A 112,800-nucleotide genomic window follows, 5' to 3' on the forward strand; every position below is an offset into this window, starting at 1 on the left:
CCCTGGGCGGCGGCGCCCCCGTCGTCATGGTGCACGTGAATGCGACCGACCTCCTCGACTCCACCGGCGTCGGCTGGGTCGACGGCGTCGACGCCCCCGTCTCGATCAGCACAGTGAAGCATCTCGTCTGTGCGGGCGGGATGCAACGGATCGTCTTCGCCGAAAACGGCGAGATCCTCCACTCCGATCTGAAGCAGCGGTTCTTCACCCGGGCGCAACGCCGGGCGATTATCGCCCGCGACGGCGGTTGCGTCGTCTTCGGCTGCACGTCACCGCCGGGCTGGGCCGAGATGCACCACGTGGTGCCCTGGTATCGCGGCGGTAAAACCACCATCAACAACGGCGTCGCCCTGTGTTGGTATCACCACTCCACCATCGACACCTCCGGTTGGCTGATCCGCATCCTCGACGGCGCCGTGCAAGTCAAAGCGCCACCCTGGATGGCACCCAGCGGCGACTGGATACCCGCCCGCAAGCACCGCGCCCACACCACACTCAGCCGCTGAGCAATCTCGTTGGTCGAGGAGCGCGCGAGCTTGCGAGCACACGTCTCGAGACCTCGCGAGCCGAACCTCGAACGCAACCGGCGATCCCGAGATCGACTCGCCGGGTCTCGAGACGCGGCCGACTCCGTCGGGCGCTCCTCGACCAACGGTGGGTGCGATCCCGAGATCGGCTCGCCGGGTCTCGAGCTTCCGGGCCGCTACGCGGCATAGTGGTGAACGAATCTGACCATTTCGGTGGTCGAGGAGCGAGCGCCAGCGAGTGTCTCGAGACCTCGCGAGCCGACGTTCGAACTCAACCCGAGTTCAAGGATTGGCTCGCGGGATCTCGAGACGCGTGCTCGCAAGCTCGCGCGCTCCTCGATCAACGAAACGGTCATATACCTCATAGACGCAAAGTCGGCAGGATCGGCAAGATCAGCAGGGCCTGCACGAGCGCAAGGCTCAGCACTCGAACCTCTCCGGCGTCGCCCACACCGACCGCATCGGCTACCTCCCTCAACGGTTGGACAGCCTCGACGACCAAGCCACCGTGCTTGAGAGCGCGCGCGCTGCTGCCCCGCACACCCCGCCTGGTGAGGTGCGCGCGAGTTTGGCTCGATTCCTGTTTCGCGGCGACGCGGTCGACCGCCCCGTCAGCCAACTGTCGGGAGGGGAACGGTTTCGCGTCGCGCTGGCCCGCCTGCTCCTGGCCGACCCGCCAAGTCAGCTGCTCATTCTCGATGAGCCGACCAACAGCCTCGATCTGAACAGCATCAGCGAACTGGTGGATGCCCTCGCCGGCTATCGAGGCGGGCTCCTCATCGTGAGTCACGACGATGCCTTTCTGGCACGGCTCGGAATCACGCGGTGGATTGCCCTCGATACCGACGGACGATTCGCGCTCGGTGGGTGATACGCATGCTCCGACCGTCGAGACGAATCAGGCCTGCCAGCCGCCCCGATGCACAACCTCGTCGAGGTGCTTGCGGGCGCGCCGGGTGGGCGAACCCGTCGTCACACCGGGAGTCTCGGGATGCCCGATAGTGATCGCCCCGACGGGGGAGTACTCCTCCGGCACACCGAACTCGGCCCGAAACGCGTCGACACGGGCCGGCGGCAGCCCGAAAAAGCATCCGCCCAGTCCCTCATCAACCGCGGTCTGCAACACGAGCAGTGCGGCCATCCCCGCATCGACGTGCCAGTACGGAACGGCCCACCGCGGTTCCTCGTTCTCCGACCAGCCCTTGTCATCCTGCGCGTAACGGCGCACGTATTGCGCCTTCGATGACAGCGGCACAATGACGACCGGCGCGGTTTGCATGCCGTCGAGCCAGCGGCTCGTGGTTGCGGCGCTGTCGGTGGGCGTCGTCGAACTCCAAAAGCGCGCGACATCCTCTGGCCTGTCGAGAACGAGAAACGCCCACCCCTGCGTGAAGCCCGCGTTCGGTGCGCGCACCGCATTCCGCAGCATCCGGTCGACGGCCACCGCGTCCACCGGCTGAGCGGAGTAGCGGCGCACCATTCGACGGTTGCGCACCACGTCTTGAAAATCCATGGCTCAATAGTCGTGCCTCGACGGATGCCGCGTCGAATCGACTGCTCCAGACGGCTCGCCGCCAATACCTGTCTCACGCACGCGGCAAGCTACGGTTAATGAGGTCGAAAGAGGTGCATGAAGAGTGAGTGAAATTGCGGGCGAATTGGCGCGCGTGCGTGAGGCATTCGACAAACCCACCCTGCGCCTCTTGGATCGCAAGTGGGCGCCGTTCGTGCTCGCCGTCTTCAAGTCGTCGTTCAGTCGTGACCGGCGCAGCATTCCTGCCGACCTGCTGCACACCCAGGTCGACGCCTACCTGGCCGACCTGCGCACAGTTGGCACCGAGGTGCCCCCCGGCAAGAACGGGCGGGCGCTCTGCGTGCAGTGGATGAACGACCGGTGGCTCTACCGCGAAACCGGTGAGAGTGACGAGGAGCAGTACTCCCTCACCTCGCACGCGCTTGAGGCGATGCTGCTCGTCGACGGGATGTCGCGCGATCGCGCCTTGATCAGCGAATCCCGGTTGACCACGATCGTGGATGCCGTGCGCCACCGCGCAACGCAGGCCAGCCCCGATCGCGAGGAGCGCATCCGTCGCCTCGACCAAGACATTGCCGAGAGGACAAGCGAGCGGGATCGGCTTGCTGCCGGCGGTGAGATCGAGGCCGCATCAGACGAGCAGATGCACGAGGGCTACGTCGACCTGGTCGACCTCATCTCACAGCTGCCCAGCGACTTCAAGCGGGTCGAAGAGTCGGTCGCCGGCATGCACCGGCAGATCGTCAACGACTTCCGCAGCGAGGAACGCCCGATCAGCGAGGTCCTCGACGAGTACCTCTCGAAGACGGATGCGCTGATGTCGTCGACCGCGGAAGGGCGCGCCTTCGAGGGAGCGTTCGCACTGCTGCGCAACGACGCGTTGCTGCTCGACCTCAAGAGCGATCTCGAGACGATCATCCTGCATCCGTTCGCCCTCGAACTGAGCGCAACGGAGCGACGCAGTTTCATGGCGACGGTGAGCCTGATTCGCACCGGGATCGACAACGTGCTGACCCAGCGCAACGGCCTGACGACGACCCTGCGTGAGCACATCGTCAACCATGATGTCGTGAAGGACCGCGAACTCGAGCGGCTGCTGCGCGACATCAATAAAGAACTGTTCGACTTCATGAAAACGGCGGGCCCCCGCACCGTCGTCACCGCCGAGCTCATGCCCGGTGCTCTTGACGTCGAACACCTCCGCGAAAAGTTCTACGACCCCGAAACCCACCTGCCACCGCCCCCGCTCGATGATGTGTCTGACGATGCTCCCGAGCCGCTGAGTCTCGATGCAATGCGCCAGCAGGGTGGGCCGCAGCTGGAGGAGCTCCGCGATGCTCTCGTGAGCGCGTTCGGTGCGGGGGACGCGGCATCCCTCGGCGACGCCTTCAACGATCTCGACGAGGGGCTCCGCCGCCCGGTTGAGATTCTGGGGCTGCTGCAGATGGCCACTCAGCTCGGTGCGGGCCAGCTTGTAGTGAGCGGGCGTGCGGATGCCGTCGAACGGTTTGACACCGTCAGGCCCGACGGTACGAGCCGCAGCTTCGCGGTTCCGCGCATCACCTTGAACACCGACGACACCGCGGCGCTGACCGCCCTGAACTATGGATCTGATCATGACTGATGAGCTGACCGACGATCGTTTCACCGGAGACGACGAACCGGCCGAGATGCAGGCTGACGCGTCGGCTGACGACTCTGCCCGCGCCGAGTCGGAGAGCTTCTCGCTGTTCGAGGGCGACGAGGGTGGTCTGACCCCGGCCCAACGTCGCACTCTCGTGCTGTTGCTGAAGCACCGCTACCTGTCTGCAGCCCTCTACCCGTCAGAGTGGCGCACCCTTCTCGCCTCCGAACGGCTGCTCAAGGGGCGCCTCAACGATCTCTTTCTCGACCTGCACGTCGATCGTCACTACGAGGTGGCATTCAAACGCCAGGCCGTCGCCGAGGGCGGCGAACGATTCCCGACGCTGCTTCACGACGTCTCGTACACCCGCGAAGAAACAATCCTGCTGGTGTTGTTGCGTCAGCGGTTCCGCAGTGAGCGCGCGAACGGACACGACATCGTGATCGTCGACCGCGATAACCTGCTCGACAATGTGGCTCACTTTCGCCCTGAGTACGCAACAGACCGCTCCGGTGACGCCCGCCGGGCCTCGGCGGCGGTCGACAGCCTGGTCAAGTCACGAGTGCTCGCGAAGACCAGCGATCCAGACCGGTTCCGCATCTCGCCGGTGATCGAGGTACTGCTTCCCGTCGAACGGCTGCGTGAACTGTTGGACTGGCTGGTCGAACAGAACGGCGCTGACAGCGACGGCCTGACCGACGTCGATGACCTGACCGCTCCGGTGGAGCCCGAACTGGAGCCGATCTCATGACCGATTCCCCTCTCTTCCACATGGACGGCGCGACAGAAGGCACCACCCAGTGGCGTGCCGAGTCGTTCCAGATGGTCAACTGGGGTGGCTTCCACGGCCACCACAAGGTTGCCATCGCCCCGACCGCCACGCTGATCTCCGGCGCATCCGGAACCGGCAAGAGCAGCCTGATGGATGCCTACCTCGCGCTTCTGATGCCGTCAGACACCCCGTTCAACGGTGCATCCAACGACGCCGGTTCCGGGCGTGCGCGCAGCAGCGACCAGCGCAACCTGATGACCTATCTCAAGGGCAAGACCGACTCCACTCGTGAGGCGCAGACCGGCGAGATGCACGACCAGGTGCTGCGCGGTGCTGACTCCGCCACCTGGGGCGGCGTCGCAATGACATTCATCGACGACAACCAGCGCCGGTTCACCGTGCTGCGCACCTATTTCTTGCCCCGCGGGGGCAACAAGTTCGGCGACATCAGCATGAAGATGGCGACCCGCGACGGCGCATTCGACCTGCGTGAGCTGGCCGACGTCGTCGAGTCTCGCTTCGAGAAGCGTGCACTCAAGAACCGGTTCACCGAGCTCGAGGTGTTCGACACCTACGCCGCCTTCGCACAGACTCTCTACACCCGCCTCGGAATCGGCGCCAACGGCGAAGGCGGCAAGGCGTTGCGCCTGCTCGCCCGCATCCAGGCCGGTCAGCAGGTCAAGACCGTCGACGGTCTCTACAAGTCGATGGTGCTCGAAGAACCAACCACCTTCGCCGCAGCCGACAAGGCCGTCGCCCACTTCGAAGATCTTGAGCGCTCCTACGGAGCCATGCTCACCGAAGCGCAGAAGGCTGCCGTGCTCGAGCGCCTACCCGAGCTGTACTCCACCTGGGAGACCTCGAGCGCACAGGCGGCGATGATCGACACCTTCGGCGTGAGTCGCAGCGGCGATACCCCATTCGTGCTCTGGAGTCTCGCAACCGAGCAGAGACTGCTCGAACAGGCCGAAGACTCCAATCGGGTCGGGCGTCGCACGAACCAGGCCGCGCTCAGCGCCGCCCGCGACATCGAAAGCGACCTCAAGTCGCGGGTCACCGGCGTGCAACGCCAGCAGAGGGAGAACGGCGGCGACGTGCTCGCCGGGCTGCAGAACGACGTCGACATGCTCGCCACCCAGCGCGACGGTGTGCAGGATGAGCGCAGCAGGTTCGCCGAACGCATCGCCGTGCTCGACGCGGTGGTGGACTCGGCCGACGGGTTCGCTGCCGCGCGTGCCGATGCCGACGACTTCCTTGCCGGCTTCGCTGACGCCGACGCCGACCTGGAGGCGCGTCGCACCGTACTGCACAAGGAGTCGTACCCCCTCGAAGAGCAGATTCGCGCCCTCAAGCAGGAAAAGACATTCCTCACCGGGCGCGAGAGCCTGGTCCCGCAGCACCTGCACGCGGCCCGCGTTCTCATCGCCGAGGCCGCCGGTCTACCGATCGAAGAGCTGCCCTTTGTAGCCGAGCTGATCGACCTGGCGCCGGGGGAGGATGCCTGGAGGCGCGCGGCCGAGGTGACGCTCGCATCCGTCGCCCGTGTGATGCTCGTCGATGAAAAGCGCCTGCGCGCCCTCAGCGAAGCGATCGAACCGCTGCGCATCCCCGTGCGCATTCAGTTTGAAGGGGTGGCGCTGGCGCCGCACCAGGAGGTTGTCGGCGACCCGCGTTACGTCTCGGGCAAGCTCGTCTTCAAACCATCAGAGTTCAGCAGCTGGGTTCAGGATCGTGTGACGGCGTCGCACCTTGACGCGCTCTGCGTAGACGGCCCGTCCGAGCTGGCCGGCGACGGCCCGCGCGTCACGCAGAGCGGGCAGACCCGCAACGGCAAGCGCGGCGCCCACGGATTCAACGCCGACCAGAAACCCATCATCGGGTTCTCCAGCGTCGCGCGGCTCGAGGAACTCTCGGCGGAGCTGCACGCGCTGGCCGAGAAGGCAACCGCCATCGCCGGACGCGCAGCCGACGTCGGCGCACGCATCACAGATCTCCGTCAGCAAAAAGAAGCTCACCAGTTCCTGCTCGACACGGTCTGGCTCTCCATCGACGTGGATGCCGCCGAGGTACGCGTTGTCGAAAAGAAGGCGGAGCTCGAGCGCGTTCTGGCCAACAGCGACACTCTGCGGGGGCTGAAAGACGAGGAAGAGCGTCTCGCTGCCGAGCTCGAAAATGCGCAGAAGCTCCGACACACGACCGAGCTTGAAGCGGCGACCCTGGCCGCCGCACAGGCATCCATCGTCGACCGCCAAGACGCAGTCAGCGACCTGCTCGACCGCATCGAGCGCGAGCAGGCCGTCACACTGGCCGACGAGCACGCAGAACACCTCGACGCGCAGTTCACCGCGGTGGGCGACACGCACGATCTCGACGGCTTTGTTGCCGGCCTGCGCCGGCTGCGTGAGCGCCTCATCGAGCAGTCGCAGCAGGACCGGCAGAATGCCCAGAGCGCGCACGACACCCTCGTCGGCATCTTCGTGACGTTCCAGAACCGGTGGCCAGATCCCAACGTGGGAGTCTCGATCGAGTCGTACACGAGCTATCTCGACATTCTCGATGCGGTGCACACGCTTGGTCTGCACGAGCGTCGACAGGAGTGGAAGCGCCGCCTGTCAGAGTGGAGCGGGCAAGACCTGGTTCCGCTGACCGTGGCCTTCACCACAGCCATCGAGGAGATCGAGGATCGGCTGCGTCCGATCAACGAGATTCTGACGACGCTGCCGTTCGGGGCGGGCCGTGACCGGTTGAAGATTTCGCTGCGTCGTCTGCACCGGGATGACTCGTCGGCGTTCCGCAAGGAGCTCAAGGCGCTCTCCTCCGGCGCGACCGACGAACTTAACGATGAGGAGATCGAGAGCCGTTTCCAGCGCCTGCAGGCATTCATGGGCCTGATTCGCAAGCCCGACGGCACCGCGAAGGGGGAGTCGCCGCGCGATCTGCTGCTCGATGTGCGCAAGCATGTGGAGATCACTGCGGTGCGCACGACGCCCGACGGCCTCGAGGTGAGTACCTACTCGTCACTCGGCGGCAAGAGCGGTGGCGAATCGCAGGAGCTGGTGGCATTCGTGGTGGGAGCCGCGTTGCGGTTCCAGCTCGGCGACGAGAGCCGCACCCGTCCGCGCTTCGCCCCGGTCTTTCTCGATGAGGGCTTTGTGAAGTCGGACTCGGAGTTCGCCGGTCGCGCCGTCGCCGCCTGGAAGGGGCTGGGTTTCCAGCTCATCATCGGCGCTCCGCTCGACAAGGTCACCGCGCTGGAGCCACACATGGAGCTGGTGCTGTCGATGACGAAGAACAACGCGACGGGCTACTCGTACATCACGCCGCTTTCTTCGCCCGAATCCGTGGAGGCAGTCGCCTAGTCGCGAACTCTTGAAACACTTACCCATATGGGTATATGTTTGCGAGCATGGCACGAGCAGCGACCACGTCGGACGTCTTCAATGCGATCGCCGAGCCCCGGCGTCGGGAGATCCTGGCGCTGCTGCGCACCGGTGAGCGCCCGGTGGCCGAGCTGTCCCAGGAGCTGGGGATGTCCCTGCCAGGGACGTCCAAGCACCTGCGGGTGCTCCGAGAGGTCGGGCTGGTGCGGGACCGCAAGGCAGGCAAGCAACGCCTGTACGGCCTTGACGGCCGTGGGCTGCAAGCGGTTCACGAGTGGACCGGCGGGTTCGAGCAGTTCTGGAACGAGAGCTTCGATCGGCTGGACGCCTACGTGCAAGACCTCAAACAGGAAAGGCAAGAGGAATAGCTGATGAATACGACGAGACGAGAGACGCAGGCGCCGTCCGTGACGACCGACCGCGAGATCGTGATCTCCCGAGTGATCGATGCCCCGCGAGAGCTGGTATTCGAGGCGTTCACCGATGTGCGGCACCTGTCGCAGTGGTGGGGGCCGGAAGGGTTCACCACCACTACGCGGTCCTTCGAGTTCCGCACCGGCAGCGAGTGGGACTTCGTGATGCACGGACCGGACGGCACCGACTACAGCGAGTGGATCACCTGGACTGAGATCGTGCCGCCGGAGCGGATCGCGATGCTCCATGGCGAGTACCGCGGTGACCCGAATGCGTTCGAGTCGGTCCTCACGTTTGAACCCGACGGGGAGGCGACCCGGATCGAGATGCTCACGGTGTTTCCCACTCCAGAACTGCGCGACGAGGCGATCGAGAAGCACGGCGCGATCGAGGGTGGTCAGCAGACCCTGGGCAACCTGGCTGCCTACGTCGCAGAGATCGTTCGGGCAGGGATCGTTCGGAAGGGAGCGGAGGACTGATGGCCGGAAAGGTGTTCTTCAGCGTGTCGATGTCCCTGGACGGGTTCATCGCACCCGAGTCCCCGGAGGATCTGATGGGGCAGCAGTGGATGGAACTGCAGCAGTGGGTCTTCCGACAGCGTTTCTTCCGAGAGAACCTGAAGCTCGGCGAGGGCGGCGAGGAGGGGCGTGACAACGACATCGTGCGGGAGACGTTCGAGCGCACCGGAGCGAGCGTGTTGGGAAAACGCATGTTCGACGCCGGTGAGGGTGCGTGGCCGGAGGATCCACCGTTCCACACGCCGGTGTTCGTCGTGACGCATGAGGAGCGCGACCCGTGGGAGCGGCAGGGTGGGACCACCTTCTACTTCGTGAACGACGGTATCGAGTCCGCTCTCGACCGCGCCCGCGAGGCCGCCGGCGAGCAAGACGTCCGCATCGCGGGCGGCGGAGAGACGATTGTGCAGTATCTCAATGCCGGCTTGATCGACGAGTTTCATGTCGCGCTCTCGCCCGTGCTGTTCGGCTCGGGAATCCGCTTGTTCGAGGGCGTCGAAGCGGGCCGGGTGGCTCTTGACCTGGTGAGTGCAGAGCCTTCGCCGAGCACGACGCATCTCAATTACACCGTGCATCCGCGGTAAGCGCGGAGGTCTCGACAGGCCCGATCAGCGACGCCAGAATAGGCGCATGCCCACCGCCCTGCAGATCGTGCGTTCACTCGTCGCTCCGCTGACGCGCACACGCCTGTTCCGCTGGCTGGGTCCGAGAGTCCTGCCTCCGGTCGAGCGCGTGCTGAAATGGCTGAGCCGTGGCCGCGTGCAACTGAGCGGTCTGCTCGTTCCCTCGCTCGTCTTGCATTCGATCGGCGCAAAATCAGGCATCGAACGCGACACGATACTGATGTACACCGCAGACGGCCACGGCCGGGCGATCGTCGCCGGAACGAGTTTCGCTCGCACGGGTCACCCGGCCTGGACCTACAACCTGATGGCACATCCGGATGCCGCAATCAGCGTGCGCGGCAATCGTATGCAGGTACAGGCGCGGCGTTTGAGCCCGGCTGAATGCGACGCGGCGTGGCACATAATTGAGCGGCAGTGGCCCGGATATCGCAGCTATGAGCGGGATTCAGGGCGCACGGTGCGTCTGTTTCTGCTGCAGCCGGTGCGTCGGCCGGCGAACTCACCGTGACACGCCGCGCAGATAGGCGATGGCCGTGGGGCTGTCGATGACCTCGGCGTACTTCGCCTGCAGATCGTAGAGCGACGCACGGTGCACCGCCTCGTCGCGATCGCCGACCGCATCACTGACGACGAGGGGCACAAAACCATACTGAATGGCGTCCACGGCCGTCGCTCTGACGCATCCGCTCGTGCTCGTTCCGATGATGACGACGGTGTCGACACCCGTTGCTCGAAGCCTGGCCGCCAGGTCGGTGCCGAAGAAGGCGCTGGCGAACTGTTTCACAATGACCGTCTCGTCAGCGGTCGGCGCGACGCTCGGCATGGTCGCCCCGACGGCGGAGTCCCCAATGAGTGCGCGAAGCGCCGGCACTTTGTCAATGAAGATTCCTCCGTCTGCGCTTCCTTCGCGGTAGCGCACGACGGTATGGATGACCGGCACCGACTCGCGGCGCGCGGCCGCGATGACCTCGGCTGCCACGCCGAGAAAGGAATCAGAAGGCAGACAGAGAGGGCTGTCCGGATCAAAATAGGCGCGCATGAGGTCGATCGACAGCAGCACCGGCAGTCTCCCCGGCGAGAGAGTGCCGGCAAACCCGGCGGCAAACCCGCCCTGCACATCGGCCTCTGTCATCTGACCGGCGGCGGGGTGGGGGCTGGAAGACCCGTCTCTTCCAGACTGTTGCGCAGCAAGGTGTCCATGTCGTCACCCCGATTGAACAGCGGCAACGGATACTCGCGGATCGCGCGCAACTGACTCCGGAGCGCGTCAGTCGCATCGACGTCGAGATCGCCGTCTTCGGTGCAGACGACGCCGTACCGACTCGCGCCCTCCTGGCTGACCAAGCCGCGTCGCACCTCCTTGCAGACGAGCTCGGGATCACGCGCCAAAGCATCACCCCAGCCGCCACCGCCCCACGTGACGAAGTGGAGAACATCGTCCTTTTCGACGGCGACATCGTGCACCTTGCTGGGCAACACAACGGTTCTCCCATCTGACGTCTCGATCCACTTGCGCCCGCGAGCACCCGGCTCCCCGCCCTTGACACCCCACGGGTAGGTCAGCCAGCGATCATCGTGGATGGCAATGGTTCCGGACTCCAGAAAGCGGTAAGACACATCGACGCCGTTGCCGCCGCGGTGAAGACCGGCGCCGCCGGTGTCGGCGATAGTCTCCCAGCGATCGACGATCAGCGGGTAGTAGGACTCGAGATACTCGCACGGGATATTGACGAAAGACGGCCAGAGCGAGTGCCCATCTGGGCCATCGCCGACGGGACGCCCAGGAATGCCGCCGAATCCAATCGAGTAGAGCTGGAACCACTCACCTTTGCGGGCTCCCTCGCTGTAGTTGCCCGAGTACATGAAGTGCGGTGACGAAGAGAAGCCTGCGGCGTTCAGCAGGTCGGGATTCGCCTGCCCGAGCAGCCCGCCGAAAAGGTCGAAAAGACGGCCGATTCCGTGGTTTCGCCCGTTCAGGGCGGCCGGATAGTCGGGCTTCCAGAACGAGCTGTCGGGAATTTCAACGTCGACCAACGGATAGAAGCCGTCATTCCACAGAATCTGAGGGTCGGCGACGGTGATCATATAGATCCCGAAAAACATCCGAATGAGGTTCTCGTTGATGAAATAGTTGATCGGCCCGTGCGCTTGTGCGCTGCTGCCGGTGAGGTCGATCAGCACCTTGTCGCCGGTGCGCGTGATCGTCATGGTCAGCTCGTACGGGCCGAATCCGCGCCCATCGTCGTCGATGAAGTCGGTGAACGAGAGCGGCCTTCCTTCTTCGAAAACCAGCGCAAGCAGCGTCTTCATCGCCCGGTAGTTGCGGTCGAGCAGCGCGTTGAGCGCCGAGGTGTAGGTGTCAACTCCGAAACGCGCACACATCTGCTGAACGCGCCGCGATGCGGTGCGGCAGGCGGCGACGATTCCGTTCAGATCGGCACGATTCCAGTCGGGCTTGCGCACCTGGTTCAGGATGATGTCGAGCGCGACATCGTTTCGCTCGCCCTGCCGGTAGAGCTTGAAGGGAGGGATGATGACGCCCTCTTCGAAAATCGTGCGTGCGTCGGTGGGCATCGATGCCGGCGTCTTGCCGCCGACATCCGTCATGTGGCCGAACTGGGAGGCCCAGCCGACCACTCTGCCCTCGAAGAAGATCGGCATGACGACCAGCCAGTCATTCGCATGGCTGATCGCCGCACCGCATGAGTAGGGGTCAGACGTCATCAAAACGTCACCCTCCTCGATTGTCCCGGCGAAGTTCTCGAGAAAGTCAGGGATCGAGAGACCGAACTGGCCCACGATCATTTTTCCTTCGGGGTCTGCGATCAGCGGAAACTCATCGTGCTGTTCGCGGATGCCTGGGCTCAGGGCGGTACGAAACAACGTTTCGTCCATTTCATAGCGCGCGCTCCGCAGTGCATTCTCGATCAGGTCGACGGTGATGACATCCACGTCGACCGCGGTGAGGGGCTGAGTACTGGTTTCTACGATCTGTGCCATGGTTCAGTCCTTTGCTGTCGCGTCGACGGGACGAATGAGGAGGCTTCCGTGACTGTGCACGGTAGCGGAGTGATCAGGGAGCACCAGGGTGGTTGAATCCATTTCGGCGATCACCGCAGGGCCGGCCACGACGTTTCCGGCCTTGAGAAGATGACGGTCGTAAATCGTCGCCTCAACCGGGAATCCCTGAATCCAAATCGTGTGCTTGCTCCGAGCGGCCGGCGTGGGGTCTGGCCCGCCGTCGTCCAAGGAGACTGAGGCGACCTCTGGCCGGGGGCCGCTCACCGTGGCGCGAGCGGTGACAAGTTCTCGCTCGTTGTCGAGGAGGAATGCGAAAAGCCGCTCATGCTCCGTGTCGAAGATGGATTGCAGCAGGCCGAGCCCATTCCGCTCTGCCTCGGTTCTGAACGTGTCGATCTCGATCTCGATCGGAATCTCAAAGCCCTGACCGTGGTAGCGCAGGTCGGCCGAATAGGTGACGGTGAGCTCGTCTACGCTCAGGCCGGTCGCCAGAAGTGACTCAGTGGCGGATTCCGCGAGTTCGTCAAAGATGCCCAAGAGATGGGCGTCCGTGAGCTCGCTGAATCGTCGCACGAGTGTGCGTGCTGATTCATCGCGGAGACTGGTTGTGGCGTCACCGTAGGCGCAGAGCACCCCGGGGGAGGGTGGGATGATGACTGGCCAGGCGCCGGTCAAGATGCCCAGCGCGTTGGCATGCAGCGGGCCCGCTCCGCCGAACGCGACAAGCGCGAAATCTCGGGGGTCGAAGCCTTGTTGGGTGGAGACGAGCTTCAAAGCCCCGTAGATGTTCTCGTTGACGATGTCGATGATTCCGCCGGCCGCGGCTTCAGTGCTCGTCAGGCTGGTGGAATCCGCAATGGTTTGCACTGCTCTGCTTGCGGCCTCGATGTCGAGGGTGATTTCTCCTCCCGCCAGTTGAGAGGGAAGGTATCCGAGCACGACGTTTGCATCGGTGACGGTCGGCGCTGACCCTCCCTTTCCGTAGGAGGCCGGTCCCGGAGCAGCACCGGCGGACTGCGGACCTACCCTGAGCGCCTGCGTTAACGGGGGAACATGGGCGATGGAGCCTCCACCGGCGCCCACAGTGCGAACATCGACAGAGGTCGCCCGCACTGTCAGATCGCCCACCGTGGTTTCTCGCCCGATTCGCGGCGACAGGTCTTGAACGAGTGCCACGTCGGTGGAGGTGCCGCCCATGTCGAAAGTCAGAAGGTTGGCGAATCCCGCCTGTTCGGCTGCCCAGACCGCACCGGTGACTCCGCCGGCCGGGCCGGAGAGAAGCAGTGAAACAGGATTGTCGGCTGCGACCATCCCCGACACCAGCCCGCCGTCGCTGCGAAGGATAGACAGCTGGGCTTCGATTCCCGCGCCACCAAGTTTGCTTTCGAGGTTGCGCACGTACCCGGCAACCTGGCCCTGCACATACGCATTCGCCACCGTCGTGATGGTGCGCTCGTACTCGCGCAGCTCGGGAAGCACGATTGACGAGCGAGAGACGGGCACACCGGGAAGCTCCTCAGCAGCGATCTCCGCAATTCTCCGCTCATGGTCACCGTTGGAATACGCGTTGATCAGGCTGATGCTCAGGGCCTCGATGCCCTTCTTACGCAGCTTCTGCAGCTGGCGACGCACGTCGTCTTCATCAAGTGGTGTGATCACATCGCCGTTGCTCGCGATGCGCTCAATGACCTCGACGGTGTCTTCAAGATCGGCAAGCGGCTCTGGTTTGGGCCAGACGATCCAGCCGGCCAGGCCACCGGGAACAAACGACCTGGCTATCTGCAGGACCTGACGAAAACCGTTGGTCGTCACCAGCCCCACACGAGCGCCCTTCTTTTCAAGGATGGCGTTGGTCGCGATCGTGGTCCCGTGAAGCACCTCTCGCACCTCGGACGGCGAAACGCCAGCGGCCAGACAGACCTGTTCGATCCCATACAGAACACCGATTGACTGATCCTCCGGTGTTGACGAGGTCTTGTATCGGTGTGTGGTGCCGGTTGTTTCGTTGATGAGAAGGATGTCGGTAAACGTTCCTCCGACATCCACTCCAAGCCGAAAAGCCATTGGTTCTCCTCGATGAGATATGACTACTCGATACCGGCATGAGTGCGTAGCTGCTGGGTCGAGCTGAACGGGTAACACGCTTGGCGCCACGATAGAACTCGCGCCCGAGCGCTGTCAAGGAATTGCATACAACTTTCACCCGAGACGTCATTTTTGCTTGACTCTCCGGCATCGGACTGCGAAGTTGTATGCAATGCGACGTTTCTTGGTGTCGTGGTGGGTGAGTGACTAGGAAGGCGTGGTCGTGACTACTAACGCTCCCGCAGAATCAGCGACCGGCCCGTTGGCCGGACTCCGCGTGGTTGAGATGGGCCAGTTGTTGGCCGGCCCGTTCTGCGGACAAATGCTCGGTGATCTCGGCGCGGACGTCGTGAAGATTGAGGATCCGAAACGGGGGGACCCCCTGCGTCAGTGGGGGCGTGATCTTCCGCAAGGACAGTCGCTGTGGTGGTCGATCGTGGGCCGCAACAAACGCTCGGTCACTCTCAACTTGCGTGAGGCCGAGAGTCAAACGATCGCCCGGACCTTGATCGGCACCGCAGATATCGTGATCGAGAACTTTCGTCCCGGCACGCTCGAACGCTGGGGGCTGAGCTACGACACGCTTCAGGCGGACAACCCCGGTCTGATCATGGTGCGCGTCTCCGGGTTTGGACAGGACGGACCATACTCTCAGCGCGCCGGCTATGGTGCTATCGGTGAGGCGATGGGTGGGCTTCGTTATGTGGTCGGTGAACCGACGTCACCGCCCTCCCGTGTCGGCATCTCGATCGGGGACACGCTCGCCGCCCTCTTTGCGACAATCGGTGCGCTGGCTGCTGTGCACGAACGCAGTGTCAGCGGGCGAGGACAGATTGTGGATTCAGCAATTTACGAAGCTGTACTGGGTGTGATGGAGTCTCTCGTGCCGGAATGGCAGATATCGGGCTATCAGCGCGAACGCACCGGCGCGATTCTGCCCAATGTGGCCCCGAGCAATGTCTATCCGACGAAGGACGGCCAGTGGATTCTGATTGCAGGAAACCAAGACACAGTTTTCGGGCGGTTGGCGCAGGCGATCGGCCGGCCGGAGCTTGCGACTGACCCACAGTTCGCAACGCACGGCGCGCGGGGCGCGAATCAGCAGAAGCTTGACGATCTGATTGCCGAGTACACCGCGACTCAGATTGCTGAAGATCTGGAGGTTGCCTTGGAGAAGCATGCCGTGCCGTCGGGAAAGATCTTCCGCCCGGTGGATATGCTGACCGATGCGCATTTTCAAGCGCGTGAATCAATCACCTCGGTTCACCACCCGGTGCTCGGCGACGTGTCGATGCAGAATGTCTTTCCGCGCCTGAGCCGCACGAGCGGGAGCATTCGATGGCCTGGCCCCGAACTGGGGCAACACACCGCCGAGGTGCTCTCGGGAATCGGGATCGGTGAGTCTGAATTGGCAGAATTGCGAGATCGAGGCCTGGCATGAGCATTCCCGGACTGCCCTCCTCAATTCGATTGGTCGAAGTCGGTCTGCGCGATGGCTTGCAGGCCATTCCGGCAATTGTCCCCACCGAGCACAAGGTCGAACTCGTCCGCCTCCTGATCGACGCAGGGGTGCGAGAAATTGAGGCGGTGTCCTTTGCCCACCCGAAGGTGCTGCCTCAGCTTGCCGACGCCGAGGACGTGATGGCGGCAGTTCCTCGTCTTCCCGGCGTCGTCTACCGGGGACTCGCACCCAACCTCCGCGGCGCTGAACGCGCGATTGCGTGCGGAGTCGATGAGATCGTGGTGGTGGTGTCGGCAGATGAGCAGGTCAGCGTGCGCAATCAGCGACTCACTGTTGAGCGGATGCTGGAAGACGTGGCGGTGATCGGCCGGATCGCGAACGCTTCGAGCACCAGGATGATCGTTGCTGTGGCGTGCGCCTTCTTCGCCCCGGCGCGCGGTCCGGTGTCTCGTGCAGAACGCATCCGGGTCGTCGACGCTGCAGCAGACGCGGGTGCAGGAGGTCTCTACCTGGCCGGTACCTCGGGGGAGGAGCATCCGGGGGAATTCTTCGACGGCATCGCCGAGGTGAAAGCGCGTCATCCTCACCTCGACCTGGGCGTGCATCTCCACAATCGCAACGGATTCGCCCCGGCAAACGCGCTCGCCGCGATGCTGGCCGGAGCGACGTGGCTTGAGGGGTCCTGTGCGGGATTGGGCGGTGACCTCTGGTTTCCGGGGGACCCGTCGGTGCTCGGAAATGCGCCGCTTGAGGATCTCGTTCACTTGTGTGACGGCCTTGGAATTCGGACAGGGATCGATCTCGTGAAGTACACACGGGTTGTCGATCGATTCGTGGAGATGACGGGTACGGCGTCGACGTCATTCGTCTCACGCGGTGGGACTCGGAATGACCTGGCCTCTGCCCGGTGGCCGCACTCCGTGTGACCGCTGACGGGATACGGTAATCGACATGGACATCACGCCACATGCGACAGGGGAAGCCCGCGCCGCGGACGAGAGCGCGTACTCGCAGGTGCGATCGATCGTCGTCTCTGGTGCGCTTCCGGCCGGTTCGTGGCTCAGGGAGACGAACTTGGCCGAACAGATCGGTGTCAGCCGCACGCCGATCCGTGAAGCGTTGAAGCGTCTGGCCGCAGAGGGACTGGTTGAGATCAGTCCCAATAAGGGCGCTCAGATTGTCTCATTCACACCTCAAGACGTCGCGGAACTCTACGACGTACGTGCCGGGTTCGAGCCGCATGCCGTCTTGCTCGCAGTTCCGCTGCTTACAGATGACGACATTGTGCGCCTGGCTGAGCTCAACTCTCAGATGGAAGCCTCGGTACGCTTGGGGCAGCTCCACGAGCTCAGCGCGTTGAACGCGGAGTTTCATGGAATTTTTACTGAAAGATGTGGCAACAGGCATTTCGCCATTGCGCTGCAAGCCATCGTCAGGCCGGCTGTGGTCACCCACACATTTCAGAAGTACAGCCCCGCAGCGTTGAATCGGAGCATGCTACACCATGCAGAACTCGTCGCCGCTGCCAAAGCCCGGGATGCCGAGTGGGCTGAAGCGGTCATGCGTGTTCATATTTTGGCGGCTCGAAATGCGGCAGGAACGTCGCCGAGTTCGCTCTGACTGACAGGCCGAGGGCGAATCCAAGCGAGTCGCTGCCGCCTGTTGCTGCTGCAGCCGGTGTGAGTTCGACCTTTCCTCAGCTCTGATGACATTGCCAGCAGATCGGCAGGACTTGTGCAGATGGCCTCTGCATACTTGCAACTTCGCCCGGGCGGACCCCCTCCCGTGGATTGTCGATCAAGAACCGCTTGGACGCCAGCGCCTTCGCGTTTCGCCTTGTGAAAGTCATGCCAAACCCACTTCGTTCCTTGTTTTCCTCGTTCTCCAGTTCCTCAGATCTCGGCCCCGAGTCTGGCAACACCCGCGTTCAGCAGACCCGCCGTCGGCGGGGTCGCAACCGTCAGCGAGTTCTGATGGCCGGAGCGGTCGTCGCCGTCGGAGCCATCGTCGGCACCGGTTTTGTCGTGCAATCAGCGGTCGCCACTCAGAACGATAGTGCTGCGGCAGCCGCAGAGGCCCGTCAGACCGAGGCCGATCTGGCGGATCGTGTTCTGCGCGCCCACGTCACCTGGACCGCGAAGTCCACCGTCACGGATGCCAACAGCGTGATCGCAGCGGCACAGGGCAAGACCGACGCGACGACGTTGACGGCATCCGTCACCACGCTCAATCGCGCGACCCTCATCGCTGCCCCCGAACACATCGCCGAGCTGGCCAGCGTGACAAAGACACAGACCGAGACTGTGCAGGCTGCCGTCGTGGCCGTTGACCGTGCCACTGCCGAGCAGGCGGCCACCGCTGCCGCCGCGGCCCAGGCCGCTGCCGAGGCGCAGGCCGCCGCGGACGCCGCTGCCGCCGCCGAGGCTGCTGCCGCTGCTGAAGCCGCAGCTCAGGCCGCACCCGAGGAGTCCGCCGCGTCGTCCCGGCCCGCAGCCCCGACCGACCCGAGCGGTGCCCAGGCGATCGCCCGCGACCTGATGGCCGCACAGTACGGCTGGGGCGACGACCAGTTCGGCTGCCTCGTCAGCCTGTGGTCGAAAGAGTCGGGCTGGAATGTGAATGCCTACAATGCGTCGAGCGGTGCCACGGGAATCCCGCAGGCGCTGCCCGGCAGCAAGATGGCGTCAGCAGGCGCCGACTGGGCGACCAATCCGGCCACCCAGATCACCTGGGGCCTCGGCTACATCTCAGGGAGCTACGGCACCCCGTGTGGCGCCTGGGACCAGTCGCAGTCATCCGGCTGGTACTAAAGCAAAACTCTTGCCGCTCGCTGCGGCCGGGCATACTCTCTGGTCATGACCTTTGACGGCTGGCCGCGAGCAGCGCTCGACTTCTACCGGGGCCTGGAGGTCGACAATTCCAAGGCCTACTGGCTCGCACATCGGGAGGTGTACGAGCAGAAGGTCCTGCAGCCGATGACCGAGCTCCTCGACGAACTGGCCGAGGAGTTCGGTCAGGGGCGGGTGTTCCGGCCCTACCGCGACGTGCGCTTCAGCGCTGACAAATCCCTCTACAAGACGGCAATCGGCGCGACGCTGTCTGGCGGGGGATACGTGCAACTGTCGGCGCGGGGGCTGGCCGCCGGTGCAGGCTGCCACCGGCTCGCACCCGATCAGCTGGAGCGCTACCGCCGGGCCGTTGACACCGAGCTCAGCGGCGAGGACTTGCGCGCGCGCATCGCGGCGGTCGAGGCGCACGGCATCGAGATCACGGTGCGCGATGCCCTGAAAACAGTGCCGCGCGGCTACCCGAAAGAGCACCCCCGTGCGGATCTGCTCACGCACAAAGACCTGGCCGCGTGGACGGAGTGGGGAACCGAAGCCTGGCTGCAGTCGGCCGAGGCGAAAGAGTACCTCATCGCTTTTCTCCATGATGCGCGACCCCTGACAACGTGGTTGGACGAGCACGTCGGACCAACGACGCTGACGCGCTGACGGGCTGACAGACAGGCGGGGTCACCATGTTCGAACTCACCGAGGAACAGCAGACACTGGTCGAGATGGTGCGCGATTTCGCGACGGAGGCCATCGCCCCGCACGCTCTCGAGTGGGATCAGACCAAGCACTTTCCGATCGATGTGCTTCGTGACGCGGGCGCCCTCGGAATGGGCGGAATCTACGTGCGGGAGCAATTCGGCGGCTCCGCGCTCTCCCGCCTCGACACCGTCTTGATTTTTGAGGAGTTGGCGAAGGCCGACCCCACGATTGCCGCCTACATCTCGATCCACAACATGGTGGTGTGGATGATCGATGAGTTCGGCACCGAGGAGCAGCGTGCCGCCTGGGTTCCTCCCTTGGCCAGCATGCAGGCGTTGGGGAGCTACTGCCTCACCGAGCCAGGGGCGGGATCCGACGCCGGAGCAGTGACCACCAGGGCCGTGCGCGACGGAGACGACTACGTGATCAACGGCGCCAAACAGTTCACGTCAGGCGCCGGTGCCGCCGGCTACTACCTCGTGATGGCCCGCACCGCCGACACCGGCAGCCACGGAATCACCGCCATCGTCGTTCCCGACGGTGTTCCCGGCCTCTCCTTCGGGGCCAACGAGAAGAAGATGGGCTGGAACGCCCAACCGACCCGCTCGGTGATCTTCGACGATGTGCGCGTGCCGCTCTCGAACCGGCTGGGTGAGGAGGGCAGCGGATTCGGGATTGCCATGAAGGGTCTCAACGGCGGACGCATCAACATCGGCGCGTGCTCGATCGGGGGAGGGCAGACCGCCCTCACGCGGTCCATTGCCTACCTCAAGCAACGCACGGCATTCGGCGGGCCGCTGATCGAGCAGCAGACTGTGCTCTTTCAGCTTGCCGATATGGAGATGGAACTGCAGGCGGCGCGCTCCCTGCTCTGGCGGGCAGCAGATGCGCTCGATCGCAACGCGCCCGATGCGGTCAAGCTCTGCGCCATGGCCAAGCGGGTCGCCACGGATGCCGGTTTCACCGTCGCCAACAGCGCCATCCAGCTGCACGGAGGGTACGGATATCTTGCGGAGTACGGCTTGGAGAAGATCATGCGGGACCTCCGGGTTCATCAGATCCTGGAGGGAAGCAACGAGATCATGCGCCTCATCGTCGGTCGGATCGTGGCGGATGAGTAGAACAGCCGAGTAGAGAGCAGCCGAGTAGTGCAACCGAACAGCCAATGGACCGACGACACCAGGAGCGCAGCATGCCGAACACGACCATCGCATTCATCGGACTCGGCCATATGGGCGGTCCGATGGCCGCAAACCTGGTGAGGGCCGGATACTCCCTTCTCGGATTCGACCTGGTTCCGGCCGCCGCCCGACAGGCCGGGGCCAACGGGGTGACGATGGCGGCATCGGCCGCCGAGGCGGCGGCAGCGGCCGACGTCGTGATCACCATGCTGCCGGCCGGAGAACACGTTCTGGCCGCCTACCTCGGCGATGACGGGCTCATCGCAGCAGCGAAGCCGGGCACTCTGTTCATCGAATCGTCGACCATTGCCGTCGACGACGCCCGGGCGGCTCACGAGTTGCTTCGGGCCGCGGGGCACCGCGGTGTCGACGCACCAGTTTCCGGAGGCGTGGTGGGCGCGGAAGCAGGGACCCTGACCATCATGGTCGGAGGGGAGGCCGACGACTTCGTCGCGGCCGAAGCCATCCTGCATGTGGTGGGGACCCGGGTTGTGCACTGTGGCGGGCCAGGTGCGGGGCAAGCGGCCAAGGTGTGCAACAACATGATCCTGGGTGTGTCGATGATCGCTGTGAGCGAGGCTTTTGTGCTGGGTGAAGCGTTGGGACTCACCAATCAGGCGCTCTTCGACGTCGCTGCCCACGCCTCCGGCCAATGCTGGGCGTTGACAACCAACTGCCCGGTACCGGGGCCGGTGCCCGCCAGTCCGGCAAACCGCGCCTACCAGCCCGGTTTCGCCGGAGCGCTGATGGCGAAAGATCTCGGTCTGGCCGCCCGGGCAGTGGAGTCGACCGGGGTCGTCGCCGAACTCGGCAGCCGAGCCGAGGAGATCTATCGTCGGTTCGCCGACGGGCCGGGTGCGGCTCAGGACTTCTCGGCGATCATCGAGGAGATCCGGGCGAGAAGTGCAGTGAACAGCGAATCGAAGGGGCTGGCATGACCGACTACCAGACGATCCTCGTGACCCAGCGGAACCGGGTCGGCCTCATCACCTTGAACCGGCCTGACGCCCTCAATGCGTTGAGCGATGCGCTGAGCCGCGAGGTGCTCGCTGCCGCGCAGGCCTTTGACACGGATCCGGGTATCGGCGCGATTGTCATCACCGGATCCGAGCGTGTCTTCGCTGCCGGAGCGGACATCAAGGAAATGGCTGAGAAGTCGGTGGCCGAGATGTACAAAGCCGAGTGGTTTTCGGCCTGGGACGACCTCGCCAGGGTGCGCACACCCGTGATCGCTGCGGTGGCCGGCTACGCATTCGGCGGAGGGTGCGAGCTTGCCCTGATCTGTGACTTCATCATTGCCGCTGAGAACGCGCAGTTCGGGCAGCCGGAGATCTCAATCGGAGTCATTCCGGGCATGGGCGGCTCGCAACGGTTGACACGGGCGATCGGCAAGGCGAAGGCCATGGAGATGGTGCTGACGGGCCGCACGATGAGCGCCATCGAGGCTGAGCGGGCGGGGCTCGTCGCGCAGGTCGTGCCCACAGCCGACCTTCTCGAGGTCGCGCTCTCCACGGCCGACGTCATCGCACGGATGTCGAAGCCGGTGGCGATGATGGCCAAAGAAGCAATGAACGCGGCTTTCACGATGCCGTTGTCCGCCGGCGTGCACTTCGAGCGTCGACTCTTCTTCTCGTGTTTTGCCACCGAAGACCAGAAGGAAGGAATGCGCGCGTTCACCGAGAAGCGTCAGCCGAATTTCGTGCATCGGTGACCGCAGACGCAAGCGGATGAGACTCAGCCGCGAATAGCCTGACTGAGGTCAGCGACCCGCGTTGAAGAACGCGGCGCCGGCATCCCGAAACGCCCGCGAAGTCGGCGCGTTGAAATGATTGCGACCCGGGATCTCGAAGAATGTGCTGTTCGGCGTCGCCTCGGCGAGCTCACGTGACGCGGCCAAAATCGAGTCTTCGCTGCCGGTGGCAAACAACACGGGTTGCGTCGGCGCGTTGTCCGGCCCCGGCTGGGGGCCATCACGCATGCCTTCGACCAGCGCGACGAGTGCTTCGAGGTCATTGCCCGGCACCGAACTGGCCATCGTGAGATAGGCGCCGGTGAGTCTGTCGGCGACGTCGGCGCCGCTCTCGATGTGCGCCCTGGCATCCTCAACCTGAAAGCGTTTGAGCGGATCGCCGTCGGGAATCCCGCCGAGCATCGCCCGGGTGATGCGATCGGGGTGCTCCCTGGCAGCCTGCCAGCCCACCCGTGCGCCGAGCGAGTAGCCGGCATAGCTGACCTCGTCGAGCAGGTAGGCATCGAGAACCTGCAGCACATCGGCAACGAGCAGCTCCATCGTGTAGGCCGCGGGAGCGTGGGGCTTGTCGCTCGCCCCGTGGCCGCGCTGGTCGATGGCGATCACGTGAAAGCCGGCCCGCACGAGGTCGCGGGTCCACCCGGTGACATGCCAGTTGACCAGAGCGCTCGAAGCGAAGCCGTGAACGGCGACAATGGTCGGGTCGGCTGGGTCGCCGAACTCATAGGTCGCAAGTTTGATGCCATCGGGGGAGTAGACGGCGTGGGGCTGGGGCTCGACGGGAGTGATCATCAGAACCTATTTGACCACGGTCGTGGGCGAGCCGCTCACATTCGGCCGCCTGATTTCGCGGGCTGTGGCAGGATCTCAGAGGGCGCCCGAACTTTCGACTGCGGGTCGGAAGGCGATATCTCTATGCGTACTCGACGTTGGTTGCCCTCTGACCCCGGCGGTATTCTTGTCGGCTTTCTCCTCGCCGCACTGTCGGTGACCCCGTCACTGCTTCCGCGCCCGGCACTGCTTCAGGGAGTGGTTACCGGCCTCAGCTTCGCGATCGGCTACGCGTTCGGCGCTCTGCTCCTCGCGCTCCTCACACGCTACGTCACCTGGCGTCCCTCGGCACGCGCACGTCGCAGTGCACGCTGGGGCTTCGCCGGCGTGATGCTGGCCGCAAGCGTTGTTGTGGCCGTCGCCGCGCTCGGCTGGCAGAACGAGGTGCGCCGGTTCGTCGAGATGCCACCGGCCACCGGCCTCGACCTCACGCTGTTCTTCGTCGGAGCGATCCCCACCGCGGTTCTGTGCATTCTGGTGGGGCGCGGCATGCGCGCCCTCTATCGGATGCTTCGCACCCGCGTCGGTGTTTCGGTCGCGGGGATCAGCACCGCGGTGCTGGTCGGCATCGGCGTTTTTCTGCTCGGCGTCGTCGCCATGAGCGCCATCGACGGCGTATACCAGGCACGCAATGCCGGCCCGGCCGATGAGGTGAGCGAACCGAGCAGCAGCTACCGCTCGGCCGGAGTCGATTCCGCGCTCGACTGGAACGACCTGGGTCGACACGGCTCGGTGTTTATCGGCGGTGGTCCGACGACGGCAGAGATCGAGGCCGCGACGGGCGCCGAGGCGGTCAACCCGATCCGTGTCTACGCCGGTCTCGCGTCGGCCGACACGTCGAAGGAACGCGCGGCCCTCGCGGTGCAGGAACTCGAACGCACCGGCGCCTTCGACCGCTCGGTGTTGGTCGTTGCGACACCCACCGGGTCGGGCTGGCTCGAGGCACAGACCGTTGATTCGCTTGAGTACCTGCACGGCGGCGACACCGCGATCGTTGCGGCCCAGTATGCCTACACGCCGAGCTGGGTCTCGTTCGTGTTCGACCCTGACGCGCCGATCGAATCGGCTCGCACCCTGTTCGACGCGGTGTACGAGCACTGGGCGACACTTCCTTCCACCGATCGCCCCCAACTCGTCGTTTATGGGCTGAGCCTGGGTGCCCACGGCGGCCAGGGAAGTTTTGCCGATCTTGCCGATCTGCAGCAGCGCACCGACGGCGCTCTCTTCGTCGGCAGCCCGAACGGAAGCCCGATGTGGCGAAACCTCACCGCACAGCGAGACGCCGGCAGCCCGATCTGGCGCCCGGTGCTCGACGACGGCTCGGCCGTGCGCTGGATGTCGACTCCCGCCGATTTCGAGGCACTTCCCGGTCAGTGGAACTCGCCACGCGTCGCCTACCTGCAGCATGCGACGGATCCGGTGACCTGGCTCGGCCCCGAACTGATCTGGGCCGAACCCGACTGGCTGAAATCGGGCCAGCGTGCCGCAGACGTCAGCCCGTCAATGCGCTGGATTCCCGTCGTCACCGGCGTGCAGGTCGTCGTTGACATGCTGATGGGGGAGAGCGTTCCGGCCCGCCACGGCCACAACTACGGCGACGTGGTTCTCGACGGCTGGCGTGCGGTGACCGGGGACGGCGGCCTCGATGCTGTGGCGACCGATCGCATCCGTACGATCATCGCCGGCTACGCGGTCAGTGCCAGCAGCACCGACTGACCGGCCTAGCTGAGGTCTCGCATCCGGGCAGCCACCGCCGTGCCGTCTGCCCCCTTGCGCTCAGCGGTGATCGCGATGATGAGCAGCACGGCACCGGCCGTCGCCAGGGTGATCCACCAGAGCAGGGGGTTGATCGTCTGCCCGATATGCACCATGAAAACCACGAGAATCTCGATCGGGAGCACGCCTAAGCCCAGAATGAACGGAGCGGCGAGACGCTTCACCGCACCGATCAGAATCGCAGCCAGAGCCAGACTCATCACCAGAATGGCACGCCAGGTTTGCGGGTCGGTTCCGGTCGCGAGCACCGAAGGCAAGAAGGTCACGATGATGCCGGGCGCGAGCAATCGCCAGGAACCGGCGAACCCGATCGGCCAGGAGGTCACAGTGCCACCCGCCGCCGCCGCGGGAGGCGTGCCAGAGCCTGGCAGCTGTGCCACCGTCGGCAGCCCCCGCAACGCAACGATGCCGGCGCCGAGCAGCGCAAGTCCGAGCGGCAACGAGAACGCCTCCACCCGCAGCTCACGTTGACTCCAGCCGGCCACTGCGGTGCACCAGGCCAGCGCGAAGACGAACCAGACCGGCGGAAGGGACACCGCCCTGCTGCGGGCGCGCGCCGCAATCACGAGCATGAAGCCGAGTAGAGCGAGGGTGAGCAGCATCAGGGTCAGAATCGAGAGCGGGTGAAAACGGATGGCCGTGATCGGACCGAGCACGAGAAAAGCGGATGCCGCGGCGTATGTCCAGCGTGAGGGCACACGTGCCCCGGCCTCCGCTGAGCCACCGCCCAGAACCCAGGCGGCGACAGCGGCAAGAATCGCCGCGACCGCGCTCAGCGCCAGTACCGGAACCATGACCAGAGCATCGTGAGTGAGGGCGAGCTGATCGAGGCCGAGTCCCCAGCGCACCGCTTGCACGGTTCCGGCACCGGCGGCGCAGGTCGCTACGACCAGGGTCGGCGTGCGCAGCACCTCGAACCGCGGGGACAGGACCCCGCGTTTCAGGAGAGCGCCAAGCCCGATCAGGAGGGTTGCCGCAGCCAACAGCGTATACGTGCGCCACGGAAACGTGAGCTCAGAGGAGGCGGGAGCCACGGCCAGAACGACGAGGCTGGGCACCACGGCGACGCCCAGACCGGTGGCGAACAGCGCGAACCCGTCGCGGCCGCGGGCGACGAAAATCGCCCCGACGATCATCGCGGCGAGAGCCGGCGGCAGTAGGTACGGCTCGATGATGCCCACATCCTGCATCGCCCAGACACACCAGAGCGCGCCGGTCCAACTCGCCCCTGCCGCCCACCAGGCGTAGCGCGGGCGGGTGGTGAAGGCGCTGGCCGCTGCCCCCACCCCGAGAATGACCAGCACCAAGAACGTGGTGTTCAAACCGGCCGCCGTGCGCACCAGGGCGAGAAGAACCGTCAAGACGGCGGTGACGAGGGCTGAAATCTCGATCCACCGGCGCGCGGCATCCGCTTCGGCGACCGAGATTCCCCGGCGTCTCAACGCCTCACCGATCAGCGCGGCGGTGGGCAGTGTGCATGCGACGATCGCGGCGACGACGGGAAGCACGATGGGTGAACCGCTCATCGGCAGGAGCTGGGCGCCCAGGCAGACCACCACGACGGCGAGCGACGGAACGAGAAGCGCTGCCGCGGCCGAACGCAGTAGCGGGGTCATGCCGGCGCGACGAGTGGTCATCAGAGTCAGTGCAAGGGCGAACGTCACGCCGGTCGAGAGTGCGGTCCAGCCGCTTCGCACGAGCAAGACCGCGACAATGCCGATCACAAACGGCACGGCGGTCACCAGCAAGGTTGCATACCAGCTGCGGGGCGACAACCACCTCGTGAGCGTTGCGCCGAGCGCGAAGAGCGAGGCCAGTGTCGTGGTCAGACAGAGCACCGCAACGGCTTCCACGTTCGCCAGGGTCAATGCCGTGCCGAAGACGATCAGCGCGTAGGCGTAGCCGATGCCGAAGTAGAGGGCTCTCCATCGCGCCGACGAGGCCTGGGCGATGACGGCGAGCCCGACCACGGCGGCAGCACCGACCCAGACCACCGTCGAATCCTGCAGCCACCCGATCGCCGCACCCAGAACCAGCAGCAGATGGGCGCCGATGAGAAGCGGGCGTCGAATGGCGGGCGTCGCGCGTGCGACGCGGCCCACTCGGGTAAGCGCGAGGGCGAGTGACGCGGCAAGCCCCAAGCCGACGACGGCCTGCACCGGGGTGTCGAAGCCGGGCCAGACGGTGACGGTGAGGGCGGTGAGCACCGCCAGCCCCAGTGCGAGACTGCGAGCGAGGTGCGCAGAGACGACGGTCTCAACGGCGCGGGATGTCCACCACTGGGTTGCGGCGACACCGGCGACGCCGAACACGAGCACGAGAGCACTGGACGGGCTGAACGTGGCAGAGAACACGTCGTAGCGTGAGGGATCGAAATCCAAGGCCCTGGCCAGGAGCGGGCGAATCGTCGACAGCGGTTGGAGCATGGCCAGGATGATCACCGGGAACGCCGCAATCAGAGCGATCGACCAGGCGCCGATCAGAAACGCGGTGCGTCGTGACGGGATCGCGGCACGGAGCGTGGCGGCGGCGACCAGGGCGAGTCCGGCCAGGATCGGCACGAGTGCGGTGTACCACTCTGAGTCGGCGAGGTCGACGCCCAACGGAAGGATGCCGATCGCCGTGACACCGAACGCCCCCGCCGTGACGCTCCACAGACGCGGCAGGCCGTCGCGGCTTCCGAGAGCCGCCACGACGCTGAGGCAGGCCAGGATGCCGGCCGCACCGAAGACGCCGGCGGAGCCGAGCGGCAGACCCAGTGCAATCAATTGAACGAGGGCAATGACGACGGCAGCGATCTGCAGGATCGTCGCCGTGGCGCGCTCGCCCGCGAGAATCCTGCCGAAGCGCGGGGAGAGACGGCGGATGATCACCTGCAGTGCCAGCACTGACGCTGCGACGGCGAGACTCCCGACAAGCGCCGACCAGGTCGTGCCTCCGGCGATGCCCCAGAATCCAGGGGTCAGCGCTGCTCCGACGACCGATACCCAGACCCAACTGCGCACGCGAGCACGAACGCCGAGAAAGAGGAGTATTGCAGAACCCAGCAGGGTGCCGATTCCGGCAAACAAGAACTCGCTCACGCCGAGCGGCGCGGTCTGCGCGAACGCCCAGATGTCGAGTGTCACGAAGACGGCGCCGAGCGCGCCGACTGCCTCGGCGGAGAACTGCAGTCCCTTCGCGGCGAAGAACCACGCACCGCCCAGAAAGAGCACGGACATCAACGAGATGATCGCCGTGCGCATGCCAAAGCTGGTGAGGTCTGGGTTCAGAAAGGTGAAGACGAGAGCGGCGACGGCGAGCAGGCCGGCCCCGGCCACTGCCAGCACCGATTGCACGCTGATCTGCTTGGCTGCGGCCGGAGCATTCGGGGCAGCGGCAATAACTGCAACCGCACCAGCGCCACCAGCGGCACCAGCGGCAGGGGCGACGGGGGTTGCGGTGCGGATGGCGGGGGTGGGGACAGCCGACGAGGCAGCGGGCCAGGCCGTCGGCACGCGGTCGATGATGTTCCCTCTGGTCTGCAGCGCCTCTGCCGCCTGCGTCGATGCTGCAACCAATTCGGCGCCAACCGGCCCGGCGAGGTCGGCGCCGCACGTGGAGCACCACTGGGCGGCATCGAGGTCACCATCGCAGCGCGGGCAGACGAGCCAATCAACCAGATAACGGACAGCGTCGTCGTTCCAGCTTTTCCCCATGGCCGCAGTCTCGGTGCGAGGTCCCGGTTTTTCGGTGACCTGGTGGCGCTCGCCGAGTGGGGAGCAACCGGTAACTCTTGCCTGCGACCTCCGCACGTGGCAGGTTGGGCACCCGTCCACTTTTTCTGGATGGGCCGCCTTCCAGAAAGGAACAAGGCCATGGGGTTCTTTGCGTTTCTGATCCTCGGGTTGATCGCCGGAACAATCGCCAAGTTGATCCTGCCCGGCAAGCAAGGCGGCGGATGGTTTATGACTCTGCTTCTCGGTGTCGTCGGGGCGATGCTCGGTGGCTGGTTGGGCGGAATCCTGTTCGGTGCAAACCTCGACGAGTTCTGGTCGATCCAAGCCTGGCTGCTCGCGATCGGCGGAGCGATTGTCGTTCTCCTGCTCTGGGGTTTGCTCTTCGGTCGAAAGAAGACGGCTTGATCGAGTGTGGCCAGAGCACACGGCCCTGGTCACGCATCCGCAAATTCAGCGTCTGACCCCGGCGTGTGAGGCGCATCAGCACAGCCACATTGATGGTGCTCCACCTCTCGAAGCGCTCCTGGTCGCCTGCCGAGTGTCGGCCGCTGCCCTGACGGTGCCGCCGTGTCGGTGGTGCCCCCTAGCGTTGTAGTGTCTGACAGCGTCCCTTCCGTTTCACCATCCTTCTCCAACCGTGAGGATTCCTTTTGGTTCTCGTTTCACTCGTGCTCCAACACGCCAAACCGTACAAGGCGTGGATCGCAGCAGTCTTCGTGCTGCAACTCATCTCCACCATCGCTGCCCTCTATCTTCCGAGCCTGAACGCTCAGATCATTGACAAGGGCATCTCGATGGGTGATTCCGGCTTCATCTGGTCGACTGGCATGGTCATGCTGGTCGTCTGCCTGGTGCAGGTGGTGACAGCCATCGGCGGCATCTACTTCGGTGCCCGCACCGCGATGGCGATCGGCCGCGACCTGCGCCGTGAGGTCTACCGCAAGGTTGACTCGCTGAGCGCACTCGAGCTCGGTCGTTTCGGCACCGCCACCCTGATCACGCGTGGAACCAACGACGTGCAGCAGGTGCAGATGCTCGTGCTGATGACGCTGAACTTCATGGTCTCCACCCCGATCATGTGCATCGGTGGCATCGTGATGGCGCTGCGCGAAGATGCCGGGTTGTCCTGGCTTGTCTGGGTATCAGTGCCCCTGCTCTTCGTGATCGTCGGCTTCTTGGTTTACCTGCTCATGCCGTTGTTCCGGCTGATGCAAGATCGCATCGACGGCATCAACAGCGTGTTGCGCGAGCAGATCGTCGGCATCCGCGTCGTGCGCGCGTTTGTGCGTGAGCCCTTCGAGTCGGAGCGCTACCGCACCGCCAACGAAAACCTCACCCGCGTCTCTGTACGCGTCGGAAACATCTTCGTTTTGATGTTCCCGGTCATCATGATGGTGTTGCACCTCGCCACAGCCGCCGTGCTCTGGTTCGGCGGTCACCGGGTCGACACTGGTGAGATGCAGATCGGTTCGCTCACCGCGTTCCTGCAGTACCTTTTGCAGATTCTGATGGCCGTGATGATGGGCGTCTTCATGGTGATGATGATCCCGCGCGCTGTGGTCTGTGCCGAACGCATCCAGGACGTGCTCAGCACCGAGTCGAGCCAGCTGATCCCCGATGCATCTGTTGCCACCCCCGCCGTCGGCTTGGTCGAATTCCGCAACGTGACCTTCGGCTACCCGGGCGCTGAGCGTCCGGTGCTCGACAATGTCAGTTTCACCGCGGAGCCCGGAAAGACAACAGCGATCGTCGGGTCGACCGGTGCAGGCAAGACCTCGCTGATCAACCTGATTCCCCGCCTCTATGACCCGCAACAGGGTGAGGTGCTGATCGACGGCGTTCCCGTTTCATCGCTCACCCGCGCTCAGGTGTCGAGCGTCGTCGGCCTCGTGTCACAGAAGCCCTACCTCTTCTCCGGCACCATCGCGTCAAACCTGCGCTTCGGCCGGGCCAGCGCGACAGACGACGACCTCTGGGAGGCGCTGAGAGTCGCTCAGGGCGAAGACTTTGTGCGGAACAAGGCGAAAGGACTCGACGACCCCATCTCCCAGGGCGGCACCAACGTGTCTGGCGGCCAACGTCAGCGTTTGTGCATCGCCCGAGCGCTCGTCGCCAAGCCCCGCGTCTATCTCTTCGACGACTCGTTCTCGGCGCTCGACGTGTCGACCGACGCCCGGCTGCGTGAGGCACTCGGCGAGGTGACGGGCGACGCCACCGTCATCATCGTGGCCCAGCGCGTGTCCTCCATCACCGACGCCGACCAGATTCTGGTCGTCGACGACGGAGTGATCGTGGGCCGCGGAACTCACGAAGAACTTGTCGAGCGCAATGAGACGTATCGCCAGATCGTCGAATCCCAGCTCAGCGTCCAGGAGGTGGCGTAATCATGGCGAAACGCACCAGCAAGAAATCACGCGGGTCGCAAGATGCCGCAGCCCCCGGAGCCGAGATCGACGCGCTCGACATCGATGCAGCCGAGAGCGAATTCGACTACACCCCGAGTGAAGCCGATGGCGACATGTTCGGCGGAGCGCCGGCGAAGAAGGCACAGCACTTCTGGCCGTCGGCCAAGCGTCTGATCGGCCTGCTTCGCCCTGAGCGCGCAAAGATGATCGTCGTTGTCGCCTTGGTGACCGTGTCTGTCGTGCTGACCGTCATCGCGCCGAAGATTCTCGGTGAGGCGATGGACGTCATCTTCAACGGGGTGATCGGTGCACAGCTGAAGCCCGGTACGACGCTGCACGAGGCAATCGCGGGACTCCGCGCAGCCGGCAACGACGAGTTTGCCGACATGCTGAATGGCACCAACGTGGTCCCGGGCCAGGGCATTCAGTTCGATGAACTGGCGCGTCTGATCACGATCGTCCTGGCGCTCTACGTCGTGGCCTCATTTCTGATGTGGGCACAGGGCTACGTTCTCAACGGCCTGGTCATGCGTGTCATCTACCGCCTCCGCCAGAACATCGAAGAGAAGCTCAACCGACTGCCGCTGTCGTATTTCGACACGCGCCAGCGCGGTGACGTCATGTCCCGTGTCACCAACGATGTCGACAACATCCAGCAGGCACTGCAGCAGGCATTCTCTCAGCTGGTGCAGTCGTTGCTGACAGTGCTCGGTATCGGCGTCATGATGTTCATCGTGTCGTGGCAGCTCGCCCTGATCGCTTTGATTGCTTTGCCGCTGTCTGGCATCATCGCCGGCGTGATCGGAGTGCGTTCGCAGAAACTGTTCGCCGCGCAGTGGAAGAACACCGGCTCATTGAACGGGCACATCGAAGAGACCTTCTCCGGCCAGGAGATCGTGCGTGCCTTCGGTCGTGACCGCGAAATGCTGGAGGAATTCGACAAGCGCAACGACAAGCTGTTCGACGCCTCGTTCGGTGCGCAGTTCGTCTCCGGCATGATCATGCCGGCGATGACGTTCGTCTCTTATCTCTCCTATGTGATGATCGCCGTGGCCGGTGGCCTGAAGGTGGCCTCTGGCCAGATGACGCTGGGAGATGCAACAGCATTCATCCAGTACTCGCGTGAGTTCTCGCAGCCGATCGGCCAGATGGCAGGCATGGCGAACATGCTGCAGTCGGGTGTCGCATCGGCCGAGCGCACTTTCGAGCTGCTCGATGCCGACGAGCAGGAGGCCGACCAGGTCACCGCTCACCTGCCAGAGCGCACCGACGGTCACGTGGAGTTCGAGAATGTCTCGTTCAGCTACAGCCCGGAGAAGCCGCTGATCGACAGCCTGTCGTTCTCAGCCGAACCTGGTCACACCGTGGCGATCGTCGGCCCGACGGGTGCGGGCAAGACCACACTGGTCAACCTGGTGATGCGCTTTTACGAGCTGACCGGCGGGCGCATTCTGCTCGACGGTGTCGACGTGACGTCGCTCTCCCGGGCCGAACTGCGTTCGCAGGTCGGCATGGTGCTGCAAGACGCCTGGCTGTTCGAGGGCACCATCCGGGAGAACATCCGCTACGGCCGACTCGATGCGACTGATGAAGAAGTCGTGGCGGCGGCCCAGGCGACCATGGTGGACCGCTTTGTGCGTCAGCTGCCCGATGGCTATGACACGGTGCTCGACGGCGACGGCGGCAGCGTGTCGTCGGGTGAGCGCCAGCTCATCACGATTGCACGGGCGTTCATCGCCAACCCGTCGCTGCTGATTCTCGATGAGGCCACCTCGTCGGTTGACACGCGCACCGAGGTGCTCGTGCAGCAGGCGATGGCGGCCCTCCGCACCGATCGCACCTCCTTCGTGATCGCGCACCGTCTGTCGACGATTCGTGACGCCCACACCATCCTGGTGATGGAAGACGGCCGCATCGCAGAGCAGGGCAACCACGAGGAGCTCTTGAAGAAGCGCGGCGCCTACTACTCGCTGTACATGGCGCAGTTCATGGGCGGCGAGCCGGAGCAGGCGGCATCGACGGATGGCGCCGGCTATGTCGCGGAGACCAGTGGCGAAAGCGTCGTCGAGGGAGATCCTTCCCTCGAGAGCGATACGGTTCCAGCTGGCTAGTTGCGCATTCTGATCCGAGACCCCACCGCCGATTTATTCGGTCGGTGGGGTTTCGTCGTGGGGCCACGCCTTCTTCGTCGAAAGACTGCGAACGCCGTAGGCTGATTTCGCCCGGCGCGGCCGCCGATCGAAGGGGGATCCGATGCTCAACACCAGTGTGAGCTCCATCGCGATTGTTGCTCTTGTCGCGGTACTCGCGCCCGTTGCGGCGTCGCTCATCGGCAGGGTGATCAAGATTCCGCTTGTCGTCTTCGAGATTGTGCTCGGGATGCTGGTTGGCCCGAGCATTCTCGGCTGGGTGCATCCCGACGCCTTTCTGACCGCGCTGTCGAACTTCGGGCTCGTCATGCTGTTCTTCATGGCGGGCAACGAGATCAATTTCTCGCTGTTCAGCACGCGCCTGATCAAGCGGGCGTCGTTTGGCTGGCTTATCTCATTGGTTCTCGGTGTCGTCATCGGAATCGCACTGGCCGGCGGCTCGCTCGACGGGGTGTACATCGGCATCGCCCTGACTTCGACGGCGCTTGGCACGATCATGCCGATCCTTCGCGACAGCGGCAATCTCACCACACCATTCGGCAAGGCCGTCACTGCCGTCGGGGCGGTGGGGGAGTTCGGTCCGCTGCTGGCCATCTCCATTTTTCTGAGCGGGCGACAGCCGGGCGTCGCCGCGCTCATTCTGCTTGCCTTTGTTCTCATCTCCGGCCTGGCGATCTGGTTCGCTCTCCGTCGACCGCATCAGCGATTGAGCGAGCTCGTCAGAGCTTCCCTGCACACGAGCGGGCAGTTCGCTGTGCGCCTCGTGCTGCTGGTGGTGATCGCTCTGGTTGCTCTCAGCATCGCGTTCGGTCTCGACATGTTGCTCGGGGCCTTTGCCGCGGGCATCCTGTCCCGGGCCTTACTGAAGGATGTCGGTGAGGCCGACAAGGTCACCATCGAACGCAAGTTGGAGGCCATCTCGTTCGGGTTTCTGGTGCCGATCTTCTTCATCTCGACGGGGATCACCTTCGACCTCGACTCGCTGATCTCCGACCCGCAGGCCCTGGTGATGCTGCCGATCTTCCTCGTGCTGCTGCTTGTCGTTCGGGGCGTTCCCGGCTCATTCGCCGCGCCGGCCGGAGCACTGTTCGCCGAGCGCCGTTCCCTCGCGCTATTCGCGGCGACAGGCTTACCGATCATCGTCGCGGTGACGAACATCGCCCTCGACCAACACGCGATGCAGCCGGGCACGGCTGCCGCGCTCGTCGGAGCGGGGATGCTCGCCGTGTTGTTGTTCCCACTCCTCGCACTCGTCGGCTCGAGTAAACACGCGCATTTTGCCACTGCGCTCCCCGCCTGAAGGGCGCAGAATAAGGTCATCGTCTGAAGGAGCACATATGACCTCGGCAACAGACATTCTGATCGACGGATTCGGCCGCATCCGTGAGGTAGTGCATCGCGTGGTCGCCACTCACAGTCCCCAGGTGCTCGCCGAACGGGTCGACTCCGATGCCAATTCGATCGCGTGGCTCGTCTGGCATCTCACTCGGGTGCAGGATGACCATGTGTCTGAGGTGGCGGGCACCGAGCAGGTCTGGCTGTCAGAGGGCTGGAACACCCGGTTCGGGCTGCCTTTCCCGCCCGAGGCCACCGGCTACGCGCAGTCGTCAGACGAGGTCGGACTCGTGCAAGGAATCTCGGCCGAATTGCTCAGGGGCTACCATGACGCGGTTCACGCGCAGACGGTCGGGTTCGTCGAGGGCCTCAGCGACGATGACCTCGCTCGGATTGTCGACGAACGGTGGACACCAGCCGTGACCCTCGCGGTGCGGCTGGTCAGCGTGATCTCCGACGATCTGCAGCATGCCGGGCAGGCGGCCTTCATCGCCGGAATGTTGGGGCGCCGCCGACATGGCTGATTCAGCTCGGCCGGTCGGCGAAGCGTCGACTGGGGCATCCGTTGTTCCACGGCGCGCGTGGACCGCCCTGATCGTGCTGATGACCGGCATGTTCATGGCGTTGCTTGACACAACAATCGTGAACGTCGCCCTCCCGACAATTCGCACGAGCCTGGACGCGTCGGAAGCGACGCTGTCCTGGATCATCTCCGGCTATGCCCTCGCCTTCGGCCTCGCGCTGATCCCCGCCGGTCGGATCGGCGACCGGATCGGTCACAAATGGGTGTTCTTCACCGGTCTCGCCCTGTTCACCGTGGCGAGTTTTTTCTGTGGTCTGGCCCAGAACGACCTGCAACTCGTGGTCTCGCGCGTCATCCAAGGTCTCGCCGGCGGAATCTTCGTTCCCGCGGTGACGGCCATGATCCAACTCATGTTTCCGTTCCGGGTGCGAGGCAAGGCATTCGCGATCATGGGCGCGGTGATCGGCGTGTCCACCGCCATCGGCCCCATTCTCGGTGGTCTCATCATCGAGGCGTTCGGCGACGAGAACGGCTGGCGACTCGTGTTCTGGGTCAACCTGCCGATCGGCGTCGTCGCACTCATCGCCGCAGCGATCCTGTTGCCGTCTGGTTCGGAACACCTCGCGAAGACCGGCAACGACTGGTTCGGCTTGATTTTGCTGTCGGCAGGTCTCGTGGCGCTGCTGGTTCCACTGATCGAGGGCCAGGATCTGGGGTGGCCGGCCTGGACCTATGCGACCCTCGTCGCCGGCGCGCTTCTGATCGTGGCTTTTGCGTTCTGGGAGCTGCGGGTGGCGAAAGCCGACGGGGTGCCACTGGTACCCCCACATCTGTTCTCGCATCCGGCGTTCACCGGTGGCGTCGTGCTCGCGTTGGTCTATTTCGCGGCCTTCACCAGCATTTTCTTTACCATTTCGATCCTGTGGCAGGCCGGCCTCGGACATACGGCTCTCGAATCGGGTCTCGTTTCGGTGCCATTCGCCATCGGCAGCATCATCGGTGCGGCATTCAGCGATCGTCTGTCGCGGCTGCTCGGACGCAGAGTCCTCGTGATTGGCACTGGTCTGCTCGCGGTCGGGCTGATCTGGGTGTGGCTCGTGCTGCTGCTCACTCCGCCCAGCGAACTCACCGAGTGGGCGTTGCTCATACCGCTGTTCCTCGGCGGCCTCGGCAACGGATGCTTCATCGCGCCCAATGCCCAGTTCATCGTGGCGACGGTCGATCGATCTGAAGCAGGCGCCGCAAGCGGGGTGATCGGGGTGATGCAGCGAATCGGAAGCGCCATCGGAATCGCCGTCATCGGCAGCGTCCTCTTCGGAACCCTGACCGTCACCGGCCACACGCCTGCGGCCGTGGCCGACGCATTCGCGTCGAGTGCGGCATCGGCGCTGGCCGTCAGCGCTGGGCTGAGCGTTGTGGCGTTCCTGCTCGTCTTCGCCCTCCCCAAGCGGGTCGACCAGAACGATGCCTCGAGAGGAGAGCCAGCGGCTCCCTAAGCGCTCGATCGCCTCATTGACTCGATCGCCTCATTGATGTGCGGCGAGTTCACAGCCTCCATTCGTCGCCCAGGAATATACTGTCGCGACGACACTAATTGAGATGGAGGTGCTGCGATGAGCGATATCGCGGATGTTGACCGGGCGAACGGTGCTGAACTGACGGCCACCGACGGGTTGCACTACCGCTCTCAACCGCTCGCTGCTCTCTTGGATGTCTTCGCGCTCTGGGGGTCGGAGGGATTCATCGGATCCCTGTCGCGACGTGCGGGCGTCGACCTGGACACCACGAGCGTGATCGCAATCACCACCCTTGCCCGCAACGGAGCCATGCGGCCGTCGGTGCTTGCTACACATCTGCGAGTGGGCCCATCGAACGTCAGCAAACTCAGCGCCAACTTGATCGAGCGCGGACTCGTCGAGAAAACGGTGGACACCGCGGATGCGCGTGCGTCACTTTTGCAGCTGAGCGCGCGCGGTCACGGTCTGATCGAGGGCCTCGTCGGCGTCGGCGACCAGATGATGACGGAGATTCTCGCGCGGTGGACGTCACAGGATCAAGCGGAGTTTGCTCGCCTCCTGACGCTCTTCGAAGGCGATGCCCTGCGTTTTGCCGCCACCGTGACCGCGAGCTGATTCAGCCTCTACACCCACCCCATTCACTCGACCCATTCACAACCAGATTCACCACACAGGAGATGAAATGTCACGAACGTACGTAGTCACCGGAGCAGCGTCCGGAATCGGCAAGGCAACGAGCGAGCTGCTGACCAGTCAAGGTCACACCGTGATCGGGGTAGACCTCCGCGGGAGCGATGTCAACGTCGATCTGACCACTGACGCCGGGCGCACGGCCATGGTCGATCAGGTGACCGAGATCTCTGAGGGGCGAATCGACGCGGTAGTAGCCGTCGCCGGATTGGCCGCCCCGATCGTCGCGACTGCGTCGGTGAACTACTTCGGCGCCATTGCCACGCTGGAGGGACTGCGCCCGCTCCTGCTGAAGTCCGATGCACCGCGTGCCGTCACCGTCGCCTCGATGGCGTCGCTGCATCCGCACGACGAGATTCTTCTGCAGGCCTTTCTCGACGGCGATGAGGCGGCCGCGCGTGCTCGGGCCCTGGAGCTCCAGGAGGAGGGTCCTGAGGTCGGCCACAAGATCTACTCCACCAGCAAGCAGGCCTTGGCTCGCTGGGTGCGCACGACCGCACCGACTGCCGACTGGGCCGGAGCCGGGATTCCGCTGAACGCCATCGCGCCCGCCGTGGTGCTCAGCCCGATGACCGCTGATCTGGTCGCTACGGAGGAGGGCCGGAAGGCGCTCACCGCGCAGGTGCCGATGCCTCTGAACGGGCCGATGCAGCCCGTGGTTCCGGCGCGCTTGCTCGCCTGGTTGTCCAGCGAGGAGAACAGCCACCTGTGCGGCCAGGTGATCTTCATTGACGGCGGGTTCGATGCCATCGTTCGTGGCGACAAGACCTGGTAGGACCGTATGAACGCGGCCGCATGAACGCGGCCGCATGAACGCGACTGCGTCAGGTGAGGATCGCTATTCGAGGAACGACGCGATCTTCACCTGACGTGGCCGCACCGCGTCCGGAGTCACATCCTCCATCAGAATCAGGGCCGCCTGGTTGAGACGCTCCAGCTGTCGCAACGCCGCGGCGACCGAGCCGGTGAGCGGCTGCCCGGCGTCGGATTCTTCAGGTGGGTCGATGCTCTCGGCGACATCCCCTGGTAGGTCCCCGTTCAGCACCGCGGCCAACGATGTCAGATTGTCTCTGGTGACACCGTGGATGCGAGCCCACTCGTCCGCGCTGATCCCTGAGGCACCGAGCGGCGTGCGCTCCGTCGCCATCACGAGGTGGCGCGTGTAGTAGACCAACGCCCAGATTGCGGTCAGCTGCCCTTCGATCCCGCCGAGGTCCATCGCACCCGACGCGCGGCGCAGGGGGACTGCTGTGGCGTTGATGAGATCCATCTGCCGGTTGAGCGCGAGCAGCCGATCGATGCGGGACTCGCGACTTTCGACGATTCCCCGGCCCAACTGAGTCAGGCAGGATGCCGTCATCTGGTCGACTATGCGCAGCAGCTCGGTGATCTCTCGGTTCAGTTTCTTGCGCGTGCGGAGCGGAAGAACCAACCGGGCGACAAGGAGGGCTATGGCTGCTCCGATGATCGTTTCGAGAATGCGCAGCTCGACGGTTTCGGTGCTGAGCTTGCCGAGAAACTCGTAGAGCAGGGCGAACAACATCGTTTGCCAGAACGTCGTCACCGGAGATGAGACGGCACGGTAGTACGCCGACGCGAACACGCAGACGGCCAGCAGTGGCAACACCACGGCCGGGTTGGCCTCGGTGGAGATGGCAACGCCGAATCCGATTGCCGCACCGACGATGGTCCCGACGATGCGTTGCGCACCCTTGACGAAGGTCTCGCCGTCGGTCGACCCGACCACCTGGTAGGCCGGCATCGCTGCCCAATATTGGTGGGTTGTCGAGACGAGCGATCCGACGGTGAGGGCGAGTCCGGTTGAGAGCGCAGCTTGAACTGCGCGACGCCCGGTCGGGGTGAATCGATCAGTGCTGGCGCTCGGGATTCCGCCCGATGGGTCGGTCAACGTCAGAACATCGTCGACCGTCGGATCAACCGTTACATCGTCGGTGTTTGTTGCCTCGTCTGCGCTGAGGCTGCGCGTCGGATCGGCGAGGTTGAGATCGACCGCCTGCGCCGAGTGCAGCGCATCGGCCACACGGCGCAACTCCACGATGGCGACGTGCAAACGCCGCGCCGATTCCGGCCAGTCTTCCCGTGAACGGAGATCAACCGAATTGGGGGGGAGCTCTTCAGCGTCGATCGCGCGGGAGGATGGGGCGCCGGTGGCCCAGGCAGGCAGCGCCGGGTAGCCGCGCAGGTGGTCTTGCAGCACCTGCAGTTCGCCGGCCAGCTGAGCGCGCAGGGCGATAGGGATGCCGGCGCCGGTCACCTCCCTGGCGGCAGTGGTCAGATTGATCGCGGCCAACTCGACATCGAAGACCCGCAATCGGAGTGCAGCGGCCTGCATGGCGTTGAGGTCCACGTCGGGATCGGTGCCGGTCAGCTGCCCGGCGAGGAAGGCGGCACTCCGGTGCACCTGCAGCATGTCGACCCTGACGCGTTTGCGCAGATCGGGATCCCATCTGGCCCACGAGACGGTGTCGATGAGTGGGTCGAGAGCGCGAATCAGACGTTGGCGAAAGGCATGCACCCCGCCACCGAGCGTGCGCGATGCCTTGCCCGGAGACACAATGAAGGGAAGTACAAACGACCAGACCACACCAACGATCGCCGCCGCCGCGTAGAGACCCGCTTCCTGTGGACTGAGTCTGAGAAGCAGCGTGAAATAGTAGGAGACGAAGGCAAGCTGCCCGAGCCCCGCCCAGGCCGGTCCGAAGCGACCGATCCCAATTCCGATGAAGGCCACGATGACGAGCGCAATCGTCGTCCAGTACGAGTCGTGGGGGATGGCGGCACTGAGTCCGACCGCCCCGACCACCGGAATGATCGCCAGAAGCCCGGCGAAACGGTGCTTCTGAGTGCGCGTCTTCCCCGTTGCCGAAGCGGTGAACATGGCCATCATTCCGCCGAAGAATGCGGAGGGAAAAGCGTCGGCACCCGCGGCGGTGAAGAGCAAGTACAGAGTCACCGATGCGCCGGCGGCGGCAATCAGAGCGCGTGCGGCAGCGATGAGTCTGGCATAGCCGGGATCGACCAGAATCACCCGGCGCTCCCAAAAACTCCGCAGCTTCGACGAGGATGGCGACGACACTGACCGATCCGATTGTCGTTCTCCGGCATCGACGACGGGAATACCGGTCGTGGCCGAAAAAGTAGGTCCGATCGGCGGTTCTTCTCCGGCGATGATGATGGGTTGGTAGTCGAGATCTCGGCTGACGGCCGTGGTGATCTGCTGAGAGCGGTAGGCGAAGGGAAGCCACTGCACATAGCGGGCGTACGCGTCGTCAAGATCGTGCAACGGTGTGGTGCCGGCGAGGTCTGCCATCTCGCGGTTGAGGGTGCGAAACCGTGCGACCCAGCGGTCAGAGTGCTCTTCGGACGCACTGCCGGCGAGTTGACGAACGAAATCCTCACGGGCGACCGTTTCCGGAACATCGCTACTGCGCCAACGCAGTCTCGGGTGAAGATAGTCGCCGAACCGGTCGAACTGAAAAGTCAGAGGAATCAAGACGGGAATGGCACTGGCTGGATGCCCGGTCGGCAGGCCCCAGCGGAGCGCGCCGATCGTGCCGCCCAGCATCCGCACTGAGTATGGCAGCGAGAAATCGTCGCGTCCGCTCTGAAAGTAGTAGGCGGCATGGTGCAACCGCAGGCCATCGGTGTAGGAGCCGAAACTGTCTGAAATCGCCTGCAGGTGACTATCAATTCCGTTCGGTTCCCCGTTCACAAAGAACGGAGCGAGGCTCTTGACCGGGTCGCCGGCCCCGCGAGAGGCGCTGAAGAATTTGGCGGAGAGCGCACTCAGGTTGCTGATCACGTCGTAAACACCGAGCAGAAAGGTGAGAATCAGTGAGATCAGAGCCACGCCGGTGAGGGTTTCCGTGATCGAAAGGAAGCGCAGAACATCGGTATTCGCGCTCAGCGCAGAGGTGCCGACGGTCGAGAGCTGGGCTGCGCTGAAGAGGAGGGCGCCGAACAGGTTCTGGTGCGCCCCAGAGTATTGAAAACCGTCGCCGGGCATCAAACCGAAATAGATCAGCCCGAAGCCCAGGATGACGCCGCAGAGCCAGGCGACAACGGTCACCATGATCTGAAGTCCGGTGACTTGACGGAGTGCTACCGGCCTCCATCGCCTCGACAAGCGCCGGGTGACCCGCCGGAGGAGTCGCCATTGGGCGGCCGCCAACGGGCCAGCGATGAAGCCGGCCTCGTCGTAATTCAAGGCAGTCAGAAAGACATCGAGGAGCGTCACTCCCAGAATCACAATACCGAGACCCACCCACAAGGCGTCCACGGCCCCAGCATAGGGGGCACCATTCGGCACCGCGAAAGAAAAATGAAGATTCTTCGAATTCTTCGCGAAGAGGGTGACAACCAGGCCGAGTCGTCCTAGGTTCGGGGTTATCGAACACCCGGGCCGGTGACACGGAGCCACCGCGGTGAACCGGGAGAGTTGAGGCAGAAATGAATCTCAGTCCGCGGGAAATTGACAAGCTCATGGTTTATCAGGTCGCTGATCTGGCGCGAAAACGGCGTGGGCGAGGAACGAAACTTAACCTCTCTGAGGCTCAGGCACTCATCACAGAAGCGATCTTGGAGGGCGCCAGGGACGGCAAATCGGTGGCCGAGTGCATGGAGCTCGGCAAGACGGTCGTGACCGAAGACGAGTGCATGGACGGCGTTCGACCGAGGCTCAGCCTGTTGCAGGTCGAGGCCACCTTCGTGGACGGAACGAAGCTCGTCTCCTGCCACGACCCGGTCGGTGCCTGAACATGACGGCGCCCCATTCGGCGCATTCAGGATCGGCCCAGTCACGATCGGCCCAGTCACGACTAGTTCTGGTCGGTGGGCACGAGAGTGACAACGGCGCAGATCTGTCGTTTCTTGGCAGGTGCTTCGACGATGTTCTGATCGCTGCAGCAGGTCGCTCGCTGCACCGAACGGTGAGTCGGCTGCTCGATGCCGATGACCGTGCGGTGTTGGTGCTCCCGATGACATTCGGTCGCAATCCCACGTTTGTCGCCGATGCGGCGAAGACGCTGAAGTGGCTGGCCGTTGGCGAGGCCGAGACACGCATCGCCTTGTGTGACTCGTTCGGAACCCCCGATCACCTGATCGCCTGGTTGCGAACCGCTGCGACGCAGAGTGCTGCGTCAGATCCTGCGGCCGCTGTGGTGATTGCCGCTCGGTCGTCGAATCCGTTCGACGATGCAGAGCTCTTCCGCATCGCTCATTTGGTGCTCACCCATGGCGCGGCCACCGAGGTCGATGTCGCCTGTGTCGATCAGGACGCGGATGTCGCCCGCTCGGTGAATCGGTTGCGCAAGCTCGGTTTCGACGAAACTGTCGTCGTTCCTGCCGGCTTCGCGCGCAGCAGCTCAGCCGAGTTCGGCACTGGTGACCTTGCCGGTTCGCGCTTCTACGGACCGCTGATGAGCGAGCAGGCAATCGTGCGGGTGATCGCCGAGCGTATCAGAGACGCCGAGCACAATCTCGGCCATGGGCGCAACGGAATTTCTGCGGGTCTCGAGGCCGATCATGGGCACGGATACGCGCATTCTCACGCCTTCGAAGAAGGCCAGCACGAACACGAACACGGTCACAGCCACTCGCATAATCATGCAGGCAGCTCGCATACCGCGCTCGCGCACACTCATTGATCATTGGAAGGAACCATCATGCTTGGAAGCCCCAAATACCAGCACGGAACTGATCAACTGGAAATCAACGCCGGACGCCCCAGCGTCACGCTCAAGGTGAGCAACACCGGTGACCGAGCTGTTCAGATCGGTTCGCACTATCACTTCTTCGAGGCGAACAAGGCGCTGCTCTTCGAGCGCGAAAAAGCATACGGCATGCACCTCGATATCCCGGCGGGGACAGGGGTGCGGTTCGAACCGGGCGACACGAAAGAGATAACGCTGACCGCATTCGCCGGCAATCGTCACATCATCGGCTTCAACAATCTGGTGGACGGCGGCCTCGACACGGAGGACACCAAGATCCGGGCACTGGCCAAGATGAGAGAACTCGGTTACAAGGACGGCGTTCCGACGAAAAAGGTCAGCTCCACCGCTCCGAAGGGAAAGAAGTAATGGCTCTCATCTCACGCAAGGAATATGCGGACCTCTTCGGCCCGACTCGCGGCGACAAAGTTCGGCTCGCTGACACCAACCTGATGATTGAGATCGAGAAGGACTTCAGCGAAGGCCACTACGGCGATGAAATTGTTTATGGTGGCGGAAAGACAGCCAGAGACGGAATGGGCGCAGACCCACAGGCGACCGGTGCGAACGGTGCCCTCGACCTCGTGATCACGAATGCGATCATTGTCGACGCCGTTCTCGGCATCGTCAAAGGCGATATCGGAATCAAGGACGGACTGATCGTGGGGATCGGCAAGTCGGGAAATCCGCAGACCCAGAGCGGTGTCGACCCGCGGCTTGTTGTCGGGCCCGGAACCGAGCTTCTGGCCGGTGAGCACCTGATCGCAACGGCCGGGGGCATCGACTCTCACGTGCACTACATCTCCCCGCAGCAGGCACAAGCTGCGTTGTCCAACGGGATCACCACGCTGTTCGGTGGCGGAACCGGACCGACGGACGGCTCCAACGGCGTCACGACGACGCCGGGAGTGTGGAATCTTCACCGGCTGTTCGAGTCGGCCGAGGCGATGCCCGTCAATATGGGGTTTTGCGGCAAGGGAAATGGTTCGAGGCCCGAAGCCCTGATTGAGCAGGTCGAAGCCGGTGCGGCGGGGCTCAAAGTGCATGAGGACTACGGCTCAACTCCCGCGGCCATCCGAACTGCTCTCGATGTCGCAGACCTCTACGACATTCAGATCACGTTGCACTCGGACAGCCTCAACGAGGCCGGATTCGTCGAAAGCACACTGAACGCCATCGATGGGCGCACCATCCACACCTATCACTCTGAGGGTGCAGGTGGCGGGCACGCTCCCGACCTGCTCAAGGTAGTCGGCCACCCCAACGTGTTGCCCTCGTCGACAAACCCGACCCTGCCGTACACGGTCAACTCTGTCGACGAGTTGCTCGACATGGTCATGGTCTGCCACCACCTCTCGCATGACATCCCCGAGGACGTCTCGTTCGCGGACTCCCGGGTGCGTGCCGAGACGATTTCGGCGGAGACGGTGTTGCACGACGTGGGTGCCATCTCCATGATTTCCTCCGATTCACAGGCCATGGGTCGCGTTGGTGAGTCCTTCCTTCGCACGTTCCAGGTTGCTCATCACAACAAGGACAAGCGGGGGAAGTTGGAGGAGGATGCCGAGGGCAACGACAACTTCCGCGTGCTGCGTTACATCGCGAAGATCACCATCAACCCGGCCATCGCGCAGGGAATTTCCGACTATGTCGGATCGCTGGAACCGGGCAAGATCGCCGACATCGTGTTGTGGCCGACCGACTCATTTGCGGTGAAGCCTCGGCTCATTGTCAAAGGCGGTTTGGTGAACTGGGCGTTGATGGGTGATCCCAATGCGTCGTTGCCAACGCCTCAACCGGTGTACTACCGTCCGATGTTCGGCGCCCAGGGCAAGGCTTTGCAGAAAACGCGTGTCACGTTCATGTCGAAAGCCGGCATCGACAATGGCGTTCCGGAAAAACTGGGACTGGAGAGTCAGGTGCTTCCTGTTCGCCGCTGCCGCAACGTCGGCAAGGAGAACATGGTGCGAAACGATGCGTTGCCGCTGATCGAAGTCGACCCGGAAACCTACAAGGTGACCTACGACGGCAACCTCGCCGAGATCGAACCGGCAACGTCATTGCCGCTGACTCAGCTCTTCTTCATCGCCTGAGGTGAGCATGGTTCTTTCACCGGTCCGTCAGCTGCTGGTCAGCCTGCAGCTGGCGGACTCAGCCTTCCCCAGCGGGTTCTACACGATGTCCCACAGTCTCGAAGGTTTCAGCCAGGCAAAACTGGTGAGCCGTCGAGACATCCAGGACGTTCTGTCTGATTTGCTCGTGCATTCGGTCGGCCCGGGTGACGCTACGGCGCTTGCCCTGGCCCACCGGGCGGCAGAGCGCGGCAACTGGGCTCTGGTTCAGGATGTCGACAAGCGTCTCTTCGCGTCGAAGCTCAATGCAGAGATGCGTAAGGCCTCGGTGCGGAGCGGTCATCAGGTCACCCAGATCGCTCTCGAGGCAATCGGCGGCGACCAGCTGGAACGTTACAGCCAGATGATCACCGCACGCACAACTCCAGGCTGCCAGCCGATTGCGAGCGCCGTCGCGAATGCAGCAGCCGGTGTCGCGACAGAACACGCGGTTGCCTCCGACCTGTTCGCGTTCTCGACGAGTTTCGTCGGCGCAGCCCTGCGGCTGCGTCTCACCGATCACCGCCATGCGCAGGTGGTTCTGAACGCGGTGGGGCCGGTCATCGAACGGGCCGCGGCCGACGCAGTCGCGCGCGACATCGATGACCTGGGCGGCTGCGTGCCGCTCTCCGACATCATGTCGGCTCAGCATGAGCGGGCCGAGGCACGTCTGTTTGCCACCTGATTATTTGTATTGCCGACAGTGTTCCAAAAGAAGTGGGGAATCATGAATGAGAACGTATTGAGAATCGGCATCGGCGGTCCCGTCGGTACCGGCAAGACAGCCTTGACTGAGGCATTGGTGCCGATGCTGATCGCTGCGGGACGCACCCCGGGGGTCATCACCAACGACATCTACACCCAGGAAGATGCCCAGCATGTGCGCCGGGAGCTGGCCGGAGTACTCGATCCTGAACGAGTCGTCGGTGTCGAAACCGGCTCCTGCCCGCACACGGCGGTGCGTGACGACCCGACGATGAACCTCGCCGCGGGTGCGGAGATGCTCGAGAAATTTCCCGACATCGACACCCTGATCTATGAATCGGGGGGAGACAACCTCACGCTGACCTTCTCTCCGGCATTGGCGGATGTCTTCGTGTTCGTTCTCGACACCGGCCAAGGTGAGAAGATGCCGCGCAAGCGCGGACCCGGAACCACCGAGTCCGACATTCTCGTCATCAACAAGATCGACATCGCCCAGTACGTGCGCACCGACTTGGAGGTCATGGAGAGCGACGCGCATCGAGTTCGTGACGGAAAGCCGGTTGTCATGACCAATGCGCTGACCGGTGTCGGGCTGCAGGAGCTTCATGATCAGATCATGGCCGTCTGGAGTGAAGCCAGAGCCGAACTCGTCTAATGACGATTGAGACGGCAACGACGCCGATGGACGAAGTGACCGATGCTCCGCGTGAAAGCGGGGCCGGGTCGACTGACGGTCTCCCGACCCCTTACGGGGGATACCGGGTGACGGCCTCGCACTACGAGCCGACGCGAGTTCCACAAGAAGTGTTGAGGTTTGCGGGTGATCCGGAAAGCCTCCGCGTCGGCAGTCCGGGCAAGGTCGGAGTGTTGCAGCTCACTTTTGCCCGGAACAGCAGGGGAACGGAACTGACAAAGCACTATCAGAAGTCTCCATTGCAGATCATGCGTCCCCTCTACTACGACCCGCTTCGCCCGGATATGCCGTCCACGATGCTGATGACCACGGGAGGCGGCATGGTGTCGGGCGATCGCCACCGCACCGACCTCGTCTTTGGGCAGGACACTTCTGCGCACGTGACCACTCAAGCGTTCGCGAAGGTCTACCGGATGGAATTCGGGTACGCCGCCGCGACCACCAACCTCACTCTTGAGGCCGGTGCATTTGTGGAGTTCCTGCCCGACCCGGTCATCCCATTTGCCAATTCGCGGTACTACCAGCGCACAGCCGTCGTGCTCGATTCGACGGCAACGCTGATCGCAAGCGAAACCGTGTATGCCGGACGTCTCGCACGAGACGAGCGGCATCTCTTCGATGTCTATGCGTCAGATTTCGAGGTGCGTCGTCCGGATGGAACCCTTGTCGCTCTCGACCGGGTGCGACTCTGTCCCACAGACTCCGACGTGAACGGTGTGGCCGTATTGGGCGGTTTTGATGTGCTTGCCATGTTGTACGTGCTGACTCCGCTCATCTCCGCCAGTGAACTCGCTGATCAGCTGCATTCGGCGCTCGCGGAAGCCTACGGCGCTGAGCTGCTCTTTGGGGTGAGCGTGCTGCCGGGGGAGAGCGGCGTGTGGTTGCGTTTGCTCAGCAACGACACCGTTCTCGTCGCGCGGGCTAGCGCGCTCGCCGCCGGCTTCGTGCACGAGCTCCTCACCGGAATCCCAGCACCCGCGTCTCGAAAGAGCTGAAACCATGAAAACGCAACGGTCGTATGTCACGCAGCTGAGCCGGGTGTTCATCCCCGTCACTCTGATGCACATCGTCGGGTTCGGTGTGTTCTTCGTGCTGATCGAGCCGCAGCATCTGAAGTTGGGCTCGTCGGTATTTGGGGTTGGAATTGCGATCACGGCGTACATCCTCGGTGTGAAACACGCCTTCGACGCCGATCACATCGCGGCGATCGACAACACGACGCGCAAGCTCGTCGACATCAAGAAGCCGGCGGCCGGCGTCGGGCTGTACTTCTCGCTCGGCCACTCGACCGTTGTGTTTCTGATGGCGGCGTTGTTGGCACTCAGCGTCAGCTGGGCGGTCGACCTTGCTTCTGACGGTAACGGCATCCGGAACATGCTCGGAATCTTCGGCACCATGGTGTCTGGGGTCTTTCTCTTGCTGATCGGCCTGATCAACGCGATCTCATTTGTCGGAATCATGCGGGTGTGGCAGCGTTCGAAAGACGGAGTGCTGAACGAAAAGGAGCTGGAGCGCCAGCTCGACGGGCGTGGATTCGTGAGCAAGCTCATTCGCCCCCTGATCAAATCAGTTGACCGGCCGGGAAAAATGTATCTCGTCGGGTTTCTCTTCGGCCTCGGCTTCGACACGGCCAGCGAGATCGCACTGCTGGTCTTGGCCGGCACCGGCGCAGCAACCGGACTGCCCTGGTACGCGGTGCTCTGTCTGCCGTTGATTTTCGCCGCAGGCATGAGCCTGTTCGACACCCTCGACTCGGCAGTCATGGTGAAGGCCTATTCGTGGGCCACCTTCAACCCGATCCGCAAGGTCTACTACAGCCTCACGGTGACGGGCATTTCAGTGATGGTGGCCGTGCTCATCGGTGGGATTGAGCTCATTGGCCTGCTCAACGAGAAGCTGGGCCTGAGTGACCCGCTCACCGGCTGGATTGCCAGCATTGACCTGGAGAACGTCGGCTACATCATTGTGGGAACGCTGATCTTCGCCTGGGTGGCCTCTACTTTGTATTGGAAGCTGGCCAAAGTTGAAGAACGGTGGGCCGGCCATCCGGCCAGCGCAGATGCGGGCGCAACACGCGACGATCATCAGTGACGAAGGGTCAGAAGACGATGAGCCAGACTTTGAGCGAAACCAAGGGCGTCGCCGCGTGGGGGCTCGCCCTCGGTCATGGCCTCTCGCAGATTTTCTTTCAGGCGAACGTCTGGACCGGGGCATTGATTCTGGCCGCCTTCGTGGTTGCAGACTGGCGGATGGCTGTGCTCGTCGTGCTCGGCAGCCTCGCGTCGTCGGCAACCGGACTGTTGTTCGGCTCAAAGATGCCGGCGGTACGTGACGGCATGCAGGGGTTCTGCGGTGCCCTGGTCGGGGCTGCGACTTTCGCCGCCATCGGTGGGCAAGGCGCCGCCTATCCGATCGCCATCGTCGGCGGCGCGCTCTGTGCCCCCGTCACCTGGCTCGTCGTCTGGATATTCACCCACGAACCGCTGAAACCGTTCAACCTGCCCTCGACGACCGCGCCATTCTGTATTGTCGCGACCGGGGTGCTCCTCGCCACCATCCCGCTCCACACCAGTACTCCAGACACGACGGTGAGCGACTCAGCTGTGACAGCTTTCTTTGTCTCATTGCTGACCAACGTCTCCCAGGTGGTGCTGGTGGACAGCATGTGGGCGGGCGCCCTGATTCTGCTCGGCTTGTTCGTCGCCTCCTGGAAGGTCGGACTCGCAGCGGTTCTCGGCAGCGCCGTCGGAAGCCTGTGCGCCCTGGCGATGAACGAATCCCTGCAGACCACGGCGAACGGACTCGCCGGCTATTCAGGAGTACTGACAGCCATCGCCCTAGCTGCCGTGTTCGTGAAGGGAACCTGGGAGCCGTGGGTCTTGGCGATCATCGGCACCGCCGTCACCGCAGTCGTCACGTTGCTGATGCATCACCTGTCCGGGCCGACCTACACCTGGCCGTACATTCTCACGACCTGGGTCTTTCTGATCATCGTCTACTTCGTTCCGCGTCTGAAGCGGGCGTGACGGCATCAGATCAGCGAGGCCAGCCACAGACCGAGTCCAGCAGCAGCGACCGCCAGCACCAGCATCCCGATTCCGCTGGCCAGTGACCAGCCGTAGCGGCCCTGCTTGATCAGCTGCACCGTCTCGTAGCTAGCGGTACTGAACGTCGTGTAACCGCCCAGAAAACCGGTGCCGATGATGACGTTGAGGTCGGTCGGCAGAAGATGTGTGAGCGTGAGTCCGGTGATGAAGCCGAGCACAAGCGAGCCAGACACATTGATGATCGTGGTGGCCCATGGGTAGGCGGTTCGCAGCTTCGAGCGGAGCAACCCGTCGAAGAGAAAGCGGGTCGCCGCGCCGAGACCACCGGCAACGGCCAGGAGCAGAAAGATCAGGGGGGTCATCGGGTCACCGTGCTCGCTGCGTCGGGGGTGTGTGCCGCTCGGCGGGCGTTGGCCCGGGCGGCGATCACGATGCCGGCCCAGGTGGCGAAGGCGCCGAGAATGACGGTGCCGAGGGCGTAGACGAACGCGAGTGGGAGGTATCCGTTCGAATTCAGTACCGCTGTATCGGTGGCGAGGGAGCTATACGTCGTGAAACCACCGCAGAAGCCGGTTCCGAGCAGCAGCTTGAGGTTCTTCGCCCTGCTGTCGCCTGGGCCGAGTCGCGTCACTGCCTCGTAGAGGTAGCCGAGTAGAAAGGCGCCGACGATGTTGATGAGGGGGATGACGATCGGCATCGGGCCGAGGTTGGGAATCAGCAGCGAGAGACCTTCTCGTGCGGATGCCCCGACGGCGCCGCCGAGCGCGACCAGGCCGATGGGTCCCCACCGCAAATGACTTGGGCGTGCCACGGCGGAGTTCACTGCTTCCACGGCGTCGGTGATTCGAGGCCGGGCGGGCGGGCGGGAATGACGACCACCGGGCGGTGTTGGTGATGCGCCAGTTGCACCGCGATCGAGCGGTTGAAGAATTCCTGGATGCTGCCGCTCACGGAACTCTCGTGGCTGCCGACGACGATCATGGCCGCGTCGATGGTCTGGGCGAGATGGCCGAGGGCGCTGGCGATGTCGCCGGCGAGCAGGAGCATGCGCCATTCGATGCCGCTGTCCACCAGCAGCTCTGCGAGACCGGCGGCCAGCTTCTCGTCGAAGATCTCCTCCCGGAGATCGGCGAAGTCGGGGTCGATCGAGGTGGAGCTGACAGCGCCGTCTGCCGCCTCTGCGGTTGCGTAGCGTCCGGGATTGACGTGCGCGCAGACGAGCGGGGCTCCGAACCGGAGTGCGAATTGGGCGGCGTGCAGAACGACATGGGTTGGTTGGCCGGGGGATACTCCGACGATGACGGGATGAACCGAATGCTCGTTGGCTGGCATGCTCGGAGCCTACCGGCGCTGAACATCCCCTTCAAGCGCGCGCGGCGCGGCGATTCGGGGGGCGCCGGGGTGCCGCTCCCACCTGAACCACAACTCGACGCTCTAGAGTCAGGCACTGTGAAACCTCCGAGATCGCTTGAAAGCACGCCCGTCGCAGATGTCGCGAATCTTCCTCTGCTGTCCGAGATGGCCAAGCTTCGCGAAGAGCTTTCCCGCTTCCTGATGCGGTACAAGTTCGGTATCGACGAGGTGCTGACGAAGATCACGATCCTCCAAGAGGAATTTCTGCACCTGCACGAGCACAACCCGATTGAGCATGTGAATTCCCGCCTCAAATCGCCGGAGAGCATCATCGGTAAAATCGAACGAAAGAGCCTCGACCCCTCGTTCGACTCGATCCGTCGAAGCATCACCGACATTGCCGGAGTGCGAATCACCTGCAGTTTCATCGCCGACGCCTACCGCGTTTTCGATCTGCTGACCCAGCAGAGCGACATCCGGGTGCTGGAGGTCAAGGACTACATCAAGGACCCCAAGCCCAACGGCTACCGCAGTCTGCACGCGATCATCGAGATCCCGGTGTTCATGTCGGACGGTGTCGTGCCGGTGACCGTTGAGCTGCAGATTCGCACGATCGCGATGGATTTTTGGGCGAGTCTCGAGCACAAGATCTATTACAAGTACGACGGCCAGGTTCCATCAGCGCTTCTCGGGAATCTGACTGAGACGGCCGACATCGCCGCGAACCTCGATCTGCGGATGGAGCGGCTGCACCACGAGGTGCTCGCGCTGAACTCGGATCCGTCTGGCCAGGAGACGCGGGACAGACCAGGAGACCCGAAACTGAAAGGAATCGGGTCATCGGTTCCTGGCTGACAGGGCGGTGAGTACCCGGATAGCGTGTGCCGCGTCGTCGGTATCGAGGCCGGATGCGAACTCGGCGAGCACACGATTGCCGGTTTCGACCACAGCGCGGCCACGCGCAGTGACCACGACCGTCTTCTCCCGACGTGACAGCGGTGAGGCGTCGACCGTGGCGTAGCCATCCTTCACCGCCGCGTCGACCTGCCGGCTGACGCTGCTCTTATTGAGCCCGAGCACCGCGGCGATCGCCTGCTGATTGAGTGGGTCGTCGGGGGCCGACAGCGTGCAGAGCAGCGTGTAGGTGGCGAGCGAGGCCCGGCATTCGGTCTGAACGCGCTCGCCGAGAGCGCGTTCCAGATTGGTGACCGCGGTGCGGGCGCTGAGCCACAGCTCGAGAAGTTGAGCGCTGGAGTCGTGTGAAACCGTCATCCGTCAAGTATTGACTATCATGAGTTGCACATGCAACGGTTGCATGTGCAACCAAGGGAATGATTGATGCATGTACTTCTGGTCTTCGACCACCCGTATGGGGCCGAGGCGTTCGACAACGTGCCGAATCGCCGGAGTCTGTCGGCCGCAATGCTGGCCGCGGCGCAGACGGGGCTGGATTCTGCCGGTCACTCCTCCGACACCGTCGATCTTGTGGCGGAGGGCTTCGACCCGGTGCTGTCGGCCGACGATCTGCGCGCCTGGCGAACCGGCACCCCCGGTCGACCTGATGTGCAACGCCTCCAGGACCGGGTGGCCGCAGCCGACCACATCGTCTTCGTGTTCCCGACCTGGTGGATGTCGATGCCTGCTGCCACGAAGGGGTTTCTCGACCGGGTGCTCACGCGTGGGTTTGCCTTCGAGGAGCCGCGGCCTGGTGGAGCTCTGGTGCGCACCCTGCACCGACTGCGCGGTGTCACGGTGCTGACCGCGATGACGACGCCTGGCCCCGTGTACAGAGCCTGGTTCGGGCGGCCGGCCCAACGCATCCTGGCGGACGGCACATTCCGTCTCATCGGGATTCGACGGATTCGATGGATCGCCATCGACCGTTCCACTCAGCGCGGAGCTCTGCGTCGTGAGCGAGCGCTGGCGCGTATCACGCGGCGCTTCGCCGCCCTGCACTGAAACTGGCCCCCGCAGTCGTGGGGGAGGCCAGTTTCAGGTTGCGTCTCGCGTCACCTGCTCAGATTTCAGGCTTTGCGGCCTTCGAAGAGCGGTCGGTAGGCGAGGCCGGCAATCAGGGCACCGATCAGCGGGGCGAGGATGAACACCCACACCTGGCCGAGGTGTTCAGGACCGCCGTAGATGGCCGCGGCAATCGAGCGGACCGGGTTGACCGAGGTGTTGCTGATCGGGATGGAGATCAGGTGGATCAAGGTCAACGACAGCCCGATGGTGAGGCCGGCGAAACCGGCCGGAGCGCGCTTCGAGGTGGCACCGAGGATCACGAAGAGGAAGATCGCGGTGAGCACGATCTCCGCGACGATCACGGAGGCGAGGTTGAAGCCACCCGGCGAAAACTCACCGAAGCCGTTGGATGCGAAACCACCGGCGACGGCGTTGGACGCGAAGCCGTCTGGACCACCGACCGCGATCACATAGACGAGGGAGGACCCGATGATGCCGCCGACGAGCTGGGCGCCCCAGTAGCTGAGCACGTCCTTCCACGGAAGGCGACCGGCGACCGCAGCACCGAGGGTGACAGCCGGGTTGAAGTGACCGCCGGAGATGTGCCCGACGGCGTAAACACCGACAAGAACGGTCAGGCCGAAGGCCAAAGCCACGCCGAGAAATCCGACGCCCAGACTGTTGTTGGCTGAGTCGGGAAAATTGGCGGCGAACACCGCGGTACCCACCCCGCCGAAGACGAGGAGGAACGTGCCGAACACTTCAGCCGCAAGTCTTTGAGCTGTGGTGGGCGCCTGCTGCGGCGCGGGCCCCCCGACCTTCTTCGTTGCCGTCTTTGTCGATGTCATGCGATTGCTCCTTCGCGAAGAGATCGGGGCAGCGGAGCCGCAGACCGACCTGACGCCCCCCTGGCGTCGAACCCAGAGTAGGGGTGCAGCACTCCAGATGCTCGCTGCGGCACGCGCTTTGTGACGGGACATGTCTCCCGTGGGCAGGGAGCCGGTCATGTCGTCACCGTCTCGTGTCGGCCCGATCGCCGTGTATGGTCGTTGCTGTACACGGGAGTCCGGTGAGCCGGGCTGAGAGGAAGCTACCCCAAGCTTCGACCGTTGAACCTGATCTGGATCATGCCAGCGCAGGGAGAACGCACTCGCACCCGTGCCTTGTCTCATCAACAGAAGGCGCGATATGAACACATTCATTGATTCACCCGAGGCTCCGGCCTCCCACACTGCACCGGCGGAATCCGAGCGCATCACCCTCACACCACAGCAATTCGGTGTCGGCGCACGCGTCACCCTCGCCGTGATGAGCGACGACTACGTCAGTCTCATTCTCGGCGCCCTCGGCGAAGCGGATGCGACCGGACTGCAGGTCACCACCGGCGACGTCAGCACCTTCGTCGGTGGGGCCGAGAGCGATATTCTGCGCTATCTCAGTCAACTCATCGGAGCCGTCGGACGAAGCGGTGCGCATCTGAACGCCGTCGTGCACTTCTCGCGCGGCTGTCCGGGGGAAGTGCTCTGCGAACGTCCGGCGACGGCAGGGCCCGTGCCGGGCACGGTCGGGGAGCGAGTGCTGACCGGGGTGCCCGCCGTGGCCGAGTGGGCGCTCTACCCGCTCGAAGACGGTGTACGAGGGGGAGCCGAACCCGATCACATGCGCGACATCGACGCCGCCATCGACTTCTCGAAGAGCAACGGCACCTTTCGCTCCTCAGAGCACTTCGTGACGCGCCTCGAAGGCGACGTCGCAGACGTGCTGCACACCGTCGCACTCGGCTGGATTCTGGTGGGTCGCACCGTTCAACATGTGACCAGCCACGTCACGTTGTCCATTAACAGCCCGTTTCCCAACAGCCCGACGGGCGGGACCCTGTGACGCGCCGCCGATTCACGCTGCGCGACCTGGTGCTCCTGGTCGTGCTCGGCGTCGTCTTCGGGTTTCTCTATTGGGCGCTCGTGCAGGCCTGGACCGGCCTGTCCATTCTGATGGGGCCGGCCGGCGACTTGGCCCAGCACGTGCTGATCGGCGGCTGGCTGCTCGTCGCGCCGATCGCCGTGACGATCGTTCGTCGCCCGTTCTCCGGCGTCATCGCAGAAGTATTGGCGTCGGTCATCGAAGTCGTGTTCCTCGGCTCGGCTGTCGGCCCGATTCTGATGGTGTCGGCCGCCCTGCAGGGCGCTGGCAGCGAGTTGCCGTTCGCGCTGCGTCGCTACCGGTCGTTCGGCTGGGGCAGCTACGCCCTCTCTGGGCTGCTGGGCGCCGGTTTCGTCTTTGCCTTCTCGGCCTTCCGATTCGGCTGGTACGGCCAAGACATCTTTCTGCTGCGTCTGGTCGTGCAGCTCGCCTCCGGCGTGATCATCGGCGGACTCTTCGCCAAGGTCATCGTCGATGCCCTCGCCAGGACCGGAGTCGTTGACAACTTCGCCATCGGCCGGGCGCAGCTGGCGACGGCTCCGCAGCCACAGGCGTAACGGATGCCGGCCTCGCACGGTGAGCCGCCCGCATCCGTCGATCTGGTCGACATCGCCGTGACGTTTCCGCGTCGCGCCGGCGCGGTGCTGTCCGGCGTGACACTGCGCATCGAACGAGGAGAGCAGGTTGTCGTTTTCGGGCCGTCCGGTGCCGGAAAATCGACGCTGCTCAGCGTGATCACCGGAATGATCCCTCACGCGGTGTCTGCGACCCTCGGCGGCACGGCTCGGATCGCCGGCCTCGACACGCGGGCCGTGGAAGTGGCCGAGCTGTCCCGGCACGTGGGTCTGGTCGCGCAAGACCCTGACGCGTCGATCTGTCTGCCGAGCGTCGACCAAGAGCTCGCGCTTCCTCTGGAGAACCGCGGTGTCGAACCGGCACTGATCGCTGCCCGGATCGACGCCGCGTTGCGCGCCGTCGGGGCGCTGGAGCTGCGTGAGCGGGCAAGCGATGAGCTCTCCGGCGGTGAAACCCAGCGGATTGCACTCGCCGCCGCGGTGATCGGCGAGCCCGATGTACTTCTCCTCGACGAGCCGACGTCGATGCTCGATGCGGCGGGGATCCGGTCGGTGCAGCGCGCGATCGGCACGGCCGTCGAACGGTATGGCCCGGCCGTGGTGCTGGTCGAGCATCGCCTCGACGAGTTTTCGGGCGACCGAGGAGTGGCCGGACTGCCCGAACGATCGATCGTCCTGGGCGAGGGCGGCACCATCCTGCACGATGGCCCCACGGCGACCGTGCTCGTCGAGGCGGGGCCCGCCTTGCATGCGGCCGGCTGCTGGCTCCCGCTTGAGGTCGAATTGCAGGCCGTCTTCGGCTCGGCTGGCGGACTGAAGTCGTCCACCGTGCGCGCCGGACTCCGTGAGTGGGCGGCAGAGGACGCCGACCAACCGGAGCAGGAGGGCGGCCCGCACGACCCGCGACCGCTCGTCCTCGCCGCGAACGACCTCGGGATCAGCCGCGACCCCTCCGTTGCCCGCCACCGTTCAGCCCGCTGGACTCGCTTCGCTCGGCGTCGGGTGCCGGCGCCCCCGGCGCTTCTGATCGCTCGGGCGTCGATCCAGCTGCGAGCCGGCGAGATCGTGGCAGTTCTCGGCGCCAACGGCAGCGGCAAGACCAGTCTGCTCCTGACCCTCGCCGGCCTGCTGCCACCGGCTACCGGCGCCATTGTCGGGGACCGACCCGGAATGGTTTTTCAGAATCCCGAGCACCAATTCGTTGCTTCCTCGGTGCGCGGAGAACTCGCTCACAATCTTCAGCGCACTCAGCTGCCGCTCATCGACCGGCTGCTCGCGGCTCATCGCCTCCAGCATGTGGCCGAACAGAACCCGCATCGGCTCTCCGGCGGGGAGAAACGCCGACTGAGCGTGGCGGCGATGCTCGCCCATCGACGAGTGTGTCTGATCGCAGATGAGCCGACGTTCGGCCTCGACCGCACGAATACGATCGCCCTGATCGCGGCATTTCAGACAATCTCAGAGGAGGGACGCGGAATCCTGTTCTCCAGCCACGACCTCCGCACCGCGGCGACTCTCGCCCACCGAGCTATCGTGATCTCTGACGGTTCACTCGTGATGGATGGGCCGATCTTCGATCTGCTCGGGCGCCCGGACCTCGTCGCTGCCGCCGGACTCAGCGTTCCACCGTTGCTCAGCTGGCTGCACGAGAACGTCGACACCGCCGAGCAGATGCGGCAGGTGCTGAGACGACTCGACGCCGCAGTGGCCGGCGCATCCGTGGCGAGTGCGGGCGAACCGGCCACATCCCTCGGAGCCTGGCCATGAACGGCATCTCTGTCGGCGGCTCGGCCATCAGCTCCCCGCTTGCCCGCCGCAACCCCACGGTAAAGCTTGCGTTGCTCTTTCTCGTGTCGTGCGTGTTGCTCGTCGTCTTCGATCCGGTGACGCCGACCGTGCTCTATTTGAGTGGACTGCTGACGGTTCTCGTCTTCGCCGAAATCCCGGCCCGGACGTTGCTGCTGTCACACCTGCCATTTCTCGGCTTTGCGCTCGGACTCCTTATCGTCAACGCGTTGAGCCGGCCGGGGGACGTGCTCGTCGAAGCCGAGGGTGTGCGCGTCACAACTCAGGGTCTCTACCTGGGTGCTGCCCTCGCGATGCGCACCCTCGCGATCGGGATACTGTCGATTGCGTTCGTTGCGACCACCGATGGGGTTGCCCTGATGACAAGCTTGAACCAGCACGCGAGGCTGAGCGCTCCGGTGACCTATGCCGTGCTTGCCGGGTATCGGATGCTGCAGCGGATGCCGCGGGAATGGCAGACCATTCGCCAGGCCCAGGCGGTGCGTGAGCCATTGCGCGCCGACGGAACAGTGCGGTTCGGGGTGCGCAACTACAGCCGAGCGGCGTTCGCACTGCTGGTTGCCTCGATCCGGCGTGGCGAGAGAACTGCACAATCGTTGGAGTCCAGGGGGCTTGGCTTGCACCCGCGGAGCGTCTGGCGGCCGATTGCGCTCGGCCGCGCCGACTGGCTGATGTTCGGCGGCGTCGTCGTGACCGTGCTCGGTGTTGTCGCGGTTCTCGCGGCCTGTGGACTGGTCAGAGGTCCGGCCATGCTCGCATCCTGACGGAGCCGCGGCGGGCAGGCAGTCCGCGCGTGCCATAGGGTTCCAGAGAGCGTGAAAGAGGAAAAGAATGACTGAACTTATCGAGCTGACGGTTCCGCGCAAGCGCAACGTCAAGGACCTCACTGTCACGATCGCTGCACTCGAATCGGGCGATCAGGTCAGTGCGACGTTTTTCACCGAACGATTCGGCGCCTTCAATCTCGACGGTGAAGCACGTCTGTCGCCGGCGATCGGCACATTCACCGTCGCAGGTCGAGCGATCGAACAGAGCCTGAAGCCCGACAAGTCGCTGCAGACCTTGCTGATTGTGAGGCATTCGTCGGTGGGAGACGAGGAACAGAGGGAGGGCGAGGAGTCGCGCGAGGGCGAGAACGAGGACGAACCCGCGCTGCAGATCGGAGATCTCGGCGCCGTTGCAGAGCTCGGCCACGGAGACCTCGTGCGTGCCACGCTCCATGACCCCGCCTATGGAAACTTCACGGTGACCGGGGTTGCCGTGTTCTCTCGAGTGGGAACCATGTACCTCGTCGGGGAGTGGATTCTCGGCATCAACCAGTCGCCGGCGCCGCGTCTGCGTCAGATCGAGATCGTGTCACCGGCGGGAAGCCACCCTCACCCGGTTCCCGCGACCATCACGACGCTGGCCGACGAAGCCGAATAGCGCCAACGACGAGGCTGGCCGGCGTGCCGACCCGTTGTCGAATTGATGGATGCCGATCGGTGGCGACAAGCGTAATGTCGGAAGCGGGAAATTCGCTTCGGAGGTAATCGTCATGACACGCTCTTGGCTGCGTTGGCTGCCGGCACTCGTCGTTCCGGCCGTGATCGGCGCCGGCATCGTGATCGTTCCTCTGATGGCGAATGCAACAGTCTCCCTGCCAGACAAGACCCCGGAGCAGGTGCTTGAGCTGGTCGGCGAGAATTCCGTCACCGCTTTCTCCGGAACGGTGGAACAGAGTTCTCAACTCGGGCTTCCCGAACTGCCGAAAGGCATGGCATCCGAAGCGTCAGAACTCGGCGCGGGCGGTGTCGAGGCGAACGCGGCATCACTGATCGAATTGCTGAGTGGTTCGCACACGGCCCGGGTGTACCTCGACGGCGCGGCGAAAGCGCGAGTTCAGGTGCTTGATCAGCTCGCCGAGCGTGATGCGATCCGCAACGGCAGCGATGTCTGGCTCTACGATTCCGCGCAGCAGACCGCCACGCACCTGACGCTGCCGGCACAGCCGTCGACCGGGGACGCCGAGGGCTCCGTTCCGACACCGGGCGAGGTGCTGACTCCGGCTCAGGTCGCCGAGAGGCTGCTCGCCGCCGTCGATCCGAGCACGACGGTCTCGGTCGGTGCACCGGTCAAGGTGGCCGGCCGCACCGCCTACGACCTGGTCCTCACCCCGAACAGTGCGAACACCCTCGTTGGCTCAGTGTCCGTCGCCGTCGACTCGGTGACGGGAATGCCGCTCAAGGTGGCTGTTCAGGCGCGTGGCCAGCACCAACCGGCATTCGAGATCGCCTTCTCCGAGTTGACGGTACAGGCGCCGGCGGCTGAGCTGTTCAACTTCACTCCTCCGCCGGGTGCGACGGTGAAGAACGTGACGGTACCCGCATTTCAGAAGGGATCGACCTCGGCAGAAGGCATCCCGCAGCACACCGTCACCGGCAGCGGCTGGGAGTCGATCCTCACGGCGACCGTCGGCGTCCTGCCCGCGTCTGTGACGGCCTCACCGCTGTTCAACGCGCTCACCCAGTCGGTGCCCGGCGGACGCGCGATCTCGACCTCACTGGTCACCGCCCTCCTGACCGACGATGGCCGGCTCTTCGTCGGAGCGGTGCCGCTGAGCCAGCTGCAGGCCGCAGCCGCCACGCAGTGAGCCAGCCCCTGTGAACGGGCTCCGGCCGTCAACAGAGCTGGCGATCGAAACTCGTTCCCTCACCAAACGGTTCGGCGTTCACGCCGCCGTCGACCAGATCGATCTCGCCGTCCCCCGTGGGGCGGTGTTCGGTTTTCTCGGGCCCAATGGGTCGGGCAAGACGACAACCATTCGAATGATGCTCGGCTTGGCCGCCGCAACGAGTGGCGAGATCACCGTGCTCGGGCAGTCGATGCCCGAGTCGGTGGCCGCCGTGCTGCCGCGGGTCGGCGCACTGGTTGAGGGCCCGGCTTTCTACCCTTTTCTCTCGGGAACGGCCAACCTGCGCCGTCTCGATTCCGCCGACCGGCATGCTCGCGGAAACAGCAGGATTGCCCGCGTCGAGCACGCTCTCGACCGGGTCGGGCTGACCCACGCCGCCGGCAAGAAGGTGCGTGCCTATTCGCTCGGAATGAAGCAACGCCTCGGCATTGCCAACGCCCTGCTCAGCCCGCGAGACCTGCTGGTGCTCGACGAACCGACGAACGGACTCGACCCGCAAGGAACACGTGAAGTGCGGAGTCTCGTGCGCTCTCTCGCTGCCGACGGAACCACAGTCTTCGTTTCGAGTCATCTTCTGGCCGAGATCGAACAGATCTGCACCCATGCAGCGGTGATGAGCGCCGGACGCCTTGTTGCGCAGGGCACGCTGACTGAGCTACGCCAGGGTGGGCAGACCCGGGTGAGGGTGCACACTCCGGATGTCGCCACCGCGTTGGGCGTGCTGGCCAGCCTCGGTCTGGTGACTGATTCGTTCATCCCTGCACCGAGAGTGGGTGGCGACGGGGGAGTGACCAGTGAGGCGACCGTCAGCGCGACGCTCGGAGAACGCATCCTGCTTCCCGAAGCCATCGTCGCCGCCCTGGTGATCGGCGGGGTGCGGGTGCGCGGTTTCAGCATCGACAGTGCAAGCCTGGAAGACCGGTTCGTCGAGCTCACCGGGGAGGGGTTCGACATTGCCTCGTGATTCGGTGTCTCCTGATTCGACGCTGCCCGGCTCACCCGTCGACCGGGATAGCGATAGACGCACCCGTCCAACGTGGGGAGGCGCGCTTCTCGCGTCTGAGCTGAGCGTTCTGTTTCGTCGTCGGCGCACCTGGGCGATGCTGGCCGCGCTCGCCGCGATCCCCGTGCTCATCGCAATCGCCGTTCGGCTGACCGCCGAGTCCCGCCCGAGCGGCCGCGGTCCGGCCTTTCTCGACCAGATCACCCAGAATGGACTCTTCGTGGGGGTGACGGCACTCATCGTGTCGATTCCGCTCTTTCTGCCGTTGACGATCGGTGTGGTCGCCGGCGACACCATAGCAGGGGAGGCCAGCCTCGGCACGCTGCGTTACCTGCTGATCAGTCCGGCCGGGCGCATCCGTTTGCTCGTGGTGAAGTATGTCGGAGCCGCAGCCTTCTGCCTCGGAGCAGCACTGACCGTGGTCGTGGCCGGCACGATCATCGGTGCCGTGCTGTTTCCGGTCGGGCCGGTGACGCTGCTCTCCGGCACGACCGTCGGGGTGGGGGAGTCGCTGCTGCGACTCGCCCTGATTGCCGGTTTCGTCACGGTGTCTCTGCTCGGGCTCTGTGCCATCGGCCTGTTCATTTCGACACTGACGGATGTCCCTGTCGGCGCGATGGCCGCAACCATCGTTCTCTCGGTCACCTCCCAGGTGCTCGACGCCTTGCCTCAGCTTGACTGGCTGCACCCGTGGCTATTCAGTCACTACTGGCTGGGCTTCGCCGATCTGCTGCGCGACCCGATCGGGTGGGGGTCATTCGGCGACAATGCGCTGCTGCAGGTGGGCTACCTGGCCGTCTTCGGCACGGCGGCCGTCGCGCGTTTCGTGACGAAGGACATCCTGTCGTAGCCCGACACGCCTGTCCTGCCCGACATGCCTGTCATGCCCGGCCAGGCGCGGCTACTCTGGTGTGGACATCCGCCCGACGCGTCGCGCGACGCGACCGTGAACGCGGCGCAGCATGAAGGAGAGCACGATGCAAACGATCAGCCCATTTCTCTGGTTCAACGATCAGGCTGAAGAAGCGGCGAACTTCTACGTGTCGATCTTCAAGAACTCGAAGATCGAGAACGTCTCGCGTTACGGCGAGGGGGCGCCTGCTCCGGCGGGAACCGCGATGGGCGTGAGTTTCGTGCTCGACGGCCTGGAACTTCAGGCGTTCAATGGCGGGCCGATGTTCACCTTCACCGAGGCGATCTCGCTCTATGTGAACGCCGAAACCCAACCGGAGATCGACGAGCTCTGGGAGAAGCTCACCGCCGATGGTGGGGAGCCGAGTCGGTGCGGTTGGCTCAAGGACAAGTACGGCCTGTCGTGGCAGATCGTTCCCCCGGTTCTGACGCAGCTGCTGAGTGATCCAAACCCCGAGGTTGCAGGCCGGGTGATGCAGGCCATGCTCGGGATGGGCAAGCTGGAGATCGCGGGATTACAGGCCGCCGCTGCCGGCTAGAGCGATTCAATCTGCTCGATGGCAGAGTCGAGAATTGCGACAGCCTCGGCGGAGTTGATGCGCGCCAGCAGGAGCGCACTGATCGACAAAGACGTGAGCAGGCGCGCATGCACGGCGACAGCGTGGGGCTCCAGTGCGCCGGCAACGCGCCCGAGCGCGCGGGAGAGTGCTGCGCTCAATTCCAGCCGATAGCGGTCGACAATCTCACGGAGCGCGTCGTCGTGGCCGGCCAGCCCCGCTGCGCTGTTCACGAGCAGACATCCGCGTTGCGCCGTGCCGTCTGAGAAAGCCGCGACCGCAGCGCCGAGGCCCTCGAAGTACGTGATGAGTGCGGCACGACCGTCGGGCTCAGAGTCGAGAACGTGCAGGCGGGGGCGGATGACGGTGTCCAGGTAGTCCTGCACCGCGGCGTCGAAAAGTCCCCGTTTGCTGTCGAATGCGTTGTACATGCTCGACCGGTTGAGTCCGGTGGCGCGTTCGAGATCGCTGAGGGAGACGCCGTCGTAGCCCTTCTCCCAGAACAGGTCACGCGCGGCCTGCACGACGGTCGTTGTGTCGAATGCCTGGCTGCGTCCCATGTTGTTCCCTCGTTTTGTGTACCGATCAATTCACTATTATAGTGGAACGATCAGTTCAAAATGTTCCGCGCACCATCATTCACTGTCGAGTGAGGCGTTCTGCGTGTTATCTCACCCCATTCGAAAGGTTCCCCCGTTATGTCGATTCCCTCTCTCAGCACTCAGATTCAGCTGGTCAACCGTCCGGTCGGCTGGCCGGAACAGACCGACTTTCGCACGGTGAACGTTGAGCTCCCGCCGCTGGCTGACGGCCAGGTTCGGGTTGCCAATGAGTTTCTCTCTGTCGACCCGTACATGCGTGGCCGCATGAATGACGTTAAGTCCTACACTCCGCCCTACGTTCTCGGCGAGACGATGACCGGTGGCGCTGTCGGACGCGTCGTTGCCAGCGCCGCCGACACAATCACGGTCGGTGACGTCGTCGTCCACCAGCACGGATGGCGCGATCTCGTGCAAGAGGATGCCGCCGGCTTCCGCGTCGTGCAGGAGATTCCCGGTGTTCCGCTCTCCGCCTATCTCGGGGTACTCGGCCTGACTGGCTTCACCGCCTACGTCGGCCTGCACGATATTGCTCAGCTGAAGCAGGGCGACACCGTGTTCGTCTCGGGCGCGGCAGGCGCCGTCGGAACGATGGTCGGCCAGATCGCCCGTCTCTCCGGCGCCGCGCGGGTCATCGGATCGGCCGGTTCGGCCGAGAAGGTCGCGCTGCTCACCGAGAAGTACGGCTACGACGCCGCATTCAACTACAACGATGGCCCCGTGCAGGCTCAGCTTGACGCTGCGGCGCCCGAGGGAATCGACGTCTACTTCGACAACGTCGGCGGCGAGCACCTTGAAGCAGCCATCGGGAGCTTCCGCGACGGGGGACGTGGCGCCCTCTGCGGTGCGATCTCCCAGTACAACACCACGGAGCCGGCGGTCGGCCCGCGCAATATGGCGAACATGGTCACCCGCGGACTCACCTTGACCGGCTTCACCGTCGGTAACTATTCCCACCGTTTTCCGGCCTTCGCCGCCGACATGGCCGGCTGGCTGGCGTCCGGTGACATTGTCTTCGACGAAACGGTCGTCGACGGAATCGAGAACTCGGTCGACGCTTTCCTGGCGCTGATGCGTGGAGCGAACACCGGCAAAATGGTGGTCAAGATCGCCCCGCTGAGCTAGCGAAGGCTAGTGCCCGGAAGGAACCATCTCATGCGCCGGGTCGACGACCGGCTTCTTCACGAAGAACGAGGCGGCGACGGCGAAGAGCGAGATGACCGCACCGCACAGGAACGCCGCCTGAATGCCACCGGCCGTCGCGCTTGTCACCGAGAGCCCGTCGCTCTTCAGCGCCAACATTTGGGTGGACATGACCGCCACGAACAGTGCGGTTCCGACGGCGCCGGCGAGCTGCTGCACCGTACCGACGATCGCGCTGCCATGCGAGTACAGGGCCGGGCGCACAGCACCGAGGCCAGCGGTGAACAACGGGGTGAACATCAGGGCGAGACCGATACTCAGGGTGATGTGTGCGATCAGAACGAGAACGAACGGGGTGTGCTCATTCATCAGGGTCATCGACCAAATCACACCGCTGACGATGATCGATCCGGGCACGAGGAGTACCCGAGGGCCAACGCGGTCATACAGGCGTCCAACGATCGGACCCAGCAGACCCATGACCAGGCCGCCCGGCAGCATGAGCAGACCTGTCACAACCGGTTCGAGCCCGAGCACGGTCTGCAAGTAGATCGGCAGCATGATCAGGGTGCCGAACAGAGCCATCATGCTCACGAACATCATCACGATCGACACGGTGAACGTCGTCGACGTGAACGTACGCAGGTCGAGCAGGGCTCGATCGCTCTTGTGCAGAACAAGCTGACGCAGCACGAAGGCGATCAATCCGACGATGCCGACGACGAGGGGAACCCAGCCAGGAAGGCTTCCATCCTCCGCCGGAGCACCCAAGGTGCTCAGCCCGTAGATCAGTCCACCGAAAGCGAACACGGAGAGGAGCACCGAGAGAACGTCGACGGGTGCCTTGCGGGGTGTCGTCACGTTCTCGATGCGGGAAGCTCCGAGAATCAGGGCGCCGATCGCGATCGGAAGCACCAGCCAGAACATCCACCGCCAGTCCAACACACTGAGGATCAGCCCGGAGATGGTCGGGCCGATGGCGGGCGCGACCGACATGACGATTGCGATGTTTCCCATCGTGCGACCGCGCGACGCGACCGGCACCAGCGTCATCACCGTCGTCATCAGCAGCGGCATCATGATCGCCGTTCCGCTGGCCTGCACAACACGACCGACGAGAAGAACTTCGAAGCCGGGGGCCATCGCCGAGATCAGAGTGCCCAGGCTGAACAGCGACATGGCTGCGATGAAAATAGGGCGGGTGTTGAAGCGCTGCAGGAGATAGCCGGTGATCGGAATCACGACGGCCATGGTCAACATGAACGCCGTGGTCAGCCACTGAGCGGCGGTCGCGGGAATCTGCAGGTCGGCCATCAGCTTCGGCAGAGCGACGCCCATGATCGTCTCGTTCAAGATGACGACGAACGCCGAGACGAGGAGCAGCGAAATCACGCGGCTATTGCGGCGAGCCGTCTGCGGGTCTTCAGGAAGATCCGCACTGGTGCGGGGAGGAGCGGGCAGGGTGGCTTCGGTCACGCGAGAGTCCTGTCAAAACGGTCAAACTGAGAAAAACGGTCGCGGTGGCGACATCTGGATCGAACGCACAGCTGATGCCCATTATTCCGGATTGGTCGGATGTCGCCTGCCGCTGATCGCGCGCGTGGCCTGGCACAGGTCTGGCACCGGTCTGGCGACGCCCCGCCCGCTCAGTGCGAGAGCTGCACTCCCCGGGCAACTGCGGCGATCACCGCCTGGGCGTGCTCGTTCCCGAATCCGCGCGTGCACACCGCCAGCACGTAGGAGTCCGGCTCTCCCGGCTCACCGACGAACGCGACGTCGTGGTGGATGCCGTCGACCCAGCCCGACTTGCTGCCCCAGGTCGCACCTGGGGGGAGCGCCGCGCCGATGACCGGGTAGGCCTGGTTCTTGAGCTGTTCGACCATGAAGGCGGTCGACGCGGGGCCGCAGAGCGCCCCCGTCACGATCGAGTTCATGATCGCAGCCAAGTCGTGTGCGGTGGCTGCATGGCTGAAGCCCTCGTCGCGGGCCGCATGATCACTGATCAGGCGTTCGAAGCTCGACGATCCAGCACCCATCAGCGCCAACGATTCGGTCACGGCCGGCATGCCGATGCGCTCAACGACAAGGTTGGTCGCCGCGTTCGACGAGACCCTGATCATCCGTTCGAGACATTCGGCGAGCGAGACGGTTTCACCGTTCGGCGGCAGCCCGAGGTCCGTCTCGTCTGGTTCGAAGCTGAATCGTCCCGCTCCTGCAATCCGGCTCATGAACGTGTCGGTGACCGCGACCGGCTGGTCGAGCGACAGCATCCCGGCGTCGACCTGGCGCATTGCTGCGACGAGAACGGCGAGTTTGATCGTGCTCGCCGCATAGACGGGCTCGTCGGCATTGAGCGAGATGAGCACGTGTCCGTCGGCATTCATGGCCAGAAAGGAGAGAAACGGAACGCCGTCGCTGTAGGCCGAGATCACAGACATTGCAACATGATCCCATAGGCTGCGGCTCGCGGCTCAAGCGGCACGCGATAATGGCCGTTATGCTCTCTCCCGCCCGTCTTGTCGCGCTTCTCGAGGTCTCCCGCACCGGCAGCATTTCCGCTGCCGCCAAGCAGCTTCAGCTGACCCCGTCCGCGGTCTCCAGCCAGATCTCCACCCTGGAGCAGGCCCTCGACACGAAGCTGATCGAACGGGGTGCGCGCGGCGTCTGGCTGACCAGCGCCGGTGCGCGGTTGGCCGAGTACAGCGAGTCGATCGTCGGGCTGATGGAACGGGCAGAACTGGAGACCCGGGAGCTGGGCCGCGGCGACACCGGCCGGCTGAGTTTGGGATTCTTCGCGTCGGCGGGCACCCATCTGGTTCCGATGGCTCTGTCGTCATTCATGGCAATGCGGCCGACCGTGAGTCTCAATCTCTCGCCTGGCCAGCCGAGTGAGCTGCTGCCGCGCCTGCTGAGTACCGAACTCGATGTCGCAGTGGTGTTCGAATACACGACTGGGGTCCAACGTTTGATGGGCGGCGAGGCCGGGTCGAATCTGACGAGTGAGACACTGCTGATCGATCCGTACTTTCTCGCTGTTCCCCCCGGGTACCGCCCGAAGGCACCAGGACCGATTGCGATGTCTGAGCTGAAAGACGCACAGTGGATCGCGACGCAGGGGATGCGAACCGAGCCGGCCTTGGTCGACCGGTTGTCGGCCATCGCCGGGTTCTCGCCTCAGGTGCGTTGTCGCACCGACTACTACGACATTGCCCTCGGCATGGTGACAGCGGGAATCGGCTTTGCACTCGTTCCCGGCCTCAGCCTCGGACCGGGGCGCGATTTGGAGAGCCGCGGCGTGCAATTGCGCAAACTCGATACCGCACTGCCGATCACCCGCATTGTGACGGCGCTCACCCGAACCGACAATCCGAACCCCCTCGTTCCGGCATTCCTCGACCGGCTGAGGGTATCGGCCGCCCGCGTGCGAGAGAGCTTCAGCGGACTCGAGAAACGCTGCCTCTAGGCGAGCGAACGGATGCCGGCCAGTCGGTGGAGTGCAGCGCCGGGCGTCGCACCGGTTGGCCGCTGACGGCGCAGCACCTCCTGGCCGGCGACGAAGACGTGGTGCACACCGAGCGGGTGGAGCATCGGATCCTGAAAAGTCGCCTGGTCGAGCACCGTATCCGGGTCGAAAACTGCGATGTCGGCCACTTTTCCGCTGGCGAGAACACCTCGCCCGGCCAAACCGAATCGGGCGGCCGGCCGCGCCGTCATCCGGTGAACGGCATCTTCAAGTTCGAGCACTCCGAGTTCTCGCACGTATCGGCCGAGCACCCGCGCGAAGGTTCCCGCCCAGCGGGGGTGCGGCTTTCCGCCCTTCGGCACACCGTCGGAGCCGACCATCGTTCCCGGGTGTGCGAGCACCCGGCGCATGTCAGACTCGTCCATCGAGTGCGAGATGATCGTCACCTGCCCTGACTCCGCCTGCAGGAGCTCACAGACGTAGTCGACTGGGTCTCGGCCGGCCCGTGCAGCGAGAAGGGTGATGGAATGCCCCTCTGCGGACGGTCGCGTCGCAGCCGTCGCCACGTCAATGCGATCCCAGCCGCCGTTGCCGACGGTGTTCTCCCAGCCCGCAATTCCGGTGACGATCTCCGTGCGCATCCGTTCACGTGCCGCGGGATCGGCCAGCCGCTGAAACATTGACCGAAAACCGCCTTCGGCGACCCACGGCGGCAGGAGCGCATGCAAGTGGGTGCTGCCCGCGACGTAGGGATAGACGTCGCAGGTGACATCGATTCCGTCGGCGCGCGCCTCGTCCATCATCGCAAGCGTGTGCACGCTCTTGCCGGCGCTGAACCGACCGGCCGTCTTGTGATGAGAGACGTGCAAAGACGTGCCCGATTGCCGGGCGACCTGCAGCGCCTCCTGCAGTGCCGCCTCGACCTGACTCATCTCATCGCGCAGATGCGTCACATAGGGAGCAGCGTGCGCGGCCGAGACCCGACCGAGCGCCACCAGCTCAGCGGTCGTCGCGTAGGTACCGGGCGGGTAGATGAGACCAGACGACCAGCCGACGGCCCCACCGCGGAGCTGGGCATCCAACACGGCACAGAGCTCGTCAGTTTCTGCGCGGGACGCCGCTCGCTGCGCAAAACCCATCACCGCTGCGCGCATGGTCGAGTGGCCGACGAGGCTCGTGATGTTGTTCAGGCGCCTGGATGCGTCGTGGCGGCGGCGAAAATCGGCGATGTCGGCCCCCGGGCGCGCACCGGTGCCGAGCAGCGTCTCTGAAAACTCACGCAGTGACGACTCGAACTCGGGATGATGCGCCGACGGAAAGATCGAGTACCCGCAGTTTCCGGCAATCTCCGTTGTGACGCCTTGCCGGGCTGCGGCAATCACGAGATCGGACGGGGCAGCCGCATCGCCGCTCTGCAAGCCCACAGCGTCGGAGTGCGTGTGCACGTCGATGAAACCGGGGGAGACGACGAGGCCGCCGACATCGATCACGGTGGCCGTTGACCGGTCGATGGATGCCGCGTCAACGATGAGACCGCCGGCCAGCCCGATGTCCGCTCGGCGTGACGGGCGGCCGGTTCCGTCGACGACCGTGCCGCCACGCAGGAGTACGGGAGTGCTCATCGTTCAGTCAACTCTGGCCAGAAAGTCTTTGGTGCGTTGCTGAGTGGTGTGCGTGAGCACCTGCTCTGGCGTTCCCTGCTCCACGATCACGCCGTCGGCCATGAACACGACCCGGTCGGCGACGGTGCGGGCAAACGACATCTCGTGCGTGACGACAACCATGGTCATGCCAGACGATGCGAGGTCTCGCATCACGGTGAGCACCTCGCCGACCAGTTCAGGGTCGAGGGCGGAGGTCGGTTCATCGAAGAGCATCACGTCAGGCTTCATCGCCAGAGCCCGCGCGATGGCGACGCGCTGCTGCTGCCCGCCGGACAGCTGCGACGGGTAATAGTTGACGCGCTCGGCCAGTCCGACCTCAGACAGCAGCTCTGTCGCCGCCTGCAGTGCGCGGGAGCGTTCCTCTTTCTTGATCTTCCACGGCCCCTCAGCGACATTGTCAACGGCGCTGAGATGAGGAAAGAGGTTGAAGTTCTGAAAGACCATCCCGATCTTCTGCCGCTGACGCCTCAAATCGTCGTAGCGCAGTTCGACGAGGGAGCCATCGGTTTTCTCCCGATAGCCCACCAATTCGCTGTTCACCCGGATGCGACCGGAGTCGATCTTCTCCAACTGGTTGATGCACCGGAGCAGTGTCGTCTTTCCCGACCCGGATGGACCGATGATGCAAACGACCTCGCCGGCGTTGACGTCAAGATCGATTCCCTTGAGAATCTCGTTCGCTCCGAAACTCTTGCGCACCGACCGGGCACTGACGACGGGGCCGGTCATGCTGCGTTCTTTCGACGGATCGGCAATGCCAAGTTCCTTACGACTGTGGTGCGGAGCGGGATGCTGCGATCGAACCCGCGGGAATAGCGCTTCTCCAAGAAGTACTGCCCGATCGTGGCGATCGTGGTGAGAAGCAGATACCAGATGGATGCGACGACAAGAAGGGAGATGACCTCAAAGTTGCCGAGGTAGATGCGTTGCGCAACGGTCAGCAGATCCGATCCGGCAATGATCGAGACCAGCGAGGAGGTCTTCAGCATGGAGATGAACTGATTGCCGGTCGGGGGCAGGATCACCCTCATCGCCTGCGGGAGGACAATGCGGGTCATGATGCCCCAGCGGGACATCCCCATCGACTCTGCTGCCTCACGCTGACCCGGGCTGATGGCGAGCACCCCTGCCCGCACAATCTGCGACATGTAAGCACCCTCGTTGATGGCGAGGCCCAGGAGGCCGGCAATGAACGGGGTGATGATCGATGCCTCGACGCCGAACAGCTTCGGTCCACCGAAGGGTATCCCGAACTCGAGGCGCGGAAAGATCACGCCGAGGTTGAACCAGAAGAGCAGCTGAACGAGCAGCGGCGTTCCCCGAAAGAACCACGAGTACGAACCGGCGACGATGCGCATGACCGGGTTGGCCGACAGCTGCATCACCGCGACGACCACGCCGATTGCCAAACCGATGACCATCGAGATGACGCTCAAGCTGATGGTGATCCACAGTCCCTGGAGGATGGGCGCCGAGACGATGTACTTCACGACGACATCCCAGTGGATGGCCGGGGTGACGATCAGCGTGTAGAGAACCCAGCATCCGAAGACGGCCGCTGCGACGGCACCGAGCAGACGGCCCCAGGCCGATGGCTTGCGTGCGTTGAGGGGGAGCAGCGGTGGTTCGACTCGGGAGGCGACGGCCCCCCGTTCGCTAGTTGCCGTCATTGATCTTTGCGTCGGTGACGCCGGCATCCTGAACGTCGTACTTGGTCAGCAGCTTCTCGTACTCACCGTTCTCGATGAGTTCGTTGAGCGCTGCCTGCACGGCCTTGGTCAGTTCCTGGTCGTTCTTGTCGATGGCAATTCCCCAGGGTCCCGCCTCGTACTGCTCGGGGAGCACCTCATACTTGCCGGCGATCGACGCGAGCTTCTTGGCAACGGGAAAGTCGACCATGGTGGCGACGGCACGGCCGGTGTCAAGCTGCAACAGGCCGGTCGGGGCGTCTTCCGATTCGGAGATGATCATGGGGCTTGCGCACTCGTCGGTCGAGTATGACTGCAGGATTGCAAGGTTCGACGAGCCCTTTGCACCGACAATGTTCTTGCCACACAGATCGGCAATCGTCCCGATCGATTCCGGATTGCCGAGCGGAACCATGATGGCGCCGCCGGCGACGAAGTAATCGACGAAGTTGACCGCCTGGCGACGCTCCTCTGTGTCGCTCATCGATGACAGGGCAAGATCCCATTGTTTGGACTGCAAGCCGGGGATCAAACCGGGGAACGAGGCATTGGAAATCTCGAAGGAGAGACCCAGCTGTGTCGCGATGAGCTCGGCCAGCTCGGGGTCGACCCCGATCAGATCGGTGGTTCCCTCCGCGTACATCTCCATCGGCGGGTATCCCTCGGCCGTGGCGACCTTGAGAACGCCCTTCTCTTTGAGCGCGGCGGGCACCAGGCTGGCGGCGTCGGTGCCGGACTCGGAGCCGCTCGTGCTGGAGCTCGTGTCGACAGGCTCGTCGGCGGAGGAGGCCGAGCGTCCGCATCCCGTCATTGTCGCGAGCAGCGCGATCACCCCGAGGCTGACAAGGATGCGGGTTGGTCGGGTCAGGTGCTGAGTCATTGAACATTCTCCTGAGGTTGTGAGGGACGTGCTCGCAGTCCCCAGAGGGGCGCCGTCGGCGTGCTGCCTTGAATCGTGGCAGGAGGGTTCGCCAGGGCACAACAAATTTCACGAAATCCGGCGGAGGCATCGAATTCTTCGATGGCTGGGGAGTGAGGTTGGGATGGGAATTCGCCAGAGAGATGTCAATCCGCTGGACATCCGGATCGACCTGATGTTGCATTGAGAAAACACGCGGTCGGAGCCCGCACCCATGACTCCGCCGGCCGCGTCGTTCAACCTGAACTTGGGGGTGGTCGTCATCGTCGCCAGCCCCTCGCGTGCCCCGGCAGTTACGCCGAGCCGCAGTTTCTTCGGGGTGATCGGTGCGCTGCTCGGTGGGGCCGCGCTCAGCGTGGTCATCGCGCTCCTCGTTGCTGTCGCAGTATCACCGCCGCTTGCATTGACCGGGGTGGCCGCGGCAAACACCATCAACGACTTCGACAACCTTCCCGACTACCTGGCGATCGGTCCGCTGTCGCAGAACAGCAACATCTACGCCACCCGGAGCGACGGCTCTCCGGTTCTGCTCGCCTCGTTCTACGATCAGAATCGGATCGAGGTCGGGTCAGCTCAAATCAGCCAGTACGCGAAGGACGCCGCCGTCGCCGGAGAAGATCCACGATTCTACGAACATGGAGGCATCGACTTGCAAGGCACGCTGCGTGCCATTGCGACGACGGTCAGCGGCGCAGAGACGCAGGGCGGATCATCGATCACTCAGCAGTACGTCAAGAATGTGCTCGTGCAGAAGTGCACGACGCTCTCCACGCAGAAGGAGCGCGACAACTGCTACGACATCGCCACCGAGACGACCGCCGATCGCAAGCTCAAGGAAATGCGCCTGGCGATCGGTGTCGAGAAGCAATACAGCAAAGACCAGATTCTGCAGGGTTACCTGAACATCACTGGTTTTGGCGGAACCGTGTACGGCATCGAGGCTGCCGCCAACTACTACTTCGGCGTGAGCGCCGCGAACCTCACTTTGCCGCAGGCGGCCAGCCTCGTCGCCATTGTGAACAACCCCGTAAAGTTTCAGATTGACCAGCCAGACAGCACCACCAATGGTGCGGCCAACGGTTACGCGACAAACAAAGACCGTCGCGACTACATCCTCGGCGAGATGCTGAAGTACACGAAGATCACGAAGGCCGAGTACGACGCAGCCATCCAGGCCCCGGTCGAACCCGCGATTCACGAGCCGAGCACCGGGTGCCAGACCGCCGGCGACAGCGCATACTTCTGTGACTATGTCACCCACATCCTGCAGAACGATCCGACCTTCGGTGACAATGCCGACGCCCGCATGATGAACTTTCGCCGGGGCGGTTACGACGTCTACACGACGCTCGACCTCGATTTGCAAGCGGCAGCGGTCGCCGCGCTCCGGGAGAACGTTCCGATGACGTACCCGGGGTGGGATGTCGGTGGTGTCGTCACCAGCGTTCAGGTCGGAACCGGGCGCGTGCTTGATATGGCCCAGAACAAGATCTACAGCCAAGACCCGGCCGTGTTGGCGACCGGTGCCGACTACACGAGCATCAACTACAACACCGACTTCGACTCAGGCGGATCCAGCGGATTCCAACCAGGATCGACCTACAAGATCTTCACCCTCGCGGAATGGCTGAAGGAAGGCCACGCGTTGAGCGAACGCGTCGACTCCCGGGTGAAGGCAAACTGGGGCACGTTCCAAGACAGTTGCCTGGGGCCGCAGAACTACGACAGCGAGCATTGGTCTCCGAAGAACGACGACTCCTCGGAGACCGGCTCCAGCTATTCGGCGCTCCAGTCGACGATCCAATCAATCAACACGGGCTACATCGGAATGGCCAAGAAACTCGACCTCTGCGGCATCCGACAGACGGCTGAATCGTTCGACGCGCATCGGGCCGACGGGGCAGCGCTTGACCAGAATGCGTCGGCGGTGATCGGAACGAACGAGCTGGCGCCACTGACCGTGGCTGTGGCGTTCGCCGGCATTGCCAACAACGGAATCACCTGCTCGCCGATCGCCATCGACAAGATTGTCGGGCCGACGGGTACGGAGCTGCCGGTGCCGAAAACGACCTGCGTCCAGTCGGTGTCGCCGGCGGTCGTCGCCAACATGGACTTCGCTCTGCAGCAGGTGATGTCGAGCGGCACCGCTCGCCAATCCTGGCAGAACACGAGTCCACGCGTGCCGCTGATCGGCAAGACCGGAACAACCGACGGAAACAAAGACACCTGGATGAGCGGTGCGAGCACGGCTGTCGCGACGGTCGTCGCGGTGGTCAGCGTGTCAGGGGATGCCAACCAACGGGCGACCTACTTCGACAGCGGGCAGGCCGCCACGGCGCGGCACCGCATGTGGCCGATGGTGATGTCTGTCGCGAACGCGAAGTATGGCGGTGCGAGTTTTCCGGTGGGCTCTGCAAACTCGGCGATCAAGCCAGGCGGCTGAGTTCTCCGCGAGCAAAATTTCTTGCGAGCATCCCTAACGGATGTCGCCCTGGTGCCGATCGTAGCTGTCGAAGGCCCATGGATGGGCCGGTTTTTACCAGACCCACTCACGGAGGAAATCACTATGGGTATGCAGATCAACACCAACATTGCGGCGAACAACTCGTACCGCAACCTGTCCAACACGCAGAACGACCTGTCGAAGTCGCTGGAGAAGCTGTCCAGTGGACTCCGCATCAACCGCGCAGCGGATGACGCAGCAGGCCTGGCAATCTCCGAAGGTCTGCGCTCGCAGGTCGGTGGCCTCACGGTCGCCTCGCGCAACGCCCAGGACGGCATCAGCCTCATCCAGACCGCTGAAGGCTCGCTGACCGAGGTTCACTCGATCCTGCAGCGCATGCGCGACCTGGCTGTGCAGGCCGGCAGCGACTCGAACAACGTCAAGTCGCGCGAAGCCATCACCACTGAGGCCAAGGCACTGAACGACGAGCTCACGCGTATCAGCGAGACCTCCAACTTCAACGGCATCCAGCTGCTTGACGGCTCGCAGAGCTCGCTCAAGTTCCAGGTCGGTGCTGACGGTTCCGCCAGCAGCCAGATCGCTGTCGACCTCTCGGGCGCCAACGTCAAGTCGATCGCCACCACCCTGGCGAACGGCACGACTGCAGCGACCGGTTCTGAGTTCACGATCGCGGCCGTCGGCGCCATCGGCGGTCCGGCAACGTTCACCTCGACGACCGCTGCCGGCGTTCAGACCTCGGTCACCACCGGCGCTGGCTTCCCGGCTGCAGCTACCTTCACCAGCGTTGACGGCTACGCCGACGCTCTGCGTGCTGACGCCAACTTCTCGTCCGCCTTCACGGTTTCCGTGACGAAGGATGCGAACGGCGCCGGCAACGGCATCATCGTCTCGGCGAAGGACGGTGGAGTCGTTTCCTCCGCCACCCCGCCGGCCGGTCTTGCCGTCGGTACCGTTGGAGCCGGTGTCACCGGTGGCGTCAAGTTCGACACCGCCACCAACGCACAGGCAGCGATCACGCTGATCGACGCGCAGATCACCAAGGTCTCAACGGCTCGTTCAGACCTCGGTGCTTCGCAGAACCGTTTCGAGTCCACCATCAAGAGCCTCAGCGTCTCCAAGGAGAACCTGTCGGCTGCTGAGTCGCGCATTCGCGACACGGACATGGCCGAAGAAATGGTCAAGTACACCCGTGCGAACGTTCTGTCACAGGCCGGTACCGCCATGCTCGCGCAGGCGAACCAGTCCAACCAGGGCGTTCTGCAGCTCCTTCGCTAAATCTGACCTCGTCAGATTGGCCGGGCAGTAGCGCGGTAGACAACGGCTGGTGGTGTGCGTGGATGAACACAAATTCATTCGCGGGCGCCACCAGCCTTTCGCATCGAAGCGAAACAGAGTGCATAGAACGACACGTTCTGCAGAACAAACACTGAGGAGAATCCGGTATGGCGTCATCACTCGCAATTGACGGACTGGTCAGCGGGCTGGACACGACGGCCCTGATCAATTCGCTGATGAAGGTCGAGCAGATCCCGCAGACCCTCCTCAAAAACAAGGTCGCCTCTTCGCAGAGCTATATCACCGCACTGCAAGCACTGAACACCAAGTTCGCGTCCCTGACCGAGCTCGCCACCAAGTTCGCGAAGCCCTTGGCTCTCGACCTCAACTCGGCCACCAGCACGTCGAACAAGGTCACCGTCACCGCGACCCCCGGCACTCCAGCCGCCCAGCTCGATTTGACCGTCGGCGCCATCGCCCAGGCCCAGAAGTCAGTCACCGGCGCGATGACAGAGTGGCCGGAATCGCCGGCGGTGCTGACCATCACCGGCAAAGACGGCGTCGCGCACGAGATCACCGCCGATTCGCAGTCGCTCGACGACGTCGTGGCCGCCGTGAACACATCAGACGCCGGTGTCATCGCGACGAAGGTGTCGGTCGGCGGCGGCAACTTCCGCCTTCAATTCGCGTCGAAGACGATCGGCGAAGATGGAGCCTTCAGCGTCTACCAGGGAACCGGCACCGCCACACCGGTTGCCCTGACCGAGATCCAAGGCGCGAAAGACGCATCGATCACCATCTGGGCCGGCACACCCGCCGCCCAAACCATCACCTCGAAGACGAACACGTTCACCGATGTTCTGCCCGGCGTCTCGATCACCGTCTCGGCCATCTCCGTTGACCCCGTCACCGTCACCGTCACCCGCGACGACGAAGCGATCAGCAAGTCTGCAAGCGCCCTTGTCGATGCCCTCAACGGAATCTTTGCCGACGTCGTCGCGAAATCCGCTGTCACGACGAGCACGGATGCCACGGGAACGACGAAGACGACCGCGGGAGTCTTCACCGGTGACAGCACGGTGCGCGATGTGAATCAGAAGATTCTCGCTGCGGCGACGGAGCCCATCAACGGCAGGTCGCCGTCCGAGTTCGGCATCAGCATCACCAAGAAGGGTGCCATCGAATACGACGCCGCGAAGTTCAAGGCGGCGATGGCGAAGGACCCTGTCGCCACTCAGGCCGCGCTCCAAGTCATCGCCACGCGCGTCGCAGACGCCGGAAAGAGCGCGTCGGACAAGTACGACGGGGCGCTGACAAGCAAGATCACCGGCCAGGAATCAGAGGTCAAGGTTCTGGGCACTCAGGTCGACGACTGGGACCGCCGTCTGACTTCACGACGCGCAACGCTGGAACGCACTTATTCTGCGCTTGAAGTTCAGCTGAGCAAGCTCAACTCGCAGCAGAGCTACATGGCCTCGCAGCTCGCCGCATTGACGAGCAGCTGATGATGAATACGACAGTGAACGCGCAGCGCTCCCAGTACAACCGCGACGTGATTCTCTCGGCCACCCCCGCACGGCTCCTCACCATGCTCTATGACCGGCTGCTTCTCGACCTCGGCCGGGCCGAGGCCGCACAGCTCGCCTCGAACTGGACGGTTTCCACCGAGAACCTGCTGCATGCCCAAGACATCATCGCCGAACTCAGCTCGTCACTGGATGTCGACGCCTGGGACGGCGCGGACGGCCTGCTGGCGGTCTACAGCTACGTTTCGAACGCGCTGATCAGCGCGAATCTTGATCGCGATGTGGAGCGCACGCGGGAGAGCATCGCCCTGCTCGAGCCATTGCGCACGGCCTGGCACGAAGCGGCCGTCCAATTGCCGGCGCCGGTTGCGGCACCCGCCACCTCGACCAATCCCGACTGGGCACGTGGAAACCTTGGCATTGGCTGACCTGACGCGCGAGCCGGTGCAGAGTGATCCGCAGCCGGAACACGATGCCTGGAGTGCGCTGCTCGACGAGCTGGAAGCGAGTCTGGGGGAGGCGGCGCTCGGTGCCGCAGCGACAACGGCGCACGACGCCGACTCGAGCTGGAGTGAGCCCGCTGGACTCGGCCCCATTCCACCCGACCTCGTCGACCGTGCCAGAGACATCCTGGGCGGCCAACGTGAGTTGATCGCTGAGCTTGTCGGCGAACGCCGAGCAGTCGGCGAACAACTCGCTGCCCTGCGCCAGGTTCCGTCGCAGCAGGCTCGGGCCGTCTACCTCGACATCACGGGATAACCCGAACGATCTTTTCGCAGGGATCTTCTAACGCTTTCTCCGAATCAACCGATAGCAAACTGTGAGCACGGATCGCTCACTTCTTGGGCCACGGATCGGCCGCGTTACTCCATTACTACCTGAAACGGGTATGTCTTGTTCGATTCCGTGACCTCCGTTGCTCTGGGCAGCGCCCTTGACGGGTTGTCGGCGCGCCAGCGCGCCATCGCCAACAACATCGCAAATGTGAACACGCCGAACTATCACGCTCAGCGGGTTCAGTTCGAGGATGCGCTTGCGAAATCGGTCAGCGACGGCGATGGCCGCGTCACCGCCACGACTGCGACGTCGCTCGAGCCGACGCAGCTGAACGGCAACAATGTCAACCTCGACACCGAGACTCTCTCGAACGTCGATACGGTGCTGCGCTTTCAGTTCGCTTCGCAAGCGATCAACGGGCAATTCACTTCGATGCGTACAGCGATGCGGAGCAACTGATGACATTCGATGCGATCGGAATCGCCGGAAGCGCCCTGAGCGTGCACCGCAAATGGCTTGATGCGGTGTCTGACAACCTCGCCAACATCAACACGGCAACCTCGACGGATGGTGCGGCGTTCCAGGCGCGCTACATCGCGGTGCAGGCGGGTGAAGGAACAAGCGGCGTCTACGTGCAGGCCGCCGCCTACGGCGACCCGGAGGGGCGTCTGGCCTACGAGCCGACAAACCCGCTCGCCGACGCCGAAGGCTATGTGCGCTATCCGGACATCGACATGGGTTCACAAATGAGCCAGCTCATTCTTGCCCAGCGCGGCTACCAGGCCAATGCGGCAGTGGTCGACCGGGCCAAGGCCAGCTACGAAGCAGCACTTCAGATCGGACGTTCCTGATGACCATCGACTCCATCGCAGCAGTGACCGGTGTGAGCGGAACCGGGTCGCTCTCGTTTGTCGCCGAACCGCGTTCCACCGACGGCTCAGGCTTCGCGGCGTCACTCGCCGGCGCAATCGACGGCGCCCAGGCGCTGCAGGCGGAGTCGAAGACTCTGGCCATTCAGGCCGTCACCGGCGACCTCAATGACATTCACAACGCGACCATCGCCTCCTCGCGGGCCCAGGTGACGCTTGAACTTGTTGCAGCAGTCCGCAACAAGGGCGTCGACGCCTTCAACGAGATCATGAGGATGCAGGCCTAGTGCAACAAAAACTCTCCGCGGCTTTTTCACGCGCACAGGGGGTCGTCGGCGGGTTTACTGCAGCGCAGCGCACCGTCACGATCATTGGAATCGCAGTTCTGGTCTTGGGCGCGGTCGCGCTCGGCACCTGGGCGACAAAGCCGCAACTGACCCCGCTCTTCTCGGGGCTGAGTGCAGCAGACGCCAACACCATCGTTGAGCAGCTGCGCAGCGAGAAGGTGCAGTTCGAACTCACCAACGGTGGTTCGACGATTCTGGTTCCCGAAGGGGATGTCTATACGCAGCGGTTGACCGCTGCGGCAGCCGGCATGCCATCATCGTCGACCGGCGGCTACGCCCTGCTCGACGAAATGGGTGTCACGACGAGCGAGTTTCAGCAGTCTGTCACCTACAAGCGCGCGCTCGAAGGCGAGCTCGCCGCGACAATCGGGGCGATGAAAGGCGTGAAGCTCGCGTCGGTCAAGTTGGCGATCCCCGAAGACACCGTTTTTGTGTCGACCAAGCAAGACCCCACCGCATCCGTTTTCGTGGAGACGCAGAACGGCGTGACCCTCTCCACCGATCAGGTCACCGCAATCGTGCACCTGACGAGCGCGTCGATCGAGGGGATGAAAGCGACTGACGTCGCGGTCATCGACGCCAACGGCACTGTGCTTTCTGCCGTGGGCACCGGCGCGACCGGGTCATCGGACAAGCAGACATCCGCGTACGAGGGCCGCGTGCAGTCGGCGGTACAGGTCATGCTCGACCGCATCGTCGGCGCAGGCAACTCCACGGTTGCGGTGTCGGCCACGATCAGTTCCGAGTCGGCCGAGGTGCTGACCGAGACGTTCTCTCAGACGCCGGAGGTTGCTCCGCTCAGCCAGTCGCGCGACACCGAAACCTACGCGGGAACCGGTGGCACTGCGACCGGCGGGGTACTCGGACCCGACAACATCGCGGTTCCCGGCGGTGCTGCCGGAGATGGCACCTACAACTCAGAAAAGACTGTGCAGGACAACGCGGTGAACAAGGTGTCTGAAACGCGCACCGTTCCGGCCGGCGCCGTCGCTCGCCAGACGGTGTCGGTGGCGCTCAACAAAGCCGCGGCCAAGAATGTCAACAACGCCGATATCGTTGCCCTCGTCACTGCGGCGGCCGGGATCGACCCGGCGCGGGGCGATGCCGTCACCGTTCAGACCGTCGGCTTCAACACGGATGCGGCGACCGGCGCCAAGCAGGCTCTCGTGGCCGCTGAGGAGTCGGCTACCGCCGATCGCACCGCCGAGCTGATCCGCACCGGAATCATCGCACTCGCCATCGCGATTCCGGTGATGCTCGCCCTCATTCTCTTCCTGCGCCGCTCCAAGCAGCAGCGCCAGTCGATCGAGTTGGTTGAGCTCGACGGACTCGGCGCCGTGACCGAGGTTCTCGCCGAGGTGCCGCAGCAGGCGCTCATTCCCACGCCACCCCCCGTCTTGCTGCCGGAGCCTGAGCCGAACAGCATGGACTTGAACCGGCGTTCGATCTCCCAAATGGCCAGCCAAAACCCTGAAAAGACCGCTGCGCTCTTGCGCGGGTTGATGGATGAGAGGCCCGGCGCATGAGCGAAACCAAATCAGCGTTGACCGGCACACAGAAGGTCGCCGTCGTCTTGATGAACCTCGAGGGCGGCATTGCGGCTTCGGTGATGGCCCAGTTTTCTGAGGCCGAGGCGACCGACATCACCGCGGAGATCGTGCGCCTCCGTCGCGTCGATCCCGACGTGGCCGAGAGCACTCTCGCGGAGTTCAACGACATCGTTGCGCACGGACGCCTGGCCGCACGGGGCGGCACCGATTTCGCCACCGGTCTTCTCGAACTCTCCTTCGGCGCCGAGCGCGCCGCCGGCGTGATGAGCCGGGTGGCCTCGAACATGGCCGGCAAGGCATTCGAATTTCTCGACAGCGCAGAGCCCGGCCAAATCGGGAGCCTGCTCGACGGCGAGATGGCGCAGACGATTGCGCTGGTCGTCGCCCACCTCCGCCCGGTTCAGGCATCCGCCGTGCTCGCTGGTTTGCACGATGACCAGCGCACCGACGTGGCGCAGTGCATCGCCACCATGACCAGTGCCACGCCGGAGGCCGTCGCCATCGTGGCCACGAGCCTGAAGTCCCGGGCCGCAGCAGTGGTCGCGCCACAGAACTCGATGGAGGTTGTCGGTGGTGTTCAGCCGCTCGTCGACATCATCAACCGAGCCGATGTTGCCACCGAACGCGCACTGCTCGAAGGGCTCGACGCCCGCGACCCTGAGCTGGCCGAAGAGATTCGTTCTCGGCTGCTCACCTTCGCCGACATCGTCAAGCTCGAAGCTCGCGATGTGCAGAACGTGCTGCGTGGCTTCGACATGGCAGTGCTTTCCATCGCGATGAAGGGTTCCGCCGAAGCGGTGCAGCAGAAGATCAGAGAGAACCTCTCTGAGCGCAACCGCGAGCTGCTGGCCGATGAGCTCGAGTCCATGGGTCCGTCACGTCGTTCCCAGATCGAGGAGGCCAGGGCCGACGTGGTGCGTGCCATCCGCGAGTTGGAGCAGAGCGGCACAATCACGATTCACCGAAGCGACGAAGATGCCTTCGTTGAGTAGCTCCGCGTTCACCGCCGTTCGCTTTCCGACAATCCACAACGCGGATGCCGAGCGAGAGCAGGCGGCCGCCCGCCACCGCGGGCATTCGGCCGGCTATGCAGAGGGAATGCGCGCGGCGGAACGTGCTTTCGCTGTGACGGTCGCCGAGCACGAGGCCAGAGTTGCCGCGGAACGTGAGAGGGACCTCGCCACGGTTGCTGAAGCGGTGGCGGTGCTGACGGCGGCGGCTCACGCGCTCGACGCACGGCTGCTCCCGGTCATCACCTCCGTCGAGGATTCCCTCGCCGCAGCGGGCCTCGATCTGGCTGAGGCAATCATCGGCGCGGAGCTGCAGTCGGGCGAGACGTCGGCGCGTGCCGCGCTGCGTCGCGCGTTCGACCACCCGGATGTGCGAGAAGCCACCTCGATTCGGCTTCATCCGGGCGACCTTGACCTCCTCACCGAAGCTGACCGACGTGCCGGCGGTGTGGAACTCCGCGCCGACCAGAGCCTCGCTCGGGGCGACGCCATCGTGGATCTCCCGGTTGGCCTTCTGGACGCACGCATTTCTACCGCCCTCGCTCGGGCCCGCCGGGAGCTGGACGGGACGTCGCGATGACACTGACCGCCTTTCGCCCGCACCCGGCCCGGTTCGCCGCTGCGCTGCGTGCCGCTGCACCGGAGCGAGTCGGAATTGTCACCGCAGTGCTCGGACTGAGCGTGGATGTCGCCGGTCTGCACTGCGCTGTCGGCGACCTGGTCACGATCGGAGACGAGAAGCGCGTCGACGCCGAAGTCGTTGCCACAACTGCCGATGGCGTGCGCTGCATGCCGTTGGGGCGTCTCGATGGAATCTATGCCGGTTGTGCAGTGCGTTCCCACGGCCAGCCGGTTCTCGTGCCGACGGGCTCCGGCCTGTTCGGGCGGGTGCTCGACGGTCTCGGTCGCCCGATTGATGGCCTCGGCCCGCTGGACGTCGACCGGTTCGTTTCGCTCGGCAATGAATCACCCTCCGTCATGCTGCGGCGTCGAATCGACACTCCGGTGCAGCTGGGCGTGCGCGTGCTCGACACCCTCACCACTGTCGGTCGCGGCCAGCGGATGGGGCTCTTCGCCGGATCCGGAGTGGGAAAGTCGTCGCTGCTCTCGATGATTGCGCGCGGCACCGACGCTGAAGTGTCGGTCATCGCGTTGGTAGGGGAGCGCGGGCGTGAGGTGCGCGAGTTTCTCGAAGATGACCTGGGTGCAGAGGGACTGGCCCGCTCCGTCGTGGTTGTCGCGACGTCAGACGAACCCGCACTGATGCGATTGCGAGCCGCCTTCGTGGCAACGCGCATCGCTGAATCCTTTCGCGAGCGGGGAGCCGACGTCATGCTGATGATGGACTCGGTCACGCGCGTTGCGATGGCCCAGCGTGAGATCGGTCTGTCTGTGGGGGAACCTCCAGCAACGCGTGGCTACCCGCCGTCGACGTTCTCGGTATTGGCCCAACTGCTCGAACGCGCCGGCACAGGGGAGAACGGCTCGATTACGGGCATTTACACCGTGCTGGTCGAAGGCGACGACCACAACGAGCCGATCGCGGATGCCGCACGGTCGATTCTTGACGGCCACGTCGTTCTCGACCGCGCCCTGGCGATCATCGGACACTACCCGGCCGTTGACGCGCTCGGCTCAATCTCCCGAGTTGCATCGAAGGTCATCGCGCCGGAGCAGAGCCGCCTGGCGGAAGCGCTTCGCACGGTGATGGCGGCACGCAAGAACGCTCAGGACCTCATCGACATCGGAGCATACCGGCCGGGAACCAACCCGCTGGTCGATGCCGCCCTCACACACCAGGACGCCATCGAAGCCTTTCTACGACAGAGCATGAACGACTACACCCCCGCCGAGGAAGCCTGGCGCCATCTGGCCGGGCTCGTGGCGAAATTGGGAGGTGCCTGATGGGATTCTCACTGGCCGGACTGTTGCGCCTGCGTCACCTCGAGGAGGAAGAAGCAGGCCAAGCGCTCGCTCGTGCCAATTCACGTCTTGAGGAGAACTCGGCACGTGAGGCTCAGATTCGTCGCAAGCTCGGCGGTGGCGACGACGATGTTGCCAGCGTCGAGGTGCTGCGTGCCGTCGCCGCAGCGCGGGCGTCGTCCCGATCGATGCTCGCCGAGCTCGAAGCGGTGGGTCGATCGCACCGTCAGGCCGCCGACGAAGCGCGGGCGGCATTTTCGGCCGCTCGCACTCGGTCGAAGGGGCTCGAGCGTCTCGAAGAGAAACACGACCTGGCCGTCGCAGTGGCCGAACTGCGCACAGAACAGAACGCACTCGATGAAATTGCCTCCGGCGCGAGGACACGAAGCGAAGGAGCCGAAGGATGGCGATGATTGAGGCAGTTGCCCGAATCTCAGAGATTGAGAGTCGTGTTCTCGAGCTGACGGGCCGCACGAAGGCGGCGACGAATTCGTCGACCAACACTGCATCGGCCAACGCTGCGTCGTTCGATGCAGCGCTCGGCGCTGCGGGCGCGACAAACGGCACATCGAGCCTGACCACGACAGGTGTGACAGGAACGGGACCTGGTGTGAGCGGCAACGCGATCGTCGAGGCCGCGAAGAAGTACCTCGGGGTTCCCTACGTTTTCGGCGGTGAAGACGCGTCGGGTATGGATTGTTCCGGCCTCGTGCAGCGAGTGCTCGCCGACCTGGGCGTCGACGCCCCGCGGGTCGTCAGCACGCAGCAGTCGATGGGAACAGAGGTCGGTTCGCTCGCCGACGCGCAGCCGGGGGACCTGATCGTCACTCACAACGCAGACCACATCGTGATCTATGCCGGAGACGGAATGATCATTCACGCTCCCTATGAGGGGCGGAACGTCTCGTTGCAGCCCAACTATCTGACCGATGCCGACATCCAGACAATTCGTCGTGTCTCAACACCCTCGAGCGTCGCGTCGAGCGCGGCATCAACCGTATCGGGTGCTGTCTCCGCGCAGTCGGGCGTGTCTGCCGCAACGCTCAACAGCCTGATCACCTCGATGGGGGGCACCGCCAGCGCGTCACCGTCGGTCGCTGACCTCATTGCCGCGGCCCAGATGTCGATGTTCGCGGGGAGTGGCTCATGACCTTGACACTTCCCTCCACGCTGGGCCCCTCAACACTCACCCGGGGCGGCTCGCCGTCCACCGCGCCGTCGTTGACGGGCGCCGCCGGCTTTGCGGCGGTGCTTCGAGACACCGCGTCGAGTGACTCGGCCGGGTTGAACCGCGCAGAGGCCGCGCCGGTGGATGTTGCACCAGGCGAGGGCGCCGTTGTGTCGGCAGACGACGCGTCGGCAGACGAGACGGTCGACGATTCATCGACCGGCCCCTCGACTGACTCAGTGGTCGGCGGTACCGCTGTGCCCGTCATGCCCGCTCCTTCTGGCGCGGTCGCACCCGGTCTGTTCGACGGCCTTGGCGCAGGTGGTGGCTTCGGAGGGAGCGCACTCGTCGAGGGTTCGCAGACGGATGCCGGCGTCGTCGCTCCGCTCGGCACGGCACCTGCGGCCACGACACCCGCTGGAGCAGGGGGTGTTGACGGTGACTCGGTGGTTCCCGCCGCCACCTCGACACCTTCGACGCCTTCGATACCTTCGACGCCTTCGACACCTTCAGCGGGAGCGGCCTCGGCCGGCCTGGCCGCGTTGAGTACCGCAGGCGCGAGCGTTGCCCCCGCCGGTATTCGCCCCGCGCCGGCTGCGCTGACCTCTGGGCGGCCGACCGCGCCGGCGTCCGCAGTCGGTGCGGAGCTGGGTGCCGGTGGTGCAACCGGCGCCCCGAGCGATGCGCAGTCCGCGCCGGCGTCCGCCCTGTCAGCCACGACCACCGACGTTCCGTCCGGCACGCTCGCATCCGCTTCTGCGCCGGCGGCTGGTCGCGAGGTCACTGACTCCGATGCACCGGCGACGGCGCCGGGATTCAGCCCTGACGCACTTCCCGGTGCTGCACCAGAGGGCGTCCCTGCCGTTGGAGCCCCCGCTGATTCGACGCCGAAACCTGCCGTTGCGGACCCGGCGGTGCAAGCGGTCGCGGCGCCGACGAGCACCGGTCAGGCTGCTGCCGCCGTGCCCGTCGCGGCTGCCTCGGTTGCGGCTCCGGTCGCCCCTGTTCCACTTGCCGCTCAGGTCGCCACACCGCTGCTTGCCCTCGCGGGTGCAGTGGATGGCGAGCACACGCTCACCATCACGGTGACTCCCGACAACCTCGGACCGGTGACCGTGCGTGCGCATGTCGCGGGCGAACACGTGCGGATTGAGCTGTTTGCCCCGAATGGTGAGGGCAGAGACGCGTTGAAACAGATTCTCACCGATCTGCGACGCGACCTGGCGTCGCAGGGGCTCGGTGCGCAGCTCGACCTGTCGAGCAAGAGCCAGCCCGACTCCGGCGACCGGTCGGGATCGGAGCGTCATCTGCCTCACGAATCACCGGCACGAGGCCGACAGTTTGAGACGGAGCGACAGCCCCGCCGCCCGGTCAGCGGCCAGACGTCGATGCTCGACGTGCTTGCCTAACACACGCCTGCCCCCAACAGAGGAACCCAGATGCCCGTAGATCCCATCGATAGCACGCAACGCACCAGCATGTATGCCCGATCGACGACGGCAGTGCCGAAGCAGAACCTCGATAGCGAGGTATTCATGCAGCTCCTGGTGACCCAGTTGCGAAACCAGGACCCCAGCTCGCCCATGGACACCAACGCCATGATCTCCCAGACCACTCAGCTGGCGATGATGGAGCAAATGACCGCGATGACCAAGACCACCGATGAGAACTTCGGTCTGCAGATGCGCACAGCCGCTGCGGCCCTGATCGGCAAAGAGGTCAGCTACACGGATGCCGATGGCAAGACCGTCACGGGCACCGCAACCGCAGTTTCTTACCTCGGATCTGTCCCCAAAGTCACAGTCGGTGGAGTCGACGTGGCGCTCGACGCAATTTCCGGCATCACCACGCCGACCCCCTCACCGGCGCCTACACCGGCGCCTACACCGGCACCCACACCGGCACCCACACCGACACCCACACCGACGCCAGTCGAAACCGAAAGGTAATCATGCTTCGTTCGCTCTACTCCGGCATCTCCGGACTTCGCTCACACCAGACAATGCTTGACGTCACCGGCAACAACATTGCCAACGTCAACACCGTCGGCTTCAAGTCGTCGGCCGTGCAGTTTCAGGACACCCTTTCGCAGGTGGTGAAGAACGGCACCGGCGCACAGGTCGAGGCCGGCGGCACCAACCCGGCCCAGGTCGGTCTCGGCGTGCAGGTTGCTGCCATCTCGACGAACTTCGCGCAGGGATCTTCCCAGGCAACCGGCAAGGGAACCGACCTGATGATCTCGGGCGACGGCTTCTTTCTCGTGCAGTCGGGCGCCGAAACGCTGTACACCCGCAACGGTGCGTTCGACTTCGACAAGCTCGGTCGTCTCGTCACCGCAGACGGCTCGTTCGTGCAGGGGCGCACGGCGGTCAACGGTCAGATTCCGGTCGGTGCCGCTGTCGGCAACATCACCTTGCCGCTGCAGGCCACGATCCCCGCCAAGGTGACGACCACGGCGGATGTCGGCGGCAACCTTCCCAATGAGGTCGCCAACGGCACGGTGCTCAGCCGTGAGGTCAGCGTCTTTGATGCGGCAGGCGGGGAGACCAAACTCAACCTCACCTTCACGAAGACCGCAACCGGCTGGGATGTCGGCGATGGCGTCACCCCCTCTGGTTCGTTGGAGTTCGCCAACGGCGTGCTCACCGGGGCCACGGTCGGCGGTGTTGCAGGGAACCCCGCGGCATTCGTTGTCGGCGGAGTGACGATGGATCTGTCGAAGGTCACCGGCTTTGCCAACCTCACGACGATCGCTGTGAACAGCCAGAACGGTGCCAAGGCCGGCACCCTGACGGGATACACCATCTCGGGCGACGGAACCGTGCTCGGTTCATTCAGCAACGGGGAGACGCGCACCATCGCGCAGATCGCCCTCGTCACTTTCGCCAACCCCGGTGGGTTGGAGAAGGCCGGCGGATCGACCTACCGCGGCAGCGCAAACTCGGGCAATGCGGTTCTCGGCGCTGCCGGGGCCCCCGGCTTCGGCCAGCTGGCCGGTGGTTACCTCGAAATGTCGAACGTCGACCTCTCGCAGGAGTTCACCAACCTGATCGTCGCCCAGCGCGGCTTCCAAGCGAATGCCCGCATCATCACCACCTCAGACGAGGTGCTGCAGGAGCTGACGAACCTCAAGCGCTAGCCGGGAACCCTCCCACCTGGTTGTGGCCCCGGCGAGTTGCCGGGGCCACAGCTGTGAGATGGTGTTGATCACGCTGCAGAGGGGCCGGGTTCGTCGCTTGGCGACGGGTAGCGTCGAAGGAACAACGCCAGGCTGAGGGCCAGCGCCTGGATCTCGCTCGGATCGACGCTTTCGTTCGGTGCGTGGATGAGTGCCAGGGGCTCCTCCACTCCGAGCAGCACGATCTCGGCTTCCGGGTAGGTGTCGGCGAACACCGTGCAGAGCGGGATCGATCCGCCCTGCCCCAGGGTGGTCATCGGCCGTCCGAATGCCTCGAGCATCGCGTCGGCCAAGGCACGAAATGCCGGTCCTCCGGTCTGCGCCTCGAAGGGAGAGCCGGTGCCCTCGGTCTCGACCGTGACACGCGCGCCCCACGGGGCTGCGGCACGCAGATGGTCGGCAAACGCCGCCTCGGCCTCGGCGACGGCGACACCGGGCGGGATGCGCAGGTTCAAGCGCGCGGCGGCACGTTGCACGATCGCGGCCGTCGAACCCACGACCGACGGGCAATCGATGCCGAGGATCGTCACGGCAGGCCGGGCCCAGAGCATGTCGGCGACCGTACCGTCGCCGAGCAGCTCGACCCCATCGAGCACACCGGCATCGGCACGGAATTGGTCGGCCGGGTATGCCTCGCCGCTCCACGTCTGGGTAGTGTCCAGCCCCGCGATCGTCGTGTTTCCTCGGCTGTCTCGAAGCGTCGCCAGCATACTGACCAACGCGGCGAGGGCATCCGGCGCTGCGCCGCCGAACATGCCTGAGTGCAGTTCGGAGGCCATGGTCTCGACACTCACCACCACATTGACCAATCCGCGCAGGGTGATTGTCGCGGCTGGACGGCCGACCGCGGCGTTGCCCGTGTCGCAGACCAAGATCGTGTCGGCACGCAGAAGCTCGGGATTCTGCGCGACGAACGCTTCCAGTCCGCCGGTTCCCTGTTCCTCCGACCCTTCGACCACCAGCTTGAGGTTCACCGGGAGGGCTTCGTCACCGAGGGCCCGCAGTGCGAGAAGATGCGCGAGGATGTTGCCCTTGCAGTCGGCGGCGCCCCGGCCGTACCAGCGGCCGTCCACCTCGGTCAGGGTGAATGGTGGCGTGCGCCAGGCCGAGTCGTCGAGCGGAGGTTGCACGTCGTAGTGCGCATAGAGAAGCACAGTCGGCGCGTCTGCGTCGGGTGCGGGCCGTGACGCGACTACCGCATCGCTCTCGTCCGGCGTGCGTTCGAGGTGGGCGTCGTCGAAGCCGAGTTCGATGAACTTGTCGATGACCCACTGTGCGGCCCGCGTGCATTCGTCGGGCGGAAACTGGCGCGGGTCGGCAACTGAGCGGATGGAAACGAATTCGGCAAGTTCATCCCGCGCGGCCGGAAGTAGCTGGGCGAGCCGGGAGCGGAGGTCGTCCATGGCCTACTGGCCGCCCGAGTCAGTTGTCTGAAGACCATTGACGAATTCCTGGAACTGAGCGAGCTCTTCCGGGCAATACACCTGGATGATCATCAGCTGACCTTGAACGGCCCTGCTCTCCGCGATCACCGGGCGGGTGCCGGGGCCACCGGAGCCGTTGACGAGTTGGCTCAAGAACAGCGCCTGACTCAACGCGTCATTCGGATTGGCGCACACCGCGCCGCCGTCGTCGCCGAGAACCCGAATGATCTGGTCTCGCGAGGGCGCCGTCGCGCCGGTGGCCTCGATGTTCGCGATCAACTGGTCGGCTTTCTCCGCAGCCCGTGCGGTCTCGTTGGCCGACCGGAAGGTGAACAGTCCGATCGTCGCGAGAACAATGAGGAGGACAACGGAGATGATGTAGGTGATCGATCGCCCACGCCTCGTCGAAGTCTCCTTGACGGTGCTCATGATTCCGTCACCTCCGGCTGAGTCGATTGGTCAGGCTGTTCGGGTTGGTCCGATTGCCCCGGCTGCTTCCAGGAAGGCTTGCGCAGCTTGTAGAAGAGGAATGGAACGAGGAGTCCAAGTCCAAGCGCCCCGCCCGCCACAATGAGGAAGTAGACAATGGGATTCTGGCCGCCGAACTGCGACGGCGGAATGAAACCGACGAGCAATGCGGCCAGGGAAGCGGAGAATCCGACTCCGGCGAGTCCGACAAGCATCGGTGCCCGGTAGCCGCGCGGGTGATCAGGGTCGATTCTCCTGAGCCGGATCGCAGCCACGAACATCAACAGGTACATGATCAGATAGACCTGCGTGGTGATGACGGAGAAGATCCAGTACGCGCTCGAAACATTCGGGATGAGGGCATAACCCAGTGCAATCACCGTCGTGACGAGGCCCTGGACGACGAGAAGGTTCTGTTGCACCCCGTTCTCGTTGAGCTTCTGCAAGAACGGCGGAAGGTAGCCTTCCTCACGCGAGATGAGGAGCAGACCTTTGGAGGGGCCGGCCAGCCAGGTCAACATGCCTCCGAGCGAGGCGGCGACGAGCATGATTCCGATGATCGGTGTCAGGCCCTGAATGTTGAACTGTGCGAACACCGCATCGAACGCCTGCATGACACCGGCGGTCAGGGACAACTCCTCGGCGGGGACGATCCAGGAGATCGCCAGTGCCGGAAGGATGAAGATGAGCAGTACGAGCCCCATCGCCAGGAACATCGACTTCGGATACTCCTTTGCCGGGTTCTTCAGCGACGACACATGCACCGCGTTCATCTCCATGCCGCTGTACGACAGGAAGTTGTTGACGATCAGCACCAGGCTTGCCAGCCCCGCCCACTGGGGGAGGAGGTTCGCTGCGGTCATCGGGGCGGCCGACGGGTTTCCTTGTGCCAGGAACACCGAGCCGAGGAAGACGAGCAGCGCCCCGGGGATGAGGGTCCCGATGATGAGCCCGCCGCTGGCCAGTCCGGCCACACCCTTCGTGCCTCGGGAGGAGACAAAGACCCCTGACCAGTAGAACACCACGATCACCAGGGCAGTCCAGACGCCGTTGCTCGCCAATGCCGGATTGAACACATAGGCGAGGGTGCTCGCCACGAACCCCAACAAGGTGGGGTAGTAGAAGATGGTCATGGCGAACTGGCACCACACGGCCAGGAAGCCCATCGGCTTGGAGATGCCGGCCGCCACCCACTTGTACACCCCGCCTTCCCAACCGGACGCCAGCTCCGCAGCAACAAGCGAGGTGGGCAGGAGGAAGATGATCGCCGGAACCAGATAGAGGAAGATCGCGGCAAGTCCGTAAACGGCCATCGTCGGGGCGGGTCGAAGACTCGCCACTGAGCTGGTGGTCATCAGGGCCAAGGCGACCCAGGAGATCATGACGGCGGGGGGAGCCTTCGGCTTGGCCAAAGCCCGATCCGTGTCGCTCATGGCAGCAACCCCGTGCATGTGCGCATGTCAGCCGACTCCACCGCACCTGAAATGCGATACTGCCGGGCCCGAGACTTCACGATTTTCATCACGTTGACCGCCTCCAACCGCATCATTCTGTTTTGTACAAGGAGTATGCATCGAAGTGGGAATGGTGGATACCTCTTCAGGATGTGGGTATCTCGCGCTCTCGACGGGTTCTGGTGCGCTTCCACAGCAGGTCGGCAATCAGCGCCAGCGCAAGAATGACGAGCAAGGCAAAGGTGGTCTTGGGCTCATTGACGAGGGTCGTAGTGCAGAACACCACAAAAGTGCCCAGAGTTGCGATGAGGGCGATGACGAGCATGAAGAGTTTCGCGCCGGTCTCCCGGTGCACCCTGAAATGCGCTGTCGTGACCGCTGAGAAGATGAGAAGCGCGACGGCACTTCCGAGCGACGCAATGCTGTTCAGGTCGAGCGCGAGCACCATTATTACCGTCAGACCGGCCATCACCAGCAGGCCGATGGACGCTTTCCAGCGGCTGAGGGTTCGGCCAAACACCGGCGGGAACTGTCCGACTTCAGCGAGGTGCTGGGTCATTCCCGTCGACGGGTAGAGGCTGGCGTTCACTGCTCCGGCCGTGGAGAACAACGCGGTGATCACCATCAGCACATATCCGAGCTGCCCGAGCGTTGGCTTGGCGGCCTCGGCCAGCGCTGTGGCACCATACGCGACGACCTGATCGGCGGTGAGTGTTCCGAATACGCCGAGGGACACTGCGACGTACACCGTGGTCGCGATCGCCAAGGCCAGATACATGGCGCGCGGTAACTGCCGCGACGGCTGGGGGAGGTCCTTCGCCGTGAAGGTGATGACACCGAAGCCGAGAAAAGCGAAGAACGTCAGCGCCACGCTTGCGATGATCTCGCGCACGCCGGGGTAGCCGGCCGGGTCGAGGAGAGCGGGGTCCCAGTTCGCGATGGTGACGATCGCGAAGACGCCGAGAATAGCGAGAACCACCTTCACAATCGCAGACTGCACGCGGGCGACCGCCGTCGAGCCCACCACGTTGAGGAGGGACATGACGAGGACCAGAGCAACAGCGAACAGTGTGGCTGCGGTCGGGGAGTCATGGGCCACGACGGCGCTGGCATAGCCCCCGAACGACGACGCCACCATTGCCGCAACGATGGCCCCTGTCACGTAGAAGAGCCAGGAGAAGATTCCCGTGACGTGCCCCTCTCCGAAGCCACGAGCCAGGTAGGCGAGCATGCCGCCCCCGGACGGATAGGTGGCGCCGAGTTTCGCGAACGAATAGCCCTGCAAAGCGGCGATGACGCCGGCGATCAGGAAGGACAGCCAGACAGCCGAGCCTGCGACGGCTCCTGCCGCTCCGAGGAGGGCGAAGATCCCCGCCCCGACCATCGAACCCACGCCAATGAATGTCGCCTGAATGACAGTCATCCTCTTCGGAACCGTGGTCGACATGCGAACCTCCCTACGGTCAGTGCGCCAGAGAATTCGAGACTTGCGGCGAGACTACCACTGGTGGGAGAGAGGCGGATTGAGTGGTGCCAACCGGGTCACGACGGAGCGGATGTCAGCATTCTCGCCTCCCACACCTGACGAATCACGCGCGGCGACCGACAGTGAACTCGACAGCACCAGATCGCTAGCAAACTCGAGGACAGAATGATCGTAGTCACCCGGCTGAACAACAGTCATTTCGCGGTCAATCCTGACCTCATCGAGCGGATTCATGAGAATCCCGACACGACGCTGGTGCTTGTCGATGGTTCGACTTATATCGTGACTGAGCCGATGACTGAGGTCATCGACAAGATCGCCCGTTATCGGGCCCGAGTGATTGCCCTCGCAAGCCAGACCCCTGAACCGTCCAGTGCCGGCATCCGTCATCTCGAGGCTGTTCCCGCCGACGAGCCCAGGGAACCGAGGAGAAGCTAATGGATCCCGCAACAATTATCGGCCTCCTTGTGGCCTTCGGCTCTCTCTTCGCCATGATCACGATCGAGGGAGCGCACGTCTCGTCGCTGCTTCTTCCCGCGCCGATGGTGCTCGTCTTCGGTGCGACGATCGCCGTCGGTCTGGCCGGCTCGACCTTCGCCGACACGATCGCCGCGCTCAAGGCATTGCCTCACGCTTTTCGCGGCAAGGTGGAGAAGCCGAAACAGGTCATCGACCAGATGGTCGGCCTGGCCGACACCGCACGCAAGAACGGTCTGCTGGCCCTCGAGCAGGAAGCAGCAGACGTCAAGGATCCCTTTCTGCGCAACGCCCTGCAGAACATTGCGGATGGCACCGACGGCGAAGAACTGCGGATTCTTCTGGAGGACGAGGTCATCACCACGTCGAAGTCGAATCGCCAGGCGGCAAAGTTCTTCAAGGCGCTCGGCGGATACGCGCCAACCGTGGGAATCATCGGCACCGTCGTCTCGTTGACCCACGTTCTCGAAAACCTCGACAAGCCGGCAACCCTGGGCCCGTCGATCGCGGCGGCATTCGTCGCGACGCTGTGGGGTTTGCTGTCGGCCAACTTCATCTGGCTGCCGATCGGTGACCGGCTCGGCCGACTCGCCGAACTCGAAACCGAACGGATGACACTGATCATGGAGGGTGTGCTCGCGATTCAATCGGGCAGCCAACCACGACTGCTGGGCGAACGTCTCGCTGCGATGGTGCCGAAACCGACATCGAAGTCGAAGCAGAAGGCATCGAAGGCAGAGATTCCCCGCAGCGAGGCGGCGTGAGTTCCTCCCGCCGTCGGCGGCGCGACACCGGCGATCACGAAGAAGCTCACAACGACGAACGTTGGATGGCGTCGTACATGGACATGGTCACGGTGTTGCTGTGCATGTTCATCGTTTTGTATGCGATTTCGACAGTGGACTCCGACAAGTTCGAGAAGCTGCAGGCGTCTCTCGCAACAGGCTTCGGAACTGAGGCGGGGGAGAACGTCGACACAGCAACAGGCATCGTCGTCAAACCAGAAGACATCGGTTCGACGGGCGACCTGTACGAGGCGACGATTCAGAACTCCAACGTTGTGCTTGCCGAGAAGGAGATCTCCGACCTCAAGGCAATTCGCGACAGCATCAACACGGGATTGCAGTCCCAGGGTCTCGCCGACGCCGTGCAGTTTCAGATTACAGAGCGAGGTCTCACCGTCGGATTGATCGGCGCCGAGACCTACTTCTCGGGAAACAGCATTGTGTTGACCGACAAGGCCAACGCGATTCTGAGCACCATCGCCCCGGTCATCGCCGGAATCCCGAACGAGGTCTCTGTTGAGGGCCACGCCGATCCGGTCGGCAGCTCTGGCGTGTACCCCACCGACTGGGAGCTTTCAAGCGGCCGCGCCACTCAGGTCGTGCGGTTCTTTGTTGAGCGGGGTGGTGTCGCCCAGGGGCGCGCGGCCGCGGTGGGCTACGGTTCGGCTCGCCCGATCGCCGGGGGAGAGTCGTCGCTCAACCGTCGCGTCGACGTGGTCGTTCTCTCGAAGCAACCCGACTCGGTGCGTGCGCTGATTCCGGGCATACTCGCGGCCGAACAAGGTTCTGGCGAAGCAGTCGGAGCAGTAGCCGGCGCCGAGGCGGGGCCCGCCGCACCAGCTCCATCTCACTAGCGCCAATGCTTTGACTTCGGAGTACTGAAGCGACGGCGGGAAAATGATGTGTCAATCGGCGTCAGGATTTCTAACCGAATTCTGATGCGTGCCGATTGTGAACGCTGATGACCCCTCGGAGCGAAGTGAAGACACCAGTGCCGTCGACGGCGAAAGCCGCCGAGGTCTACGACTTTCGTCGACCGACCACGCTCGCTAGGGAGCACTCGCGCGTTCTTGAACTCGCGCTCGAGACCTTCGCCCGTCAGTGGGGAACACAGCTCACCGCCAAGGTGCGCGTGAGGTCGCAGGTCACCTTCGAGTACGTGCTCATGCACACCTACGACGAGTACGCCGCGTCGCTTCCGTCGACCACCGCGATGGTGCTGCTGGCCGTTGAAGGCCAGGAATCGAAGGCTGTGCTGCAGCTGCCGACCACGGCGGCGCTGTCGTGGTTCAGTCACATGCTGGGGGGCACCGGCGCGCACTCCGAATCGGAGCGCAAGTTCACCCAGATCGAGCAGTCTCTGCTGCGCAAGCTCATGGCGGATGCCATCGACGACCTGCGCTACTCATTCGGCCCGCTGCTCGCCAACGACATCGTGGTCGACAGCATCCACCACAACTCCCAGTTCGCTCAGGCGGCTGCGACATCCGAGCTGATGATCGTGGCCAGCTTCACCGTGCAGGTGGGGGAGCGCTCGGCACAGACGACCCTGGCGATCCCGGCCGACATCCTGCTCGGTCAGCTCGGCGCCGCCAACCCGGTCGTTGCGCTCGTCGATGCCGCAGAACTGCTGCTGACCCAGGTTTCGCACGTGCCCGTTGAGGTCTCGCTGCAATTTCCGGAGAAGCGCGTGCGCCCCTCCGACATTCTGGCCCTCGCCGTCGGCGACCTGATCTCGCTCGGTCATGCCGGCCATAAACCGCTCGACATCGCGGTCGACGGCCATACACTCGCGCGCGCCGCGGTCGGGGCAACGGGCGCCCGGCTGGCCTGCGTCATCACTGATATCCAGGAGAAGAACTAACTATGCTGAGCACCACTCTGCACGCCGACGCCGCAGCTGCGCTGGCGGCGCTCATCCCGAACGGCACTGAGTTGCATGCCGCGCCGCGGAAGACAAGCATCCGCTTCGGCTCTGAGGTTTCAGAGGCTGTGCAGGCAACTGTCGTCGGCTCGCTGTCGGCTGACCTTGCAGTCGCATTGGTCGACATCGCCCCGCTCGGCATGGCGACCGGTGAGGGAGCGACAAACGTCGCCATCAGCGACATCCTGCGTCCGGCGCTCGAAGCGGCGGCATCCACCCTCGGGCACGGCGTGCTCGGTGCGGCCAGGGTCGACAACGCGGCCGATCTGTTCAACGACACCGACACCACGGTCTTCACGCTGCAGGATGGCGACGAGACAGTGGGCTGGTTCGCCATCCGTCTGCGCGACAATGCGTCGACAAGCAGAGTGGTGTCGACGGAGCCCATTTCGGGAAAGCTCGGCCGCATCAACAACGTGGAGATGACGCTGACTGTCGAGATCGGCCGCACCCGCATGTCCGTGCGCGACGTGCTCGCTCTCGAACCGGGTGCTGTCGTCGAACTCGACAGGTCGGCGGGAGCACCGGCTGACATCCTGTTGAACGGTCGCCTCATCGCCCACGGTGAAGTCGTCGTCGTCGACCAGGACTACGCCGTGCGCGTGACGAAGATCATGGACGTTCCGGACAGTCTCAGTTAGTGGACACCCTGTTCCTGGCGTTGCGGGTCATCGTCTCGCTCGCCGCGGTTCTCGCTGTTATTTGGTATGCGCATAAACGGCTGACCAAAGGGTCACGCGCGGCCCAGGTGGCCAACCCGATCACTGTGATCTCTCGGCAGGGACTGTCGCCGAAGAGCTCGGTGGTCATTATCGAAGCCGAAGGCAAGAGATTTGTGCTCGGCGTCACCGAACAGAACGTCAGCGTGCTCTACGAGCGCGACGGAGACCCGGTTGCCGCACCGCAGCCCGCCGACAGTTTTGCACTGGCGTTGGCTTCGGCCACCACCGACGAATCACTGGGGGCTGACGGGCAGCCCGGACGTCGCCGAGACCTTATTCGCACACCCGCATCGCAAGGAATGCTCCGCGGGTCAATTCTTTCGGCAGAGACATGGAAGCTCTCCTTCGCCGCCTTGAGGCAAGGACTGAAATAGTGCCATTCACCAGGGCTCTGGTGCCCGGGTCGAACACTGTGCTGCGCACTGACGCCCTGTTGCGTTGGGCGGTGTATGCCGCGATCTTGCTGATCATTGCCTGCGCGATCGTGATGCTGACCGCCGGGCCGACCTTCGCGGCCCCCGGCGACCCGGGCGAGCCGATCGGCCCGAGCGCCCCCGGCGGCGCCGGCGGAGTGTCACTTCAGATCAACGGGCCAGACGGGACCCCGTCATCGGCGATCGTGACCCTGATCGGAATCACGCTTCTCTCCGTCGCACCGGCGCTGCTGTTGATGATGACCTCGTTCACCAAGATCTTCGTGGTCTTGGCCATGGCACGAAATGCCCTGGCTCTGCCGTCGATCCCGCCGAACCAGGTTCTGGCCGGACTCGCGATGTTTCTGACCCTGTTCATCATGTGGCCGGTCTTGACCGAGGTGAACACCGTGGCCGTGCAGCCGTATCTGGCCGGCACGGCGAGCTTCAACGACGCCATCGCTGCCGGTTCGGCTCCGCTCCGCGAGTGGATGCTTCACTTCACTCGTGAGGAAGACCTGGCTCTGATGCTGCGCGCGGCCGGGGCAGAGAATCCGAATAGCGTGGCCAACGTCGATCTGATCACGTTGATCCCCGCCTTTATGATTTCGGAGCTCCGCGCCGCGTTCATCATCGGGTTCGTCATCTTCATCCCGTTTCTGGTCATCGACCTCGTCGTCTCGGCGGCACTGATGTCAATGGGAATGATGATGCTTCCGCCGGTGATGATCTCGTTGCCGTTCAAGATTCTGCTGTTCATCCTCGTCGACGGCTGGGCCCTCATTCTCACCTCGCTGATTGAGAGCTATCAATAATGGACAGCAGCGCAGTTCTCGATATCGGCCTCCAAGCCCTGATCGTCGCCGGCAAGTTGGCGGCGCCGATGCTGATCACCGCACTCGTGGTCGGTTTCGCGATTTCCCTCTTTCAGTCGATCACCCAGATTCAAGAGGTCACCCTCTCGTTCGTGCCGAAAGCGATCGCCGTTGCCCTGGCGCTGCTCATCACGGGGCACTGGATGATTGCGGAGATCGTGTCGTTCACTCACGCGATGTTCGACAAAATTCCCGCCTTGCTTGGTGGCTGATGCATGAACATCCCTCTCGACCTGTCGTGGATCGAAGCCGTCATGCTCGCTAGCGTGCGGATGACCGCCTTTGTTGTGATTGCGCCACCGTTTTCGTATCGGGCGATCCCCGCTCGAATCAAGGCGATGCTGGCGCTCGGTCTCGGAGTTGCGGTGGCGCCGCGGGTGACTCCCGGCTATGTGTCGCTTGACACGGCTGGTTTCATCGGCGCACTGGTGCTTGAACTGCTGGTGGGGGCGACGCTCGGGTTCTTGGTCTTTCTGGTCTTCAGCGCCGTGCAGTCGGCCGGAAACCTGATCGATATGTTCGGCGGATTTCAAATGGCGCAGGGATTCGATCCGGGCAGCCAGATCAACGGCGCCCAGTTCAGTCGCCTTTTTCACATGATTGCGCTCGCCCTGTTGGTCACCTCTGGCGGTTACCAACTCATCATCGGCGGCCTCGTTCGGAGCTTCGACGCGCTTCCGCTCGGTGGGGGGATGAATCTCGCTGACCCGGCCCAACTGCTGGTCACCGGCGTCTCCCAAATGTTTCTGTCAGCGGTGCAGATCGCCGGCCCGCTCATCGTCGTTCTCTTCCTCGCCGATGCGGGTCTTGGCCTGCTGACCCGGGTTGCGCCTGCCCTCAACGCCTTCGCCATGGGTTTTCCGCTCAAGGTGCTGTTGACGCTGTCCCTCGGCGGGCTCGTCATTGCCGCGTTGCCTGACGTCGTCGGGTCGCTCACCGACGATGCAGTGCGGTTGATCACGGGGGTGAAATAGTGTCTGACGCTTCAGAAAGAACCGAGGACGCCACCGAGAAGCGGATGAAGGAAGTCCGCGAGAAGGGCAAGCTTCAGAAGTCGCAGGATGTGACGGCGTGGCTCGGTGTCGGTGCGGCAGCAATCATGCTGCCGGCCACTATCGCGGCGGGGGCGACAGCGGCCACACACCAGATGTTCACTGTCGGTGCCGTCGCCAAGCAGCCGGAGATCGCCGCCGTGCTCACCGCACTGAACGACGGACTGTCGTCGATCATGCCCACCATCGCGCTCATGCTCGCGGCAGTCGTGGTGGCGGTGCTTGTCGGGTCAGTCGCCCAGGGCGGCGTGCACGTGAAGAAGTTCACCGGCAAATACGAGCAGTTCAATGTGGTGAAGGGAATCAGCCGGGTTTTTGGCACCCAGGCGCTCTGGCAGGGAGTGAAGACGCTGCTGAAAACCGGTGTGGTCGCCCTCGTTCTCTACGCCGTCGTGCAGGGGCTGATGCCCGTCTTGATGACGTCCGGCGGGTTGAGCGTTCAAGCGATCGTCGCCGCGGCAGGGCAGGGTGCGTCGTCGTTGCTGGTGGCGGCCGTCGCCGCCGGGCTCTTGCTGGCCGCAGCCGACGTCTTCGTCGTGATGAAACGCAACCGCAAGCAGACCCGCATGACGAAGAAGGAGGTCAAAGACGAGAACAAGAGCACCGACGGCGACCCCCTGGTGAAGTCACAACGGAGATCTCGTCAACTTGAAATGAGCCGCAACCGGATGATCGCATCCGTTGCCACCGCCGACGTCGTGATCGTCAACCCGACCCACGTGGCCGTCGCCCTCAAGTATGAGCCAGGCAAGTCAGCCCCGCGCCTGGTCGCCAAGGGCTCTGGGCACAATGCCACCCGCATTCGTGAAGAGGCGGCGGCCGAAAACGTGCCGATGGTGTCAGACATCCCCCTCGCTCGTGCGCTCCATGCCGCCTGCGAGGTCGGTCATGAGATTCCCGTCGAGTTCTACAACGCTGTCGCTCGAGTTCTCACCTTTGTCGCAGCCCTGAAACGTCGTGGCGCCGCATCCGGCGTGCACAGCATGACTGTCCCGCACCTCAGTTCCGGAGGAAAATAGTGAACCGCAACCTGTCAAAGATCGCCGTTCCGATCGGCGTGGTCGGCATTCTCATGCTGCTCATCGTGCCGACGCCCGCGCCGATTCTCGACGTGCTCATCATCGTCAACATCGTGCTCGCGCTGGTGATTCTGCTGACGACCATGTTCGTGAAGAAACCGCTCGACTTCTCAGTCTTTCCGTCGCTTCTGCTGGTCGCGACGCTCTTTCGACTCGGCCTGAACGTCGCATCGACGCGGCTGGTGCTTGGTGACGGCTATGCCGGCCAGGTGATTCAGGCGTTCGGCCACGTAGCGGTGGGCGGCTCGATCATCATCGGCTCCGTGGTCTTCCTGATTCTCGTCGTCATCCAGTTTGTCGTGGTCACCAAGGGTGCCGAGCGTGTCGCGGAGGTCGGGGCGCGCTTCACCCTCGACGCGATGCCCGGCAAGCAGATGGCCATTGACGCCGACCTCAACGCCGGTCTGATCACCGACGTCGAGGCGCGCAAGCGTCGCGCCGAAGTCTCGGCCGAAGCCGACTTCTACGGAGCCATGGACGGCGCCTCGAAGTTCGTCAAGGGTGACGCGATCGCCGGAATCATCATCATCATCATCAACGTGATCGGCGGTATCGCCATCGGCATGCTGCAGCGCGGCATGGAAATCGGCGATGCGGTCAACACCTACACGCTGCTGACCATCGGTGATGGACTGGTCACCCAGATCCCCGCACTGCTGATGGCCGTCTCGACCGGCATGATCGTCACCCGGTCCAACGCCGAAGAAGACATGGGCACGACCGCGTCGAAGCAGCTCGGCCAGTCGCGCACCGCGCTGCTGATCGCCGGCGGCGCGGCTATCGTGATGGGTTTCATCCCCGGCATGCCGATCATTCCGTTCATTCTCGTCGGCGCATTTCTGATCATCATGGCTCAGCGGATCAGGTCTGCCGAGGCCAAGGCAGGTCGGGATGCCGATGCCACCGAGCGGTTGGAGAATGCGCCACGGCCCGAGACGACCGAGGACATCATCGACGGGATGCGGGTGCACGCGCTGGAGATTCTTCTCGCTCCCGACCTGGTCGACATCGTGTCTGGCGCGAGCGACGACCTCTTGGCCCGGGTGAAGGCGCTGCGCAAGAAGATTGCGATGGACATGGGATTCGTGGTTCCCCCTGTGCGCACACGCGACAATCTGGAGCTGCCGCCCTCGACCTATTCGCTGCGCATCGCCGGGGTCGAAGTCGGCCGCGGCATCGCGCCTCCCGGCAAGATCCTCGCCCTCGGAGACTTTCTTGATGGCCTTCCCGGTGAGCTGACCGTTGAGCCCGTCTTCGGCCTCGCCGGCAAATGGGTGCCGAGCGAAATGCGTCACGCGGCTGAAATGACCGGAGCGATCGTGATCGACCGGGTCTCGGTTGTCGTCACTCACCTTTCGGCGGTCATCACTGACAACGCGGCGCGACTGCTCTCGCGCGAAGACGTGCGGGTGCTCACCGACAGTGTCAAGGCCGTCAACCCATCGGCCGTCGACGAGCTGACCCCGTCACCATTGAGCCTGTCGGAGCTGCAGCGCGTGCTGCAGGGACTGCTCAGTGAGAAGGTGCCGATCAACGACCTGGCACGCATCTACGAAGCGCTGTCGCTGCGGGCCAAAGTATCGGTCGACCCGGAGGGCCTCATCGAGGCTGCGCGTCAGGCACTCGGCCCTGCGTTGTCGGCGCAGTATCTCGACGAGGGAACGCTGCGCGTCATCATGATCGATCCGGTGCTTGAACAGTCGCTGGTCGAGGGGTTGCGCCCCACCGAGTTCGGCAGCCAGATTCTCATCGATGCCGACCGGATCGAGTCGGTCATCGGCTCACTCAAGGCGGCGATGGCGGCCAGCGAATCGCAGGGATTCTCGGCAGTGCTGGTCTGCGCGCCTGCGCTGCGTCCGGCCTTGCGCCGACTCGTCTCTGCCCAGGTGAACGGAATCCCGGTTCTCTCCTACCACGAGGCCACAGTGTCAAACATTCAGATTGAGACTGTGGGGGTGGTGCGCCGTGACGACGCTCTTACTTCTTAAAGGGGAGAGCCTCGAGGCGCTCAAAGCCCAGGTACTCGCTGAGCATGGCACCTCGGCCCGCATCGTCAAGGCTGAGAGCGTCGTGCAGGGCGGAATCGGTGGTTTTCTCGCCAAGCGCTACTTCGAAGTGACCGTTGAAGTGCCGACGCCGAAGCCCACGCACGCTCTGCCGGCTTCTGCACAGAGTTCTGCAGGTCAGGCGGTGCCTGCTGTCGTGCGGGGGATGGTCCTGCCGAATCGGTCGGGTATCGCCGCGCTGTTGGCGGATGCCGACGAGGCAGAAGACCGGCTGGCCGATCCGATGGCGCTCTCGACCAGTTCTGCACGATTCGATCAACTCTTCGACGAGCTTTCGGCTCGGGTCGAATCCGACGCGGCATTCGAGGTGCCGGGGGAGCAGCAGCAGAACGGTGACGTGGAGGGTGCGCCTTCACCTGCGCCTTCACCTCGCCCGTCACTCCCACCGTTCGAGGCTCCGCCCCGCACTGTGACTTCAGGCTTTGCTTCGGCTTCGGGGCTGGCTTCGGGGTCGGCGCCGGGGTTGGCCCCGACGCCATTCCCGTCGACCACGCTTCTGCCGACGCCCTCGCCGATTCAGAATCGCACCCCTCCGCTCCCGTCGCAGGCAGCGGGGGATCTCGTGCTGCTCGTCGGTCTGCGCACCGATGCGCTGCGCGTCGCTCACTCGCTCTCCGGTCGATTCGGTCCGGCGGCCGTCTGCGTCGGGGGAACGATCACCCTCAAGAGTGCGTTGACGGTGTCGGACCGGAGGTCGGCTGCGCATGCGCGTGCCGACGGAGTGCAGAACGGATGCAGCGTTTTCGTCGCCTACGGGATCGAGCCAGGAAGCGACGTGACAACTGCGTTGCGTGACATCGGAGCAGACCAGGTCTGGGTGGTTGTCGACGCCGGGCGTAAGCAGGAGGACACCCGAGTGTGGGTTCAGAACCTTGCGTCAGCGGTGACTGTTGAAGCTGTCGCCGCATTCGGACTGGCGACGACGCTCACGCCGGAGTCGGTGCAGGAGCTCGGAGTCCCGGTGGGTTGGGTCGACGGTCTTCTGCTCGGAGGCTCAGAACGCCGATCGGATGTTGCCCCGGATCGGTCTGGTCGGGTTCCCGACGTGCGGTCCCGTGCAAGGGATTGATTCGTGCCGCACAATGTGACGGCCGTCCGGATGAGTCGTCAGAACGGCGGCGGCTCTGGCTCGCTCTGCGGTGCAGGGTTCGAACATTCGGGGTTCCACGAAGACGATTCGGAATCGTTGAGGTCGGTGCCGCGGAACGTCGGTTCGGACGGGTCAGGTTCGGTCTGACCAGCGTCGGGAAGCCCGGCGTTGGGCAGGCTGGTGCCGGGCAGTTCGAGTGCGGGCCTGGTGGTGTAGACGCGTCCGGTGGGTGAGGTCCAGTCGATGACGCCGTTGCCGCGGCCGACGGGGTTCCAGGTGCTGGCGTGTTTGAGCCGGTGGCAGGCCTTGCAGAGGTGGGCGAGGTTGTTGGCGTCGGTGGGGCCACCGTGCCCGTAGGCGACGGTGTGATCGATCTCGGAGGTGGCCGCGGGTTGCCCGCAGTTCACGCCGCGACAGGTGCCGTCGCGGGTTTGCAACCAGATCCGGAGGTCTTTGGGCACTGTGTAGTGCTCCCGGCCCAGGGAGAGCGGGACTCCGGTCTCCGGATTCACCATCAACCGCAGGAACGACGGCGCCTTCGCGCACAACTCGCGTGCGGTGTCCGGATCGATCGGCCCGTAGCCGTCGAGGGTGGCGGGTTCGTCGCTGAGTCCCATCAGGGTGAACATCGGCACGGTGACGATCACGGTGGGTCGGATGCCGCGGCGTGCCTTCGAGCGGCGCTTGGTCCGCTTCGCACCAGCACCACCACCAGCAGCGCCGTCAGCGCCACCGGCACCGGCGCTACCGCCGCCACCGGCACTGGCGTCGTCGAGCAGCTGTTGCAGTTCGGCGGTGATCTCGCCCGGCTCGAACAGTTCCCCGTCATGCAGCAGCTCGACGGCGACATCCGCCCGCAACTGGGTGAGGGTGCGCGGTTCGGTCGGGCCTTGCCGGCGGCGGGCAACGGCGTCGACTCGGTTGAATGCGGCGAGCACGTCCGCGGCCGGTCCGAACAGGTTCAACCAGGCCATCCCGTCGGGAGCCGCTTCAAACGCGAGCCGGCGCTCCGCCAGCGCGGCGCGTTTGCGGGCGGTGATGGAGTCCGGGTGCATTCGCTCCCGCAACGCGATGGCCTTCCGCCGCAACTGGGGGGCCGGCAGCCGGAGCGCATCGGGCAGCAGAGCCTGCTCGAACGCGGCCCGTACCTCGGGTGGCAGCGTGCGCGCCTGGTCCATGATCACCTGAGCGTGCCGGTAACTGATCGACCCGTTCTCCAACGCCGCCAGGGTGGCGGGGAGCTCGTGCACGAGGGTCTGGCTTTCGTCGATCAGATGCGACGCGGTCGGAGTGGGCATGTTGAACCGCGCGCTGACCTCCCGGACAAAGATCAGGTGCGCCCATTCCGCCCGCTGCGAGTCGGACTGCGTCGGGTTGTAGAGCACGTACTCGTCGGAGACCCGCGACCACATCCGGGCCGCGTCAATCGCCCGGGCCCAGTGCCCGGCACGCATCGCCGTGAGCTTCTGATCGTCAACGGCCACATCGAGGTACTGGTTGAGCCGGGCCGTGTAGCCCTCCACCAGCCTCGGGCCGTCTTCCGGGTCGTCGGGCAGCGGGCCGTCGACGAACCCGGGAAAGTCGGCCAGGCTCATGCCCAGGCAAAACTCCATCGGGTCAAAATCACCACACACCCCGAAGTCATCCTCGTCGGGCGCTAGCTCCAGGTTCTGCAACAGCTCCAGCTGATCCATATCTTCAGCTAACCGGACACCACCGACACTGCAGCCCAATCTGGGGTGGGGGTTGACAAACCGGCTGGGACCGGGAGTTTCCTGGTCTCGACAGGGGAAATCGAAACCCGGTTGAGCACATCCGTCGCCGCCGGTCAGATGCGCTCGAGGGTCGGCCGGAGGGGGTCTCGACCGGCTCGACCAACGGATGCGCTCATCGCGGATGCGCTCGGTACGGATGCGCTCAGCGCGGAGGCGCTCGGTGCTCGGTACGGATGCGCTCGGTACGGATGCGCTCAGTGCGCGACGAGCGACGCCAGCGGAGCCTTGAGCGGCCAGGTCGGGTCGTCGAGAATCAGTTGAGCTGCGACGCTGGTCAGCCGGTTCACCACGATCGGTGCCATCAGGTTCACTGTTGACTCGCCGTCACTGGGATTGACGACCACGTAGATCAGCACATCGTCGGGAGAAGTGAGTTCGACCGACGCGCACTGCTCATCGGACAGCGTGGGCTGGTAGCCGGGAAGGTGCACTGCCGCATCGAGCAGAAACAGTCGCGTCTGAGGAAAGCCGTCGGGGCGCAGGGAGTAGAGCCCAGTGCTTCCGTCGACAGCAACCAGAGAGAAATCGCGAAGCGGTTCGAGTCCAAACGGCGGTGCAGTGAATCTCATCGCAGTGCCCTCGCCGACAGTGCCCTCGCCGACGGTGCTCTCGCCGGCGACGTTCTCGCCAGCGTTGCTCATCTCCGCGGCGCTCATCGGAGAAAGTCCATCAATGTCGGCTGCAAGGTGCGAGCCGTCACCGCCAAGGCGGATTGATATGTCACTTCCTGCATCTTCAGGTCAAGGATGATCTTCTGGATGTCGACATCTTCAATTCCGGACCGCATCGACTCGAGGTCGACCTTGCGGTCCAGATTCGACGACGCGGCGTCGAGAATTGTCGCATGGCGCGCGCCGACGGTGGAGAGCGAGGTCAGCACGGTGTCGAGACGGGCGTCGAGAGTCGGCAGGTGCTTGCCGACATTCACGCCGGCACGGAGGTCTGCGACAATCGCATCGATCTCGCCGAACATAGAGGTGGCAGTGGGCGCGGTGCCTGGACCGAAGACCTGCGCCCCGTCGACATCGACACGCACTGTCGATCCGTCGGACACGCGTCGTTCGACAGTTCCGGCCGCGCCGAGGTAGGTGTAGTCGGGGGCAAACGCCTGTCCGGCATCTGAAGTCCCGGCGAAAATGCTCCGCCCGAGATACGCAGTGTTCGCCTGGGCCAGCAAGTCGGTCTTGATCGACTCAAGTTCGACTGCGATTGCTTCTTTGGCGAGCGGGGAGAGGGCGCCGTCGTTGGCTCCTTGCACGGTCAAGTCCTTGGCCTTCTTCATCAGATCGGTGACCGACGTGAGCGCTGAGTTCGCCGTGGTGAGCCATCCGTTGCCGTCGTTGATATTGCGCTCGTACTGGTTGTTCGAGGCAATCGATAAGCGAACTGCCAGGGCGTCTGCGGTTCCGGAGGGGTCGTCTGACGGCCGGGTGATGGCCTTGCGACTCCCCGCCTGGTCTTGCAGGCGGGCCAGCTCGGACGATGCAGATTGCAGATTGCGCAGCGACGAATTCATCATCGTCTGGGTCGTGACACGGGTGATCATCGGTTATCGTCCCACCAGTCCGGTTCTATTGATCAAGGTGTCAAGCATTTCATCGACTGCTGTGAGAACCCGAGCTGACGCCTGATAGGCAGTCTGGCTCATCACCAGGTTGACGTTCTCCTCGTCGACATCGACCGACGCCTGTGAGAGTTGAGCGGATGAGGCGGCGCCGGCCGCGAGGTCGGCCAGCTTCGACTGCTGAAGCGCGTTTTTCGTGGAGACGGCGACGGTGGTCACAAACGTCGACCAGACCGAATCGGGGGAGTTGGCGCCGAGACGCAGCTGGGCGATCTTGTCGGCATTGGACCCGTCGAGGTTGCCGGCATTACCGGCAGCCGTCGCAATCTCGTCACTGGTCGTCGGGATGACGGACAACCCGAGGGCGGCGGGTCCCGCGGCCACGGCGAAGAAGTCGCCACCGGGGGCGCCGGTGGCCGTCTTCCCCGTGCTGTGCACGGCATTGACCTGCGTGGCAAGTGTGGTTGCCAGCTTGTTGTACGACTCAGCTGCCTCGGCGAGTGGACCACCCTTGCCGCCGGCGGTGGGTGCCAGAACGGAGAGCGAGCCGGCCAGCTCGCCGCTGCTGAGTGCGACGGGGCGACCAGGGTGACTTGCCCACTCGAGCGTCACGCCCGTGCCGTCGATGGTCGTCGATCCGCCCAACACAACGGCGTTGGCGCTGTCACCGGAGACGAGAACATTGCCACCGATCACCACATCGACGGTGCCGTCCGGACGTTCGTTGACGGTGCCGCCGGCGAGCGACGCAATCGCCGTGGTGTACTGGCTGCGCTGGTCAAGAAGTTCATTCACAGACCCGCCCCGATTGAGCGTGTCACGAATGATCACGTTCAGTTCGGCGACCTGGGTTGCTGCGAAGTTGAGTTCGTTGGCCTGGGAGCCGGCGGTGGACCGCACGGCGTTCCACTCGTCGGCAACTGCGGTGTATCCGGCGGCGATCTGTGAGGCGAGCACGCCGGCTTCCTCGATCACTACCGCTCCGGCCGCGGCCTTGCCTGCATTGTTCGCGAGATCCTGCCACGACGACCAGAAATCACCGAGCTGGGAGGAGATGCCGGTGGTGCTCGGTTCGTTGAGCGACTTTTCGAGGGTGCTGAGCGAGGAGGCGCGCACGTTCGCGTAACCGGACGTTCCGAACGTCGTGCGCACGCGGGCGTCGAGGAAGGAGTCGCCGAGACGAGCGATTCCGGTCACGCTGACGCCCTGGCCGGCCGTCGCGAGGCGTGCTGAGATTCGGCCAGTCGCAGCCAGGGGAATCATCGCTTCCTGGTTCACTCGCTGGCGGGTGTAACCGGCCGTCTTCGCGTTTGCGATGTTCTGACCGGCAACCTCAATGCCGGTGCGGGATGCGACAAGACCTGAATATGCGGTGTTGAGTCCACTGAAGGTGCTCACTAAATGTCCTTGTCCACGAGGCGAGAAGTTTCGGGGCGGGACGCCGCATGTCCGTGGGCGTCGTAGGTGTCGGCCGAACTGAAGGTGCCGGCCAGCGTTTCCTGGGTCGATCGGGAGGCGGCGCGCAGGAGCTGCTCGTTGGAATCCCGTAGATCCCTGATCTGGTTGGTGAGGTCGAGCAAGCCATTCAGGTGGGATTCGAGAATCTCGGACCACACCTCGGTGGGGGCGGCTGCAACAAGTTCGCGCAGCGTTGCGTCTTCGGGAGTTCCCCATTCCAGGGAGACCGCGTCGACTTCGACAGTGCGGGCCAGGCCGAGAGTGCGGAGGCGGCCAGTGACCTGCTCGATCTCTTCAGATGCGCGCTGAATCCAACGCGTTTTTCCGCTCGTGAGCAGAAGACGTTCCACTTCAAGCTTGAACACCAGGAGCTCCAGTAGCTCGCGTTCTTTCCACAGCACAGCGGAGAGTTCGTGAATGCTCAAGGGCACCTCCTTCGGGTTGATCGGGGCCGCGGTGGTGGGGCAGTACCACAGGGTTAGTCTCCCGTATCAAGCACTATCGGCCGGTGAACGAACGATGTAAGTGGTCTGTGTCCAGGATATTCGTGTCCCCCTAAGATAGGACGCTGTCTGCCCCGTTATGGGGGTCAAATTTTCCAGGTTTAGAAGTTCTAGCTTGTAAGTTTGAAGTAGGCAGTACACAGCGTTTTCACAGGAGCACAAAGGCGTATGAACCGGGCACTTCGGCCCGGGTCATTCCGTCGTGCCCGCGAGCCACAGGGGTCAAGGAATTGAATCAGGAACGTCGCAACAAGATGGTCGTGGACAACCTTCCGCTCGTCGGCTACCTCGTTTCCGAGGTCTGGGCCAAAGCACGTCACCTGTCGCGCGATGACCTCGCCTCGGCGGGCGCGCTCGCCCTCATCACCTCGGCAGATGCTTTCAATCCCGACCTCGGCATCCCGTTCGGAGCGTTCGCCCGGCGCCGCATCATCGGCGCGTTCGCCGATGAGATGCGATCGGTGGACTGGGCAACACGATCGGCCAGGCGTCGGATCAAAGAAACCCTCGCGGTTCAGGAAACACTTGCTGCCCACCTCGGACGCACCCCGAACGTCGACGAGATCGCTTCGGCTCTTGGCGTAGATCGCAGCGTCGCTGCGGTGGGCTTGGCCGATGCCTCCCGCACACTGTCGACCCTGGACGATGTGACAGCTGAGTTTCTCGTCGCCGACTCCGCGATGCCCGAAGACACCTTGCTTGCCGCTGAACGACTCGCCTACCTCCGCGCCGCCGTCGAGTCACTTCCCGAAAAGATGCGCTTCATTGTGGAGCAGGTCTATTTCGGTGACCGCTCGGTCAAGGATGTCGCAGCCGAGTTGGGAACGACCCACTCGGCCGTGTCTCAACAGCGCGCTGAAGCCATCCGTTTGCTGCGCGACGGTCTCGCCACGCACTATGCCGATTCCGAATCCGAGGAGAGCAGCTACGTGTTGCAGTCGCGGATCGCTCCGGCGAATCGCAGCGCCTATCTTGCTCGTCTGGCAGACCACGCGCTCTACGGAATCAACCGCATCGCCCAGGCGACCGTCGCCGCGCCGGGTCAGGCCGTGTCCTGAGGTGCTCGCTCCGAGTGAGAGCACGACTGGGCGTTAGGCTGAACACATGCTGGTTTTGACACGCAAACTGGGGGAGAAGATCCTCATCGGTGACGACATCGTCGTTACCGTGCTCGATGTGCGCGGCGACAGCATCCGGCTCGGTGTCGATGCTCCGCGTGGCGTGCGCATTCAGCGCGACGAAGTTGTGCGTGCTGTCGCGGAGGCGAACGTCGCCGCGAGCCACACCGATGACTCGGCCGAAGAACGCATCAAGGCCAGCCTCGGGGGCGCTCTGCCCATTCAGGCAACGCCGGTTCAGGCAACGCCGACTCACACAGCCGCGGCGACCGTCACGGATGCTCGCCCCGGTCCGCGCCCGTCAGCATCCGCTCAGGCGTCAGCTTCCGCTCAGACGTCAATCGCGTAGATAAACGACTCCTGCACCATTCCCAGCCAGTCGTAGAGGTCATTCAAGAACTCGGCCTCCTCGCCGTCCAGCTGAATTTCTCCGTCTGGTGACATCTGCAGCCGTTCGGCCAGGGTGAGACGCAGGTCGGTGAGGGCGCGCAACCAGCTCAACACTGCGGGCTCATCGATGACGACGAGCTCGTGCGAGTCGGTGTCACCGGTTCGTGGCGACTCGGTCTGAGACGGCAGCAGGTCGTCGACCCCCTGCACGTTCGCGAGGGCATCCCGCACCAGCGCGGCGTTCTCGATCTTCGATTCGAGCAGCCCGCCGGCGGTGAACCGACGAAACTCCTTAGCAGCCTCTGGGTCATCGCTGTAGGCATCGGGCAACATGCGCCGGATTGCCGGGTCGGATATCGCCAGGTCGTTGTCATCGTTGGCGCCGGACAGAAGGTCGACCAGCTGGCTTGTCGCCAGGCGCAGTAGCTCGACCTCCACCGGCGCGAACCAGGCGGTGAGCCCGCCATCGGTGCTGCGTTCAACGTTCACTACTGCTCCGCCCTGGCCAGGGTCGCCCACAGGCCGAAGCCGTGCATGGCCTCGACGTGACGCTCCATGGCCTCACGGTTACCGGTGGCGACGACGGCCCTGCCGTCGTTGTGAACCTGCAGCATGAGGCGTTCGGCTTCGGCGGGAGTGAAGCCGAAGTAGCTCCGAAAGACATATGACACGTAGGACATCAGGTTGACCGGATCATTCCAGACGATCGTCACCCAGGGGCTGAGCAAACCGACGGCTTCGCGCACGTCGGTACCCAGTTCCTCGCGCACATCTGGATGCGCACTCGTCACGGTCATCTTCTCAGCCTGACAGGTTGAATGGCGCAGGTCCAACCCGCAGACGGATGCCCGGCCCTGTAGTTTGGAGGAGCGGGGTGGGCGCAGAGGTGCTTTCATCGTGCCGCGCGGTCGAAACCGACCCAGCGTGTCACCACAGTCCGTTTCTCTACGGACCGAAAGGACAACATGTTCGACTTTCTATTTGGCCCAGTTCCCGGCATCATCGGGGCGGCCCTCCTTGTCTTTCTGATCGCGCTGATCTACGCGAAGAGCGTCTACAAGAACGCGGGCCCAGACGAAGCGCTGGTGATCACCGGCAAGAAGTCCCGCAAGACCGTTGTCGACGGCACCACGACCGAACACTCAGGTCAGCGCGTTGTGCACGGACAGGGCGTGTTCATCACCCCGTTCTTTCAGAAGGCCTTCAAGATCAGCCTGCGCAGCCGGGCGATCGAGATCACCGCTGTCGCACAGGACAAGAACGGCATCACGTTGACGGTTGAAGCCGTCGCGATCGTCAAGGTCGGCGACGACCCGACAGCGATCCGCGCAGCGGCGCAGCGCTTTCTGGGCCAGGACAAGAACATCGACAACTTCGCTCAAGAGGTCTTGTCTGGTTCCTTGCGCTCGTCGATCGGTGCCACCGACGTGATGACCATCATTCAGAAGCGCGACGAACTCGGCTCCTCTGTGCTCGCGACCGCCCGCGAGTCGCTCGCCAACCAGGGCCTCGATGTCGACTCGTTCGAGATCAAGGGCATTACCGACGAGAACGACTACATTCGCGACATCGGTCGTGCCGAACAGGCCAAGGTGCGTCGCCAGGCTGAGGTTGCAGAGCACCAGGCCAACCGTGAAGCGCAGGAAGCCTCGATCATTGCTGAGCAGGCCGTCGCCGAAGCGCAGAACACCCTGGCCCTCCGCAAGGCCGCCTTGCAGCTCGACACCGACAAGGCAGCAGCCGAGGCAGCCGCCGCCAAGCCGCTCGCCGAGGCGAAGGCTCAGCAGGCCATTGTGCAGGAGCAAGAACTGACTGCCCAGCGCCGGGCCAATTTGCGCAAGGCCGAGCTCGACTCCGAGGTCAACGCCGTGGCGGATGCCGACGCGTACCGGGTCAAGGTTGCTGCCTCCGCCGCCGCAGAGGCAGCGGTGACCGCAGCCAACGCCGACCGTGACAGCCGTGTTGCAACGGCCGAGGCCATCCGTGCAGAGGGCCAGGCCGAGGCGGACGCCATCCTGGCCAGAGGTACTGCGGAGGCCGAGGCAACCCGGTTGAGTGCAGAAGCTCTCGCTCAGCAGTCTGAAGCGTTCCTCCAGTTGCGCATGGTCGAAATGCTGCCGCAGATCGCTCACGAACTGGCGGCGCCGATGGGAAACATCGATCAGCTGACGGTGATCTCAACGGATGGCGCCAGCCAGTTGGCCAAGAACGTCGCGTCTGGCTTCACCGAGGTCGACGCGGTTCTCAACTCGACCATGGGTGTGGGCATCAAGGATCTGCTCAGCGGACTCGTCGGCGGTTCGCTGTCTGGTCATGCAGCAGGGTCGGCAGCGGCTGCAGCGATGCAGAGCGAGATGCGCCAGGGTCAGGCGCTGCCCGGCCACGAGCTGGCGGGTCACGTCGAGGAACCGGCGTTGACCAACTAAAGCAGGCGTCGCATGGTCGTCTGACCATTTCGGTGGTCTGGTCACACCCGACAGAGCGGCGGACCCTCCCATTCGACGGAGATTTTCAACGATGAGACCGTTTCCAGCCATTTTTGGGCGGAAATGTGATTAATCTCCGTCGAATGGGCGGTGCGCGCCTCGGATGGAACGGCCCCGCAGCGAGCCTGGCCGGCCTCGTGGCCCGTAGTAGCCGCGCCACGCGGAGCCTAACCTGGGCAACACCATGGATTGGTGGAACGCGGA

Annotated in this window: 111 protein-coding genes and 1 riboswitch (1 of these 112 running past the window's edge); of the genes, 81 read left to right on the forward strand and 30 right to left on the reverse strand. The window is 64.1% G+C overall.

Going from position 1 to position 112,800, the window contains the following annotated elements:
• On the forward strand, positions 1-506 hold a 506-nt coding region (locus tag ABD791_RS01775; RefSeq protein ID WP_345061687.1), incomplete at its 5' end, for an HNH endonuclease signature motif containing protein.
• 502 nt (positions 507-1,008) lie between these two features.
• Positions 1,009-1,398 carry an AAA family ATPase gene (locus tag ABD791_RS01780; protein ID WP_425562207.1) on the forward strand — a complete coding sequence of 130 codons (390 nt, stop codon included), beginning with the start codon at positions 1,009-1,011 and terminating at the stop codon, positions 1,396-1,398.
• Positions 1,399-1,425: 27 nt separating this feature from the next.
• Here ABD791_RS01780 and ABD791_RS01785 read toward each other — a convergent pair whose 3' ends face one another.
• Positions 1,426-2,040, reverse strand: coding sequence for a nitroreductase family protein (locus ABD791_RS01785; protein WP_345061689.1), 615 nt, complete (start codon positions 2,038-2,040; stop codon positions 1,426-1,428).
• 124 nt (positions 2,041-2,164) lie between these two features.
• Between ABD791_RS01785 and ABD791_RS01790 the strand changes: the two genes are divergently transcribed.
• The 7 genes from ABD791_RS01790 to ABD791_RS01820 are packed head-to-tail and all read left to right on the forward strand — an operon-like array spanning position 2,165 to position 9,900.
• Positions 2,165-3,685 (forward strand): DUF3375 domain-containing protein, encoded by a 1,521-nt coding sequence (locus ABD791_RS01790; RefSeq protein WP_345061691.1) that lies wholly within the window; start codon positions 2,165-2,167, stop codon positions 3,683-3,685.
• The gene (locus ABD791_RS01795; RefSeq protein ID WP_345061693.1) at positions 3,678-4,436 is read left to right on the forward strand and encodes a DUF4194 domain-containing protein; all 759 of its coding nucleotides are present in this window, start codon (positions 3,678-3,680) and stop codon (positions 4,434-4,436) included. The genes ABD791_RS01790 and ABD791_RS01795 overlap by 8 nt, the downstream gene beginning before the upstream one ends.
• Positions 4,433-7,816, forward strand: a complete 3,384-nt coding sequence (locus ABD791_RS01800; protein ID WP_345061695.1) for an ATP-binding protein — start codon at positions 4,433-4,435, stop codon at positions 7,814-7,816. Before ABD791_RS01795 ends, ABD791_RS01800 begins: the two co-directional genes overlap by 4 nt.
• Before the next feature lie 47 nt (positions 7,817-7,863).
• Complete coding sequence (locus ABD791_RS01805) at positions 7,864-8,205, forward strand: ArsR/SmtB family transcription factor (RefSeq protein ID WP_345061697.1); 342 nt, start codon at positions 7,864-7,866, stop codon at positions 8,203-8,205.
• A 3-nt stretch (positions 8,206-8,208) separates the two neighbouring features.
• Positions 8,209-8,730 (forward strand): SRPBCC family protein, encoded by a 522-nt coding sequence (locus ABD791_RS01810; RefSeq protein ID WP_345061699.1) that lies wholly within the window; start codon positions 8,209-8,211, stop codon positions 8,728-8,730.
• Positions 8,730-9,350, forward strand: a complete 621-nt coding sequence (locus ABD791_RS01815) for a dihydrofolate reductase family protein (RefSeq protein ID WP_345061701.1) — start codon at positions 8,730-8,732, stop codon at positions 9,348-9,350. The genes ABD791_RS01810 and ABD791_RS01815 overlap by 1 nt, the downstream gene beginning before the upstream one ends.
• A gap of 46 nt (positions 9,351-9,396) precedes the next feature.
• The gene (locus ABD791_RS01820) at positions 9,397-9,900 is read left to right on the forward strand and encodes a nitroreductase family deazaflavin-dependent oxidoreductase (RefSeq protein WP_345061703.1); all 504 of its coding nucleotides are present in this window, start codon (positions 9,397-9,399) and stop codon (positions 9,898-9,900) included.
• Here the strand turns inward: ABD791_RS01820 and ABD791_RS01825 are convergent.
• The 3 genes from ABD791_RS01825 to ABD791_RS01835 are packed head-to-tail and all read right to left on the reverse strand — an operon-like array spanning position 9,892 to position 14,477.
• The gene (locus tag ABD791_RS01825; RefSeq protein WP_345061705.1) at positions 9,892-10,524 is read right to left on the reverse strand and encodes an isochorismatase family protein; all 633 of its coding nucleotides are present in this window, start codon (positions 10,522-10,524) and stop codon (positions 9,892-9,894) included. The genes ABD791_RS01820 and ABD791_RS01825 overlap by 9 nt on opposite strands.
• Positions 10,521-12,392, reverse strand: coding sequence for a hydantoinase B/oxoprolinase family protein (locus ABD791_RS01830; protein WP_345061707.1), 1,872 nt, complete (start codon positions 12,390-12,392; stop codon positions 10,521-10,523). Before ABD791_RS01830 ends, ABD791_RS01825 begins: the two co-directional genes overlap by 4 nt.
• A gap of 3 nt (positions 12,393-12,395) precedes the next feature.
• On the reverse strand, positions 12,396-14,477 hold the full coding sequence (locus tag ABD791_RS01835; RefSeq protein ID WP_345061709.1) for a hydantoinase/oxoprolinase family protein: 2,082 nt from the start codon (positions 14,475-14,477) through the stop codon (positions 12,396-12,398).
• A 244-nt stretch (positions 14,478-14,721) separates the two neighbouring features.
• On the opposite strand from ABD791_RS01835, the gene ABD791_RS01840 reads away from it, so the two are divergent.
• From ABD791_RS01840 to ABD791_RS01875, 8 genes are all read left to right on the forward strand, one after another.
• Positions 14,722-15,939 carry a CaiB/BaiF CoA transferase family protein gene (locus ABD791_RS01840; RefSeq protein ID WP_345061711.1) on the forward strand — a complete coding sequence of 406 codons (1,218 nt, stop codon included), beginning with the start codon at positions 14,722-14,724 and terminating at the stop codon, positions 15,937-15,939.
• Positions 15,936-16,886, forward strand: a complete 951-nt coding sequence (locus tag ABD791_RS01845; RefSeq protein ID WP_345061713.1) for a beta/alpha barrel domain-containing protein — start codon at positions 15,936-15,938, stop codon at positions 16,884-16,886. The genes ABD791_RS01840 and ABD791_RS01845 overlap by 4 nt, the downstream gene beginning before the upstream one ends.
• Before the next feature lie 25 nt (positions 16,887-16,911).
• Positions 16,912-17,580 (forward strand): GntR family transcriptional regulator, encoded by a 669-nt coding sequence (locus ABD791_RS01850; protein WP_345061715.1) that lies wholly within the window; start codon positions 16,912-16,914, stop codon positions 17,578-17,580.
• Between the two features lie 227 nt (positions 17,581-17,807).
• Positions 17,808-18,770: an aggregation-promoting factor C-terminal-like domain-containing protein gene (locus ABD791_RS01855; RefSeq protein WP_345061717.1), complete on the forward strand. Its 963-nt coding sequence runs from the start codon at positions 17,808-17,810 to the stop codon at positions 18,768-18,770.
• Positions 18,771-18,815: 45 nt separating this feature from the next.
• Positions 18,816-19,454, forward strand: coding sequence for a DUF2461 domain-containing protein (locus tag ABD791_RS01860; RefSeq protein WP_345061718.1), 639 nt, complete (start codon positions 18,816-18,818; stop codon positions 19,452-19,454).
• 26 nt (positions 19,455-19,480) lie between these two features.
• The gene (locus ABD791_RS01865) at positions 19,481-20,617 is read left to right on the forward strand and encodes an acyl-CoA dehydrogenase family protein (RefSeq protein WP_345061720.1); all 1,137 of its coding nucleotides are present in this window, start codon (positions 19,481-19,483) and stop codon (positions 20,615-20,617) included.
• Between the two features lie 44 nt (positions 20,618-20,661).
• On the forward strand, positions 20,662-21,615 hold the full coding sequence (mmsB, locus tag ABD791_RS01870) for a 3-hydroxyisobutyrate dehydrogenase (RefSeq protein WP_345061722.1): 954 nt from the start codon (positions 20,662-20,664) through the stop codon (positions 21,613-21,615).
• A complete protein-coding gene (locus ABD791_RS01875; protein WP_345061723.1) occupies positions 21,612-22,388 on the forward strand; it encodes an enoyl-CoA hydratase in 777 nt (258 codons plus the stop codon). The genes mmsB and ABD791_RS01875 overlap by 4 nt, the downstream gene beginning before the upstream one ends.
• 48 nt (positions 22,389-22,436) lie before the next feature.
• On the opposite strand, the gene ABD791_RS01880 is transcribed toward ABD791_RS01875, so the two are convergent.
• Positions 22,437-23,219 (reverse strand): alpha/beta fold hydrolase, encoded by a 783-nt coding sequence (locus tag ABD791_RS01880; RefSeq protein ID WP_345061725.1) that lies wholly within the window; start codon positions 23,217-23,219, stop codon positions 22,437-22,439.
• Positions 23,220-23,342: 123 nt separating this feature from the next.
• On the opposite strand from ABD791_RS01880, the gene ABD791_RS01885 reads away from it, so the two are divergent.
• A complete protein-coding gene (locus tag ABD791_RS01885; protein WP_345061727.1) occupies positions 23,343-24,974 on the forward strand; it encodes an alpha/beta hydrolase in 1,632 nt (543 codons plus the stop codon).
• A gap of 5 nt (positions 24,975-24,979) precedes the next feature.
• Here the strand turns inward: ABD791_RS01885 and ABD791_RS01890 are convergent, their stop codons facing one another.
• A complete protein-coding gene (locus tag ABD791_RS01890) occupies positions 24,980-28,732 on the reverse strand; it encodes an SCO7613 C-terminal domain-containing membrane protein (protein ID WP_345061729.1) in 3,753 nt (1,250 codons plus the stop codon).
• Between the two features lie 159 nt (positions 28,733-28,891).
• On the opposite strand from ABD791_RS01890, the gene ABD791_RS01895 reads away from it, so the two are divergent.
• From ABD791_RS01895 to ABD791_RS01930, 8 genes are all read left to right on the forward strand, one after another.
• Positions 28,892-29,158, forward strand: a complete 267-nt coding sequence (locus tag ABD791_RS01895) for a GlsB/YeaQ/YmgE family stress response membrane protein (RefSeq protein ID WP_345061731.1) — start codon at positions 28,892-28,894, stop codon at positions 29,156-29,158.
• Positions 29,159-29,403: 245 nt separating this feature from the next.
• Complete coding sequence (locus tag ABD791_RS01900) at positions 29,404-31,137, forward strand: ABC transporter ATP-binding protein (protein ID WP_345061733.1); 1,734 nt, start codon at positions 29,404-29,406, stop codon at positions 31,135-31,137.
• A 2-nt stretch (positions 31,138-31,139) separates the two neighbouring features.
• Entirely contained in the window at positions 31,140-33,269 is a 2,130-nt protein-coding gene (locus tag ABD791_RS01905; protein ID WP_345061735.1) for an ABC transporter ATP-binding protein, read from the forward strand.
• A gap of 142 nt (positions 33,270-33,411) precedes the next feature.
• Positions 33,412-34,608, forward strand: a complete 1,197-nt coding sequence (locus ABD791_RS01910; RefSeq protein ID WP_345061737.1) for a cation:proton antiporter — start codon at positions 33,412-33,414, stop codon at positions 34,606-34,608.
• A gap of 37 nt (positions 34,609-34,645) precedes the next feature.
• A complete protein-coding gene (locus ABD791_RS01915) occupies positions 34,646-35,167 on the forward strand; it encodes a mycothiol transferase (protein WP_345061739.1) in 522 nt (173 codons plus the stop codon).
• The gene (locus tag ABD791_RS01920; RefSeq protein WP_345061741.1) at positions 35,160-36,662 is read left to right on the forward strand and encodes a DHA2 family efflux MFS transporter permease subunit; all 1,503 of its coding nucleotides are present in this window, start codon (positions 35,160-35,162) and stop codon (positions 36,660-36,662) included. Before ABD791_RS01915 ends, ABD791_RS01920 begins: the two co-directional genes overlap by 8 nt.
• Positions 36,663-36,779: 117 nt before the next feature.
• On the forward strand, positions 36,780-37,298 hold the full coding sequence (locus ABD791_RS01925; RefSeq protein ID WP_345061743.1) for a MarR family winged helix-turn-helix transcriptional regulator: 519 nt from the start codon (positions 36,780-36,782) through the stop codon (positions 37,296-37,298).
• A 67-nt stretch (positions 37,299-37,365) separates the two neighbouring features.
• Positions 37,366-38,148: an SDR family oxidoreductase gene (locus tag ABD791_RS01930; protein WP_345061745.1), complete on the forward strand. Its 783-nt coding sequence runs from the start codon at positions 37,366-37,368 to the stop codon at positions 38,146-38,148.
• 63 nt (positions 38,149-38,211) lie between these two features.
• Here the strand turns inward: ABD791_RS01930 and ABD791_RS01935 are convergent, their stop codons facing one another.
• On the reverse strand, positions 38,212-41,673 hold the full coding sequence (locus tag ABD791_RS01935; protein ID WP_345061747.1) for an FUSC family protein: 3,462 nt from the start codon (positions 41,671-41,673) through the stop codon (positions 38,212-38,214).
• A gap of 170 nt (positions 41,674-41,843) precedes the next feature.
• Between ABD791_RS01935 and ABD791_RS01940 the strand changes: the two genes are divergently transcribed.
• From ABD791_RS01940 to ABD791_RS01980, 9 genes are read left to right on the forward strand one after another with little or no spacing between them, the layout of a single operon-like run.
• Positions 41,844-42,149 carry an urease subunit gamma gene (locus ABD791_RS01940; RefSeq protein WP_345061749.1) on the forward strand — a complete coding sequence of 102 codons (306 nt, stop codon included), beginning with the start codon at positions 41,844-41,846 and terminating at the stop codon, positions 42,147-42,149.
• A 2-nt stretch (positions 42,150-42,151) separates the two neighbouring features.
• A complete protein-coding gene (locus tag ABD791_RS01945) occupies positions 42,152-43,039 on the forward strand; it encodes a sirohydrochlorin chelatase (protein ID WP_345061751.1) in 888 nt (295 codons plus the stop codon).
• 3 nt (positions 43,040-43,042) lie between these two features.
• Positions 43,043-43,474 carry an urease subunit beta gene (locus ABD791_RS01950; protein ID WP_345061753.1) on the forward strand — a complete coding sequence of 144 codons (432 nt, stop codon included), beginning with the start codon at positions 43,043-43,045 and terminating at the stop codon, positions 43,472-43,474.
• On the forward strand, positions 43,474-45,198 hold the full coding sequence (gene ureC / locus ABD791_RS01955) for an urease subunit alpha (protein WP_345061755.1): 1,725 nt from the start codon (positions 43,474-43,476) through the stop codon (positions 45,196-45,198). Before ABD791_RS01950 ends, ureC begins: the two co-directional genes overlap by 1 nt.
• Positions 45,199-45,205: 7 nt before the next feature.
• A complete protein-coding gene (locus tag ABD791_RS01960; protein WP_345061757.1) occupies positions 45,206-45,901 on the forward strand; it encodes an urease accessory protein UreF in 696 nt (231 codons plus the stop codon).
• A gap of 42 nt (positions 45,902-45,943) precedes the next feature.
• On the forward strand, positions 45,944-46,576 hold the full coding sequence (ureG, locus tag ABD791_RS01965) for an urease accessory protein UreG (RefSeq protein WP_345061759.1): 633 nt from the start codon (positions 45,944-45,946) through the stop codon (positions 46,574-46,576).
• Positions 46,576-47,610 carry an urease accessory protein UreD gene (locus ABD791_RS01970; protein ID WP_345061761.1) on the forward strand — a complete coding sequence of 345 codons (1,035 nt, stop codon included), beginning with the start codon at positions 46,576-46,578 and terminating at the stop codon, positions 47,608-47,610. The genes ureG and ABD791_RS01970 overlap by 1 nt, the downstream gene beginning before the upstream one ends.
• 4 nt (positions 47,611-47,614) lie before the next feature.
• Positions 47,615-48,706 carry a HoxN/HupN/NixA family nickel/cobalt transporter gene (locus ABD791_RS01975; protein WP_345061763.1) on the forward strand — a complete coding sequence of 364 codons (1,092 nt, stop codon included), beginning with the start codon at positions 47,615-47,617 and terminating at the stop codon, positions 48,704-48,706.
• 17 nt (positions 48,707-48,723) lie between these two features.
• A complete protein-coding gene (locus ABD791_RS01980; RefSeq protein ID WP_345061765.1) occupies positions 48,724-49,641 on the forward strand; it encodes an urea transporter in 918 nt (305 codons plus the stop codon).
• 5 nt (positions 49,642-49,646) lie between these two features.
• Here ABD791_RS01980 and crcB read toward each other — a convergent pair whose 3' ends face one another.
• Genes crcB through ABD791_RS01995 form a run of 3 tightly spaced genes read right to left on the reverse strand, consistent with a single transcriptional unit; the run spans position 49,647 to position 50,994 of the window.
• Positions 49,647-50,024 (reverse strand): fluoride efflux transporter CrcB, encoded by a 378-nt coding sequence (gene crcB / locus ABD791_RS01985; protein WP_345061767.1) that lies wholly within the window; start codon positions 50,022-50,024, stop codon positions 49,647-49,649.
• The gene (locus ABD791_RS01990) at positions 50,021-50,494 is read right to left on the reverse strand and encodes a fluoride efflux transporter FluC (protein ID WP_345061769.1); all 474 of its coding nucleotides are present in this window, start codon (positions 50,492-50,494) and stop codon (positions 50,021-50,023) included. Before ABD791_RS01990 ends, crcB begins: the two co-directional genes overlap by 4 nt.
• A complete protein-coding gene (locus ABD791_RS01995) occupies positions 50,482-50,994 on the reverse strand; it encodes a universal stress protein (protein WP_345061771.1) in 513 nt (170 codons plus the stop codon). The genes ABD791_RS01990 and ABD791_RS01995 overlap by 13 nt, the downstream gene beginning before the upstream one ends.
• 186 nt (positions 50,995-51,180) lie before the next feature.
• On the opposite strand from ABD791_RS01995, the gene ABD791_RS02000 reads away from it, so the two are divergent.
• Complete coding sequence (locus tag ABD791_RS02000) at positions 51,181-51,870, forward strand: GTP pyrophosphokinase (protein WP_345064429.1); 690 nt, start codon at positions 51,181-51,183, stop codon at positions 51,868-51,870.
• Here the strand turns inward: ABD791_RS02000 and ABD791_RS02005 are convergent.
• A complete protein-coding gene (locus ABD791_RS02005; protein WP_345061773.1) occupies positions 51,853-52,287 on the reverse strand; it encodes a MarR family winged helix-turn-helix transcriptional regulator in 435 nt (144 codons plus the stop codon). The genes ABD791_RS02000 and ABD791_RS02005 overlap by 18 nt on opposite strands.
• 66 nt (positions 52,288-52,353) lie before the next feature.
• Between ABD791_RS02005 and ABD791_RS02010 the strand changes: the two genes are divergently transcribed.
• Positions 52,354-52,974 carry an NAD(P)H-dependent oxidoreductase gene (locus ABD791_RS02010; RefSeq protein WP_345061775.1) on the forward strand — a complete coding sequence of 207 codons (621 nt, stop codon included), beginning with the start codon at positions 52,354-52,356 and terminating at the stop codon, positions 52,972-52,974.
• Between the two features lie 65 nt (positions 52,975-53,039).
• On the opposite strand, the gene aqpZ is transcribed toward ABD791_RS02010, so the two are convergent.
• Entirely contained in the window at positions 53,040-53,825 is a 786-nt protein-coding gene (aqpZ, locus tag ABD791_RS02015; RefSeq protein ID WP_345061777.1) for an aquaporin Z, read from the reverse strand.
• A 200-nt stretch (positions 53,826-54,025) separates the two neighbouring features.
• Positions 54,026-54,136: riboswitch (TPP riboswitch) on the forward strand.
• A 29-nt stretch (positions 54,137-54,165) separates the two neighbouring features.
• On the opposite strand from aqpZ, the gene ABD791_RS02020 reads away from it, so the two are divergent.
• The 9 genes from ABD791_RS02020 (at position 54,166) to ABD791_RS02060 (ending at position 62,406) form a co-directional block, all read left to right on the forward strand.
• A complete protein-coding gene (locus ABD791_RS02020) occupies positions 54,166-54,858 on the forward strand; it encodes a YkoF family thiamine/hydroxymethylpyrimidine-binding protein (RefSeq protein WP_345061779.1) in 693 nt (230 codons plus the stop codon).
• Complete coding sequence (locus ABD791_RS02025; protein WP_345061781.1) at positions 54,855-55,454, forward strand: ECF transporter S component; 600 nt, start codon at positions 54,855-54,857, stop codon at positions 55,452-55,454. The genes ABD791_RS02020 and ABD791_RS02025 overlap by 4 nt, the downstream gene beginning before the upstream one ends.
• A gap of 3 nt (positions 55,455-55,457) precedes the next feature.
• Positions 55,458-57,239, forward strand: coding sequence for an ABC transporter ATP-binding protein (locus ABD791_RS02030; protein WP_345061783.1), 1,782 nt, complete (start codon positions 55,458-55,460; stop codon positions 57,237-57,239).
• Positions 57,236-58,042, forward strand: a complete 807-nt coding sequence (locus ABD791_RS02035; RefSeq protein ID WP_345061785.1) for an energy-coupling factor transporter transmembrane component T family protein — start codon at positions 57,236-57,238, stop codon at positions 58,040-58,042. The genes ABD791_RS02030 and ABD791_RS02035 overlap by 4 nt, the downstream gene beginning before the upstream one ends.
• A gap of 67 nt (positions 58,043-58,109) precedes the next feature.
• Positions 58,110-58,703, forward strand: a complete 594-nt coding sequence (locus tag ABD791_RS02040; RefSeq protein WP_345061787.1) for a hypothetical protein — start codon at positions 58,110-58,112, stop codon at positions 58,701-58,703.
• Positions 58,704-58,815: 112 nt separating this feature from the next.
• Positions 58,816-59,910, forward strand: a complete 1,095-nt coding sequence (locus tag ABD791_RS02045; protein WP_345061789.1) for a LolA family protein — start codon at positions 58,816-58,818, stop codon at positions 59,908-59,910.
• Between the two features lie 10 nt (positions 59,911-59,920).
• Entirely contained in the window at positions 59,921-60,916 is a 996-nt protein-coding gene (locus tag ABD791_RS02050) for an ABC transporter ATP-binding protein (protein WP_345061791.1), read from the forward strand.
• A gap of 22 nt (positions 60,917-60,938) precedes the next feature.
• The gene (locus ABD791_RS02055; protein WP_345064432.1) at positions 60,939-61,805 is read left to right on the forward strand and encodes an ABC transporter permease; all 867 of its coding nucleotides are present in this window, start codon (positions 60,939-60,941) and stop codon (positions 61,803-61,805) included.
• A 127-nt stretch (positions 61,806-61,932) separates the two neighbouring features.
• Positions 61,933-62,406: a VOC family protein gene (locus ABD791_RS02060; RefSeq protein ID WP_345061793.1), complete on the forward strand. Its 474-nt coding sequence runs from the start codon at positions 61,933-61,935 to the stop codon at positions 62,404-62,406.
• On the opposite strand, the gene ABD791_RS02065 is transcribed toward ABD791_RS02060, so the two are convergent.
• Positions 62,403-62,984 carry a TetR/AcrR family transcriptional regulator gene (locus ABD791_RS02065; protein WP_345061795.1) on the reverse strand — a complete coding sequence of 194 codons (582 nt, stop codon included), beginning with the start codon at positions 62,982-62,984 and terminating at the stop codon, positions 62,403-62,405. The two genes, ABD791_RS02060 and ABD791_RS02065, sit on opposite strands and share 4 nt — an antisense overlap.
• A gap of 138 nt (positions 62,985-63,122) precedes the next feature.
• Between ABD791_RS02065 and ABD791_RS02070 the strand changes: the two genes are divergently transcribed.
• Positions 63,123-64,148, forward strand: a complete 1,026-nt coding sequence (locus tag ABD791_RS02070; protein ID WP_345061797.1) for an NADP-dependent oxidoreductase — start codon at positions 63,123-63,125, stop codon at positions 64,146-64,148.
• Between the two features lie 6 nt (positions 64,149-64,154).
• On the opposite strand, the gene ABD791_RS02075 is transcribed toward ABD791_RS02070, so the two are convergent.
• Both ABD791_RS02075 and ABD791_RS02080 read right to left on the reverse strand, forming a co-directional pair.
• Positions 64,155-65,642 (reverse strand): MDR family MFS transporter, encoded by a 1,488-nt coding sequence (locus ABD791_RS02075; RefSeq protein ID WP_425562208.1) that lies wholly within the window; start codon positions 65,640-65,642, stop codon positions 64,155-64,157.
• 170 nt (positions 65,643-65,812) lie between these two features.
• Positions 65,813-66,604: a serine hydrolase gene (locus ABD791_RS02080; protein WP_345061799.1), complete on the reverse strand. Its 792-nt coding sequence runs from the start codon at positions 66,602-66,604 to the stop codon at positions 65,813-65,815.
• A 59-nt stretch (positions 66,605-66,663) separates the two neighbouring features.
• Between ABD791_RS02080 and ABD791_RS02085 the strand changes: the two genes are divergently transcribed.
• A complete protein-coding gene (locus ABD791_RS02085; RefSeq protein WP_345061801.1) occupies positions 66,664-67,629 on the forward strand; it encodes a LysR family transcriptional regulator in 966 nt (321 codons plus the stop codon).
• Here ABD791_RS02085 and ABD791_RS02090 read toward each other — a convergent pair.
• The 4 genes from ABD791_RS02090 to ABD791_RS02105 are packed head-to-tail and all read right to left on the reverse strand — an operon-like array spanning position 67,626 to position 71,861.
• Positions 67,626-69,251, reverse strand: coding sequence for an N-acyl-D-amino-acid deacylase family protein (locus ABD791_RS02090; protein ID WP_345061803.1), 1,626 nt, complete (start codon positions 69,249-69,251; stop codon positions 67,626-67,628). The two genes, ABD791_RS02085 and ABD791_RS02090, sit on opposite strands and share 4 nt — an antisense overlap.
• A gap of 3 nt (positions 69,252-69,254) precedes the next feature.
• The gene (locus ABD791_RS02095) at positions 69,255-70,022 is read right to left on the reverse strand and encodes an amino acid ABC transporter ATP-binding protein (RefSeq protein ID WP_345061805.1); all 768 of its coding nucleotides are present in this window, start codon (positions 70,020-70,022) and stop codon (positions 69,255-69,257) included.
• Positions 70,019-70,963 carry an amino acid ABC transporter permease gene (locus ABD791_RS02100; RefSeq protein WP_345061807.1) on the reverse strand — a complete coding sequence of 315 codons (945 nt, stop codon included), beginning with the start codon at positions 70,961-70,963 and terminating at the stop codon, positions 70,019-70,021. The genes ABD791_RS02095 and ABD791_RS02100 overlap by 4 nt, the downstream gene beginning before the upstream one ends.
• A complete protein-coding gene (locus ABD791_RS02105) occupies positions 70,950-71,861 on the reverse strand; it encodes an ABC transporter substrate-binding protein (protein WP_345061809.1) in 912 nt (303 codons plus the stop codon). The genes ABD791_RS02100 and ABD791_RS02105 overlap by 14 nt, the downstream gene beginning before the upstream one ends.
• 253 nt (positions 71,862-72,114) lie before the next feature.
• Here ABD791_RS02105 and ABD791_RS02110 point away from each other — a divergent pair, with 253 nt between their 5' ends.
• The 17 genes from ABD791_RS02110 to flgF all read left to right on the forward strand — a co-directional run bounded on the left by ABD791_RS02110 (position 72,115) and on the right by flgF (position 87,948).
• Complete coding sequence (locus tag ABD791_RS02110) at positions 72,115-74,343, forward strand: transglycosylase domain-containing protein (protein ID WP_345061811.1); 2,229 nt, start codon at positions 72,115-72,117, stop codon at positions 74,341-74,343.
• A 123-nt stretch (positions 74,344-74,466) separates the two neighbouring features.
• Positions 74,467-75,639, forward strand: coding sequence for a flagellin N-terminal helical domain-containing protein (locus ABD791_RS02115; RefSeq protein WP_345061813.1), 1,173 nt, complete (start codon positions 74,467-74,469; stop codon positions 75,637-75,639).
• Positions 75,640-75,806: 167 nt separating this feature from the next.
• Entirely contained in the window at positions 75,807-77,144 is a 1,338-nt protein-coding gene (gene fliD, locus ABD791_RS02120; protein ID WP_345061815.1) for a flagellar filament capping protein FliD, read from the forward strand.
• A complete protein-coding gene (gene fliS, locus ABD791_RS02125; protein WP_345061818.1) occupies positions 77,144-77,593 on the forward strand; it encodes a flagellar export chaperone FliS in 450 nt (149 codons plus the stop codon). The genes fliD and fliS overlap by 1 nt, the downstream gene beginning before the upstream one ends.
• Complete coding sequence (locus ABD791_RS02130) at positions 77,571-77,924, forward strand: hypothetical protein (RefSeq protein ID WP_345061820.1); 354 nt, start codon at positions 77,571-77,573, stop codon at positions 77,922-77,924. The genes fliS and ABD791_RS02130 overlap by 23 nt, the downstream gene beginning before the upstream one ends.
• A 135-nt stretch (positions 77,925-78,059) precedes the next feature.
• Positions 78,060-78,401 (forward strand): flagellar basal body rod protein FlgB, encoded by a 342-nt coding sequence (flgB, locus tag ABD791_RS02135; RefSeq protein ID WP_345061822.1) that lies wholly within the window; start codon positions 78,060-78,062, stop codon positions 78,399-78,401.
• Positions 78,401-78,793 carry a flagellar basal body rod protein FlgC gene (locus ABD791_RS02140; RefSeq protein WP_345061824.1) on the forward strand — a complete coding sequence of 131 codons (393 nt, stop codon included), beginning with the start codon at positions 78,401-78,403 and terminating at the stop codon, positions 78,791-78,793. Before flgB ends, ABD791_RS02140 begins: the two co-directional genes overlap by 1 nt.
• Positions 78,793-79,098 carry a flagellar hook-basal body complex protein FliE gene (gene fliE, locus ABD791_RS02145; RefSeq protein WP_345061826.1) on the forward strand — a complete coding sequence of 102 codons (306 nt, stop codon included), beginning with the start codon at positions 78,793-78,795 and terminating at the stop codon, positions 79,096-79,098. The genes ABD791_RS02140 and fliE overlap by 1 nt, the downstream gene beginning before the upstream one ends.
• Positions 79,098-80,684 (forward strand): flagellar basal-body MS-ring/collar protein FliF, encoded by a 1,587-nt coding sequence (fliF, locus tag ABD791_RS02150; RefSeq protein ID WP_345061828.1) that lies wholly within the window; start codon positions 79,098-79,100, stop codon positions 80,682-80,684. Before fliE ends, fliF begins: the two co-directional genes overlap by 1 nt.
• On the forward strand, positions 80,681-81,700 hold the full coding sequence (fliG, locus tag ABD791_RS02155; RefSeq protein ID WP_345061830.1) for a flagellar motor switch protein FliG: 1,020 nt from the start codon (positions 80,681-80,683) through the stop codon (positions 81,698-81,700). The genes fliF and fliG overlap by 4 nt, the downstream gene beginning before the upstream one ends.
• Positions 81,693-82,298: a FliH/SctL family protein gene (locus ABD791_RS02160; protein ID WP_345061832.1), complete on the forward strand. Its 606-nt coding sequence runs from the start codon at positions 81,693-81,695 to the stop codon at positions 82,296-82,298. Before fliG ends, ABD791_RS02160 begins: the two co-directional genes overlap by 8 nt.
• Positions 82,295-83,623 carry a FliI/YscN family ATPase gene (locus tag ABD791_RS02165; RefSeq protein WP_345061834.1) on the forward strand — a complete coding sequence of 443 codons (1,329 nt, stop codon included), beginning with the start codon at positions 82,295-82,297 and terminating at the stop codon, positions 83,621-83,623. Before ABD791_RS02160 ends, ABD791_RS02165 begins: the two co-directional genes overlap by 4 nt.
• A complete protein-coding gene (locus tag ABD791_RS02170) occupies positions 83,623-84,054 on the forward strand; it encodes a flagellar export protein FliJ (RefSeq protein WP_345061836.1) in 432 nt (143 codons plus the stop codon). The genes ABD791_RS02165 and ABD791_RS02170 overlap by 1 nt, the downstream gene beginning before the upstream one ends.
• Positions 84,051-84,791: a C40 family peptidase gene (locus tag ABD791_RS02175; protein WP_345061838.1), complete on the forward strand. Its 741-nt coding sequence runs from the start codon at positions 84,051-84,053 to the stop codon at positions 84,789-84,791. The genes ABD791_RS02170 and ABD791_RS02175 overlap by 4 nt, the downstream gene beginning before the upstream one ends.
• Complete coding sequence (locus ABD791_RS02180) at positions 84,788-86,218, forward strand: flagellar hook-length control protein FliK (protein ID WP_345061840.1); 1,431 nt, start codon at positions 84,788-84,790, stop codon at positions 86,216-86,218. The genes ABD791_RS02175 and ABD791_RS02180 overlap by 4 nt, the downstream gene beginning before the upstream one ends.
• Before the next feature lie 30 nt (positions 86,219-86,248).
• Positions 86,249-86,758: a flagellar hook assembly protein FlgD gene (locus ABD791_RS02185; RefSeq protein WP_345061842.1), complete on the forward strand. Its 510-nt coding sequence runs from the start codon at positions 86,249-86,251 to the stop codon at positions 86,756-86,758.
• A 2-nt stretch (positions 86,759-86,760) separates the two neighbouring features.
• Positions 86,761-87,948, forward strand: a complete 1,188-nt coding sequence (flgF, locus tag ABD791_RS02190; RefSeq protein WP_345061844.1) for a flagellar basal-body rod protein FlgF — start codon at positions 86,761-86,763, stop codon at positions 87,946-87,948.
• A gap of 68 nt (positions 87,949-88,016) precedes the next feature.
• Here the strand turns inward: flgF and ABD791_RS02195 are convergent, their stop codons facing one another.
• The 4 genes from ABD791_RS02195 to ABD791_RS02210 all read right to left on the reverse strand — a co-directional run bounded on the left by ABD791_RS02195 (position 88,017) and on the right by ABD791_RS02210 (position 92,780).
• Positions 88,017-89,390: a dipeptidase gene (locus ABD791_RS02195; protein WP_345061846.1), complete on the reverse strand. Its 1,374-nt coding sequence runs from the start codon at positions 89,388-89,390 to the stop codon at positions 88,017-88,019.
• A 3-nt stretch (positions 89,391-89,393) separates the two neighbouring features.
• Positions 89,394-89,840: a hypothetical protein gene (locus tag ABD791_RS02200; protein ID WP_345061848.1), complete on the reverse strand. Its 447-nt coding sequence runs from the start codon at positions 89,838-89,840 to the stop codon at positions 89,394-89,396.
• Positions 89,837-91,312 carry a glutamate/gamma-aminobutyrate antiporter GadC gene (gene gadC / locus ABD791_RS02205; RefSeq protein WP_345061850.1) on the reverse strand — a complete coding sequence of 492 codons (1,476 nt, stop codon included), beginning with the start codon at positions 91,310-91,312 and terminating at the stop codon, positions 89,837-89,839. The genes ABD791_RS02200 and gadC overlap by 4 nt, the downstream gene beginning before the upstream one ends.
• A gap of 166 nt (positions 91,313-91,478) precedes the next feature.
• Positions 91,479-92,780 (reverse strand): APC family permease, encoded by a 1,302-nt coding sequence (locus ABD791_RS02210; protein ID WP_345061852.1) that lies wholly within the window; start codon positions 92,778-92,780, stop codon positions 91,479-91,481.
• 204 nt (positions 92,781-92,984) lie between these two features.
• Between ABD791_RS02210 and ABD791_RS02215 the strand changes: the two genes are divergently transcribed.
• The 12 genes from ABD791_RS02215 to ABD791_RS02270 all read left to right on the forward strand — a co-directional run bounded on the left by ABD791_RS02215 (position 92,985) and on the right by ABD791_RS02270 (position 103,281).
• Entirely contained in the window at positions 92,985-93,257 is a 273-nt protein-coding gene (locus ABD791_RS02215) for a flagellar FlbD family protein (RefSeq protein WP_345061854.1), read from the forward strand.
• Positions 93,257-94,060, forward strand: coding sequence for a motility protein A (locus tag ABD791_RS02220; RefSeq protein WP_345061856.1), 804 nt, complete (start codon positions 93,257-93,259; stop codon positions 94,058-94,060). Before ABD791_RS02215 ends, ABD791_RS02220 begins: the two co-directional genes overlap by 1 nt.
• The gene (locus ABD791_RS02225; RefSeq protein ID WP_345061858.1) at positions 94,057-94,935 is read left to right on the forward strand and encodes an OmpA/MotB family protein; all 879 of its coding nucleotides are present in this window, start codon (positions 94,057-94,059) and stop codon (positions 94,933-94,935) included. Before ABD791_RS02220 ends, ABD791_RS02225 begins: the two co-directional genes overlap by 4 nt.
• A 125-nt stretch (positions 94,936-95,060) precedes the next feature.
• Positions 95,061-95,945 (forward strand): flagellar motor switch protein FliM, encoded by an 885-nt coding sequence (locus ABD791_RS02230; RefSeq protein ID WP_345061860.1) that lies wholly within the window; start codon positions 95,061-95,063, stop codon positions 95,943-95,945.
• Positions 95,946-95,947: 2 nt separating this feature from the next.
• Entirely contained in the window at positions 95,948-96,646 is a 699-nt protein-coding gene (fliN, locus tag ABD791_RS02235) for a flagellar motor switch protein FliN (RefSeq protein WP_345061861.1), read from the forward strand.
• Positions 96,646-97,101, forward strand: a complete 456-nt coding sequence (locus ABD791_RS02240) for a FliO/MopB family protein (RefSeq protein WP_345061863.1) — start codon at positions 96,646-96,648, stop codon at positions 97,099-97,101. Before fliN ends, ABD791_RS02240 begins: the two co-directional genes overlap by 1 nt.
• Before the next feature lie 113 nt (positions 97,102-97,214).
• On the forward strand, positions 97,215-97,955 hold the full coding sequence (fliP, locus tag ABD791_RS02245; protein WP_345064438.1) for a flagellar type III secretion system pore protein FliP: 741 nt from the start codon (positions 97,215-97,217) through the stop codon (positions 97,953-97,955).
• Complete coding sequence (fliQ, locus tag ABD791_RS02250) at positions 97,955-98,227, forward strand: flagellar biosynthesis protein FliQ (protein ID WP_345061865.1); 273 nt, start codon at positions 97,955-97,957, stop codon at positions 98,225-98,227. The genes fliP and fliQ overlap by 1 nt, the downstream gene beginning before the upstream one ends.
• 3 nt (positions 98,228-98,230) lie before the next feature.
• Positions 98,231-98,989: a flagellar biosynthetic protein FliR gene (gene fliR / locus ABD791_RS02255; protein WP_345061867.1), complete on the forward strand. Its 759-nt coding sequence runs from the start codon at positions 98,231-98,233 to the stop codon at positions 98,987-98,989.
• On the forward strand, positions 98,989-100,086 hold the full coding sequence (locus ABD791_RS02260; RefSeq protein ID WP_345061869.1) for an EscU/YscU/HrcU family type III secretion system export apparatus switch protein: 1,098 nt from the start codon (positions 98,989-98,991) through the stop codon (positions 100,084-100,086). Before fliR ends, ABD791_RS02260 begins: the two co-directional genes overlap by 1 nt.
• A gap of 53 nt (positions 100,087-100,139) precedes the next feature.
• Entirely contained in the window at positions 100,140-102,134 is a 1,995-nt protein-coding gene (locus ABD791_RS02265; protein ID WP_345064441.1) for a flagellar biosynthesis protein FlhA, read from the forward strand.
• Entirely contained in the window at positions 102,112-103,281 is a 1,170-nt protein-coding gene (locus tag ABD791_RS02270) for a hypothetical protein (protein ID WP_345061871.1), read from the forward strand. Before ABD791_RS02265 ends, ABD791_RS02270 begins: the two co-directional genes overlap by 23 nt.
• 38 nt (positions 103,282-103,319) lie before the next feature.
• On the opposite strand, the gene ABD791_RS02275 is transcribed toward ABD791_RS02270, so the two are convergent.
• The 5 genes from ABD791_RS02275 to ABD791_RS02295 all read right to left on the reverse strand — a co-directional run bounded on the left by ABD791_RS02275 (position 103,320) and on the right by ABD791_RS02295 (position 108,524).
• On the reverse strand, positions 103,320-104,996 hold the full coding sequence (locus ABD791_RS02275) for an HNH endonuclease (RefSeq protein WP_345061873.1): 1,677 nt from the start codon (positions 104,994-104,996) through the stop codon (positions 103,320-103,322).
• A 275-nt stretch (positions 104,997-105,271) separates the two neighbouring features.
• A complete protein-coding gene (fliW, locus tag ABD791_RS02280) occupies positions 105,272-105,733 on the reverse strand; it encodes a flagellar assembly protein FliW (RefSeq protein ID WP_345061875.1) in 462 nt (153 codons plus the stop codon).
• The gene (gene flgL, locus ABD791_RS02285; RefSeq protein WP_345061877.1) at positions 105,730-106,623 is read right to left on the reverse strand and encodes a flagellar hook-associated protein FlgL; all 894 of its coding nucleotides are present in this window, start codon (positions 106,621-106,623) and stop codon (positions 105,730-105,732) included. The genes fliW and flgL overlap by 4 nt, the downstream gene beginning before the upstream one ends.
• 3 nt (positions 106,624-106,626) lie before the next feature.
• Positions 106,627-108,039 carry a flagellar hook-associated protein FlgK gene (flgK, locus tag ABD791_RS02290; protein WP_345061879.1) on the reverse strand — a complete coding sequence of 471 codons (1,413 nt, stop codon included), beginning with the start codon at positions 108,037-108,039 and terminating at the stop codon, positions 106,627-106,629.
• Positions 108,039-108,524, reverse strand: coding sequence for a flagellar protein FlgN (locus ABD791_RS02295; RefSeq protein WP_345061881.1), 486 nt, complete (start codon positions 108,522-108,524; stop codon positions 108,039-108,041). Before ABD791_RS02295 ends, flgK begins: the two co-directional genes overlap by 1 nt.
• A gap of 308 nt (positions 108,525-108,832) precedes the next feature.
• Between ABD791_RS02295 and ABD791_RS02300 the strand changes: the two genes are divergently transcribed.
• Together ABD791_RS02300 and csrA are read left to right on the forward strand one after the other, a co-directional pair.
• Entirely contained in the window at positions 108,833-109,660 is an 828-nt protein-coding gene (locus ABD791_RS02300; protein WP_345061883.1) for a sigma-70 family RNA polymerase sigma factor, read from the forward strand.
• Between the two features lie 46 nt (positions 109,661-109,706).
• Positions 109,707-110,069 (forward strand): carbon storage regulator CsrA, encoded by a 363-nt coding sequence (csrA, locus tag ABD791_RS02305; protein WP_345061885.1) that lies wholly within the window; start codon positions 109,707-109,709, stop codon positions 110,067-110,069.
• Here the strand turns inward: csrA and ABD791_RS02310 are convergent.
• Complete coding sequence (locus tag ABD791_RS02310; RefSeq protein ID WP_345061887.1) at positions 110,051-110,599, reverse strand: DUF2017 family protein; 549 nt, start codon at positions 110,597-110,599, stop codon at positions 110,051-110,053. The two genes, csrA and ABD791_RS02310, sit on opposite strands and share 19 nt — an antisense overlap.
• Positions 110,599-110,907, reverse strand: coding sequence for an ATP-dependent Clp protease adapter ClpS (gene clpS, locus ABD791_RS02315; protein ID WP_345061889.1), 309 nt, complete (start codon positions 110,905-110,907; stop codon positions 110,599-110,601). Before clpS ends, ABD791_RS02310 begins: the two co-directional genes overlap by 1 nt.
• Positions 110,908-111,075: 168 nt before the next feature.
• Between clpS and ABD791_RS02320 the strand changes: the two genes are divergently transcribed.
• Together ABD791_RS02320 and ABD791_RS02325 are read left to right on the forward strand one after the other, a co-directional pair.
• Entirely contained in the window at positions 111,076-112,536 is a 1,461-nt protein-coding gene (locus ABD791_RS02320) for a flotillin family protein (RefSeq protein ID WP_345061891.1), read from the forward strand.
• A 244-nt stretch (positions 112,537-112,780) separates the two neighbouring features.
• On the forward strand, positions 112,781-112,800 hold the 5' end (the start) of the coding sequence (locus ABD791_RS02325) for a lipase maturation factor family protein (RefSeq protein WP_345061893.1). 1,438 nt of this gene lie beyond the right edge of the window; only the first 20 of its 1,458 coding nucleotides appear in the window; it begins with the start codon at positions 112,781-112,783; its stop codon lies beyond the right edge, outside the window.

This window comes from Glaciibacter kafniensis (assembly GCF_039538945.1).
GTDB lineage: Bacteria > Actinomycetota > Actinomycetes > Actinomycetales > Microbacteriaceae > Cryobacterium > Cryobacterium kafniensis.

What these genes read in the sequence shown, in the direction of transcription:
- ABD791_RS02045 (WP_345061789.1), top strand. Translation starts at nt 58,816, where the DNA reads ATGACACGCTCTTGGCTGCGTTGGCTGCCGGCACTCGTCGTTCCGGCC.
- ABD791_RS01835 (WP_345061709.1), bottom strand. Translation starts at nt 14,477, where the DNA reads ATGGCTTTTCGGCTTGGAGTGGATGTCGGAGGAACGTTTACCGACATC.
- ABD791_RS01795 (WP_345061693.1), top strand. Translation starts at nt 3,678, where the DNA reads ATGACTGATGAGCTGACCGACGATCGTTTCACCGGAGACGACGAACCG.
- ABD791_RS01815 (WP_345061701.1), top strand. Translation starts at nt 8,730, where the DNA reads ATGGCCGGAAAGGTGTTCTTCAGCGTGTCGATGTCCCTGGACGGGTTC.
- ABD791_RS02185 (WP_345061842.1), top strand. Translation starts at nt 86,249, where the DNA reads ATGCCCGTAGATCCCATCGATAGCACGCAACGCACCAGCATGTATGCC.
- ABD791_RS02040 (WP_345061787.1), top strand. Translation starts at nt 58,110, where the DNA reads ATGACTGAACTTATCGAGCTGACGGTTCCGCGCAAGCGCAACGTCAAG.
- ABD791_RS01975 (WP_345061763.1), top strand. Translation starts at nt 47,615, where the DNA reads ATGAAAACGCAACGGTCGTATGTCACGCAGCTGAGCCGGGTGTTCATC.
- ABD791_RS02275 (WP_345061873.1), bottom strand. Translation starts at nt 104,996, where the DNA reads ATGGATCAGCTGGAGCTGTTGCAGAACCTGGAGCTAGCGCCCGACGAG.
- ABD791_RS01860 (WP_345061718.1), top strand. Translation starts at nt 18,816, where the DNA reads ATGACCTTTGACGGCTGGCCGCGAGCAGCGCTCGACTTCTACCGGGGC.
- ABD791_RS02115 (WP_345061813.1), top strand. Translation starts at nt 74,467, where the DNA reads ATGGGTATGCAGATCAACACCAACATTGCGGCGAACAACTCGTACCGC.
- ABD791_RS01830 (WP_345061707.1), bottom strand. Translation starts at nt 12,392, where the DNA reads ATGGCACAGATCGTAGAAACCAGTACTCAGCCCCTCACCGCGGTCGAC.
- ABD791_RS02010 (WP_345061775.1), top strand. Translation starts at nt 52,354, where the DNA reads ATGCATGTACTTCTGGTCTTCGACCACCCGTATGGGGCCGAGGCGTTC.
- ABD791_RS01940 (WP_345061749.1), top strand. Translation starts at nt 41,844, where the DNA reads ATGAATCTCAGTCCGCGGGAAATTGACAAGCTCATGGTTTATCAGGTC.
- fliW (WP_345061875.1), bottom strand. Translation starts at nt 105,733, where the DNA reads ATGAGCGCCGCGGAGATGAGCAACGCTGGCGAGAACGTCGCCGGCGAG.
- ABD791_RS01880 (WP_345061725.1), bottom strand. Translation starts at nt 23,219, where the DNA reads ATGATCACTCCCGTCGAGCCCCAGCCCCACGCCGTCTACTCCCCCGAT.
- ABD791_RS01960 (WP_345061757.1), top strand. Translation starts at nt 45,206, where the DNA reads ATGGTTCTTTCACCGGTCCGTCAGCTGCTGGTCAGCCTGCAGCTGGCG.
- ABD791_RS01855 (WP_345061717.1), top strand. Translation starts at nt 17,808, where the DNA reads ATGCCAAACCCACTTCGTTCCTTGTTTTCCTCGTTCTCCAGTTCCTCA.
- ABD791_RS01785 (WP_345061689.1), bottom strand. Translation starts at nt 2,040, where the DNA reads ATGGATTTTCAAGACGTGGTGCGCAACCGTCGAATGGTGCGCCGCTAC.
- ABD791_RS02085 (WP_345061801.1), top strand. Translation starts at nt 66,664, where the DNA reads ATGCTCTCTCCCGCCCGTCTTGTCGCGCTTCTCGAGGTCTCCCGCACC.
- ABD791_RS01995 (WP_345061771.1), bottom strand. Translation starts at nt 50,994, where the DNA reads ATGCCAGCCAACGAGCATTCGGTTCATCCCGTCATCGTCGGAGTATCC.
- ABD791_RS01825 (WP_345061705.1), bottom strand. Translation starts at nt 10,524, where the DNA reads ATGACAGAGGCCGATGTGCAGGGCGGGTTTGCCGCCGGGTTTGCCGGC.
- fliG (WP_345061830.1), top strand. Translation starts at nt 80,681, where the DNA reads ATGAGCGAAACCAAATCAGCGTTGACCGGCACACAGAAGGTCGCCGTC.
- mmsB (WP_345061722.1), top strand. Translation starts at nt 20,662, where the DNA reads ATGGACCGACGACACCAGGAGCGCAGCATGCCGAACACGACCATCGCA.
- fliQ (WP_345061865.1), top strand. Translation starts at nt 97,955, where the DNA reads ATGGACAGCAGCGCAGTTCTCGATATCGGCCTCCAAGCCCTGATCGTC.
- ABD791_RS01850 (WP_345061715.1), top strand. Translation starts at nt 16,912, where the DNA reads ATGGACATCACGCCACATGCGACAGGGGAAGCCCGCGCCGCGGACGAG.
- flgL (WP_345061877.1), bottom strand. Translation starts at nt 106,623, where the DNA reads ATGATCACCCGTGTCACGACCCAGACGATGATGAATTCGTCGCTGCGC.
- fliR (WP_345061867.1), top strand. Translation starts at nt 98,231, where the DNA reads ATGAACATCCCTCTCGACCTGTCGTGGATCGAAGCCGTCATGCTCGCT.
- ABD791_RS02095 (WP_345061805.1), bottom strand. Translation starts at nt 70,022, where the DNA reads ATGACCGGCCCCGTCGTCAGTGCCCGGTCGGTGCGCAAGAGTTTCGGA.
- fliP (WP_345064438.1), top strand. Translation starts at nt 97,215, where the DNA reads ATGCTGACCGCCGGGCCGACCTTCGCGGCCCCCGGCGACCCGGGCGAG.
- ABD791_RS01890 (WP_345061729.1), bottom strand. Translation starts at nt 28,732, where the DNA reads ATGGGGAAAAGCTGGAACGACGACGCTGTCCGTTATCTGGTTGATTGG.
- ABD791_RS01800 (WP_345061695.1), top strand. Translation starts at nt 4,433, where the DNA reads ATGACCGATTCCCCTCTCTTCCACATGGACGGCGCGACAGAAGGCACC.
- ABD791_RS01905 (WP_345061735.1), top strand. Translation starts at nt 31,140, where the DNA reads ATGGCGAAACGCACCAGCAAGAAATCACGCGGGTCGCAAGATGCCGCA.
- ABD791_RS01820 (WP_345061703.1), top strand. Translation starts at nt 9,397, where the DNA reads ATGCCCACCGCCCTGCAGATCGTGCGTTCACTCGTCGCTCCGCTGACG.
- ABD791_RS01945 (WP_345061751.1), top strand. Translation starts at nt 42,152, where the DNA reads ATGACGGCGCCCCATTCGGCGCATTCAGGATCGGCCCAGTCACGATCG.
- ABD791_RS01885 (WP_345061727.1), top strand. Translation starts at nt 23,343, where the DNA reads ATGCGTACTCGACGTTGGTTGCCCTCTGACCCCGGCGGTATTCTTGTC.
- ABD791_RS02210 (WP_345061852.1), bottom strand. Translation starts at nt 92,780, where the DNA reads ATGTCGACCACGGTTCCGAAGAGGATGACTGTCATTCAGGCGACATTC.
- ABD791_RS02200 (WP_345061848.1), bottom strand. Translation starts at nt 89,840, where the DNA reads ATGAGCACCGTCAAGGAGACTTCGACGAGGCGTGGGCGATCGATCACC.
- ABD791_RS02320 (WP_345061891.1), top strand. Translation starts at nt 111,076, where the DNA reads ATGTTCGACTTTCTATTTGGCCCAGTTCCCGGCATCATCGGGGCGGCC.
- ureG (WP_345061759.1), top strand. Translation starts at nt 45,944, where the DNA reads ATGAATGAGAACGTATTGAGAATCGGCATCGGCGGTCCCGTCGGTACC.
- ABD791_RS01925 (WP_345061743.1), top strand. Translation starts at nt 36,780, where the DNA reads ATGAGCGATATCGCGGATGTTGACCGGGCGAACGGTGCTGAACTGACG.
- ABD791_RS02220 (WP_345061856.1), top strand. Translation starts at nt 93,257, where the DNA reads ATGGATCCCGCAACAATTATCGGCCTCCTTGTGGCCTTCGGCTCTCTC.
- aqpZ (WP_345061777.1), bottom strand. Translation starts at nt 53,825, where the DNA reads ATGACATCGACAAAGACGGCAACGAAGAAGGTCGGGGGGCCCGCGCCG.
- ABD791_RS02180 (WP_345061840.1), top strand. Translation starts at nt 84,788, where the DNA reads ATGACCTTGACACTTCCCTCCACGCTGGGCCCCTCAACACTCACCCGG.
- ABD791_RS02035 (WP_345061785.1), top strand. Translation starts at nt 57,236, where the DNA reads ATGAACGGCATCTCTGTCGGCGGCTCGGCCATCAGCTCCCCGCTTGCC.
- fliD (WP_345061815.1), top strand. Translation starts at nt 75,807, where the DNA reads ATGGCGTCATCACTCGCAATTGACGGACTGGTCAGCGGGCTGGACACG.
- ABD791_RS02105 (WP_345061809.1), bottom strand. Translation starts at nt 71,861, where the DNA reads ATGACTCAGCACCTGACCCGACCAACCCGCATCCTTGTCAGCCTCGGG.
- ABD791_RS02060 (WP_345061793.1), top strand. Translation starts at nt 61,933, where the DNA reads ATGCAAACGATCAGCCCATTTCTCTGGTTCAACGATCAGGCTGAAGAA.
- ABD791_RS02110 (WP_345061811.1), top strand. Translation starts at nt 72,115, where the DNA reads ATGACTCCGCCGGCCGCGTCGTTCAACCTGAACTTGGGGGTGGTCGTC.
- ABD791_RS02005 (WP_345061773.1), bottom strand. Translation starts at nt 52,287, where the DNA reads ATGACGGTTTCACACGACTCCAGCGCTCAACTTCTCGAGCTGTGGCTC.
- ABD791_RS01970 (WP_345061761.1), top strand. Translation starts at nt 46,576, where the DNA reads ATGACGATTGAGACGGCAACGACGCCGATGGACGAAGTGACCGATGCT.
- csrA (WP_345061885.1), top strand. Translation starts at nt 109,707, where the DNA reads ATGCTGGTTTTGACACGCAAACTGGGGGAGAAGATCCTCATCGGTGAC.
- ABD791_RS02215 (WP_345061854.1), top strand. Translation starts at nt 92,985, where the DNA reads ATGATCGTAGTCACCCGGCTGAACAACAGTCATTTCGCGGTCAATCCT.
- ABD791_RS01910 (WP_345061737.1), top strand. Translation starts at nt 33,412, where the DNA reads ATGCTCAACACCAGTGTGAGCTCCATCGCGATTGTTGCTCTTGTCGCG.
- ABD791_RS01895 (WP_345061731.1), top strand. Translation starts at nt 28,892, where the DNA reads ATGGGGTTCTTTGCGTTTCTGATCCTCGGGTTGATCGCCGGAACAATC.
- ABD791_RS02065 (WP_345061795.1), bottom strand. Translation starts at nt 62,984, where the DNA reads ATGGGACGCAGCCAGGCATTCGACACAACGACCGTCGTGCAGGCCGCG.
- fliS (WP_345061818.1), top strand. Translation starts at nt 77,144, where the DNA reads ATGATGAATACGACAGTGAACGCGCAGCGCTCCCAGTACAACCGCGAC.
- fliN (WP_345061861.1), top strand. Translation starts at nt 95,948, where the DNA reads ATGCTGAGCACCACTCTGCACGCCGACGCCGCAGCTGCGCTGGCGGCG.
- ABD791_RS01805 (WP_345061697.1), top strand. Translation starts at nt 7,864, where the DNA reads ATGGCACGAGCAGCGACCACGTCGGACGTCTTCAATGCGATCGCCGAG.
- ABD791_RS01875 (WP_345061723.1), top strand. Translation starts at nt 21,612, where the DNA reads ATGACCGACTACCAGACGATCCTCGTGACCCAGCGGAACCGGGTCGGC.
- ABD791_RS02020 (WP_345061779.1), top strand. Translation starts at nt 54,166, where the DNA reads ATGAACACATTCATTGATTCACCCGAGGCTCCGGCCTCCCACACTGCA.
- ABD791_RS02170 (WP_345061836.1), top strand. Translation starts at nt 83,623, where the DNA reads ATGGGATTCTCACTGGCCGGACTGTTGCGCCTGCGTCACCTCGAGGAG.
- ABD791_RS02140 (WP_345061824.1), top strand. Translation starts at nt 78,401, where the DNA reads ATGACATTCGATGCGATCGGAATCGCCGGAAGCGCCCTGAGCGTGCAC.
- ABD791_RS02175 (WP_345061838.1), top strand. Translation starts at nt 84,051, where the DNA reads ATGATTGAGGCAGTTGCCCGAATCTCAGAGATTGAGAGTCGTGTTCTC.
- ABD791_RS02265 (WP_345064441.1), top strand. Translation starts at nt 100,140, where the DNA reads ATGCTGCTCATCGTGCCGACGCCCGCGCCGATTCTCGACGTGCTCATC.
- ABD791_RS01915 (WP_345061739.1), top strand. Translation starts at nt 34,646, where the DNA reads ATGACCTCGGCAACAGACATTCTGATCGACGGATTCGGCCGCATCCGT.
- flgF (WP_345061844.1), top strand. Translation starts at nt 86,761, where the DNA reads ATGCTTCGTTCGCTCTACTCCGGCATCTCCGGACTTCGCTCACACCAG.
- ABD791_RS02165 (WP_345061834.1), top strand. Translation starts at nt 82,295, where the DNA reads ATGACACTGACCGCCTTTCGCCCGCACCCGGCCCGGTTCGCCGCTGCG.
- ABD791_RS01810 (WP_345061699.1), top strand. Translation starts at nt 8,209, where the DNA reads ATGAATACGACGAGACGAGAGACGCAGGCGCCGTCCGTGACGACCGAC.
- ABD791_RS02090 (WP_345061803.1), bottom strand. Translation starts at nt 69,251, where the DNA reads ATGAGCACTCCCGTACTCCTGCGTGGCGGCACGGTCGTCGACGGAACC.
- ABD791_RS02070 (WP_345061797.1), top strand. Translation starts at nt 63,123, where the DNA reads ATGTCGATTCCCTCTCTCAGCACTCAGATTCAGCTGGTCAACCGTCCG.
- crcB (WP_345061767.1), bottom strand. Translation starts at nt 50,024, where the DNA reads ATGACCCCCCTGATCTTTCTGCTCCTGGCCGTTGCCGGTGGTCTCGGC.
- fliE (WP_345061826.1), top strand. Translation starts at nt 78,793, where the DNA reads ATGACCATCGACTCCATCGCAGCAGTGACCGGTGTGAGCGGAACCGGG.
- ABD791_RS02080 (WP_345061799.1), bottom strand. Translation starts at nt 66,604, where the DNA reads ATGTCTGTGATCTCGGCCTACAGCGACGGCGTTCCGTTTCTCTCCTTT.
- clpS (WP_345061889.1), bottom strand. Translation starts at nt 110,907, where the DNA reads ATGACCGTGACGAGTGCGCATCCAGATGTGCGCGAGGAACTGGGTACC.
- ABD791_RS01930 (WP_345061745.1), top strand. Translation starts at nt 37,366, where the DNA reads ATGTCACGAACGTACGTAGTCACCGGAGCAGCGTCCGGAATCGGCAAG.
- ABD791_RS01920 (WP_345061741.1), top strand. Translation starts at nt 35,160, where the DNA reads ATGGCTGATTCAGCTCGGCCGGTCGGCGAAGCGTCGACTGGGGCATCC.
- ureC (WP_345061755.1), top strand. Translation starts at nt 43,474, where the DNA reads ATGGCTCTCATCTCACGCAAGGAATATGCGGACCTCTTCGGCCCGACT.
- ABD791_RS01980 (WP_345061765.1), top strand. Translation starts at nt 48,724, where the DNA reads ATGAGCCAGACTTTGAGCGAAACCAAGGGCGTCGCCGCGTGGGGGCTC.
- ABD791_RS02195 (WP_345061846.1), bottom strand. Translation starts at nt 89,390, where the DNA reads ATGGACGACCTCCGCTCCCGGCTCGCCCAGCTACTTCCGGCCGCGCGG.
- ABD791_RS01845 (WP_345061713.1), top strand. Translation starts at nt 15,936, where the DNA reads ATGAGCATTCCCGGACTGCCCTCCTCAATTCGATTGGTCGAAGTCGGT.
- ABD791_RS02100 (WP_345061807.1), bottom strand. Translation starts at nt 70,963, where the DNA reads ATGACGGCAACTAGCGAACGGGGGGCCGTCGCCTCCCGAGTCGAACCA.
- ABD791_RS01865 (WP_345061720.1), top strand. Translation starts at nt 19,481, where the DNA reads ATGTTCGAACTCACCGAGGAACAGCAGACACTGGTCGAGATGGTGCGC.
- gadC (WP_345061850.1), bottom strand. Translation starts at nt 91,312, where the DNA reads ATGAGCGACACGGATCGGGCTTTGGCCAAGCCGAAGGCTCCCCCCGCC.
- ABD791_RS02000 (WP_345064429.1), top strand. Translation starts at nt 51,181, where the DNA reads ATGGCCAAGCTTCGCGAAGAGCTTTCCCGCTTCCTGATGCGGTACAAG.
- ABD791_RS02030 (WP_345061783.1), top strand. Translation starts at nt 55,458, where the DNA reads ATGCCGGCCTCGCACGGTGAGCCGCCCGCATCCGTCGATCTGGTCGAC.